The organism is Thermobifida cellulosilytica TB100 (assembly GCF_001517975.1).
GTDB classification, from domain to species: Bacteria; Actinomycetota; Actinomycetes; order Streptosporangiales; family Streptosporangiaceae; genus Thermobifida; species Thermobifida cellulosilytica.
On the sequence record NZ_KQ950181.1, the window covers coordinates 128,052 to 234,890 of the forward strand.

Sequence of the window (106,839 nt, forward strand, 5' to 3'; positions counted from 1 at the left end):
GACGGGCTCGGCCGGACCGCCGAAGGGCACCTCCGGACCGGGCGACGGCGGCTGCCCCCCGCCGGGAGCCCCGTTCCAGGCGGGCGGTTCCCAGTTCTCCGGAGCGGGAGCCGGGGGGTATCCCGGCTCTCCCGGCGGCGCGGGCGGACCGTAGGCCGGGTAGGGCTGTGCTCCGCCGGGGGGAGTGGGCGGGTAGTCGGCTCGGGTGTGGGAGCCGGTGTCGTAGGAGCCGAAGGAGCCCGTGTCGTAGGAGGAGGGGCCGTAGCCGCCGGGGACGGGCTCGGCCGGACCGCCGAAGGGCACCTCCGGACCGGGCGACGGCGGCTGCCCCCCGTCCGGTGCGGGAGCGGACGGCATCGGGGACTGCCGCTGGTGGGACCCCGTGTCCAGGCTCGACCAGATCGGAGACCCGGTGTCGGAGCCCGCCGTGGAGGGAGTGAACGAGGGGTCGGTGAGCGGGTCCACGGGCGCGGGCCGCGGGGACGGCTCCGCCGACGGCAGGCCGTCGTAGGAGCCCCGCTCGTGTGAACCGCTGTCGAAGGGGGACGGCGTGCCGAAACTGCTCCGGCTGTGCGCCCCGGTCGCGTAGGAGGGCGAGGACAGCGGATCGGAGGAGTAGGAGCTGTCGCGGTGGTGCGAACCGGTGTCGGAGGAGTAGCCCGAGGGTGCGGTCAGGTCGTAGGAGGAGCGGTTGTGGGATCCGCTGTCGTAGGACGACGGCCGGGGCGAGGTGAGCGGGTCGTCGTCGGCGCGCGCGGACGACGACCCGGGCCGCGCGGGAGTCTCCGGCTCCTCGACCGGCGCGAGCGCGGCCGGGGTGTGCCCCTGGCCGAGACTGGCCAGGACCGCCAGTGAGTCGTCGCTGCCCGCGGCGGGCAGCGCCACAGTCTCGGCCGAGCCGCGGGAGCGCCGTCCGTGCGCGGGCGGCTGCTCCTCGTCGAGGTCGTCGTCATCGTCGCGGACGGCCTCCATGGCCTCCGTCGACTCGTGGCGGGTGTCGCGGCGCCCCGGGAACGGATCCCGGTCCTCCTCGTCGCGGTCCTCGTACAGGCTGGAGAAGTAGTCCTCGTCCTCCCAGTCGTCGTCACGGCTCTTGCGGGAGCGCGACTTGCGGGGGGAACGCGGTTCGGACGCGTCCCGGGACCGCCTGCGGGAGCGGGGTGCGGGCTCCTCTTCCGCAGGCTCCTCGTCGAAGTCGTCCACGTCGTCGGCACGGCCGCGGGAGGCGCGGCGCGCGGAGCGCCGCGGCCGCTCCTCCTCCGTCTCCTCGACCTCGTAGTCGTCCTCGTAGTCGTCGACCCCGTTGCTCGCACCGAGGGCGCGCAGCCCCAGCACGATGAGGAGGAGGACGATGACGACGATGACGGCGATGAGCGCGATGATCATGGTGAATGCACCACCTTGGGCCCCGTGGCCTGGTAGAGGACAGAGACGGCACCGGCGGTGGTGATGGGAGTGGCCGGTGTCGAACCGCTCCTGCCATGGCGGACTCCGCGCCAGGGGGACGGCAGGCGATACCGGGCGTACGACACCCCGAGTTCGGTGTCCGGACACCACGGCCTCCGGACACGCCAGCGCACCGGTGGACGTGAAAGGGATTCGGTCATCAAGAAATCAGCGGGGTGCACGGCCCCACTTTATGCATAGATGCGCTATCTGTGCAGGGGGCAACCAGCCGCTTCCCCTGAGAACACGAGGAATCACGGCTTCTCGGGTGGGGTATGTCACGGCACACTGGTCAGCCGTCCCCGCGCCAGAGTGTGGGCGGCGATCGCCCCCAGCGCCACGTCCAGGGAGGCGGCCTCCCCCAGCTCCAACTGCTCGGACAGGGCGTAGACGGTGAACCGGAACTCGTGCTCGTCGTCCCCCCGCGGGCACGGCGGTTCGTACACGGCCGAGTCGAAGCTGTTTATCCCCTGCTGGGCGGGCATCGGGACCGTCCCCTCGGGCAGTTCGGGGTCGGCCGGATCGAGTCCGTAGACCACCCAGTGCACGGTGGCGCTGCCCGACTCGTGGACGTCGTCCACCACCAGAGCGAGGGACTCGGTGGCTGCGGGCAGCCCGGACCAGCGCAGCGGCGGAGACATCCCCTCCCCTCTACAGGTGTAGCGGTCCGGGAGTTTCTCGCCTTCGCGCAGCATCGGACTGGTGACGGTGATGTCGTCACTCACTTCGCTGTTGTTGGGGCCGGTCAGCACGCCGCATCCCGTGCTCAGGACGAGCAGCGCGGCTGCGGCGGCGCCGCGGCGGTGTCGGGCGAGGGCGAACATGGAACTCCTGCGAGGAACAGAGACGTACAGGTGCCGCGGAACTGGAAGGAGCGGCGGACGGAATCCGCGCGCGGGGCAGTGGGTCGCGTCAGCGGTTCCACAGGAACCATACTGCCGCAGTGGCCTCTTCGTCCCTCCTGCCGACAATGTGCCAGAAAGATTCCGGATGCGGCCGACAGCGCGGCACGGCACGGGGCCCCGGAGTGTCCTCCTGTCCGGGGCCTCAGCGTAGACTCGGTCAGGTGACGACAGCCCGGCTACGTCCCCCGAACAACCGAGTCTCCCCCCGCGCAGTGTGGCTGTGGACAGTCACCGACGCGATCGGTGCGGTAGTGATCGTCGCGGGACTGGCTCTGGGAGCCTGGGCCGTGGACTCCTTCCGCTGGTCCTGGCTGCCCGGCTGGGCCGTGGACGGGGTCTGGCTGGTGCCCGCGGCGGTCGGCGTCTACAGCCTGGTCGAACTCGTCGTCGCGCCGCGGTGGCGCTACCGGGTGCACCGCTGGGAGGTCACTGGGGACGTCGTCTACACCCGCAAGGGCTGGCTCAGCCGGACCTGGCAACTGGTGCCGGTCACCCGGATCCAGACCGTGGACCACACCCAGGGGTGGCTGGAACGCCTCTTCGGCCTGGCCACCCTGAAGATCCAGACCGCCTCCCACGCGGGCTCCTCCACCATCGAAGGGCTGCCGGAGGAGCAGGCGCGTCGACTCTCCGAGGAACTGGCCGCGCGGGCCGGCGAGCTGCGGGACGACGCCACATGAGCGCCGACCGCGACCCGCTTCCGGGCCAGGGCGGACAGGAGCACCCCGAGCGGCCCGGAGCGGACCCCCGGGACACGGAGCCGGCGGCCGGGGAGCCGGAGGCCGACGTCGAACGGCGTCTCAGCCCGCTCTCCGTGGTCACCACCGCGATCACCTACGCCCGGTCGGCGGTCGTGCCCGTCCTGGTGGCCCTGGTCGCGGGCGACTTCAACCCCTGGGTGCTGGGCGGCACGGTCGCGACCGCCGTCCTGCTCATCGTCTCCGGCCTGGTCCGCTACCTGACCGTGCGCTACCTCGTCACCGAGGAGCGGCTGGAGATCCGCTCGGGACTGGTCTCCCGCTCCCGGCGTGCCGTCCCGCTGGAGCGCATCCGGGGCGTCGACGTCACCTCCACGCTGCTGCACCGCGTCTTCGGCCTGGCCGTGGTCCGCATCGACGCGGCGGGCGGCGGGGCGTTGCAGCAGGAGGAGGCGAAACTCGACGCGGTTACCGCGGCCGAGGCCGAGCGGCTCCGCGCCGAACTGCTGCGCCGCCGCTCCCTGCTGGTGGACCGGGAGGAGGACGCCGGGCCGGAGGACGAGCAGGGCGGGCAGGAGCGCCCCGAAGCCGCAACCGCCGACACCGTCCACTTCCGGATGCCGCCGCGCTGGTACGCCTACGCCGTGCTGAGCCCCGGCTACCTGCTCACCCCGTTCGCGGTGCTGGCGACGCTGTTCGGCTTCCTCAACCAGTTCGTCGACTCCGAGGCCCTCGGCGACTACCTCATCGAGCGGGCCGACACGATCCAGCGGTTCCTCGTCTCCCAGTGGGGCACGCTGGTGGTCGCCGCAGCCGGGGCGGTGGCGCTGCTGCTGGTGGCCATGCCGCTGTTCGCGGTGGCCTCCTACATGATCAACCAGTGGCGCTTCACCCTGCGCCGCTCCGGCGACTCCCTGGTCACCGAACGGGGCCTGTTCACCCGCCACAGCGTCACCCTGGAGTACCGCCGTATCCACGGCCACGAGCTGCGGGACAACCCCGTCCAGCGGCTGGGGTCGCTGGTGCGGCTGTCCGCGGTCGTCACCGGGCTGGGGGAGACCGCCACGCGGGCAGCGCTGCTGCCGCTGGGACCGCGCGCCGAGGTGGAGCGGATCGTGGCGCGGGCGCTGCGTCCCTTCGAGGGGCGCCTGGCCGCGCACCCGGCCGCCGCGCGGTCCCGCAGGCTGTTCCGGGCGGTGGTGCCGCCGCTGGCGGGCGCCGTGCTCGCCGCGGCGCTGGGCTGGTCCTGGGCGGCCGGGGCGCTGCTGCTCCTGGCGCTGCTGGGCGTGCCGCTGGGGCTCGACCGCTACCGGTCCCTGGGACACGGCTACGACGGCCAGCAGGTCAGCGTCCGCTCCGGCTCGCTCAGGCGGACGCAGGCGACCGTGGCGCGGTCGGCCGTCATCGGCTGGCGGTGGCGCCAGACCCTCTTCCAGCGCCGCGCAGGACTGGCCACCCTGAAGGTGACCGTCGGGGCGGGACGAGGCGGCTACGACGCGGTCGACGTCGACTTCGCCGAGTCCGTCGCGTTCGCCGGCGGGGTCACCCCCGAACTGGTCGCCCCCTTCCTGGTCGACGGCCGTGCGGGCCGGTCCGCCGCGGACGGATGAGCCCGAGGACGGCGGCCGCGGACGGCGCCGCCCCGGGCGGCTAGTCGGACTTCTTCGACCCGAACATGATCTCGTCCCAGGACGGCACCGAGGCGCGGCGGGCGCGCCCCTTGCGCCGGGGCTGCTGGGGAGTGCTGGGGGCGGGGGAGGCCGTGGGCAGGGACGGTTCGGGGCGGGCCGGGCGCTGGGGGGCGGCCGTGGACCGCTGCGGGGCCGGGCCGGAGGTCGGGGCGGTGTCGGGGCGGTAGCGGCGTTCGGGCGCGGTGACGTTGAACACGGAGTCCTCGACCGGGTGCGCCCGCTCGGCGGTGATGGGGGTCCGGGAGGCGCGCGGGGGTGCGGTCGGCCGCTCGCTGTTCAGGGGGGCCTCGGGAACGGAGGGGGTGTCCCGCGCGACGGGGCGGCGCGGAGCGAAGGGGGTGACGGTCGCCCCCGGGGAGGCAGCGGGGCGCGGCGCGTCGTAGTCGCCGACCGCGGAGAAGCGCATGGCCTCCTCGTCGTAGGGGGTGACCGAGCGGCGGCGCGGCTCGTAGACCCAGTGGGCGACGTGCTCCTCGCCCATCACCCGGAAGGACAGCTTGACCTGCCAGGTGTTGTCCTCGCGTTTCCAGGAGTCCCAGGACGCCTCTCCCGACTCCAACTGGGCGGTGCCGATCCGCTCGGTGACCAGTTCGCCGAGGGAGGGGCCCGGGGTGGTCTCGCCCGGGCGGCGGACCGGGGCCAGTTGCGCCTGTTGGGCCATGTACTCGCGTTCCTGTAGAACCGGACTCTCAAACCAGCGCACACGTTCGATGGGGATGCCCGCGGCCTGCGCGATGGACTCGGCGGTCTCCCCCGCGCGTATCCGGGCCTGGATCTCCTTGGGGCGCAACGGATTCTCCACTTCGATCTCGTACTGGCCGAGCCGGGAGAACTGCCCGCGCACGGCGGCGCGGAGCCGGTCGTCGACGGGCAGCATGAAACGGGTTCCGCGTCCGGCACTGGCCAGCACCAGGTAGGTTCCGTCCTCACTGACGGCGACCAGGCGAAGCTCCTGCATCGCCCTCCTTACTCGCGTCCCGTCGAGGGGGTGGGAAACCCGGTATCCCCCAGCTCAAGTCTTGTCGGCCCGGGTTCTTCGAGCCAGTACCGCACCCGGCATGTCCCCAGGAGCACGCCCGGTGCGGAGCGCGCTGCACTCCCCTATCGTGCCATCCCGACACGCCGACAGGGGCACGGCAAGGACACGGATTCGAACTTCGCTCCGTTTCCGTGACATCCGGGTGAAGGACGGCCGCACCGGTCGGCCGCCGCGACGGAGGGAGAAGAGGGCGCGGCCGGACCGGCCCCGCCGCGCGGTCACACGCCCAGGACGCGCTCCAGGTAGGCGTTGGTGAAGCGCCGCTGCGGGTCGACGCGTTCGCGTACCTCCAGCGCGTCGTGCAGCCGGGGGTAGACCTTCTCCAGGTAGGACAGGTCGCGGGTGTGCATCTTGCCCCAGTGGGGCCGACCCGCCACGGAGGTGAAGATCGCCTCCATGTCGGCGAAGTACTCCTGGTAGGGGCAGCCCTGGTAGACGTGCACGGCCAGGTAGGCGCTCTCCCGGCCGTAGGCGGTGGACAGCCACACGTCGTCGGCGGGGGCGAAGCGCACCTCCACGGGGAAGCTGATGCGGTGCCGACCGCTCGCGAACACCGCCCGCATCTCGTGCAGCACGTCGGCCAGGTGCTCGACCGGGATCGCGTACTCCATCTCCACGAACCTGACCCGGCGCGGGCTGGCGAAGGTCCGGTAGGAGGCGTCGACGTACTCGCGCGCCGTCAGCGCCCGGGCCGAGACCTGGTTGATCGCGGGGATCAGCCCGGGCAGGCGGCGCGCCGCCCGGTTGACGACCTCGAACACCGAGTTCGACAGGAACTCGTCGTCCAGCCAGGCGCGGAACCGCGGCAGAGGGCGGGCCGGTCCCGGGGAGCGGTTGTTGCGTTTGGTGATGGTGAGCTCGGTGTGCGGGAACCAGAAGAACTCGAAGTGCTCGTTGTCGGTGCGCAGTTCCTCCAGCCGCTCCAGGACCTCTCCCAGCGGCATCGGGACCTCGCGCGCGTGCAGCAGGAACGCGGGCTCGACCGCCATGGTCAGGGCGGTCACCACGCCGAACGCGCCCAGACCCACGCGCGCGGCCTGGAACAGGTCCGGCTCCTCCTCGGCCGAGCAGGTGCACACCGAGCCGTCGGCCAGGACCAGCTCCAGTCCTCTGATCTGCGCGGCCAGGCCCGCCGAGGCGCGCCCGGTCCCGTGGGTGCCGGTCTGGGTGGCGCCCGCCATCGTCTGCACCGCGATGTCGCCCATGTTGGTCAGGGCGGCCCCGTGGCGGGCGAGCGCCTCGTTGAAGTCGCACAACCGCATGCCCGCCTCGACGGTCGCCTGCCGGCCGGCGAGGTCGACCCCGCGCACCGAGGACAGCGCGGTGGGGGCGAGCAGGGTCCCGTCGGTCGTCGCGATGTCGGTGAAGGAGTGCCCGGAGCCCACCATGCGCACCCGGGAGCCGGATGCGGCGGCCTCGCGTACCGCCGCGGCGACCTCGGCCGTGCTGTTGGGGGTGACCACCCGGGCGGGTGTCATGCGGTGGGTGTCGGCCCAGTTGCGCCAGAGCGTGCTCGTCATGGTGGCCTCGGCGGGGGTGAGAGGCCCGGTCGTGCGGGCGTGCGGGACTGTCGTGCGGACGGGCGGGATTGGCAGTCTGCGGGGCGGACGACGGGGTGTCAAGGGGGAGCGGAGCGTGAGGCGGGGGTGGTGCGCGGTCCGCGCGGAGGGCTGGTTTGATGGGGCCATGAGGCCCTACGACGCGTTCCTGCTGCTCTCCTTCGGGGGTCCGGAGAAGAGAGAAGATGTCATCCCGTTCCTGGAGAACGTCACCCGCGGGAGGGGGATCCCGCGCGAGCGGCTGGCCGAGGTCGGGGAGCACTACTACCTCTTCGACGGGGTCAGTCCGATCAACCAGCAGTGCCGGGACCTGATCGCGGCGCTGCGCGAGGACTTCGCCGCCAACGGGGTGGACCTGCCCGTCTACTGGGGCAACCGCAACTGGGACCCCTACCTCGCGGACACGGTGGCGGCCATGGCCCGCGACGGAGTGCGCCGCGCGGTGGCGCTGTCCACCTCCGCCTACAGCAACTACTCCAGCCACCGGCAGTACCTGGAGGACATCGAGCGGGCCCGCGCCGCGGTGCCGGGGGCGCCCGAGATCGACCTGATCCGCCCCTACTACGACCACCCGGGATTCGTCGACGCCTTCGTCGACCACACCCGCCGGGCCCTGGGGCGGCTCCCCGAGGAGCTGCGCGCGGACGCGCGGCTGCTGTACTCGGCGCACTCCATCCCGCTGGCGATGGCGCGCAGGTCCGGCGACCCGCGGCGCGACTACGGTCCGCTGACCGCCTACGAGGCGCAACTGGCCGAGGTGGCCCGGCTGGTCACCGAGCGCCTGGGCGGCGGCCACCGCTACGAGGTCGTCTACCAGAGCCGCAGCGGCCCGCCCACCCAGCCGTGGCTGGAGCCCGACATCAACGACCGCCTGGAGGAGCTGGCTGCCGAGGGCGTGCGGGCGGTCGTGGTGGTCCCGCACGGGTTCGTCTCCGACCACATGGAGGTCAAGTACGACCTGGACGTGGAGGCCCAGGCCACCGCCGAGAAGCTCGGCATCCGCCTGGAGCGGGCGGCCGCCCCGGGCACGCACCCGGCGTTCGTGGCGATGGTCCGCGACCTGGTCTCCGAGCGCGCCGAGGGACGGCCGCCGCGCGGCCTCGGCGCCATCGAACGGTCCTGCCACGACGACCCGGCGGACTGCTGCCAGCTTCGCTGACCACGCGGGGCCGGGACCGTCCCGGCCCCGCGGTCGTGCCCGGTCAGGGCAGCACGCCGGTGCCGGGGCCCAGGAACTCCGCCCAGCCGCCGGGCGGGGCCTGGCCGACGTCCAGGCGGCCGAGCCTCGCCACGACGTCGGGGTCCTGGGCGTCGAGCCAGTCGGCGAACTGGCGGAAGGAGACCATCCGGACGTCGGACTCGCCGCCGATCTCGTCCATGAACTGCTCGACCGCGTCCATGTAGATCCCGCCGTTCCACCGCTGGAAGTGGTTGCCCACGAACAGCGGGGCGCGGTTGCCGTAGTAGGCGCGTTCGAAGCCCTTCAGGTAGGTGTCGCGTGCCTGGACGCGCCACCGGCCGTACTGGCTGCGGTCCCCCCGGGGCGTCTCGGACTGGTTGACCATGATGTTGTAGTCCATCGACAGCACCTCGAAGTCCTGCCCGGCCATGGGCAGCGACTGCAAGGGGAAGTCCCACAGGCCGTGCCTGCGCTGCGGCCAGACCTGCCGCCCTCCCGGGGAGCTCGCGTCGTAGCGCCAGCCGAGCTTGGCGGCGGTGGGCAGAAGCTGGTCCCGGCCCTGTAGGCAGGGAGTGCGCCCGCCGACGAGCTCCTTGCGGTAGTCGAAGGGCAGGGGCGGCAGGTCGGTGAAGCCGGTGTTGGTCTTCCAGGTCGTCACGAACTGCACGGCCTGCCGGATCTCCGACTCCCAGTCGGCCGGGGACCAGGTGGAGACCCCCTTCGGACCGCAGAAGTGCCCGTTGAAGTGGGTGCCGATCTCGTGCCCCTCCCGCCACGCCAGGTCGAGCTGGATGATCGTGCGGTGGATCGACTCCTCGCTGAGGTAGCCGATGTCGGAGGCGCCCACCGGGTGCCCGGGCGGCCGGTAGAGGTGTTTGCGGTGTTCGGGGAGCAGGTAGATGCCGCTGAGGAAGAACGTCATGTGGGCGTTGTTGCGGCGGGCCACCTCCCGGAAGCGGGTGAACAGCCGGTCGCTCAGCTCTCCTGCGCCGTCCCAGGAGATGACGACGAACTGGGGCGGCGCCGTGCTGCGGTCGAGCCGGTCCACCGGCGGCTGGTGCGGCTGCGGTCCGGTGTCGGAGGTGGAGCCGTCTCCGATGACGCGGACGCGCCGCCGCGGCGACGGCTCGGCCAGCGCGGCCCCGTGCCGGTCCGCTGAGCAGCCGGCAGCGCCTAGGGCGGCGGTGATCGCGGTGGCGGACAGGAGTGTGCGGCGCGAAATATCTCTCACTTGATCCTGGTTCCTTCGGCACACGAACGCGGCGGAAATGGTGACCAGGGGAAATTTATCACTTTCGGTAGTTGTGAAGTTACATAAAGTGTCGAGTGTTGTGCGGCGGGTCTCTTTCGAGAACCAGCGCCACAGATAGGCTCGAACACGATCAAGACCGGCAGGCGGCGTCCCACGAGGGCGGGGAGGCACTCGGCCCGTCCGGGCGGCCGACCCCGCGGCGCCGCCCGTCCGGGCCACCCCACACCCCCGTCGTGAGGAGACGACCGTGACCAATCCCGACCCGCGGGAGCTGCTGGACCTCGCGCTCGAGGCGGCTCGCAAGGGAGGTGAGCTGGCCGCGCGCGGGCAGCGGGGCATCTCGGTGCTCGACACCAAGTCCTCGCCCACCGACGTGGTCACCGAGATGGACCGCGCCACCGAGAAGCTGATCCGCGACGTCCTGCTCGGCGCCCGCCCCGACGACGCGATCCTGGGCGAGGAGGGCGGCGCGGCCCGGGGCAGCACCGGGGTGCGCTGGCTGGTCGACCCCATTGACGGCACCGTCAACTACCTGTACGGGCGCGCCGAGTGGGCGGTGAGCGTCGCCGCGGAGGTCGACGGCGAGACCGTGGTCGGGGTCGTGGAGATCCCCGTGCGCGGTCTGACCTACTCCGCGGTACGGGGACAGGGGGCCCGCCGCAACGGCGAGCCGATCTCGGCCGCGGCCCCCGTGGAGCTGGGCATGGCCCTGGTCGCCACCGGATTCGGCTACGAGGCGCGCCGTCGGCGCAAGCAGGCCCAGGTGCTCAGCACGGTCCTGCCGAGAGTCCGCGACATCCGCCGGGTCGGCTCCGCCGCGATCGACCTGTGCGCGGTGGCGGAGGGCAGCGTCAACGCCTACTACGAGCGCGGGGCCTACCCCTGGGACTGGGGGGCGGGGGCGCTGATCGCGACCGAGGCGGGAGCCCGGGTGGGCGGGCTGCGCGGCACCCCGCCCAACCACGACCTGCTCCTGGCCGCGGTGCCGGGCCTGTTCGAGCAGTTGCACGACCTGCTGGAGCCGCTGGGGGCCGACAGCGACGACTGAGGCCGCGGGGCCGAACCGAAAGGCCGGGGCGCCCCAACGGGGCACCCCGGCCTTGCGCAACTGCTCCGTCGTGGGGTCACACGCCGTGCGGGTCGATCCCGTGGCGGGCGGCGATGCGGTGCAAGTCCTCCAGCTCCGACGCGTGCGCGTCGGCAAGGAATTCGTCTCCGGCGGCCTGGGCCGCTTGGAGCGACGTGTAGGTCTCGTTGATCCGAACCCGAATCTCTGCCAGAAACTCGCCCATCATCACACCCCTCTCTCACCACATGGCCGGCGGTTGCCGACCATACCCACGCCCCTCCGAGCGCCAAACCTTCCGGAGAGACGAAAATCGCTGCGGGACCGGGAGTCCTACCCCGGACACGACGCTGTGCTCGGTGAGTGGTCCGCAGGCGGGCAACCACGATAACCCCGGCCCCTGCGGGAGCCGCAGGGGGATCGGGAAAACGTGGTGGAGCAGCCAATACCCCAGGATGGTCACGGAAAGGCCACGCTTATTTTTTTCTTATCCGTGCTGTGTCAAATTTGAGATGTGCGGGGTGAACGTCGCGGTCGGCGGTTGGGGGATGCGCCGACCGCGACTCCGCATTTTCGGGCCGCTGCGTGTGCGGGGCTGTACGCCCCGTGTGCCCGACTGGTCGGTCCTCCAAGTATCATCGAAGGCGTACCGGCCTCCCGTCGGAAGTCGAGCTTCCGGCCGTGCGAGGTGCCCCGACCGGGGAGGATCCCCTGCCGGGGCAGGACAACCAGTGGCGCGGTCGGAGACGAGCGCCGCTGCCGGTGTGTTGGGGGATGCGCCGGCAGCGGCCTTTTGCTGTCTCCACGAAGGAACGAAGGACACAGTGCGCGTACTCGTGGTCGAAGACGAGCAGGTTCTCGCCGACGCGGTCGCGGTGGGACTGCGACGCGAATCGATGGCCGTGGACGTCGCCTACGACGGCGACAGTGCCCTGGAACGCACCAGCGTCAACGACTACGACGTCATCATCCTGGACCGTGACCTGCCCGGGACCCACGGCGACGAGGTGTGCCGGTCGCTGGCCTCCGCCAGCTACCCCGGGCGGATCCTGATGCTCACGGCCGCCGGGGGACTCGACGACAAGGTGTCGGGTCTCACCCTGGGCGCCGACGACTACATGGCCAAGCCCTTCGCGTTCGCCGAACTCGTCGCCCGGGTGCGGGCGCTGGCCCGGCGCGCCACCCCGCCGCTGCCCCCCGTGCTGCGCCGCCAGGGCATCACGCTGGACCCCGCCAACCACACGGTCGAGCGGGACGGGCGGCCCATCTCGCTGACTCCCAAGGAGTTCGCCGTCCTGGAGGTCCTGATGCGAGCCAACGGAACCGTGGTGAGCGCCGAAGGACTGCTGGAGAAGGCATGGGACGAGAACGCGGATCCGTTCACCAACGTGGTACGGGTCACGGTGATGACCCTGCGCAAGAAGCTCGGCGACCCCCCGGTGATCCGCACCGTGCAGGGCGCGGGATACCGGATTTGACCGCCGGGGAACAGGAGGTCGTCACGGCCTCCGCCGGAGAGGTCCCCCCCACTCCGCCGGGGGAGACCGGCACCTGGCGGCGGCTGTCCCGGCCGCTGAACCAGCAGCCCAAGGGCGCGGGGCAGGCCGACAAGAAGGCGGTCGGCGAGAAGGAGCACGGCTTCCGCCTCACCGACAACATCAGCCTGCGGATGCGCCTGACGCTCATCTACGGGATGCTCTTCTTCGCGGCGGGCTCGCTGCTGGTGCTCCTCAACTACGTGATCCTGGTCAGTGTCCTCGACAAGCCCGACTTCACCGTCCAGATCGACGGCTACAACCTGGAGTCGGAGATCGCCGACGAGATCAAGGCGGTCCTCATCGACGGCATCGCCAACCAGGTGACCCGCTACTCGGTGCTGGCGCTGATCGTGGTGGGCGTCCTGGCGGTCGGTCTGGGGTACATGGTGGCCGGCCGGGCGCTGTCCCCCCTGCACAAGATCACCCGCACCGCGCGGCGGCTCTCGGAGCGCTCGCTGCACGAGCGCATCGCGATGGGCGGCCCCGACGACGAGATACGGGAACTCGCCGACACCTTCGACGCGATGCTGGAGCGCCTGGACCGCGCCTTCGACGGGCAGCGCCGCTTCGTCGCCAGCGCCTCCCACGAACTGCGCACCCCCCTGGCCATCAACCGCACCCTGCTGGAGGTGGCGCTCGCCGACCCCGACGCCTCGCCCGACCTCAAGACGATCGGCCGCACCCTGCTGGAGACCAACTCGCGGCACGAGCGCCTCATCGACGGCCTGCTCTTCCTCGCCAAGAGCGACCGCGAGCTCGACGTGCGCACCGTGGTCGACCTCGGCGAGGTCACGGCGACCGTGCTGAGCCAGCTCGACGACGAGATCAAGAAGTCGGGCCTGCGGCTGCGCACCGACCTGCGGGAGGCCCTCGTCACCGGGGACCCCGTGCTGCTGGAGCGGCTGGTCGGCAACCTGGTCGAGAACGCGCTGCGCTACAACGTCGCCGACGGCGAGATCACGGTCCGCTCCGGCATCAACGAGGGCGCCCCGGCCATCCAGGTGGAGAACTCCGGTCCGGTCGTGCCCGCCTACGAGATCGAGGGGCTGTTCGAGCCCTTCCGGCGCGGCTCCGGCGACCGGGTGCGCTCCAAGAAGAGCGCAGGGCTGGGCCTGTCCATCGTGCGCTCGGTGGTGCGCGCCCACCAGGGGACCGTCACCGCCTGGCCCCGGGCCGGGGGCGGCCTCGTGGTGACCGTCCACTTCCCGGTGAGCACCCGCCGCGGCGAGGGCGACTCCGCCTGAACCCTCTGCGCCGTCGGCGTGTCCCGGGCGGTTCCGTTCCGTCCGTACCGCGGCCGTGATATGCATACGTGTCCGACGGAACGAGCACCCTGGTGCGGGAACGGTCCCGGGAATGGGTATGCTCACCCGGGCACCGAAAAGGCGAGAGGCGTCCTGTCCGGGATGTCGGCTTTTCCCTCACGGTCCGGCGCGGGCCCGGAGCCCCGAACCCGCGGCGGCAGGGAAGGCGGCGGGGCGGGGACTGTCCGCTGCCGGGAGAGCACCGGGCAGCAGCTCGTTCGCCCGCCGCGAACACGTTCGGTCACCGGACGCCGCCGTCCGCGGAGACGGGCCGCGCATCGGGGCACGGTCCTTCAGACACCGGAAAAACTTTTCGGCCCAAACGGGCACAAGAGACGTCTCTGAAGCGTTACATTCGCGCGACGAGACAAGAGAGATGGATCGAGGGGGATGGAGTAAGCCATGGCCACCGACTACGACAGCCCACGCAAGACCGACGAGGACCTGGGCGAGGACAGCCTCCAGGAACTGCAGGCGCGCCGGGGCGACAAGGGCACCAGCACCATCGACGTCGACCCCGACGAGGTCGCCGAGGGGCTGGAGCTGCCGGGGGCGGACCTGTCCGGTGAGGAGCTCGCGGTACGGGTCCTGCCGCGTCAGGCAGACGAGTTCACCTGCTCGCGCTGCTTCCTGGTCCACCACCGCAGCCAGCTGGCCGAGGAGCACAACGGGCAGTACGTCTGCAAGGAATGCGCTTCCTGATCCGTGGAGCCCTCCTTGCTCCACCGCCTCTTTCGGTCGAAGAAAACGGACGAGACCCCGGACCCGAACCGGGGTCTCGTCCGTTTCCCGGACTCCGTCCCGGGCTGCCGGGGAACAGGGGGGCGGGTCCCGTTCGTCTACATCAGGGAACACAACCCCGCGCACCGAGGGGATGAGGAGCCGTGAACGAGGGGACCGACGACAGGGACCGCGCCGAGGAGTCCGGGCGGCAGCCGGGGGCCGAACTCGTGCCCGCGGACCGCGCCGAGGTGGGCGAGCTCGTCGCCCGTCTCGCCACGGAGGAGAAGGCCGACGAGGAGAGCCGGTCGCGGCTGCTGGGACGGCTCTCCGCGGCCCTGGTCCGCAGCGCCCGGGCGGCCGGGGCCAAGAGCCTGGCGGGCGGCCGGTGGCTGACCGACCTGTTCACCGAGGAGATCGCTCCGCGCATCCCCATCCGCGACCGTGAGACCCTGATCCGCCACCACCGGGGATTGCAGGGCGAGGACCTCGCCGACGCGCTGGAGCGCGTCGCGGTCAACACCACCACCGCCGTGGGCGCGGCCGGCGGGGCGCTCGCCGCCGTCCAGTTCACCGCGCCCCCGCTGCTGCTCAGCGCCCCCGCGCAGATCGTCGCCGAGACGATCGTCGTCGCGGCCGTCGAGGTCAAGCTGATCGGGGAACTCCACGAGGTCTACGGGGCCCCGGCGCGGGGCGGCCAGTTGCAGCGCACCTCCGGATACCTCGTGTCGTGGGCCAGGCGGCGCGGCATCGACCCCACCCAGAGCGTCGAGTCGCTCACGGCCGCCCTGGGCACAGCCGCCCGGACCGCGCTGCGCAACCGCCTCATGAAGCTGCTCGGCCGCCACCTGACCACCCTGGGCCCCTACCTGACCGGCGCGGTGGCCGGGGCCACGCTGAACCGGGCCGGCACCCGCGCCCTGGCCCGGGCGGTGCGCGAGGACCTGCGCGCTGTGACGGCTCCCGGACAGCCCTCCGCCAAGGTGCTCCCGCTGCGCCGGACCAGGCCGCTGGACCGCGGCAGGGGCTGACCAGCCCCGGGCGGCGCCGCGGCCCCTACAGCGGCAGTTGCTCGATGTCGTGGTGCCGGCGCGGAGCGAGGCGCTTGTGCACGGCGCGTACCGCCAGCACCCGGGTCACCTCCATGCCGACGCCGGTGACCACGGCCCAGCCCAGCGCCTCGGCCAGGCTGATGTCGGGGGAGTCCGGGTCGGCCGGGGGCTCCTTGCCCACGGTCTTGGTCCACACCAGGGTGAGGATCTTGCGGGTCACGTAGGCGGCGGCCACCGCCGCCACCCCTCCGAGGATCCGAGCGGTCAGCTCGCCGTCCTTGTCGGCCATGGGAATCGCGTCACTTCCGTTCCGGTGTCGTTCGGGTCAGGCGCTGCCCGAAATACTGTCATGTCCCCTCCGGCCGTCGCAGGGCGTCACGGCCGGGTGTCGGCTGAGACGAACGGAGCGACCAGGGCCGCGGGACCAATACCATTGGCCCTATGACCAACCGCTCTCGTTCCTTCAACGTGCCTGACAAGCCTTCGCTCGATGGTATCGAGGCGAAATGGGTAGACGTCTGGGACGAGTCCGGCGTCTATCACTTCGACCGCTCCAAGAGCCGCGAAGAGATCTTCTCGATCGACACCCCGCCGCCCACCGTGTCCGGTTCGCTGCACATCGGACACGTCTTCTCCTACACCCACACCGACACCGTCGCCCGGTTCCAGCGGATGAACGGCAAGGCCGTGTTCTACCCGATGGGCTGGGACGACAACGGGCTGCCCACCGAGCGGCGCGTGCAGAACTACTACGGTGTGCGCTGCGACCCGTCGATTCCCTACGACCCGGACTTCACCCCGCCTGCCAAGCCCGACCCCAAGAAGCAGATCCCGATCTCCCGGCAGAACTTCATCGAGCTGTGCGAGCGGCTCACCGTTGAGGACGAGAAGGTCTTCGAGTCCATCTGGCGTCGGCTCGGGCTCAGCGTGGACTGGCGCTACACCTACGCCACCATCGACGACAACTCCCGCGCCACGGCCCAGCGGGCCTTCCTGCGCAACCTGGCGCGGGGCGAGGCGTACATGGCGGAGGCCCCCACGCTGTGGGACGTCACCTTCCGCACCGCGGTGGCCCAGGCCGAACTGGAGGACCGAGAGCGGCCCGGCGCCTACCACACGATCACCTTCCACCGCGACGGTGCGGAGCCGGTGCGCATCGCCACCACCCGCCCCGAACTGCTGCCCGCCTGCGTGGCCCTGGTCGCCCACCCCGACGACGAGCGCTACCAGGCCCTGTTCGGCACCACCGTGCGCACCCCGGTCTTCGGGGTGGAGGTCCCGGTCGTGGCGCACCGCCTGGCCGACCCCGAGAAGGGCACCGGCATCGCCATGATCTGCACCTTCGGTGACGTCACCGACGTCACCTGGTGGCGGGAGCTGCAACTGCCCACCCGGCCGATCATCGGCTGGGACGGCCGGATCGTCGCCGACCCGCCCGAGGGGCTGGACTCCCCGGCCGGGCGCGAAGCGTACGCCAAGCTGGCCGGGGCCACCGTGCACACCGCGCGCGAGCGGGTGGTCGAGATGCTGCGCGCCTCCGGCGACCTGATCGGGGAGCCGCAGCCGATCACCCACCCGGTGAAGTTCTTCGAGAAGGGCGACAAGCCCCTGGAGATCGTCACCACCCGCCAGTGGTACATCCGCAACGGCGGCCGCGACGCCGAGGTGCGCGACGGGCTGCTGGAGCGCGGCCGGGAGCTGATCTGGCACCCCGAGCACATGTGCAGCCGCTTCGAGCACTGGGTCGGCGGCCTCAACGGCGACTGGCTGATCAGCCGCCAGCGGTTCTTCGGCGTGCCGTTCCCCGTCTGGTACCCGCTGGACGACGAGGGCAACCCGATCTACGACGCGCCCATCCTGCCCGACGAGTCGCAGCTTCCGGTCGACCCCAGCTCCGAGGCGCCCAAGGGCTACACCGAGGAGCAGCGCGGCAAGCCCGGAGGCTTCATCGGCGACCCCGACGTCATGGACACCTGGGCCACCTCCTCGCTGACGCCGCAGATCGCCGGCGGCTGGGAGCGCGACCCCGACCTGTTCGAGCGGGTCTTCCCGATGGACCTGCGTCCCCAGGGCCAGGACATCATCCGCACCTGGCTGTTCTCCACCGTGGTCCGCTCGCACTTCGAGCACGGCACGCTGCCCTGGAGCACCGCGGCCATCTCCGGTTGGATCCTCGACCCCGACCGCAAGAAGATGTCCAAGTCCAAGGGCAACGTGGTCACGCCCATCGCCATGCTGGAGAAGTACAGCTCCGACGCGGTCCGCTACTGGGCGGCCAGCGGCCGGCTGGGCACCGACACCGCGCTGGACGAGGGTCAGATGAAGGTCGGCCGCCGCCTGGCCATCAAGATCCTCAACGCCAGCAAGTTCGCGCTGTCGGTGGCCGGGGAGGACACCCCCGTCGACCCGGCGGCCGTCACCGAGCCGCTGGACCGGTCGATGCTGGCGGTCCTGGCCGACGTCGTCGCGGACGCCACCGCGGCCTTCCAGGGCTACGACCACACGCGGGCCCTGGAGCGCACCGAGCGGTTCTTCTGGGACCTGTGCGACGACTACCTGGAGCTGGTCAAGGCCCGCGCCTACGACGCCGACTCCCGCGAGGGCGCCTCGGCCCGCTCCGCGCTGCTCATCGCGCTGTCGGTGCTGCACCGCCTCTTCGCCCCCTTCCTGCCCTTCGTCACCGAGGAGGTCTGGTCGTGGTGGCAGGAGGGCTCGGTGCACGCGGCCTCCTGGCCGTCGGTGGAGGAGTTCCGCAGCGCCGCCGCGGCGGGCGACCCCGCCGTCCTGGCCGCCACGGCCGAGGTGCTGCGCAGCGTCCGCAAGGCCAAGTCCGAGGCGAAGCTGTCCATGCGCGCCGAGGTCGACCGGGTCGTCGTCCGCGGCAAGCAGGCCGAGCAGGCGGGCCTGTGCCGGGACGACCTCGCCGCGGCGGGCCGGGTCGCCGAACTGACCTTCGAGAGCAGCGACGACACCGAACTGCGGGTGGACGTCACGCTGCCCCAGGCCGAGGGGTGACTCCCCGTCACCGGTTCGGGTGCCTCGCGTTACGCGAGGCACCCGCGTCGCAGGGTAGGCTCGGCCGTTGTGAGTGACGTTTCCCCCGCCTCCGGTACGGTGCGGGTCGAGATCCGGCGGCTCGACCCCGACCTTCCACTGCCCCGCTACGCCCATCCGGGCGACGCGGGCGCCGACCTGGTCACCGCCGAAGACGTCGTGCTGGCCCCGGGGGAGCGCGCGACCGTGCGCACCGGGGTGGCCATCGCCCTGCCCGACGGGTACGCGGCGTTCATCCACCCGCGGTCCGGACTGGCCGCGCGTTTCGGGTTGACCGTGGTGAACGCGCCCGGGACGGTGGACGCCGGATACCGGGGCGAGATCATGGTGCCGCTGCTCAACACGGACCCCGTCACGCCGGTGAAGCTGACCCGCGGGGACCGCATCGCCCAGATGGTGGTCCAGCGGGTGGAGCGCGCGCTCTTCGTCGAGGTGGACGAGCTCGGCGACTCGGCGCGGGGCGCCGGCGGGTTCGGTTCCACCGGCGGGCACGCCGCACTGCCGGAGCGGCGTTGACCGCCTCCGGGTGACTTCGGGACTCAAGGAAGAGGTGTTGCGGCGTGTTCGGACGCCGACGCAAGAAGAAGGCCAAGAGCCGCGTTGACGACATCCCCCCTGCCGTCGCGCCCCGGCACGCTCCGGTGACCGAGCCGACCAAGGAGGACGACCGGTACCGCGCCCGGGGACCGTGGGACGTCTCCGAGGAGGTGCCCGAGATGCCACGGGTGGACCTGGGCGCGCTGCGCGTCCCGGTCGGCCCCGGCATCGAGGTGCAGGTCAACGTCGCCAAGCAGCAGAACCAGAACCGGATCATCGGGGTGACGATCATCAACGGCAAGACCGCGATGCAGGTCCAGCCGTTCGCCGCCCCCAAGTCCACCGGGCTGTGGACGGACATCCGCAAGGAGGTCGTCGCCGAGATCGCCAGAACGGGCGGCAAGAGCGAGGAGTTCGACGGGACCTTCGGCCCCGAGGTGCGTGCCATCGTCCCGATGCCCGGCCGGACCAACGAGAAGGGCCAGCAGCTCGCCCAGCCGATGCGGTTCCTCGGCGTGGACGGCCCGCGCTGGTTCCTGCGCGCGGTGATCCGCGGCGAGGGCGCGGTCCGCCCCGAGGCCGCCGCCCGCATCGAGGAGATCTTCGCCGGGATCGTGGTGGTCCGCGGCTACCACCCGATCCCCCCGCGCGACCTGCTGGAGATCACCCTGCCCAAGCAGGGCAAGGCCGCGGTGGCCCAGGCCCTCCAGGCGGCCCAGCAGGCCGCGGCGCAGGCGCGGCCCCAGGCGCCGACCGCGGAGAAGTGATGCCGGGGCGGCGCAGCGCCGCACGGCCGCGGCGCGGATCCGCCGGGACAACGGGCACGTGCTGATCCGACGCGAGAGCCCGGACGACGTCCCCGCGATCCGGGCGGTCACGGCCGCGGCCTTCGCCCGCCCCGGCGAGGGCGAGCCGTTCGAGGTGCGACTGGTCGAGGCGCTGCGGGCGCACGAGAGCTGGCTGCCGCCGCTGTCCAGGGTGGCCGTGGACGACGCCGGCGAGGTCGTCGGGCACGTACTGGCCACCCGGTGCACCGTCGACGGCGCACCCGTGCTGGGCCTGGGACCGTTGAGCGTGCGCCCCGACCGGCAGCGCGCGGGGATCGGGTCGGCGCTGGTGCACTCGCTGCTCGGCGCCGCCGACGCCCTGGACGAACCCCTGGTGGGCCTGCTGGGCGACCCCGCCTACTACCGCCGGTTCGGCTTCGTGCCCGCCGGGCGCCACGGGATCATCCCCCAGGTGCCCGAGTGGGCGCCCTACTTCCAGGTGGTGGCGTTCACCGCGGACCCGCCGCGCGGGACGTTCCGCTACCCCGAGCCGTTCTTCGCCGAGGGGTGAGGCGGCCCGTGTCAGCGTGCCGGACCGGGGTCCTGCGGGTCGGCGACCGAGCCGAGGAACAGGATCGCGCCGCGGCGGCGCACCACGACGCGGAAGGGCCGGTCCACGACGAAGGGGACCGGACGCACCGGGAACACCGCGGCGGCCAGCGCCATGACCGCGGTGGCCGCCGCCCCCTCGGCGCCCCGCTCGTCCACGCGCAGCCTGGCCTGGTGGACGACGGCGTCCACGCGCAGCGGCACGGGAGAGACTCCGGACAGGTCGGCGGCGTCGGTGAACAGGGTGCGCACCCCCGAGGAGGCCAGGACCGGGACGAGCTCCCGGTGGCAGGCCAGGTCGAAGCGGGGCAGCGCCAGCTCCACCCGGACGGGCGAGGCGTCCCGGTACAGCGCGGTGAGCAGGGCCGCGTCCGGTTCCGCCGCGGGGGAGTCCTCGGGGGGAAGCAGCACGTCGACGTCGGTCTCGTCGTGCGCGTGCAGGGTCACCATCCGCCAGCCGTCCGCCCGGGCGTGGGGCATCAGGCCGGTGTGGTGCATCATCGCGGTCTTCTTCGCTCCGCCGGGGGAGTGGAAGGTGCGGTCGAAGGTGCGGGCGGGGTCGAACTCCGTGACCCAGCGGGCCCGCACCCACAGCGCGTTGACCAGGATCGACAGCAGGTCGGGGGTGACGCTTCCCGGAGCAAGCAGGTCGCGGATCATGTTCCGGGTGGTGGCGGCGACGTCGGCGTTGACCGCGGCGCGCACCCCCTCGGGGTCGCCCGCGAAGTCCGCGGCCCGCACGTCGGAGTCGGGGCGGCGGCGCAGGTCCGCCGCGAAGGCGGAACGGACGGGGACGTCCGGGCGCACCCACAGGACGGTGCGGGAGGCCAGGTCGGGGCTGTCGGCCGCGGCCCGGTCCAGGGCGGCGAGCGCGCCGTCCAGGTCGCCTCCCAGCAGCGCGGCGACCTCGGCGCGGGTGGCGCCCCGGGCGCCCGTGGCCAGCAGGCCCAGGGCGCAGGCCACCGAGTAGGGCGACCACACCGTCCCCGGGCCGGCGGCGGGGCCGGACGCGGTCAGTGCGGTGTGCAGGCGCAGCGCGAACGCCACGTGGTCGGAGTTGCGGAGAACTTCGGCCATCGGGCCTCCTCGTCCCGGACGGAGGGGTCTTCGCTGCGAGCCTAGTGCCCGAGGCGGTGTTGCGGCGCGTGACCGGGCGCGTGCGGACCGTGGGGGCACTACTCTTGGGGGAGTGGCCCGCGGGCCGCCGAGCAACGTATCCGCAGCGACAGCGTCCGGGAGTGACATTGACCGACCAGAGCCAGGCCCGGGTCTCCGAACACACCGTCGAGGAGGTCGTGCGCGGCCAGTTGGCCAAGGCCCTGGGCGGCAGACGCGGCATGGTCGAGACGGCGGTGCCCACGGTCGTCTTCACCTGCACCTACCTGCTCTGCACCAACTACGGCTGGCAGGCCGCCGGGCTGGACCCGCTGCGACTGGGACTGGTGCTGGGCGGGGCCGCGGCGGTGGCGCTGGCCGTGGTCCGGCTCGTGCAGCGCTCCTCGGTGCAGTACGTGGTCAACAGCCTGTTCGGGATCGCCATCGCCGCCGTCTTCGCGCTGCGCAGCGGGCAGGCCGAGGACGCCTTCCTGCCCGGCATCATCTACAACAGCGGCTACGCGCTCGTGCTGATCCTGTCGATCCTGGTGCGCTGGCCCGCGATCGGGCTGCTCATCGGCGCGGTCACCGGCGATCCGACCGGCTGGCGCAGGGACCGGGCCGTGGTCCGCCTCAGCTCCAGGCTCACCTGGCTGCTGGTGCTGCCGTGCGTGGTGCGGGTGGCGGTGCAGTACCCGCTGTGGGCGGCGGGCATGGTCGGCTGGCTGGGGGCCGCCAAGATCCTCATGGGCTGGCCGCTCCAGGTCGCCGCGTTCGCCGCCATGGTGTGGCTGCTGGCGGTGGGGCGCACCCCCCTGGAGCAGCCCGTGGCGGACGCCGAGGAGGGCTCCGCGGAGGAGGACGCCGCGGCGGCGCAGGCGCACCCGCGGGGGTGACCCCGCTCCGGGGCGGGCCGCCCGCGGGCGCGGCGGGTCACCGGTCCGGCAGCAGCTCCTCGAAGGGCGTGGGCGCCTCGTAGGGGTCGATCCGGCGCTTCGGGGCGCGGGCGGCGACCAGGGCGGCGAACTCCCCGGCGGCGCGGTCGATCCGCTCAGCGAGCACCCCCTCCCCGTCGTCGCCCCAGTCCTGGGAGGCGGCGTAGACCCCGGTCGGCGCCGCGAGGGCGCGCAGGTGGGCGAAGAGCGGCCGCAGGGCGTGGTCGAGGACCAGGGAGTGGCGCGGCGTGCCTCCGGTCGCTCCGAGCAGCACCGGCGTCCCGGCCAGCGCGTCGGGGTCCAGTACGTCGAAGAACGTCTTGAACAGGCCGCTGTAGGAGGCGGCGAAGACCGGGGTCACCGCGATCAGTCCGTCGCTGTCGGCCACACGCTCCAGCACCTCGTGCAGGCCCCCCGTGGGCACGCCGGTGAGCAGGGCGTTGGTCAGGTGGTGGGCGTGGTCGCGCAGCTCCACCACCAGGGTGTCGGCGGTGGTCCCCCGGGCCTCCAGGGAGCGCCGGGCCGCCTCGGCGAGCCGGTCGGCCAGCAGCCTGGTGGAGGAGGGGCGGCCCAGTCCGGCGGAGACCACGGTCAGCGTCCGTGCGGTCATCGGCCCGCCTCCTCCTGTGCGGCCTTGCGCGCCGCTGCCGCGCGGAGGCTGGCGTGGGTGGGCGCGTCGGGCACGTGGGCGGGCTTGCGCGCGGCGAACTCCTTGCGCAGCACCGGGACGACCTCCTCGCCGAGGATGTCGAGCTGTTCCAGCACGGTCTTGAGCGGCAGGCCCGCGTGGTCCATGAGGAACAGTTGGCGCTGGTAGTCGCCGAAGTACTCGCGGAATTGCAGGGTCCGGTCGATGACCTGCTGGGGGCTGCCCACGGTCAGCGGGGTCTGGGCCATGAACTCCTCCAGGGAGGGGCCGTGGCCGTAGACGGGCGCGTTGTCGAAGTAGGGGCGGAACTCCCGCACCGCGTCCTGGGAGCGGGCGCGCATGAACACCTGTCCGCCCAGGCCGACGATGGCCTGGTCGGCCGAGCCGTGGCCGTAGTGCTCGTAGCGGCGGCGGTACAGGTCGATGAGCCGTTGGAAGTGCTCTTTCGGCCAGAAGATGTTGTTGGCGAAGAAGCCGTCGCCGTAGTAGGCGGCCTGTTCGGCGATCTCCGGGCTGCGGATGGAGCCGTGCCACACGAACGGCGGGATCCCGTCCAGGGGCCGCGGGGTGGAGGTGAAGGACTGCAACGGGGTGCGGAACTTGCCCTGCCAGTCCACCACGTCCTCGCGCCACAGGCGGTACAGCAGGTGGTAGTTCTCGATGGCCAGCGGGATGCCCTGGCGGATGTCCTTGCCGAACCAGGGGTAGACCGGTCCGGTGTTGCCGCGGCCCAGCATCAGGTCGACCCTGCCGTCGGCCAGGTGTTGCAGCATTGCGTAGTCCTCCGCGATCTTCACCGGGTCGTTGGTGGTGATCAGCGTGGTGGCGGTGGACAGGATGAGGCGTTCGGTGCGGGCGGCGATGTAGCCGAGCATGGTGGTGGGGGAGGAGGGCACGAACGGCGGGTTGTGGTGCTCCCCGGTGGCGAAGACGTCGAGGCCGACCTCCTCGGCCTTCAGCGCGATCGTGACCATGGCCTTGATCCGCTCGGCCTCGGTGGGGGTGCGCCCGGTGGTCGGGTCGGTGGTGACGTCCCCGACGCTGAAGATGCCGAACTGCATGGCCGCTCCTCACGATCTTCTTCAGGAAGAAATAGAAATTTCAACTATCATGGCGAACCCCGGCCGTCGGTGAACTATTCCGCCCTCCGGGGAATCGGGCCGCGGCTCAAGCCGCGCCGCTGAGGACGGCGTGCAGGTCGTCGTCGCTGCGGGCGCTGCTGAGCAGGACCAGCACGTCCCCCGCGGTGAGCACGGTGTCCGGCAGCGGGGGGCGCGCCTGGCCCGCCTGCACCACGGCGACCAGCACCACCCCCTCGGGCAGCGCGGCGCTCAGCTCCCCGGCCCTGCGCCCCGCGAACGGCGACCCCTCGGTCAGCACCGACTCCAGCAGGTCGGCTCCGCCCAGCGAGGCTAGCGGCACCGCCTCACCGGAGCGGTCCAGCCCGACCTCCTCGTCGTCGTCCACCAGCGCCGCCAGCAGCCGCGGCGGGGACACCGCCACGTCCACCCCCCAGGCGTCGGTGAACAGCCACTCGTCGCGCGGGTCGTTGACCCGCGCGATCACGCGGCGCACCCCGAACTCCCGCTTGGCCAGCAGCGACACCACCAAGTTGACCTTGTCGTCGGAGGTCGCGGCGATGACCGCGTCGAACTCGTCCAGCCGGGCGTTCTCCAACGAGCTGACCTCGCAGGCGTCGGCCAGCAGCCACTCGGCCTCGGTCAACGCGTGCACGTCGATGGCGCGCGCGTCGCGGTCGATGAGCAGCACCTCGTGCCCGCTGCTCAGCAGCTCGGCCGCGATGGACCGGCCCACCGCACCGGCTCCCGCGATCGCCACCCGCATCACCGCTCACCTCCGTCCGCGCCGATCCGGCCCACCGTCTCCTCGACCGCTCCGGCCGCGGCGACCACGTGCAGCACGTCCCCCGGCCACAGCCGCAGGTCCGAGCGGGCCAGGTGGATCTCCCCGCCCCGGCTCAGGTAGACCACCCGCACCCCCAGCGCGGACTCCACCTGCTCGACGCGCTGCTGCGCCCATGCGGTGCCCACCGCAGCGTCCACCATGACCAGCGACCCGGAGGGGTCCCGCCACAGCGGCCCGGTACCCAGGAACTCGTCCCCGGGGACCAGGTGGCGCAGGATCATGTCGGCGGTCCAGCGCACCGTGGCCACGGTGGGGATGCCCAGCCGCTGGTACACCTCGGCGCGCCGCGGGTCGTAGATGCGCGCCACCACGTTGCGCACCCCGAACGTCTCACGGGCCACCCGAGCCGCGATGATGTTGGAGTTGTCGCCGCTGCTGACCGCGGCGAACGCGCCGGCCCGCTCGATGCCCGCGCGTACCAGCACCTCGCGGTCGTGGCCCAGCCCGGTGACCGCGTGCCGGGCGGTCGCCGAACGCAGCCTGCGAAACGCCTCGGGGGCGCGGTCGATCACCGCGACCGTGTGGCCGGAGTCCTCCAGCGTGTGCGCGAGGGTGGAGCCCACCCGTCCGCAACCCAAGATGACGATGTGCACGTCCTGTCCGTCCCTGGTAAGCCTCGTGGTGGCGGCCCCGCCGGAGCCGACGCGGCCTGGGCTGGGATATACCCAACCACAGTCCCGGCTCCCGCCGCACCGGACCGGCTCTGCGCGGGCGGACCGGGCGCGTCCGCGCCCCGACTAGAGTGGTCGGCAGGAGGCGGCGGTCACGGACCCGCCGCGGTGCCCTACCGCCCCGTCCACCCGAAAGGTCGTGTACTCATGAGTCGGCTCGGAACCCACGTCGAGGTGCGTCTTGACGGGGTGGCGCACGGCGGGTGGTGCGTCGGGCGCCACGAGGGCCAGGTCGTGTTCGTCCGCCACGCGCTGCCCGGAGAGCTGGTGCGCGCCCTGGTCACCGAGGAGACCAAGCGGTTCCTGCGCGCCGACGCCGTGGAGGTGCTCGAGGCCTCGCCCGACCGGGTGGAGCCGCCGTGCCCCTTCGCCGGGCCGGGACGCTGCGGAGGCTGCGACTGGCAGCACGCCTCCCTGGACGCCCAGCGGCGGATCAAGGCGCAGGTGGTCGCCGAGCAGTTGCACCGGATCGCCGGGATCGACCGCGAGGTCGTGGTCGAGGAGCTGCCCGGAACCCCCGACGGGCTGGGGTGGCGCACCCGGGTCCGGTTCGCGGTCGACGCCGACGGGACGCCGGGCCTGCGCAGGCACCGCTCCCACAGCGTCGAGCCGATCGACTCCTGCCCCATCGCCCACCCGGGGGTCAACCGGCTGGAGGTGCCCCGGCGGCGCTGGCCCAGGGTGGCCGAGGTCGAGGCGGTGGCCTCGGCGGGGACCGGAGACGCGGCCCTCGTCGTCACCCCGACCACGGCCAAGCTGCCCGAACTGCCCAGGCCCGCGGCGCCCGCCGCGGTGCTGCGCCGCTTCCGGGGCGGCCGGATCCAGACGGTCCGCGGACGGCGCGGGGTCGTCGAGACCGCCGCCGGACGCCGCTGGCGGGTCAGCGCGGGAGCGTTCTGGCAGGTCCATCCGGCCGCCGCGCAGACCCTCACCGAGGCGGTGCTGCGCGCGCTGGAGCCCAAACCCGGTCAGACCGCCCTGGACCTGTACTGCGGCGTGGGGCTGTTCGCCGGCGCGCTGGGGGTCGCGGTCGGCCCCGAGGGCCGGGTCTTCGGCGTCGAGAGCAGCGCCGAAGCGGTCCGCGACGCCCAGTACAACCTGCGCGACCTGCCGCAGGTCCGGATCGAGCGGGGGGACGCGGCCGCGCACCTGCGCCAGTGGGCGGACCTGCGCGTCGACCTGGCCGTGGCCGACCCGCCGCGCGCGGGCCTGGGCGCCCAGGCGGTGGAGTCCCTGGCCGCGCTGCGTCCGCAGCGGATCGCCTACGTCTCCTGCGACCCCGCCACCCTCGCCCGCGACCTGGCGCTCTTCGCCGAGCGCGGCTACCGGCTGGAGGACCTGCGCGCCTTCGACGCCTTCCCCATGACCCACCACGTGGAGTGCCTGGCCGTGCTGGCCCGCGGCTGAGCCCCGTCCCGCGCCGCGGCGGCCGGATCGCGGCGCGGCGCTGCCGGAAGCGGCCGGAGCCGCAGGGCCCCGGCCGCGAGGCCTTCTTCCGCCCCGAACCACGACCTGGGACCGCGAGCCGCCGGAACCGGGGCGACCCCCTCCGCCGCGCCGGGCCGTGCCTGCCGCAAAACCGGCAAGCCGGGCGGAAGAATGGGGGCATGCGACTGAGGATCTTCACCGAACCCCAGCAGGGCGCCAGTTACGAGACCCTGCTGACAGTGGCCAGAGCCGCCGAGGACCTCGGCTTCGAGGCTTTCTTCCGCTCCGACCACTACCTCAAGATGGGCTCCGTCAGCGGCCTGCCCGGGCCGACCGACGCCTGGGTCACCCTGGCCGGGCTGGCCCGCGAGACCTCCCGTATCCGGTTGGGCACCCTCATGACCGCGGCCACGTTCCGGGCTCCGGGGCCGCTGGCGATCAGCGTCGCCCAGGTGGACCAGATGAGCGGGGGCCGGGTGGAGTTCGGCTTCGGGGCGGGCTGGTTCGAGGCCGAGCACACCGCCTACGGGCTGCCCTTCCCCGTCGACGCCGGGGAGCGCTTCGACCGCTTCGAGGAGCAACTGGCGATCGTCACCGGGCTGTGGCAGACCCCGGTCGGCGAGACCTTCGACTACCAGGGCAAGTACTACCGCCTGACGGACAGCCCGGCGCTGCCCAAGCCCGCGCAGTCGCCGCGGCCCCCGGTCATCGTCGGCGGCACCGGGCGGCGGCGCACGCCCAAGCTGGCCGCGGCCTACGCCGACGAGTACAACGTCCCCTTCACCGTGCTGGAGGGCACCCGGGCGGCCTTCGACCGCGTCCGCGCCGCGGTGGAGGAGGCGGGCCGGGAACGCCCCATGGTCTACTCCGCGGCCCAGGTGGTGTGCGTGGGCCGCGACGAGGCCGAGGTGGCGCGCCGCGCAGCCGCGATCGGCCGGGAGGTGGACGAGCTCAGGGTCAACGGCCTGGCGGGCAGCCCTGACGAGGTCGTCGACAAGATCGGCCGGTTCGCCGAGATCGGCACGGAGCGGATCTACCTGCAAGTACTGGACCTGTCCGACCTGGACCACCTGGAGCTGATCGCGGACCGGGTGGCCGCCCAGTTGGCGTGAGAGCAGCCGGTGGGAGCACTCCGCTCCCCGGGGTGTTCCCACCGGACGGACGGGTAGTGGAGCGGGGAGCAACAGGCATTACTGGCCAGTAGCTTGATGTCGAGATATATGTCCGATACCTTGATGTCGAGATAACAGCGCGAGCGAATCACTGGGCATGTGAGGTTCACCGCCACCGGCGGTCCGCCTGCCGGCGCGGTGCGGCGGGCTCCGCACTCCCAGAGGCGGAACCCGAGCCGTCCGCGCAGGCGGCCCCCGTTGTCCCGCGCAGTACGGGGGAGCCGTCCCGGCTCGGGAGTGATCTTGTAAGGGAAGCCTCAGTGACGCCCCGGCTGTGCCGCTAGGGCAGGATGCTTGGAAAAAGTGGCGAGACCAGGAGGCGAACAACCGTGTCGGCGAACAGCTTCGGCAGCCGTGACACGCTCCGTGTCGGCGATCAGTCCTACGAGATCTTCCGCTTGGACGCCGTCGAAGGCGCCCAGCGGCTTCCCTACAGCCTGAAGGTGCTGCTGGAGAACCTGCTCCGCACCGAGGACGGCGTGAACGTCACCGCCGACCACATCCGCGCGCTGGCCAACTGGGACCCCAAGGCCAAGCCCAGCCAGGAGATCCAGTTCACCCCCGCCCGGGTGATCATGCAGGACTTCACCGGCGTCCCCTGCGTGGTCGACCTGGCCACCATGCGCGAGGCCGTCAGCGACCTGGGCGGCGACCCCGCCAAGATCAACCCGCTGGCCCCCGCGGAGCTGGTCATCGACCACTCGGTGATCGTCGACGTGTTCGGCCGCCCCGACGCCTTCGAGCGCAACGTCGAGATCGAGTACGAGCGCAACCGCGAGCGCTACCAGTTCCTCCGCTGGGGCCAGACCGCCTTCGACGAGTTCAAGGTGGTCCCGCCGGGCACCGGCATCGTGCACCAGGCCAACATCGAGCACCTGGCCCGCGTCACCATGGTCCGCAACGGCCAGGCCTACCCCGACACCTGTGTGGGCACCGACTCCCACACCACCATGCAGAACGGCCTGGGCATCCTGGGCTGGGGCGTCGGCGGCATCGAGGCCGAGGCCGCCATGCTCGGCCAGCCGATCTCCATGCTCATCCCGCGGGTCGTCGGCTTCAAGCTCACCGGTGAGCTGCCCCCCGGCACCACCGCCACCGACCTGGTGCTCACCATCACCGAGATGCTGCGCAAGCACGGCGTCGTCGGCAAGTTCGTCGAGTTCTACGGCGAGGGCGTGGCCTCGGTGCCGCTGGCCAACCGCGCCACCATCGGCAACATGAGCCCCGAGTTCGGCTCCACCGCCGCGATCTTCCCGATCGACGACGAGACCATCCGCTACCTGAAGCTGACCGGCCGCAGCGACGAGCAGACCGCCCTGGTCGAGGCGTACACCAAGGCCCAGGGCCTGTGGCACGACCCGTCGGTGGAGCCCGAGTACTCCGAGTACCTGGAGCTCGACCTCGCCGACGTGGTGCCGTCCATCGCCGGACCCAAGCGCCCGCAGGACCGCATCGCGCTGTCCGACGCCAAGGCGACCTGGCGCAAGAACGTCTACGACTACGTGCACACCGACGGCATCGAGACCAAGGTCGACGAGGCGTCCGCCGAGTCCTTCCCGGCCTCCGACTCCCCGGCGGTCTCCAACGGCGACGGCTCCGCCGGCGGCCACACCACCAGCTCGGTGGGGCGCCGCCCGCACAACCCGGTCAAGGTCACCCTGGCCGACGGCACCGAGACCGAGATCGACCACGGCGCCGTCGTCATCGCGGCCATCACCTCCTGCACCAACACCTCCAACCCCTCGGTCATGCTGGGCGCGGCCCTGCTGGCCAAGAAGGCGGTGGAGAAAGGGCTGTCCCGCAAGCCGTGGGTGAAGACCTCGCTGGCCCCGGGCTCCAAGGTCGTCACCGACTACTACGAGCGCTCCGGCCTCACCCCGTACCTGGACAAGCTCGGCTTCAACCTGGTCGGCTACGGCTGCACCACCTGCATCGGCAACTCCGGCCCGCTGCCCGAGGAGATCTCCAAGGCGATCAACGACAACGACCTGGCGGTCACCGCGGTGCTGTCCGGCAACCGCAACTTCGAGGGCCGGATCAACCCCGACGTCAAGATGAACTACCTGGCCTCGCCGCCCCTGGTGGTGGCCTACGCGCTGGCCGGGACCATGGACATCGACCTGGACAACGAGCCGCTGGGCACCGGCTCGGACGGCCAGCCGGTCTACCTGCGCGACATCTGGCCCTCCCCGGAGGAGATCCAGGAGGTCATCGACTCCGCGATCGCCGCGGAGATGTACGAGCAGGCGTACTCCGACGTGTTCGCCGGGGACGAGCGCTGGCGCTCGCTGCCCACGCCCACCGGCAACACCTTCTCCTGGGACCCCGAGTCCACCTACGTGCGCAAGCCCCCGTACTTCGAGGGCATGGCGCTGGAGCCGGAGCCGGTCAGCGACATCGTCGGCGCCCGGGTCCTGGCCAAGCTGGGCGACTCGGTCACCACCGACCACATCTCGCCCGCCGGCGCCATCAAGCCGGGCACCCCGGCCGCCGAGTACCTCAAGGCGCACGGAGTGGAGCGCAAGGACTTCAACTCCTACGGCTCGCGCCGCGGCAACCACGAGGTGATGATCCGGGGCACCTTCGCCAACATCCGGCTGCGCAACCAGATCGCCCCGGGCACCGAGGGCGGCTACACCCGCGACTTCACCCAGGAGGGCGGTCCGGTCACCTTCATCTACGACGCCGCGCAGAACTACGCCGCCAAGAACATCCCGCTGGTGGTGCTGGGCGGCAAGGAGTACGGCTCCGGCTCCTCGCGCGACTGGGCGGCCAAGGGCACCCGCCTGCTGGGCGTCCGTGCGGTCATCGCTGAGTCCTTCGAGCGCATCCACCGCTCGAACCTGATCGGCATGGGCGTGCTGCCGTTGCAGTTCCCCGAGGGGCAGTCCGCGGACTCCCTGGGCCTGACCGGTGAGGAGACCTACTCCATCACCGGCGTGACCGAGCTGAACGAGGGCCGTATCCCCGCGACCGTCAAGGTCAGCACCGACACCGGGGTCGAGTTCGACGCCGTGGTGCGCATCGACACCCCCGGTGAGGCCGACTACTACCGCAACGGCGGCATCTTGCAGTACGTGCTGCGCCAGTTGATCAGCAAGTAGTAGTCCCACGAACTCCCCGCGGGCCCACCAGGCCCGGGGCGACCCACAGGGGGCCCGTCGCCGTCCAGGAGACGGCGGCGGGCCCTCGGCTCTGCCGGGGAGGGTGTGCGTCCGCCGCGCCCGGCACCGCGGGGAGGAACCAGCCCAACAGCCCCTCGAAGCCGAACAGGGCGAGGAGGAAGCCGAAGGCGTAGCAGACGGCGCCGACCAGGGGCCACGGCCACCCGTGGCGGCCCCGCGGCCAGGACGGGATGAACAGGCCCAGCGCGCCGAAGCTGCCGATCAGCCAGCCGAGCCACGGCAGCGCGAAGCCCAGGCCGGCCCGCAGCGAGCTGACGCAGGCGGGGACGTCGTCCACGACGCCGCTGCAACTGCCGACCAGCATCGTGGTGCCCGCCGTCGCGGGCAGCAGCAGGATCCCGCCGAGAAAGGTGAGGGCGAGAAGCACGATGCCGACGGTGCGGCTGATGAGCCGGGAGGCGGTGGGGGCGGGGCAGCGTGGGGGACGGGTAGGGCATCACGGAAACTCCAACAAATGTGGCAAATGCCCATGAATCATGACAGGTTGCCCCATGTTCGGCGCCGGGAGGCGGGCCGCTCCGCAGCCGGGCCTCGACGGGGTACGACGGCGGACGCCCGGCCGCGGGGCGGTCACCACGGTGCGGTGCCGTCGAGCACCACGTCGGCGTACTCCCAGGGGGTGTGCAGGGCGTAGAAGTCCTCCTCCTGGCGCGCCCAGGCCTCGCGGTGGGGGGTGTAGACGGCGGCGTCGCTCCGGGCGTCCAGCCGCCGGTGGCGCACCTCGGCGGGGGCGTCGATCCACACCAGGGTGGACAGGTAGGGGCGGATCTCGGCCGCACCACAGCCGCACCCCTCCACGATCAGGCCGTCCACGACGGGGGTGGTGCACCACTCGGCGGGGCGGCCGCGCTCCCAGTCGTAGCGCCGCCACCGCGGGTCGGCGCCGTTGAGCAGCGGCATGACCACCCACAGCGCCAGCAGGTCGACCGAGGCGGCCAGGCCGGTCCACCCCGGGTACACGTCGTCCATGTGGAACACCGGCCAGCCGGTCACCGCGGCGAGCGCCTCGGCCAGGGACGTCTTGCCCGCTCCCGAGCGTCCCTCGATCGCCACCACCCGCACGCCCCCGGCCAGCGGGGGCCGGTCGCGGGCCAGCTCCGCCAGGGACGTCACCGCTTCGGAATCCACCTGGTCACCACCGGTCTCTCGTCGGACAGCCGCCGTTCACCACGGAGTGATACCCGATCGGCCGGGGCCGCAGTGCGGCGGCCCGCAGGCGCCGACCGGCGCCCGTTCCGGCGGTGCGCTTTCCCCCGTGCCTTCCGGGACGGTGGGGCCGAATCGGACTTTCTTCTTCAAGCGGGTCGAAACCGTTGCCTTCAAGCCTTGTAAGCTCCTTTGTGACGGCTTTTGCCCCGCCGGAACCAAGGAGCGCCAGTGACGAGGGAGGCCCAGGTCACGCCGGGGTCGCAGGCTGCCCTGCGGCAGGCCAACCGGGAACGGGTGGTCGCCGCACTGCGCAGGGGCGGCACGCTCACCCAGGCCGAGATCGCCCGCGCCACCGGGCTGTCCGCGGCGAGCGTGTCCAACATCGTGCGTGACCTGCGGTCGATGGGCACGGTGTCGGTGCGCGAGACCTCCTCCAACGGGCGTCGCGCGCGGGCGGTCACCCTGCTGCGCCCCCCGGGCGTGCTGGTGGCCGTCGACTTCACGCACTCCCGGGTCACCGTGGCCCTGGGAGACACCCAGGGCCACGTCCTGCAGGAGGAGAGCATCGACTACGACGTGGCCGAGGACCCCGCGCGCGGGATACGGCGCGCGGTCTGGCTGACCGAGACCCTGCTCACCCAGGCCCGGGTGGACCGGTCCATGGTGGCGGGCGCCGCCGCGTCGGTCCCCGGCCCGGTCGACCCGGGCAGCGGCCTCATCGGCGACATCACCTGCATGCCGCACTGGGCGGGCTTCAACCCAGGGGCCGAGCTGCAAGAACGCCTGGGGCTGCCCGTCCAGGTGGACAACGACGCCAACCTGTGCGCCCTCGCCGAGACCGCCGAGGGCGCCGCCCGAGGACTGGAGCACGTCGTCTACGTCAACGTCTCCCAGGGAGTGGGGGCGGGCGTGATCATCGGCGGGCGGCTGTTCCGGGGAGCCAACGGCAACGCTGGGGAGATCGGGCACATCGGGTTGGACGAGCGCGGCCCGGTGTGCCGGTGCGGCAACCGCGGCTGCCTGGAGACCCTGGTCGGCGCGCCCTACCTGCTGGACATGCTGCCGCAGCAGGGCAGGGTCCGGCACGGCGCCGCACTGCTGGACCTGGTCAGAGCGGCCTGCGAGGGGGACCCCGGCTGCCGGCGGATCATCGCCGAGGCGGGCGCTGCGCTGGGCCGGGGGGTGGCCATCGTGGTCAACATGTTCAACCCGCAGATGGTCGTCATCGGGGGCGAGATCGCCGAGGCGGGAGAACTGCTGCTGGACCCCATGCGGCGGGCGATGGAACTGGGGGCGCTGGGCAGCGCGCTCGGCGAGCTGCGCCTCGTGCCCGGTGAGCTGGGACGACGGGCCGCGCTGCGCGGGGCGCTGCGCTCCGCGCTTGCCTCCACGTTCTGAATCGATCTTGAGAGTCCTCCGCGACTTTTCACAGCCCACAACATCTGTTCTCAAGCCCGCCGACCTGCGCTTTCTTTGGGTTCAAAGCGTGAACCCAAGATTCGTAACATTTCAGTTATGCGTTCAAAGCTTGACCACAAGGGTTCCAACCGTTTGACTTCACGCATCGGTCCACCGAGTGACCGGCGACACACAACGGCCGGACCGCAATCCCCCGACAACGGTGGGCCCCGAGGAGGTCACAGCGATGAGCAATCGGAACAGGTTCATCCGCCGCGTCGCGGTGGGAACCGCCGCCCTGGCGATGCTGGCAGCCGCCGGATGCGGCGCCGCAACCACCAGCGGAGGTGGAGGCGAGCAGGCCGCCGCCTCCGTCGAGGAGGGCTTCACCATCGGCCTGCTGCTGCCCGATGCCAAGACCGCCCGCTACGAGAAGTTCGACCGCCCCTACTTCGAGGAGGCGATCGCCGAACTCTGTCCCAAGTGCGAGGTCACCTACCAGAACGCCGACCAGGACGTCTCCAAGCAGCAGTCCCAGGCCGAGGCCATGCTGACCCAGGGGGTCGCCGTGCTGGTCCTGGACGCCGTCGACGCCGAGGCCGCGGGCGGCATCGTCAAGCAGGCCCACGCCCAGGGCGTCCCGGTCATCGCCTACGACCGGCTGGCCCAGGGCGGGGTGGACTACTACGTCTCCTTCGACAACAAGACCGTCGGACGGGTCCAGGCCGAGGCGCTCGTCGAGGGCATGGAGAAGGCCGGAACCGCGGGCAAGGGTGAGGTCGTCATGATCAACGGCTCTCCCACCGACCCCAACGCCGCCAGCTTCAAGGAGGGCGCCCACGAGATCCTCGACGGCCAGGTCGAGATCGGCGCCGAGTACGACACCCCCGACTGGTCGCCCGACAAGGCCCAGCAGCAGATGGAGCAGGCCATCACCGCCGTCGGCGCCGACAACATCAGCGGCGTCTACAGCGCCAACGACGGCCTGGCCTCCGGCATCATCGCGGCCCTCAAGAGCGCGGGCGTGGACGAGCTGCCGCCCATCACCGGCCAGGACGCCGAACTCGCCGCCATCCAGCGGATCCTCTCCGGCGACCAGTACATGACGGTCTACAAGGCCATCCGCCCCGAGGCCGACATCGCGGCCGCCATGGCCGTCGCCGCCGCCACCGGGCAGGAGTACAGCGGCACCGCCGAGTACCCGCTGACCGAGGCCACCGACGGCGAAGGCAACACCGTCCCCGCCGTGCTGCTCACCCCCGTCGCGGTGACCATTGACAACATCGAGGACACGGTCATCTCCGACGGTTTCTACACCATCGAGGAGATCTGCACCGACGAGTACGCCGACACCGACCTGTGCAAGGAAGCCGGGGCCTGACCGGGCCCAGCGGAGCGGGAGCCGCGGCCGGCGCCCCACCCGGCGCGCCGCGGACTGCCGGGGCGGCACTGTCGGCCACGGCCCCGCACCCCGGGGAGCAGGCCGATGCCGCCCCGCTCCGCTCCGCCTTCCCCAGGAGACCTGCCCGGGACCGCGGTCCGCGCTCCCGGGCAGGTCGCCCGACCAGAGGAACCGCGAGGAAACGTCATGACGCAACCGATCCTGGAGCTGTCCGGGATTTCCAAGAGGTTCGGCGCGGTGCAGGCGCTCAGCGACGTCCACTTCCACGTCCACCCGGGCGAGGTCGTGGCGCTGCTGGGTGACAACGGCGCTGGGAAGTCGACTCTCGTCAAGGTCATCGCCGGAGTCAACCCCGCCGACAGCGGAGTGATCCTGTGGGAGGGACGGCCGGTCAAGGTCAACCGCCCCAGCGACGCCCAGCAGCTCGGCATCGCCACCATCTACCAGGACCTCGCGCTCTGCGACAACCTGGACATCGTGGCCAACCTGTTCCTCGGCAGCGAGCGCACCGCCGTCGGGGTACTGGACGAACTGGAGATGGAGCGACGCGCCCAGGAGCTGCTGGACTCGCTCTCCGTGCGCATCCCCAGCCTGCGCGTCCCCGTGGCCTCCCTGTCCGGCGGCCAGCGCCAGATCATCGCGATCGCCCGCTCCCTGCTGGGCGACCCCAAGGTCGTCATGCTGGACGAGCCCACCGCGGCGCTGGGCGTGGCCCAGACCGCCCAGGTCCTCGACCTCATCGAGCGGCTCCGGGACCAGGGGCTCGGGGTCATCCTCATCAGCCACAACATGGCCGACGTACGTGCCGTCGCCGACCGCGCCGTGGTCCTGCGCCTGGGTCGCAACGCCGGCGACTTCCGGATCGAGGACACCAGTTACGAAGAGATCGTGGCGGCCATCACCGGGGCCGCCGACAACCCCGTGTCCCGACGGTCCGGCCGTGCCGCGGTGCCGGGAACGGAGGAAGCGTGATGGCTCAGCAGACCACCGGTACGGCCCAGGGGGCGCAGGTCGCGCGGGACCCCCGGCTCATCGTGGACGACGGCACCCCGCGCGGCCTGCTCAGCGGCGCGCTGCGGCGGCTGCGCAGCGGTGAGCTCGGCTCGGTACCGGTCATCGTCGGGCTCTTCGTCATCGCCCTCGTCTTCTGGACGCTCAACGACAAGTTCCTGTCCCCGCAGAACCTGTCCAACCTGACCGTGCAGATCGTCGCCGTCGGACTGATGTCCTCCGGGGTGATCATGGTCCTGCTGCTCGGCGAGATCGACCTGTCGGTCGGCTCGGTCGCGGGCGTGTGCGGCGTGGTCACCACGGTCCTGGCGGTCCAGTACGACTGGAACGAGGTCGCCGCGATGGCGGCGGCCGTCGTGGTCGCCGCGCTCATCGGCGTCATCCACGGCACGATCTTCGCGAAGGTCGGAGTCCCCGCGTTCGTGGTGACCCTGGCCGGACTCATCGGCTGGCAGGGCGCCCAGCTCTACCTGCTCGGCGCCGACGGCACCATCAACGTGCCCTACGACGGGCCGATCGGCTACCTCACCCAGACCTACTTCGTTCCCGCGATCGGCTGGAGCATCGCGGCCGCGGCGGTCGTCCTGTACGCCGGCTTCACCTTCTACGGCGAGTCCCGCCGCGCCGCCGCCGGGCTGCCCGCCAAGTCCCCCACGGAGATCGTCGCGCGCACCCTGCTGCTGGCGGTCCCGGTGCTCGGCGGGGTGTGGGTGCTCAACTCCTACAAGGGAGTGCCGCTGGCGTTCCTCATCTTCGTCGGGATCGTCGTCGTCTTCGACCTGGTGCTGCGCAAGACCCGCTACGGCCGGATGGTCTTCGCGGTCGGCGGCAACGCCGAGGCGGCCCGCCGCGCCGGCATCAACGTCGACATGGTCCGGATCTCGGTGTTCGCCCTGGCCTCCACCCTGTCCGGGCTCGGCGGCATCATGTTCGTCTCGCGCAGCTTCGCGGTGAACCAGTCCACCGGCGGCGGCGACGCGCTGATGATGGCCATCGCGGCCGCGGTCATCGGCGGCACCAGCCTCTTCGGCGGACGCGGCAGCGCCTACTCGGCCCTGCTGGGCGGCCTGGTGCTGGGGGCGATCTCCTCGGGCCTGTTCCTGTTGCAGATGGACTCCTCGGTGCGGTTCATGATCACCGCGGTCGTCCTGCTCGTCGCGGTCATCCTCGACGCCGTCTCCCGACGCAGCCGAAGAGCGCACGCCCGGGGATAAGTAGGGGGCCGGGCGTGCCGGACCGCGTGCCGCCTCCGCACCCACTCCTCCCGGCGGCATGCGGTACCCCCGGCGGGGCGCCGGAGCCTCCTCCCCTCCGGGGCCCCGCGCCGTCCGCCCGTCCCGATGCCCTCCTGGGACGGGCGGACGGCTAGTCTCGCCTCACGTGACAGAGTCCGATCTGGTGTTTCTGGCCGTGGCCGGGCCTGCCGTGCTGGCGGGAGCCGCGGTGCAGGGCAGCGTGGGCCTGGGCCTGGCACTGGTGGCCGCGCCGGTCGTCGCGATGCTGGACCCCACCCTGATGCCGGGCACGCTGCTGGTGCTCACCGCGGTGCTGCCGCTGCTCACCGTCGGCGCCGAGTGGCGCCACGCCGACCTGCGCGGCGTCTCCTGGGCACTGGCCGGGCGCCTGGTCGGCACGGTGGCCGGGGTGTGGGTGGTGGCGCTGGCCGCGCCCGAGACACTCGGCCTGGCCGTGGGCGTGGCCGTGCTGCTCGCGGTGGCCGCCAGCCTCAGCCCGCTGCGCATCGGCCCGACCCCGGCCGCCCTGGGCGTGGCCGGAGTGGTCTCCGGGGTGATGGGTACGGCCACCTCCATCGGCGGTCCGCCCGTCGCGCTGGTCTACCAGCACGAGAGCGGGCCCCGGGTGCGCGCCACGCTGGGCTGCTACTTCCTGGTCGGTGTGCTGGTCTCGCTGGCCGCGCTGGCCCTGGGCGGCCAACTGCGGCTCCGCGAGGTCGCGGCGGGCTGCGCCCTGCTGCCGTTCATGGTGGCGGGGTTCCTGCTCTCCGGCCCGCTGCGGCGCGTGCTGGGCGGGGCGCGCCTGAGAGCGGCCCTGCTGGCGGTGGTGGCGCTGTCGGGGGCCGCGCTCGTGGTGCGGGCGCTGCTGTGACCGGTCACGGACAGGCGAGGAGGAGGCCGAGGGGCGGAACACGGCGCAGGCGGCCCGACGCCGCCGAGCTGGCCGCGGCACGCGCAAGGACCGTGCCCGACGTGCTCGGCCCCGACCTGGACGTGCTGTTCTGCGGGATCAACCCGGGCCTGTACTCCGCCTGGAGCGGGCACCACTTCGCCCGCCCCGGCAACCGGTTCTGGCCCGCGCTGCACGCCGCCTCCCTCACCCCGCGCCTGCTGGCCCCGCAGGAGCAGCACCTGCTTCCCGGCCTGGGCCTGGGCATCACCAACCTGGTGGACCGGGCCACCGCGAGGGCCGACGAGCTCACCCGAGAGGAACTGCGCGCGGGAGGGCGGGCACTGGCCGCGAAACTGCGGGTCCACCGGCCGCGCGTGCTCGCCGTGCTCGGAGTCACCGCCTACCGGCAGGCGTTCGCGCGCCCGAGGGCCCGGATCGGCCCCCAGCCGCCCGAGGACGCCGTCGCCGAGGTCCCGGTGTGGGTGCTGCCCAACCCCAGCGGCCTCAACGCGCACTGGACCACCCGGGGCATCGCCGCGGAACTGCGCCGCATGTGCGCGGCCCACGGCATCGCCCCCGCCGCCCGCACACGGCAGAGCTTCTCAGAGCAGGGGGCCGCCCCACCCCCGCTCGGCGGCGAATCGGCATAAGCTGTGTGCCTGTGGTGAAGCCGGTTGATCGTGGTTCGTCCGGTTCCCACCACCGAGCCGCCGGAAGCCGGACCCCGTGTCGGCCGTGTCCACTGCCAGACTCGGTCCGTCCCCGCTCCCCACGGGAGGCGCCCGTGGCCCGGCGGCCGACCCGATGTCCTGCATACGAGGGGAATGACGAGAGTGACGCTGCTCGACTCGGTGCACAACCCAGACGACCTGAAGAGACTCCCCGAGGCGCAGCTCCCCCAGCTGGCCGCCGAGATCCGGGAGTTCCTCGTCTCCCAGGTCGCCCGAACCGGTGGTCACCTCGGCCCCAACCTGGGTGTCGTCGAGCTCACCATCGCGCTGCACCGCGTGTTCGACTCCCCGCGCGACCCCATCCTGTTCGACACCGGCCACCAGGCGTACGTGCACAAGATCCTCACCGGGCGGCAGGACTTCTCCGGTCTGCGCCAGGAGGGCGGCCTGTCCGGGTATCCCTCGCGCGCCGAGTCCGAGCACGACTTCATCGAGAACTCGCACGCCTCCACCGCGCTGTCCTACGCCGACGGCCTGGCCCGAGCGCACGAACTGCGCGGAATCACCGACCGCACGGTGGTCGCCCTGGTCGGCGACGGCGCGCTGACCGGCGGCATGGCCTGGGAGGCGCTCAACAACATCGCCGAGGGCAAGAACCGCCGCGTGGTGATCGTCGTCAACGACAACGGACGCTCCTACTCGCCCACCATCGGCGGCCTGGCCGAGCACTTCGCCAATCTGCGCATGACCCGCGGCTACGAGCAGATGCTGGCGACCGCCAAGAACGCGATCAACCGCGCCCCCGTCGTCGGCCCCCCGCTCTACGACGCGCTGCACGCGTTCAAGAAAGGGCTCAAGGACGCCATCCAGCCGCAGATCATGTTCGAGGACCTCGGCCTGAAGTACGTCGGCCCCATCGACGGGCACGACGTCGCCGCCGTGGAGCGGGCGCTGCGCCGCGCCCGCGACTTCGGCGCGCCGGTCATCGTGCACGTGCTCACCCAGAAGGGCAAGGGGTACGCGCCCGCCGAGAACCACGACGAGGACCAGTTCCACGCCCCCGGAGCCTTCGACGTGGCCACCGGACGCCAGCGGTCCAACCCCGGGCTGAAGTGGACCTCGGTCTTCAGCGACGAGATGGTGCGGATCGGCGCCGAACGCGAGGACGTCGTCGCCATCACCGCCGCCATGCTCCACCCCACCGGCCTGGCCGCCTTCGCCGAGGCCTACCCCGACCGGGTCTTCGACGTGGGCATCGCCGAGCAGCACGCCGCCACCTGCGCGGCGGGCCTGGCCATGGGCGGCCTGCACCCGGTCGTGGCGGTCTACGCCACCTTCCTCAACCGCTGCTTCGACCAGGTCCTCATGGACGTGGCGCTGCACCGCCAGCCCGTCACCTTCGCCCTGGACCGGGCGGGGATCACCGGCGACGACGGCGCCAGCCACAACGGCATGTGGGACCTGTCCATCCTGCAGGTCGTGCCCAACCTGGCCATCGCGGTGCCGCGCGACGCGGTGCGGCTGCGCGAGCTGCTGCGCGAGGCCGTCGCCGTGGACGACGGCCCCACCGTGGTGCGCTACCCCAAGGGCGCGGTGCCCCCCGCGATCCCCGCCGTCGGCCGCCTCGGCGGCATGGACGTGCTGCGCCGCCCCGCCACCGACACCCCGGACCTGCTGCTGGTCGCGGTGGGACCCATGGCCCAGACCTGCTGCGAGGCCGCCGACCGGCTGGCCGACCAGGGCATCGGCGTCACCGTCGTGGACCCGCGCTGGGTCAAGCCGCTCGACCCGGCCCTGGTGGCCGAGGCGGCCCGTCACCGCGTGGTCGCCGTGGTCGAGGACAACGGGCGCGTCGGTGCGGTGGGCGACGCCGTGGCGCGGACCCTGCGCGACGCCGACCTGGACCTGCCGGTGCGCACCTTCGGGGTCGAGCAGCGCTTCCTGGAGCACGCCAAGCGCGACCGGATCCTTGCCAAGATGGGCCTGGACGCCCAGGGACTGGCGCGCCAGCTCACCGAGATCGTGGCCAAGCACTCCGAGCTGTCCCTGGAGGACGAACCGGCCTCCTGACGCCGACCGGCGCGCACCACGCGAACCGCCGGGGCGGGCCTGGGACCGCGCCCCGGCGGGTGTCCGGCGCCCGCCGCACCGGACCGCGGGTCCCGGCCTTCTCGGCCTCCTGACCGGAGGCGGCCCCCGGCCGTCCCGCCGTGGTCGGCGCCGGGGCCGCCCCGGCACTGTTCTCCCGGCCGGGACGGCAGGCGATGACCAGCGGGGACTTCTGGGCGAAGCCCCGTGTTCACCGTGCGCTCCGTTGACCGCCCACAGGACACTCCCTGATCTCAGAGGTCGAATGTCGTATGAGTCACAATGAGCGCATGAGCACTCCCGACCCGTTGCGGGTAGCCGTGATCGGCTCCGGCCCCGCAGGAATCTACACAGCCGAGGCACTGACCCGGCAGTCCCGTGAGCCGGTGGCCGTGGACGTACTGGACCGCCTTCCCACCCCCTACGGTCTGGTCCGCTACGGCGTGGCACCCGACCACACCTCCATCAAGCGGGTGGCCCACACCCTGGCCCGCGTCCTCGAACACCCCGACGTCCGCTTCCTGGGCTGCGTGGAGTACGGCACCGACCTCACCCGGGCCGACCTGGCACGCGCCTACCACGCGGTGGTCTACGCGACCGGAGCAAGCATGGACCGCCGCATGGGCGTCCCCGGAGAGGACCTGCCCGGCAGCGTCGCGGCCACCGACTTCGTCAACTGGTACAGCGGCCACCCCGACCTGGAGGTGTCGCGGTTCGTCCTGGACGCCGAGGAGGTCGCCGTCGTCGGCGCGGGCAACGTCGCCCTCGACGTGGCGCGCATCCTCGTGCGGAGCGTCGACGAACTGCGCCGCACCGACATCCCCGAACCCGTCCTCCAGGTGCTGGCGGCCAGCAAGGTGCGCCGGGTGCACGTGGTCGCCCGACGCGGCCCCCTCCAGGCCAAGTTCTCCGCCAACGAACTGCGGGAACTGGGCCAGTTGGACGGCGTGGAGGTGGGGGTGGACCCCGCCGACGTCGCCATCGACCCCAACAGCGAGGCCATGGTGGGCGCGGCCCGGGCCGCCCGCACCAACCTGCGCACCCTCACCGAATGGGCGCAGCGCTCCGGTGGAGGCACGGGCCGCCGGGTCGAGCTGCACTTCTGGCGCAAGCCGACCGCGGTGGTGGGCGCCGAGCACGTCGAGGGCCTGGAGGTGGAGCGCACCGAGCTCGACGACGAGGGGCGCCTGGTGGGCACCGGGCAGCGCGAGACCCTGCCGGTGGGCATGGTGGTGCGTTCGGTGGGCTACGCCAGTACCCCCCTGCCCGACCTGCCCTTCGACGAGTCCACGCGCACCCTGCCGCACGAGGACGGGCGCATCCTCGACGCGGAGGGCAACCCGCTGCCCGGCGAGTACGTGGCGGGCTGGCTCAAGCGGGGCGCCACCGGCGTGATCGGCACCAACAAGTCCGACGCCGCGGCCACCGTCCGCTCGCTGCTGGACGACGCCCCCGCGCTGCGCTCCTCCCGGGCCCCGCAGGTCGGCGTCGAGGAGCTGCTGAAGGAGAAGGGCGTGGTGGTCAGCGACTACGCCGACTGGCTGGCCATCGACGCCGCGGAGGCCGCGCTGGGCGCGGAGCTGTCCCGCGGGGAGCGGGTCAAGCTCAGCGGCTGGTCCGAGCTGCGCCGCGTCCTGGCCGAGCGGAACTGACCCCGTCCCACCGGCCCCGGCGGTGCGCCGCGCACCGCCGGGGCTACCGGGCCGCCCGCCGCTTCGTGGAGCGCTTCGGGATCCACCGCCCGTCCAGGTAGTGCGGCGGCACACCGGCCACCAGCCACACCCCGTTGCCGCTGATCCGGAACTCGTGGCCGTCGGCGTGCATGCGCGCGGAGTCCACGGTCAGCACGACGGGCCTGCCGTGGCGCGCGCCTACCCGCCGAGCCGTCTCCTCGTCCGGGGACAGGTGCACGTAGTGCCGCCCCATGGGACGCAGGCCCTCGTTGAGGATGGCGGGCAGGGAGTGCTTCGCGGTGCCGTGGTAGAGCACCTCCGGGGGCGTGCGCACGGGCAGGTTCAGGTCCACCTCGACGGTGTGCCCCTGCTGGGCGCGGATGCGTCGGCCGTCCTCGCTGAACGCGTAGCGCCGCTTGTCGTTGCGGGCGACGATCTCCTCCAGCTCGGCCCGGGTGAGGGGGCGTCCCGCGGCCCGGCAGCCTTTGAGCAGCGCGTCCACCTCCACCCAGCCCTCGGCGTCCAACGTCACGTTGGCCTCCTCCGGCCGGTGCCGCAGCACCCGGGAGAGGAACTTCGAGGCACGTACCAGTTCTTCAGGGTTCATTCGGCAAGTATGGCCCGGGCCTGCATTCCCGGGCCAGTGGTTTTCCGGCCGCAGGGGCACGGCCGGCCCGGGGCGGCGGGTCAGCGGACCTGTTCGGCCTCCGCGGCGAAGGTGTTGCACGCCTCCATGGTCTCCGCGGTCGCGCCGGCCTCGAACCAGTACACGCGGTTGGCGGCGCTGCCGTGCGTGTCGCTGTCGCCGGTGTCCTCGTTGAAGTGGCGGTTGACGAAGGCCACGTCCTCGGCGTCGTGCCCGGAGAGCACGGCCACGCCGGTGCCCGCCAGGCATTCGGCCTGCAGTTCGATCTGCCGCCCCACCTTGAGCTCCTCGGCCTCGGAGCCGGCCTTGCGCTCCAGGGTGCCCGCCGCGTCCAGCAGGCCGGTCTCCCCCTGGACGTGGTGCCCGTACTCGTGGGCGACCAGCGCGTACCAGATCCGCTCGTCCTCCATGTTCGGGTAGCTCAGCAGCTTCCGCACGTTGGGCACCACGATGGTGATGCTCAGCTCGTGCTCCAGGTAGTAGGCGAGGGTGACCCCCTCCTCCTCGGACTCGCCGCGCAGGTCCGCGGGGATCTCGTCCAGGACCACGTAGTGCGGCTCCTCCGGACGCAGCCCCATCTCCTCCAGCGGGGTCAGCCACATCTCGTTGAGGCACGGGCCGATCGTGTCGGTGAAGGTCTCCCACTCCGCGGCCGAGGACGGGTCGAAGTCGGGGATCTCGCAGTCGACGGTCTCGGGGAAGGGCAGGTCGTAGAAGGGGTGCGAGGCCACGTCGACCGGGATGCTCTTGGCGGTGTGGAACCAACTGTCCTCGTAGAGGACGTCCCGGTGCGGTTTGCCGGACGCCTGGGCCGTGTCGCCGGTCAGGGTGGAGACCGTCAGCGCCACGCACAGCACCAGGGACACCGCCGCGACGAGCGCCGCTCCGCCCGCGGTCAGCCACAGCCGGGCACCGCCCTGCCGCGGCGCGGGGGGAGGCGGGACGGGCACCGGCGGGACGGGCACCGGAGGTGCGGGCCACGCCCCGGTCGCGGTGGGGGAGGGCGCGACGGCCTGGAACTGGGCGGTGAGGTGCGCGGCGGGCAGGGATCCGGTGGGCGCCTGTAGGTGCTGCGGCGCGGGGGAGGGGACCGGGGCCTGCGGCGGGCGGAGGGAGGGCTGCGCGCCGGAGACGGGGCCGGGGGCCGGGGGCTGGAAGGGGGGCAGCGGCCCGTGCAGGGTCGGCGGGCCGAATGAGGGCTGCGCGCCGGGCACGGGGCCGGGGCGCGCGGCGGCCTGGGGAGCGGTCGGCCGGGGTGGGGCGGGCGCCTCCGGTGCGGTCTCGGGCACGGGCGTCTCCTGCGCGGAGGGCAGGGGGCCGCTGCTCTCGGGAGGCGGGTCGGAGGGCCGAGAGGTCGGAGCCGGGACGGCTTCACCACCGCGAGGCGTGTCCAAGACAGGGTCCTTCGTGTTCGGGGGGTACTGGGGAGGAGTCAACACTATTGGGGCATCCCGCGGGGCGCGGGACGGATCAGGTGGACAACCCGGTGAGACGCCTGCCGGGCGCCCCCGGTTCCGCTCACCCCTCCGGTGGCCGGTACCGGACACCCACCGACGCCAGCAGGTCGGCCAGTTCGGCCTCGAACAGCGGCTCCATGTCGTCGGGTCCGAACACCATGTTGTGGAAGACCTCCATGCACACCAGGCCGTACAGCCGCACCCAGCAGGCGGTGAGCACGCGCAGCTCCCCCTCGGAGTGCCGGCCTGCGATGCCGGCGCTCCGGGCGAACTGCTCGAGCTGGCGGCACAGCTCGGGCGTGAAGGAGCCGGAGTCGGGGAGCGGGATCCGGTCCTCCTCCAGCAGTCGGTTGAACAGGGTGAGGAAGGTGGAGGCGAAGCGCTGCCCCTCGCGCAGGGCGGCCTCCTCGTGGGGTCCGGAGGGCTGGTGGGGCGGGCGGGGGCCGAACAGCAGGGCGAACTCGGCCCGGTTGGCCAGCGCCCAGGAGCGGAAGGCGCGCAGGGACGCCAGGAGGCGGCCGTCGACGTCCTCCTCGGGCACCCCCGTGTTGGCGTCGGTGATCCAGGCGCTCAGCTCGGCGAAGAAGTCCGCCTGCAAGGACAGCAGCAGGTCGTTGAGGCTGGCGAAGTAGCGGTAGAGGGCGGGCGCGGTCATCCCCATCTCGCGGGCGATGGCGCGCAGTGAGACGCCTTCGGCCCCCTGTTCGACGAGGCGGCGCCGGGCGATCGCCTTGATCTCGGTGAACGCGGCCTCGCGCAGCCGCGCCCGACGCGGTTGCGGGGAGGCGGCGGGCGGGGCGTTGCCGGTGGGCAGGTCGGTGGTGTCCTTGTGCATGGCCTTCCTTGAGCACAGTTTATGCGGCTGGCGGTGGCTGTTTCGGTGGAGTTAGCGCCGTATGCCGGAGTTAACGGTGTTTGCTAACATTATCGCCGTTTGCTGAAATCCAATGCCCTAGGGAGACGCGTCCATGTTCTCTGCGCTCGGCCGGTTCACCTATCGGGGGCGAGTCTGGGTGCTCCTGGCCACGGTGGTGTTCGTCGTCTTCGCCGCGCTGTGGGGCACCGGGCTGTTCGGCTCGGTCAGCGACGGGGGGTTCGAGGACCCCGACGCGGAGTCCACCAGGGCGGCCGAGGTGATCGAGGAGGAGCTGGGCCACGACGCGGTGGACGTCGTGGCCGTGTACCGCAGCGACGAGCTGCGGGTGGACAACCCCACCTTCGCCAAGGCGGTGCAGCGGGTCCTCGACGACCTGCCCGACGAGTACGTCAAGTCGGCCACCAGCTACCTGGACGAGGACCTCAGCGACATCGAACGCGGCATCCTCGTCTCCGAGGACCGGCACGCGGTGTACGTGCCCATCACCCTCGTGGGCGAGGACCAGGTCGAGCGGATGGAGTCCTTCGAGGCGATCGCCGCCGACCTCGACGCCGGTCCGCTCGACACCTACCTGGGCGGCTCCGTCGCGATCCAGAGCGAACTGTCCGAGCAGGCCGAGACCGACGTGGTGAGCGCCGAGATGATCTCCCTGCCGGTGCTGCTGGTCCTGCTCGTCGTCATCTTCGGCGGAGTGGTCGCCGCCCTGATGCCGCTGGCCGTCGGCGGTCTGGCGGTCCTCGGCGCGATGGTCCTGCTGCGCGCCCTCACCTACCTCACCGAGGTGTCGGTGTTCGCCGTCAACGTGGCCAGCATCCTCGGCCTGGGCCTGGCCATCGACTACGGCCTGTTCCTGGTCAGCCGGTTCCGCGAGGAGATGCGCCGCAGCGGCGACGTCGCCTCGGCCGTCCCCGTCACCCTGGCCACGGCCGGGCGGACCGTCGCCTTCTCCGGCGTCACCGTGCTCATCGCCTTCGCCGGGCTGCTGTTCTTCCCGCAGCCCATCCTGCGCTCCATCGGCCTGGGCGGCATCGCCGTCGTCCTGTTCGACCTGGTCGCCGCGCTCGTCGTGCTCCCCGCCCTGCTGGGGGTCATCGGCCGCCGCATCGACGCGCTGCGGCTGCCCCTGCCCCGGCGGCGCTCCGGCGCCCGCGCCGACGACCGCGTGGGGGGCTGGTCGCGGCTGGCGCACAGCGTCATGCGGCGCCCGGTGCTCTACCTGCTCACCGTCACCGCCGTGCTGGTCGCGTTCGCCTCGGCGCTCTTCTCCCTCGACGTCGGCTCCACCGACCAGCGCTACCTGCCCGACGAGGCCGGCAGCCGCCAGGCCACCGAGATGCTGCGGGAGGACTTCCCGGCTGGCGGCGTCAGCCAGATCGACGTGGTGGTCACCGGGGACGTCGCAGAGGACGACCTGGCGGACTTCGCCGCGGAGCTGGCCGACCTGGACGGGGCGGAGGGCGCCGGGGTCGGCCGGGTCGGGGACGGCGTCGCGCACCTGACCGTCGCCTACGAGGGCGAGATCGACGACGACTCCACCGCGGACCTGGTGGCGGCGGTGCGCGGTGCCGACGCCCCCGCGGGCGCCGACGAGGTGCTGGTCGGCGGCCCGGCCGCGCAGCAGCTCGACAACATCGACGCCATCGTCGAGACCGTGCCCGCGACCCTGCTGTTCGTCACGCTGACCACCCTGGTCCTGCTGTTCCTGGCGTTCGGCTCGATCGTGCTGCCGGTCAAGGCGGTGGTCATGGGCCTGCTGTCCCTGGGCGCCTCCCTGGGCGTGGTCATCTGGGGCTTCCAGGAGGGGCACCTGGCCGACCTGCTCGGCTTCACCGCGGTCGGCACCATCGACCCGACCTTCCTGGTCCTCATCATCATCGTCGCCTTCGGCCTGGCCATGGACTACGAGCTGTTCCTGCTCAGCCGGGTCCGCGAGGAGTACCTGGCCACCGGCGACAACACCCACTCGGTGGCGGTGGGCCTGCAGCGCACCGGACGCATTATCACCAGCGCCGCGCTGCTGCTCATCGTGGTGCTGGCCGCGATGGGCGTGTCCGACCTGCTGTTCCTCAAGATCATCGGCATCGGTCTGGCGGTGGCGGTGGTCGTGGACGCCACCCTGGTGCGCGCCCTGCTGGTGCCCGCCACGATGCGCCTGCTCGGCGCCGCCAACTGGTGGCTGCCCGGCCCGCTGCGCCGGCTGCACGACCGCATCGGCATCACCGAGGGCGAGGAGGCCGTGCAGCCCCGCCGCGAGGAGAAGGCGGAGGCGGGCGTCGGCTCCTGACCCCGCGCCGAGCCCGGATTGCCGACGGTCCCGCCCCCGGAGCCGCTCACACCGCCGAATGCGGCTCCGGGGGCGGAGCCGTGCGAGAAATCCGGAGAAACCTCTCCCTTTCCTCCGGGGGTCTGGTGTTAATTTCACTTCGGGACGCAGCAGATGGGATTCTCGCTGATCCGTCCCGATCTGGTCCGCTCCAGGAGAGGAAAGGAGATTTCCGTGAACGGCGACGGCAGCAACTAGCAGCGGAAACGAAGAACATGAGGGTTGGAGGACCAGGTCTTCCAACCCTCATGGAAATCTGTGTGAATGTGTTTTCACGACGTGTCTTCGCGGGCTGTCGCCCAGAGAAGAAAAGTTTTTCTTATCGCTTCGAGTTCCTGATGCGTTCGGCCAGCACGGCCAGTTCCGCATCGTCAGCGCGGGTGTGGTCGTGGGAGGACAGGTAGCCCCGGTACCGGTCGAAGTAGACGTCCACCGAGGAGCGCACCGCCCGCCAGGCCGCGCCCTCGTTGCCCGCGGTGCCGTGCATGGGGAACAGTTTCGCGTGGGCGTGGTCCACGCCGTATCCCTCGTACATGATCCCGGTGCGTGCCACGTCCGCGAACGCGGCGTCCAGGCACCGGGCCGCCTCGCGGGCGGCCAGGTGCAGGGCGAGGTAGGCGTCGGTGTCCATCCGGACCACGTAGCTGGGCCGGTGGGCCTTGGGGATCACCACCGAGAACCCCTCGGTGTTGGGGAAGATCGACAGGAATGCCAGGTGGTCCTCGTCCTCCCAGAACGGGTGGCAGGGCTCCTCCCCGGCGGCGATCGCGCAGAAGACGCAGGAAGCAGCGGAAGGCAAAGAAACCTCCTTCGAGGTTGGTTGTGGTCGTGTAGTCAGGGCTGGAGCGGACCACAGGTTGGGCAGTCGGGATCGGGGATGCTTGGCTGCTCGTCCAGGCGCAGTTCGTGGGTCCACACGCCCACTCTCCGGCCCAGTGACTGCACAAATCCGAAATCGCCCAGGTATTTCAGAGCGTCAAGACTGGCCAACGCGGAGGAGAGCATGTTGGTCGGACCGTGCGAGGGAGCCTGGTACCGGCGGTTGATGCGGGATATCAAGGCGTCGAGTTCCGCGTTTCCTGAAGGGGCCTGGGCAGTCAGTGGACGACAGGACCAGCATCCCGTCTTCCCGGGGACGATCAGTGGTCCCCATACCGCGATGTCGTTGACGTAGCACACGTTGAGCCAGGCTGTTTCGGTCGTGACGCAGTGGGCGTTGACGAGTTCGGTGATGCCCGTGGAATCGGCGGACAGCACGAGCAGGTCGGCTTCGGGAAGGGCAGCGAGATCGGAGAGGTCGGTCATCCGTCGTCTGATCGTGCACACCTCGACGTCAGGGTTGCGGGAGCGTAGCTCCCGTGCCAGGACCTCGCATTTGGCTGCACCGACGTCGGACTCGGTGAACAGGTACTGCCGGGTCAGATTGCTCTTCTCGATGTGGTCGGCGTCGACGAGGGTCACCTGGCCCACTCCGGCGGTGGCCAGGGTGACCGACATCAGATTGCCGATACCGCCGCAGCCCAAGAAGACGATGTGGCTGTCCGCCAGTCGCTTCTGGACCTCCTGCGAATCGGCACCCGAGAGCCTATAGAACAGGGAGGGGCGGCTGTAGCGGTCCTCCGGTCGGTAGGAGCCTGCCGGGATGAGGTAGTGGCCGCTACGAAAGATCTCCACGATTTCCTCAGCACGCCCAGGTGAGAGCCCGCATTCGCGCTCCAGGAAAGCAGCGGCCTCACCGTGAGTGCGGGGAGCCGAGTAGTGGTCGGCGAGACGGATCAAGGGATCCCAGAGGGACGAGTCGTCAAAGACCCGTTGAATGGAACCGAAACCGAGGAAGAGTTGACCGTCCTGAATACCGATTCGGACGTAGGGAGCGAGTGTGTGTGGTTCCTGAAGGACCTCGGCCGTGCTCTGACCCACAACTGACGCCTTTCACGGAAGTGGTCGATGACTGATGAGTTCCTGGTCCTGGACGGTAGAAGCAGCCGTTGGGTCAAGGAGCAAGGTTGCTTGAGATTGCTGACGTAGTGGTGGGAAATTTTTGAAGACTCCGCAGAGAGGCGGACAAACTGGGAGTACCTACCGAGGAGGAGAGGTATGAAGCTGCGCAAGCTTGGAACGACGTCAGTTGGCGGGAAGTGCCCTACTCTGTACGAAACGGACAGCGGGGACATCGTCGTGCAGGGCTACCGACTCACCGACGCCGAGGCGCTGGCTCAGTTGGAGGATGTGCTTCCCAACGAGACGTTCGTCATCGTTCCTCGAGAACTGATGGTTCGTTTCGCGCCCAAGGAGTAGCGGTATGCGCGAATACCTGAACGATGACGACTTCACTGCTTTGTTCCGGTCTTATCGGTACACTGCGTGGCGTCTGGAGACTCGGCGCTACTACGGCAACGTTGGTGAGGACAAGCAGTTCCAGGAGTGGTTGGCGGGGAAGGACCCCGGAGTCGAGTGGCTCAGACCGTGGCTGGGCATGGTGCGGGAGGAACTCGCCAAGGGGAAGCGGATGGAACGGGTGCGAATCGTCGATAACCCGCCCTCGGATTACCTGCGCTGGGAACTGTGGGCCACTCCCTACAACCTCGCGGTGGGTGAGGACATCCGCTACCTGTCCCGGGACCACCCTATCGTCGCGGAACTTCCCGACGAGGATTTCTGGATCTTCGACAGCCGCACCTTGGCGCGGTTCGAGTTCGATGGCGATGATGTCGCCGGCATCTGGCTTGACGACACTCCTGAAGCTGTTGTGACTGCTCTTGCCGCCCGGGACGCGGCGTGGCACCATGCGCTCACCTACACCGACTACCTGGCGGCAAGGGTGGGATGACCGACTACCAGACGGCCCGGACCTCCTTGGGGGCGCGGTTACGTGAGATCCGGATGGAGGCCGGGCTGTCAGGGCGGGCGTTGGCCCAAGCCCTGGGGTGGCATCCGTCAAAAGTGTCCAAGCTGGAGTTGGGCAGGCAGACCGCTTCTGTGGCGGACCTGAAAGCATGGGCGGCGGCCTGTGACGTGCCGGAGACCGCCGCCGAACTGCTTGCGATGCGCAGGACGCTGGAAACCCACTATGCGAGCTGGCGCCGACAGCTTGCTGGAGGCACCAGGGCCAGACAGGCGACCTTCGTCGACGTGGAGAGTCGGATGCGTCGACTCCGGGCTTTTGAGACAGCAGTGGTTCCAGGACTGATGCAAACCCCTGACTACGCCCGATACGTCCTGCGTAACGTGGTGGCCCTACACGGCGCACCGGACGATGTCGAAGCTGGTGTCCGTACCCGGATGGAACGCGCCCGCGTCCTCGAAGATCCGGGAAAGACGTTCGACATCGTCCTGTGGGAGCCGGTTCTGTATGCGCGGGTTTGCCCGGGGGAGGTCATGGTTGGCCAGTTGGACCGTATTGCGGAGCTGATCATCCGCAAGGGTTCGATGATCGGGATTGTTCCGCTGCACATCCGGCTTCCCGCGATCCCCGAACACGGCTTCTGGATCTTCGACGACGACCGTGTGAATGTGGAGACGGTCGGCGCAGAGCTCTCCCTCACCGACAACGACGCGATCGAGCCCTACCGCCGGGTCTTTGCGAGGCTCTCCCAGGCAGCATTGCGTGGCCAGGCCGCACTGCGCCTTGTGGCACGGGCACGGCATCAGCTCGTACCTGTCTGATGACCGGGGCCGCCGCTGACTCCCCGGGCCGCGGACGGGGAACGGCCCCGCCCCCGGAGGAGAGTCGGGGGAGCGGGGCCGCGTCCGCGGGGGCGCTGCTACGGGGTCACAGCGCCTTCAGGCCGTCGGGGTGGAAGCGGGACCCGTTGACCTTCTCGGAGATGCCGGTGCGGTCCAGGTACGGGGTGATGCCGCCCAGGTGGAACGGCCAGCCCGCGCCGGTGATCATGCACAGGTCGATGTCGGCGGGCTCGGCCACCACGCCCTCGTCCAGCATGATCCTGATCTCCCGGGCCAGCGCCTCCAGGGCGCGGTTGAGGATCTCCTCCTCGCTGGACGGGGAGCCGCCGCCGGTGAAGAACGCCCGCACCTCGGGGTCGATGGTGAAGTCGGGGCCGTAGATCGTGGTCCTGCCCGCCTCCACCAGCGCCTTGAGCTGCTGGGACACCCGGAAGCGGTCGGGGAACGCGGCGTGCAGGGTCTCGGCCACGTGCAGCGCCACGGCCGGGCCGACCAGTTGCAGGAGCAGCAGCGGCGACATGGGCAGGCCCAGCGGCGCCACCGCGCGGTCGGCGACCTCCGGCTCGGTGCCCTCCTCGACCGAGGACAGCACCTCGCCCATGAACAGGGTGAGCAGCCGGTTGACCACGAACGCGGGCGCGTCCTTGACCAGCACCGCGGTCTTCTTCAGCTTCTTGGCGGCGGCGAACGCGGTCGCCAGCGCGGCGTCGTCGGTCCGCTCGCCGCGGATGATCTCCAGCAGCGGCAGCACCGCCACCGGGTTGAAGAAGTGGAAGCCGACCACGCGCTCGGGGTGCTTCAGGTCCGCGGCCATCTCGGTGACCGACAGCGACGAGGTGTTGGTGGCCAGCACCGCCTCGGCCGAGACGTACTCCTCGACCTTGGCGAATACCGACTTCTTGACCGACATCTCCTCGAAGACGGCCTCGATGACGAAGTCGGCGTCGGCGAACGCCTCGTACGACAGCGACCCGGTGACCAGGGCTTTGAGCCGGTTGGCCGTGTCGGCGTTGACGCGGCCCTTGGCGAGCAGCTTGTCGACCTCGCCGTGCACGTAGCCCACGCCGCGGTCCAGCCGCTCCTGGTCCAGGTCGGTCATGACCACCGGGACGCCCAGGCGGCGGGCGAACAGCAGCGCGAGCTGCCCGGCCATCAGGCCCGCGCCCACCACGCCGACCTTGGTGACCGGGCGGGCCAGCGACTTGTCGGGCGCGCCCTTGGGACGGCGGGCGCGCTTCTGCACCAGGTTGAACGAGTACAGTCCGGCGCGCAGCTCGTCGCTGAGGATCAGGTCGGCCAGCGCCTCGTCCTCGGCGGCGAAGCCCTCGTCGCGGCTGCGGTTCTTGGCCTCGGCGACCAGGTCGATCGCGCGCAGCGCGGCGGGGGCGGCGCCGTGCAGCTTGCCCTCCACGGTCCAGCGCGCGGTGGCGACGGCCTGGTCCCACGCCTCGCCCCGGTCGACCTCGGGACGCTCGACGGTGATGTCGCCCCGGACGACCTTGGCCGCCCAGCGCAGCGACTCCTCCAGGAAGTCGGCGGGCTCGAACAGCGCATCGGCGATGCCCATCTCGAACACCTGCGGACCCTTGATGGTCTTATTCTGGGCCAGCGGGTTGTCGATGATCAGCTTCAGCGCCTTCTCCGCGCCGACGAGGTTGGGCAGCAGGTAGGTGCCGCCCCAGCCGGGCACCAGGCCGAGGAACACCTCGGGCAGCGCGAACGCGGGGACGCCGGAGGAGACGGTGCGGTAGGTGCAGTGCAGCGCCACCTCCACCCCGCCGCCCATGGCCGCCCCGTTGACGAACGCGAAGGTCGGCACGTTCAGTTCGCCGAGCTTGCGGAACACGTCGTGGCCGAGCTTGCCGATGGCGCGCGCCTGCTCCCGGTCGGTGATCTTCGGTACGCCGTTGAGGTCGGCGCCCACGGCGAAGATGAACGGCTTGCCGGTGATCGCCACGGCGACGATGTCGGTGCGCGCGGCGGCGGCGTCGATCGCCTCGCCCAGGCTCAGCAGCCCGGCGGGGCCGAAGGTGTTGGGCTTGGTGTGGTCGTGGCCGTTGTCCAGGGTGATCAGGACGGCCTTGCCCGCGCCGTAGGGCAGTTCCACGTCGCGGGAGAGCGCCCGGGTGACGACCTCGTCGGCGAACTGCTCCCGCGCGGCCTCGATCGCGCTGCTCACTTGGCGTTCCCTTCCCAGTTGGTGTTCTCCCACAGGACCGTTCCGCCCATGCCCATGCCCACGCACATGGTGGTCAGGCCGTAGCGGACGTCGGTGCGTTCGGCGAAGAGGCGCGACAGCTGCATCATCAGGCGCACGCCGGAGGAGGCCAGCGGGTGGCCCAGCGCGATCGCGCCGCCCCACGGGTTGACCCGCGGGTCGTCGTCGGGGATGCCGAAGTGCTCCAGGAAGGCCAGCACCTGCACGGCGAACGCCTCGTTGATCTCGATGAGGCCGATGTCGTCCATGGTCAGGCCGTTGCGGCGCAGCAGCTTCTCGGTGGCCGGGACCGGGCCGATGCCCATGACCTCGGGATCCACACCGGCGAAGGAGAAGTCCACCAGGCGCATCTTGGCGGTCAGGCCGAGTTCGGAGGCGACCTCCTCGGCGGCGATGATCGCGCCGGTCGCGCCGTCGTTGAGCCCCGCGGAGTTGCCCGCGGTCACGTTGCCGTGGGGGCGGAACGGGGTCTTCAGGCCGGCCAGCGCCTCCAGGGTGGTGCTGGGGCGCGGCGGCTCGTCGGCGGTGGCCAGGCCGTAGCCCTGCTCGGCGCTGCGGACGGCCACCTCCACCAGGTCGGGCTGGATCTTGCCCTCGGCGTAGGCCTTGGCGACCTTCTCCTGGCTGCGCACCGCGTAGGCGTCGGCGCGCTCCTTGGTGATGGTCGGGTAGCGGTCGTGCAGGTTCTCGGCGGTGTTGCCCATGACCAGGGCGGAGGGGTCCACCAGCTTCTCGGAGAGGAAACGCGGGTTGGGGTCCACGCCCTCGCCCATGGGGTGGCGGCCCATGTGCTCGACACCGCCGGCGATGGCCACGTCGTAGGCGCCGAAGGAGATGCCGGCCGCGGTGGTGGTCACCGCGGTCATCGCGCCCGCGCACATGCGGTCGATGGCGTAGCCGGGGACGCTGCGGGGCAGTCCGGCGAGAATGGCGGCGCTGCGGCCGATGGTCAGGCCCTGGTCGCCGATCTGGGTGGTGGCGGCGATGGCGACCTCGTCGATGCGCTCAGGGGGCAGCGCGGGGTTGCGGCGCAGCAGTTCGCGGATGACCCGGACCACCAGGTCATCTGCGCGGGTCTCGGCGTAGAGGCCCTTCCCGGCCTTGCCGAACGGAGTGCGCACCCCGTCGACGAAAACGACGTCGCGGGCAGTTCGCGGCACGATTGCCCCTCCTTGTTCCAGGCGGATGGCGGAGTTGTCACCACCCATGCTACTCGTCAGTAACTAATGGTGCGAGTACGGGAGCGCGCCTTCTTCGGGGTGTTGCGCGGCGGAGGACCGCGGGAGGGGAGCCGCGCGGTCAGTACAGGGCGGCGGCGTCGCCGGGCCGCCCCGCCGCGCGGTAGGCGGCGGCCAGGTCGCGGCGGACGCGCAGCGAGAGCAGCCGGACCTCGGGATCCCCGGCCGCGGCCAGACAGTTGCGGTAGGTCTCCCGCAGCACGCCGACCGCCTCGTCGGGCCGGTCGGAGTGCACGTAGGACAGCCCCAGCCGGTGGTGGACGGCCAGGGTGCGGGGGTGGCGCGCGCCGAGCCTGCGGCGGCGCTGGGCCAGCACCGCCCGCAACTGCTCGCGGGACTCGTCCTCGCGGCCCGTCCGGCACAGCGCCAGCGCCAGGCCCAGCCGCCAGGTCTCCGCCTCCTCGACGGAGAAGGCCGCGTCCCGTTCCAGGGCGCAGCGGTAGTGCGCGACGGCCTCGGCGAACCGGTCGGCGCGTCGGCAGGCCGACGCGAGGCGGGCGCGGGTGAGCACCGTGTCGGGGTCGTCCTCGCCCAGCCGGGCCGAGCGCTGGTCGAGCAGCCGCCGCCAGTGCTGTGCGGCGTCGGCGAAGCGGGCGGCGTCCTCGTGGCACAAGGCGAGGTTCTCCCGGACCACCTCGGTCAGCGGGTGCTGTTCGCCCAGCGTCCGCACCGCGTCGTCCAGGGCCCGCGTGAACTGGGCGGCGGCCTCGTCGCTCCGTCCGGACGCGGCGTACCCGCCCGCCAGGTTGTTGCGTGCGGCGATGGCCTCCGGGTGCTCCTCCCCGTCCCGCGCGACACACTCGGCGAGAGCCCGTTCCAGGACCGCGGTCCGCGCCTGTGCGGGCGCACCGCCCGCCGGAGCGGGGACGTCGGCCGCCGACCCGGGAGGGAGCAGTCGCCGCAGCGCCCGCCGGGCTGCGGACAGCACGGAGGAGAACCAGGGGAGCAGCGCGCCGGAGCCCGCACCGGTGCCGTCGCGCAGCAGAACAGTCACGGTTCAATAACATCACGGGTGGTGCGGTGCAAGGACGGGAGCGACGGACCCCGGCGTATGGGATTCGCCACTTCCGCTCGCCCGGCCGCCCTCACCGCGCCGCCGACCGCAGCGCCTCGGCCAGCGCCGCCGCGGTCAGCTCGGTCTGCCAGTTGCGGGCCTGGTGCTCGCGCAGGTGGCGGGCCACCGAGTCCGCGTCGACCGTCCGGGGCGGCGACCACGCCAGGCGGCGTACCGCGTCCGGCGGCAGCAGGTTCTCCGTCGGCATCACCACCCGCTCCGCGATCTCGGCCACCACGGCGCGCACCGCGTCGAGCCGACGCGCCGCGGCCGGGTCGCGGTCGGCCCACCGGTTGGTCGGCGGCGGCCCGTCCCCCGGCGGGCTGGGCTGGGGGAGTTCCGCCGGTCCCATGTCGCGCACCCGGTTGACCGCCTTGATCCACGCCGGGACGTAGCGGCGGGCCAGCCGGACGGTGAACGCCTTGATCTCGGTCAGCTCCTGGGAGGTACGGGGCATCGCCAAGGCCGCCTCCACGATCGCCGAGTCCTGCAACACCCGCCCCGGGGACAGGTCGCGCTCCCGGGCGATCCGGTCGCGCTCCAGCCACAGCTCCCGGACCACGCCCAGTCCGCGCTGGCTGCGGACCCGGTGGATGCCGGAGGTGCGCCGCCACGGGTCGGGGCGCGGCTCCTTGGGGGGAGCGGCCAGCACCGCCGCGAACTCCTCGCGCGCCCACTCCAGCTTGCCCGCCTGGTCCAGCTCGGCCTCCAGCGCGTCGCGCAGCTCGACGAGGACCTCCACGTCCAGCGCGGCGTAGCGCAGCCAGTCCTCGGGCAGCGGCCGGGTCGACCAGTCCACCGCGGCGTGCTCCTTGGCCAGCCGGACGCCCAGCACCCGCTCCACCATCGTGCCCAGGCCCACCCGCTGGTAGCCCAGCAGCCGACCGGCCAGCTCGGTGTCGAACAGGCGCTGGGGCCGCAGGTTCACCTCGGTCAGGCAGGGAAGGTCCTGGTGGGCCGCGTGCAGCACCATCTCGGCGTCGGCGATCGCCTCCCGCAGCACCGTCAGGTCGGGGCAGGCGACCGGGTCGACCAGCGCCGAGCCCGCCCCCTCGCGGCGTAGCTGGACCAGGTAGGCGCGCTGCCCGTAGCGGTATCCCGAGGCGCGCTCGGCGTCCACCGCGACCGGTCCGCTGCCCGCCGCGAACGCGGCGGCCACGCGCGCCAGCTCCTCCTCGTCGGCGACGACCGGCGGAAGTCCGCCACGGGGCTCGGTCAGCAGGGGGGCCGCGCTCGTCTGCGCCGAGGTGGTGTCGGGTTCGGGGCCTTCTTCGGTCTTGGAGTTCAGCACGTTCGCCACACCCCTACGGTATGTGGTTGGCGCCGCCTTCCGGTTGCCGACCTCTCAGGCCGGACGTCACAGCCGCGGTCTGCGGGAGATGTCGGCCACGTCCACCGGCGGCAGCCCCGCGGCGGTGGAGAGCAGGTCCAGCCAGGCCGCCGTGTGCGCGGACAGGTCCCCGTCCTCGGTCGGAGTCCAGGAGGCGCGCAGCTCCACCTCGGTCGTCGTGGGCTCACCCGCCTTGAGGCCGAACCCCTCGGTGGTGGCGCGGGTGACCGTCCCGCTCAGCGCGCGGTGCCCGACGGCCCGGGTCGCCAGAGCCTCGGTCAGCCAGCTCCAGGCCACCTGTCCGAGCAGCGGGTCGCCGGCCATGTCGGGCTCCAGCTCGGCACTGACATAGGCGACCACCCGGAAGGAGCCCGGCCAGTCCCGGGTGCCCTCGGGGTCGTACAGGACGATCAGCCGCCCGAAGGCCGCGTCCTCCTCACCGGCGCGCACCGTCGCCGACATCGCCGCCGCGTACGGGGCGAGCCGCCGCGGCGCGGGGATGTCCTCCAACACGATCTCAGGCCGCACCGTTCGGGCGCGCAGGCTCGCGACCGCCCGCGCGAACACGGGAGGGGCCTCGTCGGCCCTGCTGTGAGGGGGCATGGTGGAAGCTCAGCCTTAATCTTTCGGGTCACCGGAAGGGCACGGCACGACGGTGGCACGAGACCCGTTGCGGTTCGCAGACTTTTGTCGGCGTGTCGGAGTTTCGTGATGATCTTGGGACATGCCGTACGGTCACCTGGGGAGCATGGCACGATCGGAAGCGTGACGCTACAAGACTCTGCTTTCCTCCGGGCCTGTCGGTGCCAGCCGGTCCCGCACACCCCGGTGTGGTTCATGCGCCAGGCGGGGCGCTCCCTGCCCGAGTACCGCAAGCTCCGCGAGGGCGTGGCGATGCTGGACGCCTGCGCTCGGCCGGACATGATCGTCGAGATCACCTTGCAGCCGGTGCGCCGCTACGGCGTGGACGCCGCGATCTTCTTCAGCGACATCATGGTCCCGCTCAAGGCCGTCGGGGTGGACCTGGACATCAAACCCGGCGTCGGCCCGGTCGTGGCCGCACCGGTCCGCGGTCCGGACGACGTGCGGCGCCTGCGCGACCTGGAGCCCGACGACGTGCCGTACGTGACCGAGGCGGTCGGGGAGCTGGTCGGCGAGCTCGGTGACCGGCCGCTCATCGGCTTCGCCGGGGGGCCGTTCACGCTCGCCTCCTACCTGATCGAGGGCGGTCCGTCCCGGCACCACGAGCACACCAAGGCCCTGATGTACGGCGAACCCGCGCTGTGGGCGGAACTGATGCGGCGGCTGTCGGCCATCACCCTGGAGTTCCTGCGCGTGCAGATCGCCGCGGGCGCCAGCGCGGTGCAGCTGTTCGACTCCTGGGTCGGCGCACTCAGCCCCGAGGACTACCGGACCAGCGTGCTGCCGTACACGCAGCAGATCTTCGCCCGGCTCGCCGAGTACGACGTGCCCCGCATCCACTTCGGCGTGGGCACCGGGGAGCTGCTCGGGCTGCTCAGCCAGGCCGGGGCCGACGTGGTCGGCGTGGACTGGCGGGTGCCCCTGGACCGGGCGGTGCAGCGGGTGCAGCCCGACACCGCCCTGCAGGGCAACCTCGACCCGGCGGTGCTGTTCGCCTCCTGGCGGGTGGTCGCCGAGCGCACCGACGACGTGCTGGCCCGGGCCGAGGCCGCCGACGGGCACGTGTTCAACCTCGGCCACGGGGTGCTGCCCACCACCGACCCGGCCGTGCTGGAACGGCTCGTGGAGTACGTGCACACGCGCACCGCGGGCTGAGGCCGCGGTGCGCCCCGGCGCGCACGGACCGGGTCGGCGGGGCCGGGATCAGTCCCGCTCCGGCCCGTCCGCGCCCTCGTCGGCGGAGGGGGCCGGAGCGTCGGCGAGGGCGTCCGCACCGGCCTCGGGGGAGGCGTCCGCGGCCGCCTCGGGAGCGGGCGCGGCCTCCGTCGGCTGCGCGGCCCCGGCTCTGCGGGCGCGCCTGCGGCGGCGCAGCCACACCAGCGGCGCGGCCACCACCGCGGCCAGGGCGGCGAACGGCAGCAGCCAGCCGACGGCCACGACCACCACGTCCAGCAGGGTCAGCAGGGCACGCCAGCCCGCGGCCAGGCCGCCCAGGAAGCCGGGGGAGTCCTCGTCGTCCGGGGGCACCTGGGAGGAGGGCAGGGTCAGCTCCAGGTCCACCGTGGCGTAGGAGGTCGTCTCGGCCAGGGCGCGCTGCCGCGCCTGTAGGGCCTCCAGGTCGGCCTGGCGGGCGCTGATCTGCTCCTCGATCTCCAGGATCTCGCTGACCTTGTCGGCCTCCTCCAGCAGGTCGCGCAGCCGATCCAGGGACGCCTCCGCCGAGGCCACGCGGCTGTCGACGTCGGCGACCTCCTCGGTGACGTCGTGGGTGTACTGCTCCAGGTACTGCCGCTTGCCCAGCGCGGCGAACTCCTCCAGTGCCTCGTCGTAGGAGTCGGTCGGCACCCGCAGGGTCAGGCGCACCACCGGGTTCTGCCCGGCCGTCGAGTCGATGAACTCGGCGGCGACGTAGCCGCCCTTCCCGCGCACCCACTCCTTGGCCTCCGCCGCGGCGGGGTCGAGCTCCTCGACGACGACGCTCATGGAGGCGGTGCGCACGACCTCCCGTTCGGCCGCCTCCCCCAGCGGGGCGGAGGCTTCCGACGCCCCGTCCGACGTGGTTGTGACGAACTCCTCAGAGACTGCGTCGGGGGCGGCGGGGGCCGCGTCCGACGCGCCCGGCCCGTCGGAGGAGGAGCCGCATCCCGCCAGCAGGAGAACGGCCAGAAGCGCGCTGATCGGTGCCGCACCCCGGCGGAGCGGCCGGGGGCGTCGGGACACTGGGGTCTTCATGGCCGGTGCGACGCCCCCGCGAATCCGGAGGTTCCCGGCAAGCGGTAACACAACGGTCACGGTTTCCGGTCGCGGAAACGGGGGGTGCTGCGCGGAGGCCCGAGGTGTCTGGAAAGCTGGCGGCATGGACACCACACCACACACCGTGGTGGTCGGTGGCGGCGTGTCCGGACTGGCCGCCGCGCACCGGCTCGCTCGCAGCGGGCACCGCGTCACCGTGCTGGAAGCCGCCCCGCGGCCCGGCGGCAAACTCGCGGTGGAGAAGATCGCGGGAGTCCCCGCCGATGTCGGCGCCGAGGCGGTCCTGGCCCGCCGCCCGGAGGCGCTCGCCCTCATCGACGAGCTCGGCCTCGGCGAACGGGTCACCCACCCCGGTACCGTGACCTCGCAACTGTACAGCCGCGGCAGGATGCGGGACTTCCCCGAGGGCCACGTCATGGGAGTCCCCGGCGACCTGCGGTCACTGGCCCGCAGCGGCGTCCTCACCCCGGCCGGGGTGCTGCGCGCCGCCCGCGACCTGGTGTGGCCGGCCACACCGGTCCGCGCGGACGTCCCGGTCGCCACCTACGTCGGGATCCGGATGGGCCGGGAGGTCGTGGACCGCCTCGTGGAGCCGCTGCTGGGCGGCGTGTACGCGGGCCGGGCCGACCAGCTCTCCCTGGACGCCACCCTGCCGCAACTGGCCCCGGCCGCGCGCACCGAGCGCTCCCTGGCGGCGGCGGCGCGCGCCGTGCGCGCCCGCTCCGCCGCCCCCGCCGCGGGGCCGCCGTCCCCCCTGTTCGCCACCCTGCGCGGCGGACTGGCCACCCTGGTCGACGCCCTGGCCGCGCAGCCGGAGGTGACCGTCCACACCGCCACGCCGGTGCGGGAGCTGCGCCGTACCGACCGGGGCTGGCGCCTGGTCGCGGGCGACGGCGAGCGCGCCCGGGCGATCGAGGCCGACGCCGTCGTCGTGGCCTGCCCCGCACCCGAGGCGGCCCGGCTGCTGCGTCCCGTCGCGCCGCGCGCCGCGGTGGAGCTGGGGGGCATCGCCTACGCGAGCATGGCCGTGGTCACCCTGGCCTACCCGGTCGCCGCGTTCCCCTCCCCGCCCGCCGCCAGCGGCTTCCTGGTGCCCGCGGTGGAGGGACGCGCCGTCAAGGCCGTGACCTTCAGCAGCGTGAAGTGGCCGTGGCTGGCCGAGGAACTGCGCGCCGCCCACCCGCAGACCGAGACGGTGCTGCTGCGCTGTTCCCTCGGCCGTTTCGGCGACGCCGGGGTGCTGGACCGCGACGACGACGCGCTGGTCGAGCTGGCGACCTCCGACCTCGCCGACCTGTGCGGGGTGTCGGGGCCGCCCGTGGACAGCCACGTCACCCGCTGGGACGCCGGGCTGCCCCAGTACACGGTGGGTCACCGCGACCGGGTGGCCCGGATCCGCTCGGCCCTGGAGGGCCTGGACGGCATCGCGGTCTGCGGTGCCGCCTACGACGGCGTGGGCATCCCCGCCTGCCTCGGAGGGGCGGAGGAGGCCACACGCCGGATCATCCGAACGACCGGACGACAAAGGAGTCACACGTGAGCACGGAACACACCACTCCTGATCCCGAGGAGCTCAACAAGCTGATCCGCTACACCATGTGGTCGGTGTTCCGGTTCGGGGACGTCGCGGCGCTGGACCGCGCCGCCGCGGGCGACGAGCTGGCGGGACTGCTGGCGGCGGCCGAGGAGAAGGGCACGGTCACCCGGGGCGTCTACGACGTGCAGGGCTTCCGTGCCGACGCCGACGCCATGTTCTGGTGGATCGCCGACACCCCCGAGCAGCTCCAGGCGGTCTACACCGACTTCCGCCGCACCGCGCTGGGCCGGACCGCCACCCCGGTGTGGTCGGCGGTCGGCCTGCACCGTCCGGCGGAGTTCAACCGGGGCCACGTCCCGGCGTTCCTGGCGGGCGAGAAGCCGCGCGACTACCTGTGCGTCTACCCCTTCGTGCGGTCCTACGAGTGGTACCTGCTGCCCGAGGAGGAGCGCCGCCAGATGCTCGCCGAGCACGGCCGCATGGCCGCTCCCTTCCCGGACGTGCGCGCCAACACGGTGTCCACGTTCGCGTTGAGCGACTACGAGTGGCTGCTCGGCTTCGAGGCCGACGAACTGCACCGCATCGTCGACCTGATGCGCGCCCTGCGTGCCGCGGCGGCCCGCCGCCACACCCGGCTGGAGGTCCCCTTCTACACCGGTCGGCGCAGGAGCGTCGCCGAACTGGTCGAGTCGCTGCCCTAGCCTTCGGGCCGTCAACGACGGGGCCACGGCGGCCCGGGAGCGTCTGCTCCGGCCGCCGCGGCCCCGGACGCCGGTTCAGGAGCGCCTGCGCAGCGAGACCGGTGCCAGCACCAGCACCACCAGCATCAGCAGCGCGCCGAGGGAGAGCAGCAGCTTCCCGCCGGGCGCGTGCATCGCCCATGCGGTCAGGCAGCCCGCGCCGCCGGCGAGGCAGGCGAGGACGGCGTAGGCGGAGCGGCCCCGCGGCTTGGGGTAGCGGATGTGGCTCACCATCAGCCAGGCCACCGTCAGGATCGCGATGCTGCCCAGGTAGACCGGCGGGTGCAGCAGCACGATGACGACGACCGCCATCGCGCCGAAGGGGCTGGGCAGTCCGGTGAAGTGGCGCTCCCCGGCTCCCTGGAAGGAGAAGCGCGCCAGGCGCACCACGACCGCCAGCAGCACCGCCGCCGCGACCACGAGCGAGAGCAGTGACCCGGCGGAGTGGGAGAACGACCCCCACAGGACCACGAAGAACGCCGGGGCGACCCCGAAGCTGATCACGTCGGCCAGGTTGTCCAGCTCGGCGCCCATGACGCTGCCGCCGAACCTGCGGGCCACCCGTCCGTCGAACAGGTCGAAGGCCGCCGCACCCAGCAGCAGGACGATCGACGTCGCCACCGCCTCGCGCGGCAGCGGGCCGGGCAGCCCCGCCGAGCTGTGCGCCAGTTGCGCGGCGACGAGCTGGCAGACCGCCATGAAGCCGCACAGGGCGTTGCCCAGGGTGAAGTAGTCGGCCACGGACAGCCGGGGGTTCGCGGCGATCGGGTCCGACGGTGCGGTCGTCGGGTCAGTCGCGGTCGAGACGGGTTTCGCCGGCGCGGACCTTCTGGCCAACCTCCACGGCAGGCGCGACACCCGGGGGGAGATAGACGTCGACCCGAGAACCGAACCGGATGAGACCGATCCTCTCGCCCTGCTCGACCTCCGTACCGACCTGGTGATACGGGACGATGCGGCGGACCATCGCCCCGGCGATCTGGATGACCGTGACTTCGCCCATTTCGGTGTCGAAGGTCCAGATGACGCGTTCATTACGTTCGCTGTCCTTGTCGAAGGCCGGGAGGAAGCCACCGGGACGGTGCTCGATCCCGGTCACCACGCCGGCGATAGGGGCCCGGTTCACGTGGACGTTCAGGGGGTTCATGAAGACCGCGATCCGGGTTCTGCCGTCGGGCAGCGGATCGACGCTCTGGACGACACCGTCGGCGGCGGAGAGGAACCGCCCGCTCGCGGGGCCGCGGTCGGGGTCGCGGAAGAACCACGCCATCCCCGCAGCGAGGCCCACCACGGGGACCGCGAGCGCCTTGCGCGCCCGTGATCCCCGGCTGGCGAGCACGGCGATACCCGCGGCGGTCAGTGCGGGGACCAGCCAGGGGGCAGAGCCGCGGGCCATTCGCGGGACCAGCCGCCGGGGGACGGCCGGATGTCGGTCGGGGGTCATAGGGGGAAACCTTCGTCGCAGAAGTGCCACATCAGAAAGGGGACGGATGACATGAAGAAGGATGCTATTCCACTGTGTCCTCCGCTTCCAACGTCAAAGCCACAGAATTGATGCAGTAGCGGTCGTCGGTGGGGGTGGGGTAGCCCTCCCCGTGGAACACGTGGCCCAGGTGGGAGTCGCACCGGGCGCAGCGGACCTCGGTGCGCACCATGCCCAGGGAGTGGTCCTCGTGGAGGGTCACCGCGGAGCTGTCCGCGGGGTCGTAGAAGCTCGGCCAGCCGCAGTGGGAGTCGAACTTGTGCTCGGAGCGGAACAGTACCGCACCGCACGCGCGGCAGCGGTAGACGCCGCGCGTGGTCGTCGACACGTACTCGCCGCTCCACGGGCGCTCGGTGGCGCCCTGGCGCAGGACCGCGAACGCCTCGGGGTCGAGGATCGCCCGCCACTCCTCCTCGGACCGGTTGACCGGTGGGTTCTTTTCGCTCATGGAACGACGCTACCCGGTTCTGCATGGTAGGGGCTGCACCGGAATGCAAAGCCGCTCCTGACGCTTTCTGTCCTTTTTATTCACCGATGGGCAGTTCTCCGTTGCCGGCGATCGGGTAGCGGGCCGCCGAGCGAGAGCACGGAGGTGGACATGTCCGTCGCACACCGGCAGTCGATCGGCCACCGCCGCCCGACCGCGGTGCGGCCCCGCGGACGGCAGCGGCTGAGGCACGTCAAGCACGCGCTCGGCCGCGGCGCCGCCGAGCGGTCGCGGACCCCGCTGGCCTGGCTGGAAGGGCTCGCCGCCCAGGACTGGTCGCGCCGCCGCCCGCTGTCCGACCGCGACCTGCTGCGCGTGCTGGTGCTGGTGGGAGTGGCCGCCCTCGCCGCCGGGCTGCTGGCTGCCGACGCCCTCGCCGGCTGGGCCAAGACCTCGGGGGACCTGCCCTCCGCCCTGCTGTGCACCGTCCTGGTCGCCGGGCTGCTGGCCGCGGCGGCGGTCCCGGTACGGGGGGAGCTGCGCAGGAGGCGGGCAAGGGTGCGCGACGGCGTCGGCTGAGCTCGGCGGGGCGGGCCGGAGCCGTCCTCTCCGGCCCGCCCCGCCTGCGGTCCGCCCCGCACCGTGTCGGATGCACCGGCCGCGCAGGAGGATCCCGGAGCCTGCGCCCGCGGTCCGGCAACAGCGGGACCCCTCAGTCCCCCGAAGCCTCCCCCACCCTTCTGAGCACGAGAAACGCCCGGTCGACCACGGTCACGCCGCCGCCCGCGAGCAGGAGGGGACGACCGGTCACGCCGGGTTCGGCCGTGTCCACAACCGTCTCCCAGGCCGAGCCGTAACTGCGGTCCGGCAGGGTGAAGCGCACGCTGCCGACCTCCGCGTTCAACAGCAGCAGGAACGAGTCGTCGCGCACCCGGCGGCCCAGCCGGTCGGGCTCGGTGATGGCGTCGCCGTTGAGGAACACCCCCAGCGCCCGCCCGCCCCGACCCCAGTCGGAGTCGGCCATGAGCCCCCCGTCGGGGCGCAGCCAGGCGATGTCGCGCTGCCGGCCCTGACCGGACAGGTCGCCCTGGAAGAACCGGCGGCGGCGGAACACCGGGTGCCCGCGGCGCAGTCGGGACAGCCTCCGCACGAACTCCAGCAGCTCCTCCTGCTCCTCGCCCAGCTCCCAGTCCATCCAGGCGATCTCGTTGTCCTGGCAGTAGGCGTTGTTGTTGCCGTGCTGGGTGCGGCCGATCTCGTCGCCGTGCGAGAGCATCGGCACGCCCTGGCTGAGCATGAGCGTGGCGAGCATGTTGCGCACCTGGCGGCGGCGCAGCGCGGTGACCTCCGGGTCGTCGGTGGGCCCCTCCACGCCGTGGTTCCAGGAGCGGTTGTCGTCGGTGCCGTCCCGGTTGTCCTCCCCGTTGGCCTCGTTGTGCTTGCGGTCGTAGGAGACCAGGTCGGCCAGGGTGAAGCCGTCGTGGCAGGTGACGAAGTTGACGGAGGCCACCGGGCGGCGCCCGTCGGCCTGGTACAGGTCGGAGGAGCCCGACAGTCGCGACGCCAGTTCCGGCAGGACCGGGTAGCCGCGCCAGAAGTCGCGGACGGTGTCGCGGTACTTGCCGTTCCACTCGCTCCACAGCGGCGGGAAGTTGCCCACCTGGTAGCCGCCGGGACCCACGTCCCACGGCTCGGCGATCAGCTTGACCTGGGAGATCACCGGGTCCTGCTGCACGATGTCGAAGAACGTGCTGAGCCGGTCCACGTCGTGGAACTCCCGGGCCAGCGCCGAGGCCAGGTCGAACCGGAACCCGTCGACGTGCATCTCCAGCACCCAGTACCGCAGCGAGTCCATGATCAACTGCAACGAGTGCGGGTGCCGCATGTTGAGGCTGTTGCCGCAGCCGGTGTAGTCGAGGTAGTAGCGCCGGTCGTCCTCGCGCACCCGGTAGTAGGCCAGGTTGTCGATGCCGCGCAGCGACAGCGTCGGCCCCATGTGGTCGCCCTCGGCGGTGTGGTTGTAGACCACGTCGAGGATGACCTCGATGCCCGCCTCGTGCAGGGCCTTGACCATCGCCTTGAACTCCTGGACCTGCTCGCCGCGGGTGCCGGTCGCCGCGTACCCGCTGTCGGGCGCCAGGAACGCCAGCGTGTTGTAGCCCCAGTAGTTGGTCAGGCCCCGCGCGACCAGGGCGTGCTCGGGCAGGAAGTGGTGGACCGGCATCAGCTCCACCGCGGTGACGCCGAGCGCGCGCAGGTGGTCGACGACGGCGGGATGGGCCATGCCGGCGTAGGTGCCGCGCAGGCGCTCGGGCACCTCGGGGTGGCGCACGGTCATCCCGCGCACGTGGGTCTCGTAGATCACCGTCTCGTGGTAGGGGACGGCGGGCCGCTTCTCGTTGCCCCAGTCGAAGAACGGGCTGACCACCACGCACTTGGGCAGGTAGGGGGCGCTGTCGTGGTTGTTGACCCGCGACGGGTCGTCGAAGTGGTAGTCGAACAGCGACTCGTGCCACTCGATCCGCCCGTCGATGGCCTTGGCGTAGGGGTCGACCAGCAGCTTGTTCGGGTTGCAGCGCAGGCCGCGCGCCGGGTCGTGGGGGCCGTGCACCCGGTAGCCGTAGCGCTGCCCCGGCCCCACCCCCGGCAGGTAGCCGTGCCAGACGTGGCCGTCCCGCTCGGTCAGCTCGATCCGGGTCTCCGCGCCGTCGTCGTCGAACAGGCACAGCTCCACCCCGGTGGCGACCTCGGAGAAGAGCGAGAAGTTCGTCCCGGAGCCGTCGTAGGTCGCTCCGAGCGGGTAGGGGGTGCCGGGCCAGACTTCCACCATGGGCGTCGCTGTCCTTCTGCACTGCGGGGTCGCGGACGGAGAAGTTGTTCCGCCATCGCGCACGGTCTATGCCTGCGCGCGGCCATCGACACCCGATTGTGCCGCCCGCCTGCGCCGTCAGCGGCGCGGCCGGGCGCGCTCCAGGATCGCCGCGGTGTCGGCGGACGCCGGCAGCATGCCCGGGACACGGCCCCACCCGCCGTCCAGCCGCGAGGCCACGAAGGCGTCGGCCACGGCCGCCGGTGCGTGCCGCACCAGCAGGGAGGCCTGGAGGCACAGCGCCATCGCCGCCACCACCGACCGGGCCCGGTACTCGGCGGACTCCGGGGCGGCCAGGTCGGCCAGCAGCCGCTGCACGGCCGCGTCCAGCCGCGGATCGGCGCCCTCGGCCAGGGCGAGTTCGGCGCGGAACGCCTCGACGCTGTCCGGCTCGCGGCGCATGGCCCGCAGCGCGTCCAGGGCGGTGACGTTGCCGGACCCCTCCCACAGCGAGTTGAGCGGCGACTCGCGGAACAGCCGGGGCATGCCGGACTCCTCGACGTAGCCGTTGCCGCCCAGGCACTCCAGGGCCTCGGCCACGTGCACCACCTGGCGCTTGGTCACCCAGAACTTGCCCACGGGCACCGCCAGGCGGCGGAACGCGGCCTCGCGCGCGTCGCCGCGCACGGCGCGGTCGGTTGCACCGGCCAGGCGTAGCATGAGCGCGGTGGCGGCCTCCGACTCCAGGGCCAGGTCGGCCAGCACGTTGCGCATCAGTGGCTGCTCGACGAGCCGCTTTCCGAAGGCGCGGCGCTCGGCGGCGTGGTGGAGCGCCTCCGACAGTGCCGCGCGCATACCGGCGGCCGAGCCGATCACGCAGTCCAGCCGGGTGGCGTTGACCATCTCGATGATGGTGCGCACCCCCCGCCCCGGCTCCCCGACCAGCCAGGCGTGCGCGCCGTCGTACTCCAGCTCCGCCGAGGCGTTGGACCGGTTGCCGAGCTTGTCCTTGAGCCGCTGGATGCTCAGCGCGTTGCGGGAGCCGTCCTCCAGCACCCGCGGCACCAGGAAGCAGGTCAGCCCCTCGGCGGTCTGGGCCAGGGTGAGGAACAGGTCGCCCATGGGCGCGGAGGTGAACCACTTGTGCCCGCGCAGCCGGTAGGTGCCGTCGGGGGCGGCCACCGCGCGGGTGGTGTTGGCGCGCACGTCGGAGCCGCCCTGCTTCTCCGTCATGGACATGCCCGCCAGCAGGCCCCGCTTGGTGTGCGGGGGCCGCAGCCCGAAGTCGTAGACGCGCGCGGTCAGCAGCGGCTCGAACCGCGCGGCGAGGTCGGGGGCGTGGCGCAGGGCGGGCACGGCGGCGTAGGTCATGGAGATCGGACAGCCGTGCCCGGCCTCGGCCTGGCTCCACACGAAGAACTTGGCGGCCCGCGCCACGTGCGCCCCGGCCCGGTCCTCGGCCCACGGCGCGGCGTGCAGCCCGTGGGTGACGGCGGTGTCCACGAGCACGTGCCAGGCGGGGTGGAAGTCGACCTCGTCGATGCGGTGGCCGTAGCGGTCGTGGGTGCGCAGCACCGGGGTGCAGGTGTTGGCCTGCTCGGCCCAGGAGCGGGCGCTGGCGCTGCCCGCCAGCCGGCCCAGCTCGCGCACCTGCTCGACCGCCCAGCCGCCGCCCTCGCGCTCCAGGCCCTCCAACAGGGCGGGGTCGGCGGAGACGTCGTAGTCGGCCAGCGGACTGGGCTGGTTGAACACCTCGTGCGTGGGTGCCATGACCGACGCAGACCCCCTTTCCCGGTCGGGTACGCCGGACACCCAGGCTAGCCGGACGGGGCGCGCCGCGCCGCTGCCGCCCGTGCGGTCGGCCTCCCGGAGCCGGCGGAGCGCCCGACGCGGCCCCGCCCCGGAAGAGGGGCACACCAGCGCGGGGCGCCCCGGTCCGCTTCCGGACCGGGGCGCCCCGCGCGACCGGATCGGGCTCAGCGCACGGCGGAACCCGAGACGTACTCCGCGCGCAGCGCCGCGTCGTAGCGGTGCAGCACCACCTCGGCCAGCTCCGGGCAGTCGCCCAGCGCGGCGGAGACCACGTGCGCCCCCGCCTCCAGGGACCGGGTGCGCACCCGGTCGGCGAAGAAGCCCGCCGCCAGCAGGTAACTGGCCACCGCGACCCGCTCCGCCCCCGCCGCGAGCGCCGCACGCACCGCCTCGTCGGGGGAGGGGGAGGACGCCGACGCGAACGCGGCGCGCACCTCGCGCCACGGCCCGCGTGCGGCCAGCTCCCGCGCCGCCGCCTCGACCACCGCGTTGGCCTGGGCGTCGCTGGACCCCGCCGAGGCCAGGACCAGCGCCGTGCCGGGGCCGGGCGCGGCTCCGGCCTCGGCGAGGCGCCGCTCCACCGCGTCCAGCAGCAGCGGATGCGGGCCGAGCGTGTCGGCGTAGCGGACGCGCAGCCACGGGTAGTCGCGGCGCACCCGCTCCAGCTCCCGGGGCAGGTCGACCTTGCTGTGGTAGGCGGCCGTCAGCAGCGTCGGCAGCACCACGACCTCGCCCGCGCCCTCCGCGGCGAGCTCGGCCACGGCCGAGTGCGGGTCGGGCGCGACGTGGTCGAGGTAGCTCACCCGCACGTCCAGCCCCGGACGCAGCCGCCGCACCCGGGCGAACAGCGCCTCGACGGTGGCCGCCGACCGGGGGTCGGCGCTGCCGTGCGCCACGGCGACCAGGGGGATCCCGCTGGGGGAGGGCGTCCGGCGGCCGCTCACACGTGGAGACCGCATTCGACCTTCCCCGTCCCCGCCCAGCGTCCGCTGCGCGGATCGGCCCCCTCGGCGACGCGCTGGGTGCACGGCGCGCAGCCGATGGAGGGGTAGCCGTCGTACTGCAACGGGTTGACCAGCACCCCGTGCTCGGCGATGTAGGCGTCCACGTCGTCCTGGGTCCACCGGGCGATCGGGTTGACCTTGATCTTCCGCTTGCGGGCGTCCCACTGCACCACGCCCACGTTGCGGCGGGTCACCGCCTCGTCGCGGCGCAGCCCGGTCAGCCACGCGTCGTACGGCTCCAGCGCCCGCTGCAACGGCTCCACCTTGCGCAGGTGGCAGCAGAGGTTGGGGTCGCGGCCGTACAGCCGGGGACCCAGGTCCCGGTCCTGCTCGGCCACCGTGCGCGTCGGCTCCACGGTGATCAGGTTGACCGGGTAGGTCTGCGCGACGGCGTCGCGGGTGCCCAGCGTCTCGGGGAAGTGGTATCCGGTGTCCAGGAAGATCACGTCGATCCCCGGCACCACCCTGGACACCAGGTCCACCATGAGGGCGTCGGCCATCGACGAGGTCACGCACAGCCGGTCGCCGAAGGTGTCGGCGGCCCACCGGATGATCTCGGTGGCGCTGGCCTCCTCCAGTTCCGCGGCTGCCTCGGCGGCGAACGCCGCACCGTCGACCGTGACGTTCAACGGTTCTCCTCCCCGCTCGGCGTGGTGTGTCGGGTGTCGGTGAAGGCGGAGGCGCGCAGGCCCACGAACTTGACGCGGAACACCCGGGCGCACGAGCCGCACTCCCAGGCGTAGCCCTCGCCCCTGGTCCCGTCGCCCTCGTGCGGCTGCAAGTCCTCGTCCCCGCAGTAGGGGCAGTAGTAGGGGGCGGCCCGCTCACTCACGGCCCAGGCCCCCTTCCGCGCTCCCGGTCCGGCGGCTCACTTGAGGTCCGCCTCGTCGGCGCGCGCCACCCACTCCGCGAAGGTCTCGCCGTCCTGCCGCTGCTCGGTGAAGCGCCGCAGCACCCGCTCGACGTAGTCGGGCAGGGCCTCGGCGGTGGTCTTGAGACCGCGGATCTTGCGGCCGAACCCGGACTGCAAGCCGAGGCCGCCGCCCAGGTGCACCTGGAAGCCCTCCACCTGGTTGCCGTCGGCGTCGACGACCAACTGGCCCTTCAGGCCGATGTCGGCGATCTGGGTGCGGGCGCAGGCGTTGGGGCAGCCGTTGACGTTGATGGTCAGCGGCTCGGTGAAGTCGGGCAGGCGCCGCTCCAGCTCGTCGATCAGGTGCATGGCGCGCTGCTTGGTCTCGACGATGGCGAGCTTGCAGTACTCGATGCCGGTGCAGGCCATCGTCTGGCGGCGGAAGACGCTCGGGCTGACCTGCAAGTCCTCGGCCTCCAGCGCGGCCACGACCGAGTCCAGCCGGTCCTCGGTGATGTCCAGCATCACCAGCTTCTGGTCGGCGGTGGTGCGGACGCGGTCGGAGCCGTGCGCCTCGGCGATGTCGGCGATGCGGCCCAGCAGGGTGCCGCTGACCCGGCCCACGCGCGGGGCGAAGCCCACGTAGAAGCGGCCGTCCTTCTGGCGGTGCACGCCCACGTGGTCGCGCCGGGTGCCCGGGTCGAGCTCCGGAGCGGGGCCGTCGGGCAGCGAGTAGCCCAGGTACTCCTTCTCCAGCACCTCGCGGAACTTCGCCACACCCCAGTCCTTGAGCAGGAACTTGATGCGGGCGCGGTGCCGCAGGCGGCGGTAGCCGTAGTCGCGGAAGACCGAGCAGACCCCCGCCCACACCTCGCTGACCTGGTCGGGGCGGACGAACGCGCCGAGCCGCTGGGCGAACATCGGGTTGGTGGACAGGCCGCCGCCGACGAACAGGTCGTAGCCGGGCTTGCCGTCGGGGCCGATGACGCCGACGAAGGCCACGTCGTTGATCTCGTGGTTGGTGCAGTGCACCGAGCAGCCGTCGACCGCGGTCTTGAACTTGCGCGGCAGGTTGGAGAAGAGCGGGCTGCCGATGTGGTCGGCGACGATCTGGCGGATGTGCGGGGTGGAGTCGATGATCTCGTCCGCGGCGATCCCGGCCAGCGGACAGCCCAGCATGCCGCGGGGGGTGTCACCGCACGCCTCCGTGGTGGTCAGCCCCACGCTCTCCAGCCGCTCCCACATGGTGGGAACGTCCTCGATCTGCACCCAGTGCATCTGGATGTTCTGCCGGTCGGTGATGTCGGCGGTGTCGCGCGCGTAGGCGGTGGACAGCTCCGACAGGACCCGCAACTGGGCGACGTTGAGCTGCCCGCCGTCGGTGCGCACCCGCATCATGAAGTAGCGGTCGTCGAGCTCCTCCGGCTCCAGCACCGCGGTCTTGCCGCCATCGATGCCTGGGGCGCGCTGCGTGTAGATCCCGTACCAGCGGAAGCGTCCGCGCAGGTCGGCCGGGTCGATGGAGTCGAAGCCCCGCTTGGAGTAGATGTCGATGATGCGCTGGCGGACGTTGAGCCCGTCGTCGTTCTTCTTCGTCTCCTCGTTCTTGTTGAGCGGCTCGCGGTAGCCGAGAGCCCACTGCCCCTCGCCTCGGCGCGGGCGCGTCGTCTTCCTGACGGGGCGGCCGGTCGGTGTTGATGCGGACGGCATCGCTGGTCCTCCGAGTCTGTGACGTCCACCGGGGGCGCGGACCGTGACTCTGCGAGTCCGGTCGAACGCGGTCGGGTTGCGGTCGGGGGCGCGCCTCGGACCGAGGCCCGTCCGGCCGGACTCCCCACGCGGCGGGCGGAGCGGAGGAAGGAGGGGCAACGTCGGCGCCGAGCGCGCCCGAAGGCGGAACTGCTACAAGGCGGCTGAGAGATCAGGCGACGTTGCGACAGATGGCGCTGCGGACCCGAAGGTAATCCACGTGGCGTCGCACGCAGAGCATGGGGTCGATGGCAGCAGTCATGACAACGACAATGTCATGACCCTGAAACATTTGTCTACCCGGCAGGGGGGAAAAAGAGGTCGTGAGGCGTGTCACAAGAGGCCGGGGCGGCGGTCCCGGTCACGGACCGCCAACGGAACGGCGTGGAAACGACGACGGTCCTCCCCACTCCTGGGGGTGTACCGGCAGCTCGGCTATGTTCGGAAGAGTGCTGCCGAAATGGGTGAACCCGGAATGGGTCCGCGAGACGGTCGAGACCTGGCCCGACCGCCACCCCCGCTCCGGGACCGCCGCCACGCTGGTCGTGCGTACCGTGCGCTCCGCGATGCGGGTCCGCGTCCTGGGCCTGGCCGCCGAGTCCGCCTTCTTCTCCCTGCTGTCCCTGCCCGCCCTGCTGCTCGGCCTGGTCGGCGCGCTGGGCCGCCTCAGCTCGGTGCTCGGCCGCGAGACGGTCCTGGAGATCCGCGCCTGGATGCTGGACCTGGCTGCCACCGTGCTGACCGCCGAGACGGTGGACACCGCGGTCACCCCCCTGGTGGACGACTTCCTGGACGGCGCCGGCAGCGGGGTGCTCTCGCTGAGCTTCCTGGTGTCGCTGTGGTCCGGCTCGCGCGCGATGAGCGTGTTCATCGAGGCCATCACCATCGCCTACGGACTGGACGGGGTCCGCGGCTACCTGCGCCGCCGCCTGCTCGCCTTCGTCGCCTACCTGGGGGCGCTGTTGTTCGCGCTGGTCGTGCTGCCGGTCATCGTGGCCGGCCCGGACGTGGTCCGCGCGCTGCTGCCCGCCGCGTCCGGCTATCTGCACCTGTCCTACTGGCCGCTGGTGGGCCTGCTCTGCCTGGTCTGCATCGTCGCCCTCTACACGCTGAGCGTGCCCGTGCGGACCCCGCCGGTGCGGCAGTTGCCCGGCGCGGCCGCGGCGGTGCTGATCCTGCTGCTCGGCGCGGTGGGACTGCGGTTCTACCTCAACGCCTCATTCGGACAGGCCGATCTCTACGGGTCGCTCACCGCGCCCATCGTCATCCTGATCTGGCTGTACCTCATGGCCGTGGCGGTGCTCGCCGGATCCTCCCTCAACGCCGAGATCGACGCCCTGTGGCCGACCCCCGAGACCGCCCAGGCCAGGGCCGCGCTCGCCGCACGCCGCCAGGCCAGGGCCAAGCGCCTGGCGGAACGCCACGAGGAGGCCCTGCAACGCCTGGCGCGCGACTCCGAACCGGAGCGCAGGGTTTCCGAGCCGGAGACGGGGAAAGAACCTGATCGTCGGACTCTCCCCAGCTCAGAGCCGGTCCGCACGCAGGAGCCCGCCCCCCGTACCCCGGTCGGTTCCACCGCCGTGACGGAGCAGGCCACGACCCCCCGACCACAGACAGGAGACTGAGACCCGCATGCCCCCCGCATCGCACAACAGAAGAACGCGCCTCCGCCTCGCGGCTGCCGCAGCCGCGGCCGTCCTCGCCCTGACCGGCTGCCAGGCCCTCGACGACCTGCTGGCCGAACTGGAGGAGATCGAGGCGGACGTGCCCGCCACGGCCGAGTCGCAGGCGCCCGAAGGCGACGCGGACGCGGTCGAGGCCCGGCAGCGGCTGGGGGAGATCCCGATCGCCGAACCCGCCCCGCGCGGCGACTACGACCGCGACGAGTTCGGCAGCGGATGGATCGACACCGACGGCAACGGCTGCTCCACCCGCAACGACATCCTCGCCCGTGACCTGGAGAACGTGCAGCTCGCCTCCGACGGCTGCAAGGTCCTCTCCGGCACGCTGCACGACCCCTACACCGGTGCGACCATCGAGTTCACCTCCGAGAAGCCGCAGGCGGTGCAGATCGACCACGTGGTGCCGCTCTCCCTGGCCTGGCGCATGGGCGCCAGCCGGTGGGACCGCGACACCCGCGTGGAGTTCGCCAACGACCCCGGCAACCTGCTGGCCTCCGACGGCCCGGCCAACCGGGAGAAGAGCGACTCCGGTCCCGGCGAGTGGCAGCCCTACGAGGGCTTCCAGTGCACCTACGCCGTCCTCTACATCGACGTGCTGTACCGCTACGACCTGCCGGTGTCCGAGCAGGACTACGAGGGCCTGTCCGCCATGCTCGACACCTGCGCCTGACCGGGCCGGGGCGCGGGGCCGGGCGCCCCGCCCCGCCGCCGCGTCAGCCGCCTCCCGCGGGCTGCTGCGGGCGCAGGCTCCACGCCAGGCAGGCCGCCACCAGCGCGGCGGCCGGGACGAGGACCAGGCCGGCCCGCAGCGAGACCGCGTCGGCGACCAGGCCCACCACCGGCGGGAAGGCCAGGAAGCCCAGCCGCGCCAGCCAGGACACCGCGGCCACCCCGTCACCGCTGCGCACCCCCGGGACCTCCCCGGCCGCGGCCAGGGTCAGCGGGAACAGGGTGGCCACGCCCAGCCCGCACAGGGCGAAGCCCACCACGGCCGTCGCCACTCCCGGCAGCAGCAGCGCACCGCCCAGGCCCGCCGCCGACAGCAGCAGCCCCGTACGGGCCACCGCCACCGCTCCGAAGGCGTCGGTGAGCCGGTCGCCCACCAGCCGCCCCAGCGTCATCATCGCCTGGCAGGCCATGAACGGCAGTCCGGCGAGGAAGGACGCCGCGCCGATCTCGTCGAGCAGGTAGACCCCGCCCCACGAGGCCGCCGCGTCCTCGACCGCGCCCGCCAGCATCAGCAGCGCGCCCAGTGCCGCCACCAGCCCCAGCGCCCTGGCGGTCGGCCGGAGCCGGGAGCCGTCCAAGGTGTGACCGTCGGCGCGCTCGGCGTGCTCGGGGCCGCTCAGCAGCATCCGGGAGGAGGCCAGCGACACCGCGGTGAGTGCCACCGCCGTTCCCACCAGGTGGAGCAGCAGGGGAACGCCCAGCCCGATCGCGGCCGACCCCAGCAGGCCGCCCGTGACCGCCGCGATGCTCCACACCGCGTGGAAGGTGTTGATGATGCTGCGGCCGTAGCGGCGCTGCACCCGCAGCCCGTGGGCGTTCATCGCCGAGTCGGCCCAGGTGTCCGCGGAGCCGATGACGAACAGCGCCGCCGCCAGCACCCACCAGTTGGGCGCCAGCGCGACCACCGGCAGCATCCACGCCGACAGCAGGCCGCAGACCACCGCGGTGCGTCCGCTGCCGAACCGGGCGATGAGCGGCCCGGCGAGCATCCCGGTCAGCAGCGCCCCCAGCGGCATGGTGGCGATGGCGGTGCCCAGGGCGGCGTTGGACAGCTCCAGGTTGTCCTTGATCGCGGGCAGCCACGGCACCACGGAGGGGTAGCCGAGCCCGTTGACCGTGAACAGCCCGGCGACGCCGAGCCGCGCGCGCCGTGCCTCGGCGTCGGGCGCGGACGCAATCGGCGGATGATCGGACAAGAGGGCCTCCAGCGCAGGGTTGGAACGGAGCGACCCGCACCGCCGGGGCCAGCGCAGATCACTCCGGGTGATCCTAGGCCCCTCCACGGAGGTTGCGTAATCCCCCGAACGCCACTAGATAGGAGGTCTGCGTACCTCCGGCACGGGTGAGGGGGCCTTCCTCGGTGATCGACGTGAGCGTGCTGCGACGCAAGCCGGTGCTCGTGGGGGAGCGGGTCAGGCTGGTCCCCCTCGCACCCGAGCACGCCGACGCGCTGTACGCCGCGATGCTCGACCCGGAGATCCGGCGCCTCACCGGCACGCACCGCCTCCCCGACCGGCGGGAGGTCGAGGAGTGGTGCCGCACCCGCGCCGACGACCACGAACGGCTCGACCTGGCCATCCTCGGCAACCCCGACGACCGGTTCTACGGCCGACTGTCCCTGACCGACATCGACGTCCACAACGAGAGCGCCGCCTACCGCATCGCGCTGTCGTCCATCGAGTTCACCGGGCGCGGCCTGGGACAGGAGGCCACCCGGCTGCTGCTGCGCTACGCCTTCGAGGAGGTGGGGCTGCACCGGGTCTGGCTGCGCGTCTACGCGTTCAACATGCGCGCCATCGCCGCCTACCGCGCCTGCGGCTTCACCGTCGAGGGCCGACTGCGCGACGCCCTGCTGTGGGAGGGGCGCCGCCACGACGCTCTGGTGATGTCGGTGCTGGCGGACGGGGCGTCCGCGGCGGAGGGGACCAAGGGGCCGATCACCACTTCTTTACCCGTTGACAGGGGAAAACAACCGACTCCGAGGGGTTGACGGGCACCGCGGAGCGGGTAGGGCAGTAACGCTCTGCTTGCCCGAACGAGTCTGCGGTGGTCGCTGTGAGTCCACTACCCGTATCGCTGCCCTTCCCCGACCGGACTGCGGCCGGGCACCGGCTCGCCGAACGCGTGCGCTCGGTCGCCGGAGCCGCTCCCGTCGTCGTCGCGCTGCCCGGCAACGGGGTGCGGGTCGGTGCGGAACTGGCCCGGCTGCTGGACGCCCCGCTGGACGTGGCGGTGGTGGAGCGGGTCGTCCTGCCCGACCACCCCGGGGTGGAGCTGGGCGCGGTCACCGAGGACGGGCACGTCTGCTACGACGACGCCGCACTGGCCCGGCTGCGGATCCCGCGCAGGCGGCTCTCCGGCGCGGTCGCGGACGCGCGCGTCCGGGTCGCGCACCTGCGCGAGGCCTACCGGGGGGCGCGGGCCATGCCGCAGTTGACCGACCGCGACGTGGTCGTGGTGGACGACGGCGCGGCCACCGCCGGCACCGCCCGCGCGGCGCTGCGGATGGTGCGCCGCCACCGACCGGCGCGGCTGGTGCTGGCCCTCCCCGTGGCCTCGGCCGAGGCGGTGGAGGACCTGCGCGCCGAGGCCGACCGCATCGTGACGCTCGCCGTGCCCGACCACTTCCGCTCCCTGGACCACTGGTACCGGGACTCCGGCGGGCTGGACGAGGGACAGGCGGCCGCACTGCTGGCCGAGCACCGGGACCTGGGGGAGAGCGGGGACTCCCGGCAGCGGGCGCGCATCGAGGCGGACGGCACCGAGCTCGTCGGGGAGCTCGTCGTGCCCTCGGTGGTGCGCGGCACGGTCGTCCTGGCCTCGGGGCACGGCCGCCTCACCCCCCACAACCAGGCCATCGGGACGGTGCTGCGCGCCGCGGGGTACGCGACCCTGCTGCTCGACCTGCTCACCCCGGAGGAGACCGGTACCGAGACCGAGGAGGTGGACCCCGGCCTCCTGGGGGAGCGGATGGCGGCCGGGGTGGACTGGGTGCGCCGCACGCCCGCGGTGGCCGACGCGCCCGTCGCGCTGCTGGGCACGGGACGGGCCGCCCCGGGAGCCCTGGAGGCCGCCGCGCTGCGGCCGGAGGAGGTGGCGGCGGTGGTCACGCACGGGGGCCGCGTCGACCTGGCGGACGAGGCGCTGGCCAGGGTGCGCGCCCCCACCCTGGTCCTGGTGCAGGGGAGCGACTCCTTCGTGCGCGAGCTCGCCGAGTGGACTCTCGCGCAGGTGAGCGCGCCCACCGCGCTGGAGGCGGTGGCGGGCGCCGAGCAGTTGCTGCACCGTCCCGAGGAGTGGCGCCGCGTCGGCGTGCAGGCGGCCGAGTGGTTCGACCGTCACCTGTGACCGGATCCGGCCAAGTGCCGGAAACAACACCGTGGCGCCCTTGACGCGAAGCGTCAGGGCGCCACGGTGAACGACCGTCGGGGTCGGGCGATATCGCCGGTGTGGGAGGGAACGGTGAAGAGTACTCCCAGCCGGGGCGGCAGAATCAGGCTGCGTTGGCGCGGCGCATGCGACGCCGGCGCTCGGACGCGCGCTCGTCCTCGTTGAGTCCACCCCAGGTGCCGTACTTCTCGGGACGCGAGATCGCGTAGTCGAGACACTCGGTGCGGACAGGGCAGTGAGCGCAGATCTCCTTGGCCTTGCGCTCGCGGATCTCCCGTTCCGGCTGGCGTTCGCCGTCGGGGCCGAAGAAGAGCACAAGGTCCTCGCCCCGGCACGCGGCGGCATCCTGCCACCCCCAGCTCGGGCGGGGGCGCAGCGTGGCCTGCCGGCGTACCTGAGACATGGTTGAACCACCTCTACATGAAATCGCTGTAAGCTGTGTGCAAGCTTGATGAACAAACCGGGTAAAGCCGCGTGAGACACCCAGCACAGCAGTAACGCTGTGCTCCGCTCAGGTGTTCCCGTGAGGTTGAGAGCACTTGGCACAGATTCGCCGGAACCGGCGAGTGCTCACGCTGAAGGCTGCGGAGGCGATGGAAACGCTCTCCCTGCGAGCCGGTACGTAATCATGCCATCCCCGGTCCCGATTTCGCACGGGGGTGGGGAAATTACTCGCCCAACCGTTATCGAAATCGGATCTTCGGCCCGGAAGCCCCGGAGCGAGTCCGGGACCCGGTTGAAGATGTGCATGACCCGGGCCACGGACCCGAGTACCGTCCATCGTATGCGGGCGCCCGGTCCCCGGCCAGGGTGCGGGTCTGATAACCGGATCACAGTCCGGCGGTCCGTGCCGCGGACGGCGGGCGCGGCTCTCCGGGCCGGGAACGGGCGGTCCGGGGGATCCGGAACTCCGGTCGGCGCCCCGCCGTCATACCCGTGGAAGCCCGGCCGCGCGCGATTGCGGCCGGAGAGCGCAGAACCGGACAGAAAAAGGTGTGCCTCGTGGCCCTGCTGCGTTTCGTTCTCAACGTCATCTGGCTGTTCGTCGCGGGATTCTGGCTGGCGGTCGGCTACGCTCTCGCTGGACTGATCTGCTGCGTCCTGGTGGTGACGATTCCCTTCGGCGTGGCTTCCTTCCGCATGGCCGGCTACGCGCTGTGGCCGTTCGGGCGGGAGCTGGTGCGCAAGCCCGGAGCGGGCACCGGCAGCACCGTCGCCAACATCATCTGGATCATCGTGGCCGGATGGTGGCTGGCCCTGGAGCACGTCGCCACCGCGTTCGCGCTGGCGGTCACGGTCATCGGCATCCCCATGGCCTGGGCCTCCCTCAAGCTCATCCCGGTCGCCCTGGCGCCGTTCGGCAACGAGGTGGTGCCCGTCGGATCGCAGCGCAGCACCTGGGGTATCTGACTCTCCGGGCGAACCGCGGACGCCGCAGCCCGAGAGGTGCCACCATTGACGGGGCACGCGGGGCCCAGACACGACAATCGGGAAGAGGGGATCGGAGTGCGCTGGAAATGGCCGAGCGGATGGCCGCTCGGGAGGAGCGTCGGACGCATACGGCTGCCCGAGCGGGAGGTCCGCGTGGTGGTGGAGGAGGCCCCGCCCGTCCCCGACGTGGAGGACGACCTGCTGCGCAAGGTCAGCGACGCCGCCTGGCGGCTGCTCGTCATCGGCGTGGTGGTCGCGCTGATCCTGTGGGGCGCCATCTACATCCGGGTGGTGGTCATCCCCGTCATCCTCGCGGTGTTCGTCACCGCGCTGCTCATGCCGCCCACCGAGTGGCTGCGCAGACGCGGGCTCGGACGGGGGCTGTCCACGACCGTCAGCGTGCTGGGCGCGGTCGTCGTCTTCGGCGGGGTCGTCACCCTCATCGTGCTGCCCGCGGTCTCCGGCTTCGACGCCATCGTCGCCAGCATCAACGAGTCGATCACCACCCTGCAACAGCTCGCCTCCTCCTTCGGGATGGACGACCGGCTGATCAACGACTGGGTCGCCAGGGCCCAGGAGTGGATCCAGCGCAACAGCAGCCAGTTGATCAGCGGCGCCTGGGCCGGTGCGGTCGCGGTCGGCGAGGTGCTGGTCGGACTCATCCTGGTCATCGTGCTGACCGTGTACTTCGTGCACTCCGGCGACGAGCTGATGCGGTGGGTGCGCTCGCTGTTCCCGCTGCCCACCCGCCAGGCGCTGCGGGTCGCCGGGGACGTCACCTACGACGTCATGGGCCGCTACGTGCGCGGTGTGGCGCTCGTCGGCCTCATCGACGCGATCGGCATCGGCGCGGTCCTGCTCTTCGTGTTCTGGGACGACCTCTCCCTGGTGATGCCGCTGGTCATCCTCACCTTCATCGGCGCGTTCCTGCCGATCATCGGGGCGTTCCTGGCCGGACTCGTCTCGGTGCTGGTGGCGCTGGTGGTCGAGGGGCTGTGGATGGCGCTGGTCGTGCTGGCCGGGACGCTGGCCGTGCAGCAGTTGGAGAGCCACATCATCGCCCCCCGCGTCTACGGGCGCTCCCTCGAACTGCCCTCGGCCGTGGTCCTGCTCTCCATCTCCGTGGGGTCCATCATCGGCGGCATCACCGGGGCGTTCCTGGCCACGCCGATCGCCGCGGTGCTGGCCGCGCTGCTGCGCAACCGGCCGTTCGCCACGGCCGAGGCGCACACCCAGGAAGTGCAGAAGGCGGAGGGGACAGGCCCGGACCGCCCCGCCGTCCCGCCCCCGGTCACGGCACGGCCGACCGGACGCCCCGAGGGCGGGGAGACGGCGGAGGAGCGCCGCACCGGCGGCGCCGGGGAATAATCGGTGTGCGCGAGCCGTCGAAGCGAGAGGACCGGCGGTTCCCGCGCACCGCAGCGACTAGGGTTGTCGGGTGCGACCTCCCCGGACCGAGGCCCCTCCCCTCCGCCGCCGACCGCGGCGCCCGGGTGCCCGGCCCACTCCGCAGCCGTAGCGAGAAAGCCCTCGAAGACTCATGCTCATCGCCTCTGACCTCGAACTCCGTGTGGGTGCACGCCTGCTGCTGGAGCCCACCTCCTTCCAGGTGGGACCCGGAGACCGGATCGGCCTGGTCGGCCGCAACGGCGCGGGCAAGACCACGCTGACCAAGGTGCTGGCCGGGGAGGGGATTCCGGCCTCGGGGAAGGTCACCACGTCGGGCACGATCGGCTACCTGCCGCAGGACCCGCGCACCGGCGACCTGGACGTGCTGGCCCGGGACCGCATCCTGTCGGCGCGCGGCATCGACGAGGTGCTGCGCAAGCTGCGCGAGGCCGAGCAGAAGATGGCCAGCGACGTGCCGAAGATCCGCGACCAGGGGGTGCGCGCCTACGCGCGGCTGGAGGAGCGGCTGCACGTCCTCGGCGGCTACGCGGCCGAGGCCGAGGCCGCCTCCATCGCCTCCAGCCTGGGCCTGGACCAGCGCATCCTCACCCAGCCGCTGCGCACCCTCTCCGGCGGGCAGCGGCGGCGCGTGGAACTGGCCCGCATCCTGTTCAGCGGAGCCGACACGCTGCTGCTGGACGAGCCCACCAACCACCTCGACGGCGACTCCATCGTCTGGCTGCGCGACTTCCTCAAGGCGCACCAGGGCGGGCTCATCGTCATCAGCCACGACGTGGACCTGGTCGAGCACGTCGTCAACAAGGTGTTCTACCTGGACGCCACCCGCAGCGTCATCGACGTCTACAACATGGGCTGGAAGGCGTACCTGAAGCAGCGCGAGGCCGACGAGCGGCGGCGCAGGCGGGAGCGGGCCAACGCCGAGAAGCAGGCGTCGGCGCTGCAGAAGCAGGCCGAGCGGTTCCGCTCCAAGGCGACCAAGGCGCGCGCGGCCCAGCAGATGCTCCAGCGGGCCGAGCGGCTGCTGGAGTCGGTGGAGGAGCGGACCGTCGAACGGGTCGCCAAGCTGCGCTTCCCCGACCCCGCGCCCAGCGGGCGCACCCCGCTGGCGGCCGAGGGGCTGAGCAAGTCCTACGGGTCGCTGGAGGTCTTCTCCGGGGTGGACCTGGCCGTCGACCGGGGCAGCCGGGTGGTCGTCCTCGGGCTGAACGGTGCGGGCAAGACCACGCTGCTGCGCCTGCTGGCCGGACTGGAGGAACCCGACACCGGCCGCGTGATCCGGGGGCACGGGCTGCGGCTGGGCTACTACGCCCAGGAGCACGAGACCCTGGACACCGACCGCACGGTGCTGGAGAACATGATGAGCGCCGCGCCGGACCTGCCCGAGGTGGAGGCCCGCAGGGTGCTGGGGTCCTTCCTGTTCAGCGGCGACGACGTGGACAAGCCCGCCGGGGTGCTCTCGGGCGGGGAGAAGACCCGGCTGGCGCTGGCCGCGCTGGTCGTCTCCAGCGCCAACGTGCTGCTGCTGGACGAGCCCACCAACAACCTGGACCCGGCCAGCCGGGAGGAGATCCTCAGTGCGCTGCGCAACTACCGGGGGGCGATCGTCCTGGTGACCCACGACGAGGGCGCGGTGGAGGCGTTGCAGCCGGAGCGGGTCATCCTCCTCCCCGACGGCGTGGAGGACCTGTGGGACGCGGAGTTCACCGACCTCATCGCGCTGGCCTGAGCTGTTTCGGACCTGGTTTCGCGAGGACCGAAACACGGTCCGGCGGCGATGCACGTGGTTTTCCGGTCTCAATGGGTAGCCCACTGGAGCCGCCATGTCTGATCATGGCAGGAGCGACTTCGTTGCCGTGCCGAGAGATCGGGAGGTACTCGTGGCCGAGACGTTGAGAAAGGGCACCCGGGTGACCGGAGACGAGCGGTCGGATCTGGCCTCTGACCTGAAGCGGCGCTACGACAACGGTGAGAGCATCCGCTCCCTGGCCGCGGCCACCGGCCGGTCCTACGGCTTCGTGCACCGGCTGCTGACCGAGGCCGGTGCGACCCTGCGCGGCAGAGGAGGGGCCACCCGGCGCAGCCGGAGGTGACTCCGCGGCACGCCGCCCCGCGGACTGCTATGTTACTGATCGGTAGGAAGCGGGTGGGCTCGCAGCCCCACGGGTGAAAGGCGTGCGATGGCGCAGATGACGGCACCCACGGCGGAGGAACTGGCCGCGGCCGGCCTGGAGCTGGCGGTCGACGGAGAAGTCGCACGGATCACGCTGTCGCGACCCCACCGGCGCAACGCCATGACCGGCCGGATGTGGACCGAGCTGGCCCGAATCGGCCACACCCTTCCCCAGGGTGTCCGAATCGTCGTCGTCACCGGGAAAGGTCCGGCCTTCTCCTCCGGGATCGACCTGGACATGTTCCGCCCCGGCGACGTCGACGGCGTGCCGACACCGCTCACCCTGCTGTCCCGCGGCCCCGAGGGGGCCGCCGCCCTGGAGCAGACCATCGCCTCCTACCAGGAGGGCTTCCTGTGGCTGCGGCGCGCCGACCTCGTCTCCGTCGCCGCGGTGCGCGGACACGCCATCGGTGCGGGATTCCAGCTCGCGCTCTCCTGCGACATCCGCATCCTGTCCGACACCGCGCAGCTCTGCATGAAGGAGCCGGCGCTGGGCCTGGTTCCCGACCTCACCGGAACCAAGCCCCTGGTGGAGCTGGTGGGCGTCAACCGCGCCGTCGAGCTGTGCCTGACCGCCCGTACGATCGACGCCGCCGAGGCCGACCGGCTGCGGCTGGCCGAACGGGTCGTCCCCGACGCCGAACTGGAGACCGCCGTCGACGACCTGGTGGCGCAACTGCTGGCGGTGCCCGCAGACGCGGCGCGGGCCACCAAGGAACTGCTGCTCCAGGCCGGACGCAACGACCTGGAGACGCAGGCCGCGGCCGAGCGCACCGCGCAGCTCGCCAGGCTCGCCGCGCTGGCCGCGCACTCCCGATGACCGGGACCGGCCGCCGGGAACCGGCCCGCCCGAACCGGACTGGTATGTTGGGCGCAACGGCCGAGTTCTGCTGCGCGCATCCGGCGCGCCGGGCCGTTGCGAGCGCCGGGGACCGAACCCCCGTGGCGCGTCTCCACCCGACGCGTCTGTGCGACCGTCGCGGCCCTTCCTGACCCGGCCCGAGCCTTCCTCGCAACGCGGCCGACCCATGAGGAAGGTTGACGTCACTTGACGGACACTGCCGCACGCCCCTCCTTCGGTGGACTCGGACTGCCCGGGGCGGTCGTCGCGAAGCTCACCGAGAACGGCCTGACCACCCCGTTCCCGATCCAGTCCGCCGCCATCCCCGACGCGCTCGCGGGCCGCGACGTGCTCGGCTGCGGGCGCACCGGGTCGGGCAAGACCCTGGCCTTCGGCCTGCCCGTGCTGCTGCGGGCCGCCCGGGCCCGCTCCGCGCCCCGACGGCCCCGCTGCCTGGTCCTGGTGCCCACCCGCGAACTCGCCCACCAGGTGCGCGACGCCCTGCGGCCCTACGCCCGGGTGCTGGGCGTGCGCGTGGGCGACGTGGTCGGCGGCAGCCCCTACGGCAGGCAGATCAGCGAACTGCGCCGCGGCGTCGACCTGCTGGTCGCCACCCCCGGCCGCCTGACCGACCTGGTCGAGCAGGGCGCCTGCTCCCTCGGCGCGGTCGAGGCGACCGTGCTCGACGAAGCCGACCAGATGTGCGACATGGGCTTCCTGCCGCAGGTCAGCCGCCTGCTCGACCAGGTCCGCCCCGGCGGTCAGGTCCTGCTGTTCTCCGCCACCCTGGACGGCGACGTCGACACGCTGGTCCGCCGCTACACCGCCGACCCGCGCGTCCACTCCGTCGACCCGCCGGTCTCCCAGGTCGCCACCATGGAACACCACCTGCTGCGGGTGCTGCCCCGCGACCGGGACCGGATCGTCACCGAGATCGCCGCCCGAGAGGGCGGCACCATCCTCTTCGTCCGCAGCAAGCACCGCGCCGACCTCCTCAGCCGGAAGCTGGCCGACGCCGGGGTGCCCGCCGCCGCACTGCACGGCGGCAAGAGCCAGAGCGTGCGCACCCGCACCCTCGCCGGCTTCCGCGAGGGGCGCGTGCGGGCCCTGGTGGCCACCGACGTCGCCGCGCGCGGCATCCACGTCGACGGCGTCGACCTGGTGCTCAACGTGGACCTGCCCGCGGGCCACAAGGACTACCTGCACCGGGGCGGGCGCACCGCCCGCGCCGGGAAGTCCGGCCGGGTGGTCTCCATCGTCGCGCCCGACCAGCGCCGCCGGGCCCGCCGCCTGCTGGAGGAGGCGGGAGTGCGGGCCGCCCAGCACCTGGTCGCCCCCGGGGACGCACTGCTGTGCGAGCTCACCGGGGCCCAGCAGCCTCCGGGACTGCCGTGGACGGAGCCGGTCGAGCCGCCGCAGCGGCGCGGCCACCCCCGCAGGCACCGCGCGGAGGGCACGCGGGGCGGCCGCGGCCGCCGCTTCGCGGGAGAAGCCGAGGAGCGGCCCCGCCGCGGCGGCGACCGGGGCGGCCCCGCGCACCGGCGCGGCGGACGGCCCGCCGCGCCGCGGCAGAACGGGGAGCATTTCCGCGGGCGCGGCTGAGCCCGTCGGCGGCCGGGGCCTCAGCGGCCCCGGCCGTCCTGCGCCTCCCGCTCCGAGCCGAGGGAGTGGTCCCCGTGCTCGAAGCTGTCGTCCTGGTACTCCTCCGGCTCCTCGGACACCCCGGTGTCCTTGAAGATGTCGACGAAGTAGGCGACGGCCATGCCGATGAGGAAGAGCACCGCACCGGCGACCACGACGGCCCACACGGGCGGTCCCAGGGTCAGGCCGACCCCGCCCACCAGGAAGCCGACGATCATCAGGGCCACGGCGATCCACGAGCTGGGCCGCCCCCAGTGCGAGTACCGCTTCTCCGAAGCACCGATGTCGGCGGTGTCGCCGACGTGGCGCTGGCGGTCCATGGGGCTCATCATGTGGGCACCTCCCGGCCTGCCCGCTTCCCGGCGGACCGGCTCCCAAACGCTGTTCGGCCGCTGCCGGGAACACCCGCCGCCGTCCCGCTCCTCCGGGTGCAGCGGGGCCGTCCGGGCCACGGCAGCGGAGGCGGCCCGACCCGCCGGGAGCGAGCAGGGGACGGACCGGTTCCGGGCGGCCCCGCTCAGGCGCGGGCGTCGTACTTCTCGCGGTGGGCCAGCACGTCGTCCATGTGGGACTGGGCCCACTCCCGAAGCCGGCGGACCACACCGAGGAGGGAGAGGCCGAGGTCGGTCAGCTCGTAGGTGACGGTCACGGGCACCGTGGGGACCACCGTTCGGGTGAGCAGGCCGTCGCGCTCCAGCGAGCGCAGGGTCTGCGTCAGCATCTTCTGGCTCACCCCCGACAGCAGCCGGGCCAGTTCCGAGTACCGCAGCGCCGTGGGGGCGGCCGGCACGTCCGGAGCCTTCTCCGCGTCGCCGCCGAGAGCACACAGCACCAGCACGACCCACTTGTTCGCGAGCCGGTCCAGGAGCATGCGGCTCGGGCACACGGCCAGGAACGCGTTGTAGGCCGCACCGCTCGGCCCCGTCTCCTCGGTCCGCGTCGTCATCACGCACTCACCTCACACGATCTTCTGGGTGGGTTACGCACTTTAAAGTGCCTACTTCCCAAAGGGAAGTATCGCGCGCAGAATCGGGAAACGCCAGTCGGCACCAACCCGAGCAGAAGCGAGAGGAACACCATGAGCACGACCAGCACCCGGCTTCCCGGCGGCACCTGGACGCTGGGGGACTCGACGGTCACCCGGTTCGGCTACGGCGCCATGCAGCTCGCGGGACCGGGGGTCATGGGGCCGCCCGCCGACCGCGAGGGCGCCCTGGCCGTCCTGCGCGAGGCGGTGGACCTGGGGATCACCCACATCGACACCAGCGACGCCTACGGCCCGCACGTCACCAACGAGCTGATCCGCGAGGCGCTGCACCCCTACCCGGAGTCGCTGCTCATCGCCACCAAGGTGGGCGCGGTCCGGGACAAGAACGGCGGGTGGCCCCCGGCCCGGCGCCCCGAGGACCTGCGAAAGCAGGTGCAGGAGAACCTCGACTCCCTCGGCGTGGACACGCTCGACCTGGTCAACCTGCGGCTGGGCGACGCGACCGGCACGGTCCCCGAGCCCGTCGGCGAGGCGTTCCAGACCCTGGCCGAGCTCCAGAAGGAGGGGCTGATCCGCCACCTCGGCGTCAGCAACGCCACCGCCGAGCAGATCGCGGAGGCCCGCTCCGTCGCCCCGATCGTGTGCGTGCAGAACATGTACAACCTGGCCTACCGCGAGGACGACGCCCTGGTGGACGAGCTGGCCGCCGACGGCATCGCCTACGTGCCGTTCTTCCCGCTGGGCGGCTTCTCCCCGCTCCAGTCCGAGACGCTGTCGAAGGTGGCGCGCAGGGTCGGGGCGTCCCCCCCGGTCGGTGGCACTGGCCTGGCTGCTGCGCCGGTCGCCGAACATCCTCCTCATCCCCGGCACCTCGTCGGTCGCCCAACCTGCGCGAGAACGCCGCGGGAGCCGGGGTCGCCCTGTCCGACGAGGACATGGCCGAACTGGACACCATCGGCCGCTGAGGCGGGACCCGGACACGGGGCGCCGGCGGGGCAACCGCACGGCGTCGGCCGCGCCCCGTGCGCCGGGGAACCCGAGCGCGGGCTGCGCAGGACGTGGCCGCCGCGGGGACGGCGGGACCGCGGGGAACCGCGTGCCGCGCTCCCCGGGCAAGGCGGCGGTCCGCTGCGCGCCGGCCCCCGCCCGGCGGACGCGGGCCGACCCGGTTCCCCCGGGTCGGCCCGCGACGCGGCACCCGGCACCTCCGCCGGGTGCCGCACCCCGCCTCCGCACCCCTACTGCCGGGTATGGCAGGGTCGTCTCCGGGAACGTGGGAGGGACACCGCACGGCACCGGAGTACGCAGAGGAGAACCATGCCGACCACAGCACGGGAGTTCCACCTGGTCGCCCGGCCCCAGGGCGAGCCCGTCGAGACGGACTTCGCCCTGGTCGAACGCACCCTGCCCGACCCGGGACCGGGTGAGGTGCTGATCCGCAACCTGGTGCTCTCCGTCGACCCCTACATGCGCGGGAAGATGGCCGGAGTGCGCACCTACACCGACCCCTACGAGCTGAACGCCCCCATGGAGGGAGGCGCCGTCGGGGTCGTCGAGGCCAGCGGGGACCCCGACCTGCCCGTGGGGACGACCGTGCTGCACTCCGCGGGATGGCGGTCGCACGCCCTGCTGCCCGCCGCGCGCACCCGGCCGGTCGACACCAGCGGCCCCCTGGGGCCCAGCGTCTACCTGGGCGCGCTCGGCATGCCCGGCCTGACCGCCTACGTGGGGCTGCTGCACAAGGCCGGGCTGCGCGAGGGCGACACCGTGTTCGTCTCCGGCGCGGCCGGAGCCGTCGGCGGCATGGTCGGCCAGCTCGCCCGCCTGTACGGGGCCGGACGGGTCGTCGGCAGCGCCGGATCCCCGGAGAAGGTCGCCTACCTCGTCGACGAACTGGGCTTCGACGCGGCCTTCGACTACCGGTCCGGACCGGTGCGTCGGCAGTTGGCCGAGGCCGCGCCCGACGGGATCGACGTCTACTTCGACAACGTCGGCGGCGAGCACCTCGAAGCGGCCATCTGGTGCGCCAACGACTTCGCCCGCTTCGCGCTGTGCGGTTCGATCTCCGGCTACAACGCGACCAGCGCGCCGCCCGCGCCGCGCAACCTGTTCCAGATCGTCACCAAGCGGCTCACCCTGCGCGGGTTCATCGTCAGCGACGACCCCCACCTGGCCCGGGACTTCCACCGCGACGTCGCCCCGGCGGTGGCCGACGGGAGGATCAAGGTCCGCGAGACGGTCGTGGACGGCCTGGAGAACACCCCCGAGGCGTTCATCTCGATGCTGCGCGGTGGCAACACCGGCAAGATGGTGGTCCGCGTCTCGGACTGACCGAGAGCCGGGCCGCCCGTTTCCGGGCGGCCCGGCCGCCCCGTGCCACGGGCGGGACCGAGCGGAGGAAGGAAACCCCGACCGGCCGTCGACGCCCGGCCTGCCCCGGCAGCGGCCCTCGGCGTGGGCCTGTACCCACCGGGCACGCCACGGCGGCCTCCGGCCCGGTAGTCCCGCGCATGCGCACCTCACGGCACGGGCGGCGGGTGTGTTCTGAAGACATGGCCGCCCGCCGCAAGACCGGCCTCGACGGGGGAGACCGGCCCGTTCGACGACGTCCGCTCGGACGTCTGCCCCAGGGAGCGGACCGGCCTCCCGGGCCCAGCGCCTCTCCCCAGCGCTTCGCCGTCGGGGTGCCTGTCGCCCGACAGTCCCTCCCACCCCCGAGGAGCGGTCAGGACTGCCGGGCCTCCCGGCCGAAGCAGACCGGCAGTGAACCGCCCCCACCAGCCCCGGCCGGGCCGCCGACCTCCGGTACCGCTTCACCGCCATGGCTCCAGGGACAGAGCAGGCATCTGTTCTGTCCCTGGAGCCATGATCGCCAAGGCCGTGTCGCTGGTCGGTCCTGGAGTTCGGCACGAAGAAGGCTTCCGGCCGGTTCCGCGGCCAGCGGGCACCGTGGTCAGCGAGCAGGACACGAGGGCCCAGGACGAGGCTGTGGGGTGTTCTCCGGGGGCTGGGGTACTTCCACAGGTTTTTCGGGAGTGAAGGAGAACCGCCCGGAGCGTTTCTGAAATCCCGGGTCGTCAAGAGTGCTCTCGCGCCTGTGGGTGGTTCCGTGTTGCGTAACGGTTGCTGGCTGCTTCGGCCGGGAGGCCCGGCAGCCCTGACCGCTCCTCGGGGGTGGGAGGGACTGTCGGCTTTCCGTAGCGCTTCACCCCGGGAACCCGTCCCGGTGCCCTCTTCCAGAGGTGAGGCTTTCGAGAATTCTGCGGGAGAGGAGAAGGAGAAGCGGTCTGGAAGCGGGACGGCACCGTTCACCGCGATGCCGCTTCCGCTGTCTACCGCGGTGGCCATGCGGGCCAACAGGGAGGCAGGCGGTCAAGGCGGAGGTGCTCGGAGTGTCCGGGCAGGGAGTCGGATACCGGCGGGACTTCGGCTACTCCGGCGGTGTTTCGGTGGAGACGAATATTTCGGGTGGCCCCGGGGCAGGCGGGGAAGGAACGGCCGTGCGCGGGACCATGGCGGTTGGCCGTGTGCGGTTTTCGGCCCGCCGTGGCGAAGAAAGCGTTCCCGGGTTCCTGCCGGGGCCGGGAGCTCCGGTCGCACCGGCGGCTTCGTCGTCCCGGAGCGCGGGAAGACGAGTGGCGCGCCCGCCTGCCGCCGGGGCGGTCGGGGACGGCGCCCCGGCGGTGCCGCTGCTCTTGGGCTTCGGTGTCCACCCCCGTTCACCTGCGGATTTGCCGACACCCGGCGGGACGGCGCAGCCCGGCTTCCCGGCTCTCGGAGGCGGCCGGAAGCGGGGGAGTGCCCCCGCTTCCGGCCGCCTGGCCGACAGACGGAGGAAGGCGTTCCGGCTCTTCCCCGAGCAGGCGGTGACCGGGTTTTCCGTAGACCGGCCGGCGGGATCCGAGCGGATCTCCGCGGAAAACCCGCGCGGGGCCGGTGGGGCGCGTCCTGCCGGAGAATTCGGATATTCCGTGCGGGAGAGCGGACGGTGGCCCCGGCAGGGCCGGGAGGCGAGAAGGCCGCCCGCCCGGGGTTCCGTGCGGTGTTTTCCACAGGGGGCGAGAAAGGCGGCGGGAAGCGGCACGGGTTTTGGCTAGCATGCTCCGCGATGGTGACCTGTCGACCTCCTGTGAGGACTCCCGCGTGTCGGAACGACCCTCTCGTGCCCTGGCGTCCGCTCCCTCTCTCGGGGACTCCCTGGCCCGCGGCTGGGACGAGCCCGACGACGGCCACGAGCTCCCGCCGCCGGAGTGGGGGCGGCCCGCGCGGTCGGGCAGGACGGCCACGGTCTGGCTGTTCGCGCTGATCGTCCTGGCGCTGACGGCGGGCCAGGCGCTGCTGGCCGGGCGCTTCACCCACGAGGCGTTCCTGGCGTGGGCGACCGTCTTCACCGCCATCAGCCTCCAGGCGCTGCCGTTCCTGGTGTTCGGGGTGGCGCTGTCGGCGGCGATCACCGCGTTCGTGCCCGCCCGGTTCTGGCAGCGGGTCGTGCCGCGCCGCGCGGCCCTGGCCGTTCCGGTCGCCGGGCTGTCGGGCGCGGTGCTGCCGGGGTGCGAGTGCGCCTCAGTGCCGGTGGCCGGGGGGCTGATGCGCCGCGGGGTCGCTCCCGCGGCGGCGCTCACCTTCCTGCTTGCCGCGCCCGCGATCAACCCGGTCGTGGTGGTGGCCACGGTGGTGGCCTTCCCCGGTCAGCCGGAGATGGCGCTGGCGCGTTTCCTCGCTTCGCTGGCGGCCGCGGTCGGGGTGGGCTGGCTGTGGGCCGCCTTCGGCCGGACCGACTGGCTGCGCCCGCCGCGCGCCGGGCACGGCGCGGACGCGACCGGGTGGCGGGCGTTCGTCGACGCCATGCGGCACGACCTGATGCACGCCGGAGGGTTCCTGGTGGTGGGCGGGCTGGTCGCGGCCGGGGTGAACGTGCTGGTGCCCCGGGACTGGCTGGCCGCGGTCGCCGACACCCCGGTGCTGTCGGTGCTGGCGATGGCGCTGCTGGCGGTGGTGCTGTCGATCTGCTCGGAGGCCGACGCGTTCATCGTGGTGAGCTTCACCGAGTTCTCCGCCACCGCCAAACTCGCCTTCCTGGTGGTCGGGCCGATGATCGACCTGAAGTTGATCGCCCTGCAGGCGGGTTCCTTCGGCTGGGCGTTCGTGCGCCGCTTCGTGCCCCTCACCCTGGCGCTGACCCTGTTGTTCACGTTCCTGATCGGGGGGTGGCTGCTGTGACCCGCCTCGCCCAGGGCATGGTCATGGTCCTGCTGGGGGCGGCCGCGCTGAGCGTGACCGTGACCTCCCAGACCTACCTGAACTACGTGCGCGAGGAGTTCCGGCCGTTCCTGGTCGCGGCCGGGGTGGTGCTGGTGCTGCTCGGCGCGGTGACGGTGGTCCTGGACCTGCGCTCCGCCCACGGGGACGACACGGACACGCACGGCCACTCCCACGGCCACGACCACGCCCGGGCTCCCGCGGTGGCGTGGCTGCTGCTGCTCCCGGTGGCGGTGATCTTCGTGGTGGCGCCCCCGGCGCTGGGCGCCTACACCGCCGCGACGGCCGATCAGGCGGCGGTGGTCGAGAGCGCAGCGGCCGACGAGTTCGACGCGGAGTTTCCCGACGACGGGCCGGTCGAGATGAAGCTGCGGGAGTTCGTGGTGCGGGCCTGGACCGACGAGGAGCGCACCATGGCCGGGCGCGACATCCGGCTCGCCGGGTTCGCGATGCCCAACCCGGAGGGGGAGGGCTGGTACCTGGCCCGGTTGCAGATCGCCTGCTGCGCCGCCGACGCCATCGTCAACCGGGTGCTGATCGAGAACCAGCCGGAGCCGCCCGAGGACTCCTGGTGGACGGTCACCGGACGGTGGGTCGAGCCCGAGGGCAGCCTCCAGGAGGTCCGCGACCACCGGTTCGAGGTCACGGAGATGACCGCTGTGGACAATCCTCCCGACCCCTACGAGTAGCCGGGCGGGGTCGGCGCGTCCGGCACGGAACACGGGCGCCGGACAGGCGCGGTGGGCGGCCGGTCAGGCACCGGCGCACTGCTGGGAGCGCGCCGCCTCCCGGTCCGGTCGGCCTCCTGCGGCGGTGGCGGCCGTGGGAAGGAGAGGGAGGATACCGGGGCGCGCACCCGCCGGCCCGACACGGTGAGGTTGCCGGACGGGGCGACGCGTGCCTGCCGGACACGAGGGCGGCGGCCCGCGGCCCCGGGCGCAGAGAGCATGACGCTGCGTTCGCCGCCTGCGGGGAGGGAGGGCGGGCGCAAGACGGGCGCGGCCGGGGTGTCGGCGTCCGCGGCGAGGACCGGGACGGCTGCCCCCGCGGGAGCGGCCGGGGGTGCGGGGCCCCTGCGGTCGAGAGTCGCGGCCCACCGGTGCCCCCGGGCCGCTCAAGGGTGTCACGTGAGCGGCGACCCGGGGTCTCGTGTGCGCTGCGGGCAGCGGGCCGGCGGGGTCGATGTGGGGGACGTAGCGTATTTCTCCCTCTGCTGCGGGAGGGACGAAGGTTTTCTTCTGAGTTGCAAGGGTTTTTCAGTGTGATTACTCAAACACTTCTCCTTGCCTATTTTGTCCCGAATATGCCTTGGTATCCCGTTTCTTCGGGTTGACTCTGGGTGGTCGGTGCATTGAGACTGTCGGCGGTAGTTAGGCAAGGTTTGCCTTAGTTTTCGGCCCTGGTTGGCGCTAGGGGGATACGTGTCCCACATCGGGATCGCAGGATCGGTCGCCGTGGTCACCGGCGCGGGCAGCGGTATCGGACATGCCGTCGCCACGGCCCTGGCCAGGCGCGGAGCCGTGGTCGCCGCGGTCGACATCGACCCCGACAGAGCCGCTCGAACAGCCGCTGACCTGGAACGGTCCGGGCAGCACGGCCGCGGCTACACCCGCGACGTCACCGACTCCTCCGGCGTCGACCGCCTCGTCGCCGAAGTGGAACACGACCTCGGCCCGGTGGACGTGGTGGTCAACGCCGCCGGGGTGCTGCGCACCGGGCCCGCCGTCGACTGCACCGACGAGGACTGGCAGGCCCTGTTCGCGGTCAACGCCACCGGGGTCTTCGCCGTCTCCCGCGCCGCCGCGCGGCGGATGGTGCCGCGCCGCCGCGGCTGCATCGTCACCGTGGCCTCCAACGCGGCGGGAGTGCCCCGCGTCGACATGGCCGCCTACGCCGCCTCCAAGGCCGCCGCGGTCGCCTTCACCAAGTCGCTGGGCCTGGAACTGGCACCGCACGGGATCCGCTGCAACGTGGTCTCCCCTGGCTCCACCGACACCCCCATGCTGCGCGGCATGAACCCGGACGGCTACGACGAAGCCGCCGTCATCGCCGGGGACCCGGCCCGCTATCGGGTCGGCATCCCCCTGGGCCGGGTCGCCCGGCCCGAGGACGTCGCCGAAGCCGTGTGCTTCCTCGTCTCACCCGCGGCCAGACACATCACCATGCACGACCTCTACGTCGACGGCGGCGCCACCCTGCGCTGACCGACCTCCTCTCCCGCTCTCCCAACCACACAGCGAACCGACGGGCCCGCCCGGCCCGCACCCCGGCGTGCCCGACCCAGAAAGGCCAACGATGCCCCGACAGCGCGTCGCCGCCCCGGCCCCCACCGTGACCGAACTGGTGGCCGCCTACCAGCCCCGCGACTTCCTGCTCACCTCCGCCTCCGGCACGCTGCTCGGCAGCGGCGCCCTGGCCACCGTGACCGGGATCGACGAGCTGGCCGACGTCCTGAGCCGGGTCGGCACCGACACCGGGCAGGCGGCCGTGGCGGTCGGCGCGCTCCCCTTCGACCGCGACGCCCCGGCCCACCTGGTCGTGCCCGAGACCGTGCGACGCGGCCCCGCCCCCGAGCCCGCCGCCGCCCCGGCCCCCCGGCGCAGCCCGCTCCCCGGCGCCTGGAAGGCCGTCCCGGTCCCCGACCCCGCCGACCACGCCACCGCGGTGAAGCGCGCCATCACCCTCATGACCGACCCCGTCGCCCCGGAGCTGCGCAAGGTCGTGCTGGCCCGCTGCCTGAAACTGACCGGGACCTGCGCGGCCGACGTCGCGGCCGTGGTGGCCAACCTCGTCCGGGCCGACCCCGTCGGCTTCACCTTCGCCGCCGACCTGCCCTCCCGCGACGCCGCCCCGCGCACCCTCGTCGGCGCCAGCCCCGAACTGCTCGTCGCCAAGCACGGCCGCTCGGTGGTGTCCCACCCCCTGGCCGGGTCCGCGCCCCGCCACCCCGACCCGGTGCAGGACCGCGAGCAGGCCGCCGCCCTGCTCTCCTCCGCCAAGGAACGCGCCGAACACGCCGTGGTCGTGGAGGCCGTCGCCGAGGCGCTGCGCCCCTACTGCCGCCGCCTCGACGTGCCCGAAGAGCCCTGGACGGTCACCACCGCCACCATGTGGCACCTGGCCACCCGCATCACCGGCGAACTGCGCGACCCGCACACCCCCTCCTCCCTGCTGGCCCGGGCCCTGCACCCCACCCCCGCGGTCTGCGGCAGCCCCACCGACCGCGCCTATGCGGCCATCGCCGAGATCGAGCCGTTCGACCGCGGCTTCTACACCGGGGCCGTCGGCTACACCGACACCGCCGGAGACGGCGAGTGGGTGGTGACCATCCGCTGCGCCGACATCCACGGCAGCACCGTCGACCTGTTCGCGGGCGGCGGCATCATGCCCGACTCCGATCCCGAGGCCGAACTCGCCGAGACCACCGCCAAGTTCCGCACCCTGCTGCGCGCCCTGGGCGTCGACCAGACCCGCTGACCCCACGGAAAGGACACCGATGCTCGACGGCTGCACCCCCTGGCCCGAGGAGTTCGCCGCCCGCTACCGCGCGGCGGGCTACTGGACCGGGGAGACCTTCAGTGACTTCCTGGCCGACCGCTCCCGCCGCTTCGCCGACCGCGTCGCCGTGGTCGGCGCGGGACAGCGCTGGACGTATGCGGAACTGGACGCGCGCGCCGCCGCCACGGCCACCGGACTGGCCCGCCTGGGCGTGGCCGCAGGAGACCGCGTGGTCGTGCAACTCCCCAACGTCCCCGAACTGCTGGAAGTGGTCTTCGCACTGTTCAAGCTGGGAGCACTGCCGGTGTACGCGCTGCCCGCGCACCGCGCCGGGGAGGTCTCCCACCTGTGCACCACCACCCGGGCCAGGGCCCTGGTCGTCGCCGACCGGCACGGCGGCTTCGACTACCGGACCATGGTCGAGCAGATGCGCGCCCAGGGCAGCGCCCCCGACCTGGTCCTGGTGGCGGGCGAGGCGGGCGGCTTTACCCCGCTGGCCGAGGCCCGCACCGCCCAGGCCGACCCGTCCGTGTTCGCCCGCCCCGACCCCGCCGACGTGGCCTTCTTCCAACTGTCCGGCGGCACCACCGGGCTGCCCAAACTCATCCCGCGCACCCACGACGACTACCTGTACTCGGTGCGCGCCAGCGCCGAGGTCTGCGCACTGGGCACCGACACCGTCTACCTGGCCGCGCTGCCCGCCGTGCACAACTTCCCGATGAGCTCGCCCGGCTTCCTCGGCGTGCTGCACGCGGGAGGCACCGTGGTGCTGGCCCCCGACCCCTCCCCGCAGACCGCGTTCACCCTGATCGAGACCGAACGGGTCACCATCACCGCGGTCGTCCCGCCGATCGCGCTGCTGTGGCTGGACGCGGTCGAACACGGCACGCAGCGCGACCGCGACCTGTCGTCGCTGCGCGTCCTGCAGGTCGGCGGCGCCAAGTTCGCCCCCGAGGCGGCCCGCCGGGTCCGCCCCGTCCTGGGGTGCACGCTGCAACAGGTGTTCGGCATGGCCGAGGGCCTGGTCAACTACACCCGCCTGGACGACCCCGAGGAGATCGTCACCACCACCCAGGGCCGCCCGCTCAGCCCCGCCGACGAGATCCGCATCGTCGACGACGCCGACCGTCCCGTCCCCGACGGCGAGGTCGGCCACCTGCTCACCCGCGGCCCCTACACCATCCGCGGCTACTACCAGGCCGACGCCCACAACGCCACGGCGTTCACCGAGGACGGCTTCTACCGCACCGGCGACCTGGTCCGCCTGACCCCCACCGGACACCTCGTCGTCGAAGGGCGCGCCAAGGACCAGATCAACCGGGGAGGAGAGAAGGTCTCCGCCGAGGAGGTGGAGAACCACATCCTGGCCCACCCCGCGGTGCACGACGCGGCCGTCGTCGGCATGAGCGACCCCTACCTGGGAGAACGGGTCTGCGCCTACGTCATCCCGCGCGCCGAGCCGCCCAGCCGTGGCGAACTGCTGCGCTTCCTGCGCGAACGGGGCCTGGCCGTCTACAAGATCCCCGACCGGATCGAGTTCGTCGAACGCTTCCCCGCCACCGGCGTCGGCAAGGTCTCCCGGCGCGAACTCCGCCGGGAGCTCGCACGCAGATTGGACGCGACCCGATGACACTGCCAGCGATCAGCCCCTACCCGCTGCCGCGCGCCGACCGGCTGCCCGCCAACCGGGCGGCCTGGCGCCTGGACCCCGACCGCGCCGTGCTGCTCGTGCACGACATGCAGCGCTACTTCCTACGCCCCTACCAGGAGGGCGCCGACCCGCTGCGCGGCGCCCTCACCCACATCGCCGCGCTGGTCGACGCGTGCCGCTGCGCGCGCGTCCCGGTCGTCTACACGGCCAAACGCGGGGGCATGTCCCCCGAGCAGCGCGGCCTGGAACTCCACTTCTGGGGCAGCGGCATGCGCGCCGCCGCCGAGCACACCGCGATCGACGCGCGCATCGCCCCCGAAGCGGACGACACCGTGGTGACCAAGGCGCGCTACAGCGCCTTCGTCGGCACCGACCTGGCTGCCCGCCTGGCCGAGTGGGGCCGCGACCAGCTCGTCGTCACCGGCGTCTACGCGCACATCGGCTGCCTGCTCACCGCGGCCGACGCGTTCATGCGCGACATCCAGCCGTTCCTCGTCGCCGACGCCACCGCCGACTTCACCGCAGAAAAACACCACCTCGCCCTGGAGTACGCGGCCACCCGCTGCGCGGTGGTGACCACCACGGACCAAGTGCTCGCCGCCGTGGGCACCGCACGCGTCGACGTCGAAACCGGAGGCTGACCAAGTGACCACGACCCCCACCGCCGACACGTCCGAACACCGCGTCCACGACCTGGTCGGAGTCGGCTTCGGCCCGTCCAACCTCAGCCTGGCGATCGCCCTGGCAGAGCGCCGCACCGCCGCAGGAGACGCCCCCGACGTCCTGTTCCTGGAGCGCCAGGAGAGCTTCGGCTGGCACCCGGGGATGCTGCTCGCCGACGCCACCATGCAGATCTCCTTCCTCAAGGACCTGGTCACGCCCCGCAACCCGGCCAGCGACTTCAGCTTCCTCTCCTTCCTGCACCGCCAGGGGCGGCTGCACGACTTCATCAACCACAAGACGCTGTTCCCGCTGCGCGCCGAGTTCCACGACTACCTCGTCTGGTGCGCCGAGCGGGTCGGCGAGCAGGTGCGCTACGGACAGCAGGTGGTGGAGCTGCGGCCGGTCCGCGACGGCGGGCGGATCACCAGCGTGGACGTGGTGGCCCGCGACACCGCGGGCCGCCAGACCGTGGAACGCGCCCGCAACGTGGTGCTGGCCCCCGGGCTGCGGCCCCGACTCCCCGAGGGGGTGCACGAGTCGGCGCGGGTCTGGCACAGCGAGCACCTGCTGCACCGCCTGGCCGACCTGCCCGAGGAGCCGGTCCGCGGCTTCGCCGTGGTGGGCGCCGGGCAGAGCGCCGCCGAGGCGGTCGACCACCTGCACCGCACCTTCCCCCGCCTGCCGGTGCACGCGGTGTTCTCCCGCTACGGCTACAGCCCTTCCGACGACACCCCGTTCGCCAACCGCATCTTCGACCCCGAAGCGGTCGACGCCTACTACGACTCCCCCCAGGAGTTCAAGGACGAACTCATGGGCTACCACCGCAACACCAACTACTCCGTGGTCGACCCCGACCTCATCGCCGAGCTGTACCGGCGCGTCTACGCCGAACGGGTGCGCGGCGAGACGCGGCTGCGGATCCACAACATGACCCGGGTCGTCGCGCTCGACGAGACCGACGGAGGAGTCGACCTCACCGTCGAGGACCGCTCCACCGGCAAGCAGACGGTGCTCGCCGTCGACCACGTCGTCTACGCCACCGGCTACCAGCCGGTCGACGTGCGGACCCTGCTCGGCGGACTCGCCGACCACTGCGTCTTCGACGGCCTCGGACGCCCCGCCCTGCACCGCGACTACCGGCTCGTCACCGACGACACCGTCGACTGCGGCCTGTACCTACAGGGCTGCACCGAACACACGCACGGCATCTCCTCGGTGCTGCTGTCCAACGTGGCCACCCGGGCCGCGGAGATCCTCGACTCCATCGAGGCCCGCACCGGCCTCACCGCGGCGGCCTCCTGACCCCCTCCACCCCACCCTTCCTCCGACTGGAGCAACCATGACCAGTGCCGACACTCCACGTAGCAGCGTCCTCACCGAACAGCGGGTGCGCGACGACGTCGCCCGCCTCCTCGGGGAGCCCGCCGACACCATCGACGCCGACGAGAACCTGCTGGACCGGGGGCTGGACTCCGTCCGGCTGATGAGCCTGGTCGAGAGCTGGCGCCGCGACGGGATCAACGCCGACTTCGCCGACCTGGCCGAGGAGCCGACCATCACGGCGTGGCTGGCGCGCCTGTCCGACCAGCCCTGACCCCACCTCTCTTCTCTCGCGCAAGGAGCGGTATCCGATGCCGGACACCCCCACCGCCCGGCTGCCCCTCACCGGGGCACAGGCCGGGGTCTGGTACGCCCAGCAGATCACCCCGGACAGCCCGGTCTTCAACGTCGGCCAGTACACCGACATCCCCACCGCCGTCGACACCGACCGGTTCGCCCGGGCCGTGGCCTCCGTGGTCCGCGACAGCGACACGCTGCGGGCCCGGCCGGTGCACGGCGACGGCGGCGTCGTCCAGGAGATCGCCGCCGACGGCACCGTCCCGGTCGAGGTGCACGACCTCACCGGCGCATCCGACCCCGAGTACGCCGCCGAGTGGATGCGCCGCGACATGGCCCGACCGGTCCCCCTGGACGGCGGCGACCCGCTGGTCCGCTACGCCCTGCTGCGCGTGGGGGAGCGCCGCTGGTTCTGGTACCAGCGCTACCACCACATCCTCGTCGACGCCTACGCGGTCACCCTGATCGCGCGCCGGGTCGCCGAGGTCTACACCGCGCTGGGCCGGGGCCAGCAGCCGCCGCCGTCCCGCTTCGGCACCCTCGCCGACGTCGTCGCCGACGAGACCGCCTACGCCTCCTCGCCGCGCCGCGAGGCCGACCGCGCCCACTGGACCGAGCTGCTGGGCGACGGCTACGAGGCGGCGCTGCTGTCGTCGCAGCCGCCGGCCCCCCACGCGGGGGCGCTGCGCGACCGTGCAGCCCTCGACGCCGACACCTTCGCCGGGCTGGCGGCGCTGGGCGAACGCACCGGCGCCACCTGGGCGGAGGCGGTGATCGCGGCCTACGCCGCCTACGTGCACCGGATGACCGGCTCCGACGACGTGGTGCTGGGCTCGCCCGTGATGGGACGGCTGGGCACCGCGGCGCTGCGCACCCCGGCGATGGTGGTCAACGTGCTGCCGCTGCGGCTGCGCGTCCGCCCCGGCGACACCGTCGAACAGGTCGTCGCCGCCACCGCCGCCGCCCTGCGCGACCTGCGCGCCCACCAGCGCTACCGCGCCGAGTGGCTCCGCCGCGACCTGGCCGCGGTGGGCACGGACCGGATGCTGTTCGGCCCGGAGATCAACGTCAAGGTGTTCGACTACGCCCTCTCCTTCGACGGGGCGGCCGCGACCACGGTCACCCTCTCGGAGGGCCCCGTCGACGACCTGGCGCTGTCGGTCTACCGCGACCCCGACGGCGGGCTGCTGCTGGAGGCCAACGCCAACGAGCACCGCTACGACGCCGCCGCCGTGCGCGCCCGCCTGACCGAGATCGCCCGCCTGCTGCACAGCGCGGCCGCGGCCCCGCCGCACACCCCCGTGGCCGCCCTCGACCTCGCCGAGACGGACGCGGGAGTCGTCGGCACACCCCCCGTCGAGCAGCACCCCCCGCTCGTGCCGGAACTGCTGGCCCGCCTGGCCGACGACGAGCCCGACGCCACCGCCGTCGTCGCCGACGGCCGCCGCGTCAGCCGCGCCGAACTCCTCGACCGCGTCGACCGGCTGGCCCGCCTGCTGCGCGACCTGGGCGTCGGCCCCGAACGGACGGTGGCGCTCGCCCTGCCGCGCTCCCTCGACCTGCTCGTGGCGCTGTTCGCGGTGCTGCGCGCGGGCGGGGCCTACGTCCACCTGGACGCCGCCCACCCCGCCGAACGGCTCGCGCACGTCGTCGCCGACACCCGGCCCACCGCCGTGCTCACCCGAGCCGACTTCGGCGCGCCACTGCCCGACCTGGGCGGCGCCCGCGTCGTCGACCTCGCCGACGCCGCCGTGCGCGCCCGCCTGGACGCCGCGCTCGGCGCCGACACCGCACCGCTGCCCGCACCCCGGCCCGACAGCGCCGCCTACGTCATCCACACCTCCGGCACCACCGGACGCCCCAAGGGAGTGGTCGTCGAGCACCGTGCGCTGGCCAACCTCGCCGCCGCACAGCGCCGCCTCCTGTTCGGCGGCGCTGTGCGGCGGCTGCGCCTGGCCCACACCGGGTCCTTCGGCTTCGACGCGTCCTGGGAGCCGCTGCTGGGCCTGCTGTACGGCCACGAACTGCACCTGCTGGACGAGGAGCACGTCTACGACCAGGCCCGCCTCGGCGCCTACGTCGCCGAGCACGGCATCGACCACCTCGACTTCACCCCCACCTACCTGCGCGGCCTGCTGGACTCCGGGCACCTGCGGCACGTGCCGCGACTGCTCAGCTTCGGCGGCGAGGCATGCCCCGACGAACTGTGGCGCACCCTGCGGTCCCTGCCCGCGACCCGCGCGCTCAACTACTACGGCCCCACCGAGAACACCGTCGACGCGCTGGTCGCCGACGTCGCCGACAGCGACACGCCCACCGTGGGCCGCCCCCTGCCCGGGGTGGCGATCCGCGTCCTGGACGGTGCGCTGCGCCCGGTGCCCGCGGGCGTGCCCGGCGAGCTGTACCTGGCCGGGGCGCAGCTGGCGCGCGGCTACGCCGACCGTCCCGACCTGACCGCGCAGCGGTTCGTCGCCGACCCCTACGGGCCGCCCGGCAGCCGCATGTACCGCACCGGCGACCGGGTGCGGCTGCGCCCCGACGGCCAGGTCGACTACCTCGGCCGCACCGACACCCAGGTGCAGGTGCGCGGCTACCGCGTGGAGGTGGAGGAGATCGAGGCCGTCGCCGAGACCCACCCCGCCGTGGCCCGCTGCGCGGTCGCGGCGCACACCGCGGCCTCGGGCTCGGTGCGGCTCGCCGCCTACGTCGTGCCGAGCGACGCGGGCGCGCCCGCCCCCGAGGCGGTCCGCGCCCACCTCGCCGAGCGCCTGCCCGACTACATGGTGCCCGCCACCGTCGTCTGCGTCGACGAGCTGCCCGTCACCACCAGCGGCAAGCTCGACCGCAGGGCGCTGCCCGACCCCGGCCCCGAGGCCGCCGACGGCGGCGACGAGCCCGCCACCCCCGAACAGCAGACCCTGCGGGAGGTGTTCGCGCAGGTCCTCGGCGTGGCACAGGTCGGCGTCCACGACGACTTCTTCCGGCTCGGCGGAGACAGCATCACCGCCATCCAACTGGTCAACCGGGCCCGGTCGGCCGGACTGGCACTGCGGGTCCGCGACGTGTTCGAGCGGCCCACCGTCGCCCGCCTGGCCGCGGCCGCCGCCCGGCCCGCCGCACCCGCCGCCGCACCCGCCGACGAACCGGTCGGCGCACTGTCGCCCACCCCCCTCATGGCCGACCTGCTCGACCAGGGCGCCCCCTCGCCGCGCTTCACCCAGACGCAGGTGCTGTGCACCCCGCCCGGACTCGACGCGGACGTGCTCGCCGCCGCACTGGCCGACCTGGTCCGCCACCACGACGCGCTGCGCATGCGCGCCACGGGGACCGGCCTGGAGATCCTCGACGCCCACGCCGTGCCCGACGACCTGCTGCACCGCGTCGACGCGGCCGGCCTGGACGGCGCCGACCTCGCCGCGGCACTCGCCGAGCAGGCCGAACACGCCGCCGCACGCGTCGACCCGGCCCGCGGGCGCCCTCTGGCCGCCGTCTGGCTCGACCGCGGCGCCCACCGCAGCGGCCGCCTGCTGCTGCGCGTCCACCACCTCGCCGTGGACGGCGTCTCCTGGCGCATCCTCGGCCCCGACCTGCGCGCCGCCGTCGAGGCCCGCGCCCGGGGCCGGACGCCCGAGCTGGAACCGGTCGGCACCTCGCTGCGCCGCTGGACCCGGCTGCTGGCCGCCGAGGCGCGCCGCCCCGAACGCGTCGCCGAACTCGACCACTGGCGGCGTACCGTCGACCCGGCCGCCCACCGGCCGCTGGGAGACCGGCCCCTCGGCGGGGGCGACACCGTCGCCGTCCGCCGCAGCATCGAGCAGACCCTGGACCCCGCACTGTCGGCGGCCCTGCTCACCGAGATCGGTCCCGCCCTGGGTGCCGGAGTGGAAGAGGTGCTGCTGACCGCGCTGGCCGTGGCCGCCGCACGGCTGCGGGCCCGCCGCGGCGAACCGGACGGCGGCGTACTCGTCGAGGTCGAGGGGCACGGCCGCCGCGAACTGGCCGAACCCGCCGACACCTCGCGCACCGTCGGCTGGTTCACCAGCGCCCACCCCGTCCGCCTCGCCCCGGACCGGACCGCCGACGCCGGACAGGCGCTCGCGGCCGTCAAGGAGACCCTGCGGGCCGTGCCCGGCGACGGGATCGGCTACGGCCTGCTGCGCCGACTCAACCCCGACACCGCACCCGCCCTCGCCGACGCGGCCCGCCCCGACGTCCTCTTCAACTACCTGGGCCGCTTCGGACCCTCCGCCGACGCCCCCTGGCAGGTCGCCCCGGAGACCGCGAACGTGCTGCTCGACGAGGACCCCGAGCAGCCCCTCGCCTGCGGCCTGGAGGTCGGCGTCGCCGTCCGCGACACCGCCGACGGCCCCGAGACGACGGTCACCTGGCGGTGGGCGCCCGGCGTGCACGACGCCGAACAGGTCGCGTTCCTCGTCGAGGAGTTCACCGCCGCGCTGCGCGGCCTCGCCGAGTGCGCCGCCCGGCCCGGGGTGTGCGCGCTCACCCCCTCCGACGTGCCGCTGGTCGACGTCGACCAGGCCCGCATCGACCGGGTGGCGCGCGCCTGGGCCGACCGTGCCGACGTGGCCGACCCGCGGATCGTCGACCTGTGGCCGCCCACCCCGCTGCAGGCCGGACTGGTCTTCCACAGCCTCTACGGCGACGGCCGCGACGCCTACACCACCCAGTCGTGCACCGAGGTCGCCGGGCCGCTGGACGCGGACCGGCTGCGCGCGGCCGCCGCGGAACTGCTGCGCAGCCACCCCTCGCTGCGCGTCGGCTTCTGGAGCGACGACGGCGCGGACCCGGTGCAGTTCGTGCCCGCCGAGGTGGCGCTGCGCTGGCGCACCGTCGACCTGACCGGACACGACCCCGCCGACCAGGAGGCCCGCTGCGCCGAGGAACGCGCCGCGGAACGGGCGGAGCGCTTCGACCTCGCCCACCCGCCGCTGGTCCGGTTCGCGCTGCTGCGCCTGGCCCCCGACCGTCACCGGCTGGTCGTCACCGACCACCACACGCTGCTGGACGGCTGGTCCACCCCGCTGTTCCTGCGGGAGCTGTTCACCCGCTACGCCACCCCCGGTACGCCCGGACCCGCCGCGACCTTCCGCGACCACCTGGCGTGGCTGGCCGCCCAGGACGCCGACGCCGCCGACCGCGCCTGGCGGGACGAGCTCGCCGACCTGCCCGGACCCGTCCTGCTGGCCCCCGACGCCGACACGCACGGCGGAGACGGAACCCAGCGGGAGCTGCACGCCGAACTGGACGAGGCGGACAGCGCCCGGCTGACCCGCACCGCGCGGTCGCTCGGCGTGACCGTCAACACCGTCGTGCAGGCGGCGTGGGGACTGCTGCTGGCCGGACTCACCGGAACCGACGACGTCGTGTTCGGCGCGACCGTCTCCGGCCGCCCCGCCGACCTCGACGGCGTGGAGGACATCCTCGGCCTGTTCATCAACACCGTCGCGGTGCGCGTGCGCGCCCACCCCGCCCGCACGGTCGCCGACCTCCTCGTCGACCTGCAACGCCGCCAGGCCGCGCTCGCCGAGCACCACCACGTCGGCCTGACCCGGCTGCAGGAGATCGCCGGCGCCGCTCCGCTGTTCGACACGCTGCTGGTGTTCGAGAACTTCCCCCACCGCGACGCCCTGGCCGCCGAGGACTACGCGGGCGTGCGGCTGCGCGACGTCCAGGTCGAGGACGCCACCCACTACCCGGTCTCCGTCAACGTGTTCCCCGGCGAGCGGCTGGGCCTGCGGCTGTGCCACCGGCCCGACGCGGTCTCCCCCGACCGGGCCGCCGAACTGCTGGCACGCTTCCGTGAGGTCCTGGTCCGCATCAGTGCTGATCCGTGGCGGCGGGTCGGTGCGGTGGAGGTGGTGACGGGGGCGGAGCGCCGTCGTGTGGTGGAGGAGTGGAACGCCACGGGGCGGCCGGTCACGGCTGTGGAGCCCGCGGTCGCGGTCGCGGGGTGGGCGCGTCGCAGGCCGCGGGCGGTGGCGGTGCGCTGCGGTGGTGTGGAGTGGTCGTATGCCCGTCTGGAGGCGGAGACCGACCGGTTGGCGCGGCTGCTGGTGGGGCGCGGGGTGCGTCCGGGGCGGGTGGTGGCGGTGGCGTTGCCGCGGTCGCCGGAGCTGGTGGCGGTGCTGCTGGCGGTGCAGCGGGCGGGCGGGGTGTACCTGCCGCTGGACCCGGAGTTCCCCGCCGAACGCATCGCCGCCATGCTCACCGACTCCGCGGCCGTGCTCCTCGTGGCCACCGCCGAGACCGCGGCGCGCCACGGCGGGAACGTGCCCGTGCTGCTGGTGGAGGAGGCCGCCGAGGCCCCCGACACGGCACTGCCGGAGCACCTTCCCGCGGAGCGGGCGGCCTACCTCCTCTACACCTCCGGGTCGACGGGGCGGCCCAAGGGCGTGGTGGTGTCCCACCGCAACCTGGCCAACTTCCTCACCGACATGGCCGAACGGGTCCCGCTGCACCCGCACGACCGGTGGCTGGCGGTGACCACGGTCAGCTTCGACATCTCCGCCCTGGAGCTGTACCTGCCGCTGCTGGCGGGCGCGGCCGTGGTGCTCGCCGACGCCGACACCGTCCGCGACCCCAGGAACCTCGCCGCACTGGTCCGCTCCAGCGCAGCCACCGTCGTCCAGGCCACGCCCACGCTGTGGCAGATGCTCGCCGAGCACGACCCCGACGCGGTCGACGGCCTGCGCGTCCTCGTCGGCGGCGAGGC

The 106,839-nt window shown here is 72.6% G+C and carries 90 protein-coding genes and 1 pseudogene; 53 read left to right on the forward strand and 38 right to left on the reverse strand.

What is annotated here, in order from left to right:
• Window positions 1–1,386, reverse strand: a 1,386-nt coding sequence (locus AC529_RS06900; protein ID WP_068754812.1) for a hypothetical protein, incomplete at its 3' end; no start/stop codon positions are given.
• A gap of 338 nt (window positions 1,387–1,724) precedes the next feature.
• Window positions 1,725–2,270, reverse strand: coding sequence for a YbhB/YbcL family Raf kinase inhibitor-like protein (locus tag AC529_RS06905; protein ID WP_068754814.1), 546 nt, complete (start codon window positions 2,268–2,270; stop codon window positions 1,725–1,727).
• Window positions 2,271–2,512: 242 nt separating this feature from the next.
• Between AC529_RS06905 and AC529_RS06910 the strand changes: the two genes are divergently transcribed.
• Entirely contained in the window at window positions 2,513–3,031 is a 519-nt protein-coding gene (locus tag AC529_RS06910; RefSeq protein WP_068754816.1) for a PH domain-containing protein, read from the forward strand.
• On the forward strand, window positions 3,028–4,659 hold the full coding sequence (locus AC529_RS06915; RefSeq protein ID WP_068754818.1) for a PH domain-containing protein: 1,632 nt from the start codon (window positions 3,028–3,030) through the stop codon (window positions 4,657–4,659). Before AC529_RS06910 ends, AC529_RS06915 begins: the two co-directional genes overlap by 4 nt.
• 40 nt (window positions 4,660–4,699) lie before the next feature.
• On the opposite strand, the gene sepH is transcribed toward AC529_RS06915, so the two are convergent.
• Together sepH and AC529_RS06925 are read right to left on the reverse strand one after the other, a co-directional pair.
• Window positions 4,700–5,698, reverse strand: a complete 999-nt coding sequence (gene sepH / locus AC529_RS06920; RefSeq protein ID WP_068754820.1) for a septation protein SepH — start codon at window positions 5,696–5,698, stop codon at window positions 4,700–4,702.
• Window positions 5,699–5,997: 299 nt separating this feature from the next.
• A complete protein-coding gene (locus tag AC529_RS06925; protein WP_068754822.1) occupies window positions 5,998–7,299 on the reverse strand; it encodes a D-arabinono-1,4-lactone oxidase in 1,302 nt (433 codons plus the stop codon).
• 166 nt (window positions 7,300–7,465) lie between these two features.
• Between AC529_RS06925 and AC529_RS06930 the strand changes: the two genes are divergently transcribed.
• A complete protein-coding gene (locus AC529_RS06930; RefSeq protein WP_068754824.1) occupies window positions 7,466–8,497 on the forward strand; it encodes a ferrochelatase in 1,032 nt (343 codons plus the stop codon).
• Window positions 8,498–8,540: 43 nt separating this feature from the next.
• On the opposite strand, the gene AC529_RS06935 is transcribed toward AC529_RS06930, so the two are convergent.
• Entirely contained in the window at window positions 8,541–9,749 is a 1,209-nt protein-coding gene (locus AC529_RS06935; protein ID WP_068754826.1) for a polysaccharide deacetylase family protein, read from the reverse strand.
• Between the two features lie 268 nt (window positions 9,750–10,017).
• Between AC529_RS06935 and AC529_RS06940 the strand changes: the two genes are divergently transcribed.
• The gene (locus AC529_RS06940; protein ID WP_068754828.1) at window positions 10,018–10,818 is read left to right on the forward strand and encodes an inositol monophosphatase family protein; all 801 of its coding nucleotides are present in this window, start codon (window positions 10,018–10,020) and stop codon (window positions 10,816–10,818) included.
• Between the two features lie 76 nt (window positions 10,819–10,894).
• Here AC529_RS06940 and AC529_RS20380 read toward each other — a convergent pair whose 3' ends face one another.
• On the reverse strand, window positions 10,895–11,062 hold the full coding sequence (locus AC529_RS20380; RefSeq protein WP_198156332.1) for a hypothetical protein: 168 nt from the start codon (window positions 11,060–11,062) through the stop codon (window positions 10,895–10,897).
• Window positions 11,063–11,660: 598 nt separating this feature from the next.
• On the opposite strand from AC529_RS20380, the gene AC529_RS06945 reads away from it, so the two are divergent.
• The 4 genes from AC529_RS06945 (at window position 11,661) to AC529_RS06960 (ending at window position 15,429) form a co-directional block, all read left to right on the forward strand.
• Window positions 11,661–12,314: a response regulator transcription factor gene (locus AC529_RS06945; RefSeq protein WP_068754830.1), complete on the forward strand. Its 654-nt coding sequence runs from the start codon at window positions 11,661–11,663 to the stop codon at window positions 12,312–12,314.
• Window positions 12,311–13,618: a sensor histidine kinase gene (locus AC529_RS06950; protein WP_068754832.1), complete on the forward strand. Its 1,308-nt coding sequence runs from the start codon at window positions 12,311–12,313 to the stop codon at window positions 13,616–13,618. The genes AC529_RS06945 and AC529_RS06950 overlap by 4 nt, the downstream gene beginning before the upstream one ends.
• A 462-nt stretch (window positions 13,619–14,080) precedes the next feature.
• Window positions 14,081–14,380: a DUF4193 domain-containing protein gene (locus AC529_RS06955; RefSeq protein WP_068754834.1), complete on the forward strand. Its 300-nt coding sequence runs from the start codon at window positions 14,081–14,083 to the stop codon at window positions 14,378–14,380.
• A gap of 182 nt (window positions 14,381–14,562) precedes the next feature.
• The gene (locus AC529_RS06960; RefSeq protein ID WP_068754836.1) at window positions 14,563–15,429 is read left to right on the forward strand and encodes a hypothetical protein; all 867 of its coding nucleotides are present in this window, start codon (window positions 14,563–14,565) and stop codon (window positions 15,427–15,429) included.
• A 25-nt stretch (window positions 15,430–15,454) separates the two neighbouring features.
• Here the strand turns inward: AC529_RS06960 and AC529_RS06965 are convergent, their stop codons facing one another.
• Window positions 15,455–15,739 carry a DUF4235 domain-containing protein gene (locus AC529_RS06965; RefSeq protein WP_068754838.1) on the reverse strand — a complete coding sequence of 95 codons (285 nt, stop codon included), beginning with the start codon at window positions 15,737–15,739 and terminating at the stop codon, window positions 15,455–15,457.
• 152 nt (window positions 15,740–15,891) lie between these two features.
• On the opposite strand from AC529_RS06965, the gene valS reads away from it, so the two are divergent.
• The 4 genes from valS (at window position 15,892) to AC529_RS06985 (ending at window position 20,379) form a co-directional block, all read left to right on the forward strand.
• Window positions 15,892–18,465: a valine--tRNA ligase gene (gene valS / locus AC529_RS06970; RefSeq protein ID WP_068754840.1), complete on the forward strand. Its 2,574-nt coding sequence runs from the start codon at window positions 15,892–15,894 to the stop codon at window positions 18,463–18,465.
• Window positions 18,466–18,534: 69 nt separating this feature from the next.
• Window positions 18,535–19,020, forward strand: a complete 486-nt coding sequence (dut, locus tag AC529_RS06975; RefSeq protein ID WP_394326435.1) for a dUTP diphosphatase — start codon at window positions 18,535–18,537, stop codon at window positions 19,018–19,020.
• 44 nt (window positions 19,021–19,064) lie between these two features.
• Window positions 19,065–19,808: a DUF3710 domain-containing protein gene (locus tag AC529_RS06980; RefSeq protein ID WP_068754844.1), complete on the forward strand. Its 744-nt coding sequence runs from the start codon at window positions 19,065–19,067 to the stop codon at window positions 19,806–19,808.
• 58 nt (window positions 19,809–19,866) lie between these two features.
• Window positions 19,867–20,379, forward strand: a complete 513-nt coding sequence (locus tag AC529_RS06985; protein ID WP_068754847.1) for a GNAT family N-acetyltransferase — start codon at window positions 19,867–19,869, stop codon at window positions 20,377–20,379.
• 11 nt (window positions 20,380–20,390) lie between these two features.
• On the opposite strand, the gene AC529_RS06990 is transcribed toward AC529_RS06985, so the two are convergent.
• Entirely contained in the window at window positions 20,391–21,494 is a 1,104-nt protein-coding gene (locus AC529_RS06990; RefSeq protein WP_068754849.1) for a serpin family protein, read from the reverse strand.
• Between the two features lie 161 nt (window positions 21,495–21,655).
• On the opposite strand from AC529_RS06990, the gene AC529_RS06995 reads away from it, so the two are divergent.
• Window positions 21,656–22,408, forward strand: coding sequence for a DUF3159 domain-containing protein (locus tag AC529_RS06995; protein WP_394326436.1), 753 nt, complete (start codon window positions 21,656–21,658; stop codon window positions 22,406–22,408).
• 37 nt (window positions 22,409–22,445) lie between these two features.
• Here AC529_RS06995 and AC529_RS07000 read toward each other — a convergent pair whose 3' ends face one another.
• The 4 genes from AC529_RS07000 to AC529_RS07015 form a co-directional block, all read right to left on the reverse strand.
• Window positions 22,446–23,057 (reverse strand): FMN reductase, encoded by a 612-nt coding sequence (locus AC529_RS07000; RefSeq protein ID WP_068754854.1) that lies wholly within the window; start codon window positions 23,055–23,057, stop codon window positions 22,446–22,448.
• Window positions 23,054–24,157 (reverse strand): LLM class flavin-dependent oxidoreductase, encoded by a 1,104-nt coding sequence (locus AC529_RS07005; RefSeq protein ID WP_068754856.1) that lies wholly within the window; start codon window positions 24,155–24,157, stop codon window positions 23,054–23,056. The genes AC529_RS07000 and AC529_RS07005 overlap by 4 nt, the downstream gene beginning before the upstream one ends.
• A 106-nt stretch (window positions 24,158–24,263) precedes the next feature.
• A complete protein-coding gene (locus AC529_RS07010) occupies window positions 24,264–24,941 on the reverse strand; it encodes a potassium channel family protein (RefSeq protein ID WP_068754858.1) in 678 nt (225 codons plus the stop codon).
• On the reverse strand, window positions 24,941–25,615 hold the full coding sequence (locus AC529_RS07015) for a potassium channel family protein (protein WP_068754860.1): 675 nt from the start codon (window positions 25,613–25,615) through the stop codon (window positions 24,941–24,943). Before AC529_RS07015 ends, AC529_RS07010 begins: the two co-directional genes overlap by 1 nt.
• 225 nt (window positions 25,616–25,840) lie before the next feature.
• Between AC529_RS07015 and AC529_RS07020 the strand changes: the two genes are divergently transcribed.
• From AC529_RS07020 to acnA, 3 genes are all read left to right on the forward strand, one after another.
• Window positions 25,841–27,100, forward strand: coding sequence for a class I SAM-dependent RNA methyltransferase (locus AC529_RS07020; protein ID WP_068754862.1), 1,260 nt, complete (start codon window positions 25,841–25,843; stop codon window positions 27,098–27,100).
• A gap of 200 nt (window positions 27,101–27,300) precedes the next feature.
• Entirely contained in the window at window positions 27,301–28,233 is a 933-nt protein-coding gene (locus tag AC529_RS07025; protein ID WP_068754864.1) for an LLM class F420-dependent oxidoreductase, read from the forward strand.
• 350 nt (window positions 28,234–28,583) lie between these two features.
• Window positions 28,584–31,397, forward strand: a complete 2,814-nt coding sequence (gene acnA, locus AC529_RS07030; RefSeq protein WP_198156333.1) for an aconitate hydratase AcnA — start codon at window positions 28,584–28,586, stop codon at window positions 31,395–31,397.
• Here the strand turns inward: acnA and AC529_RS07035 are convergent.
• Both AC529_RS07035 and AC529_RS07040 read right to left on the reverse strand, forming a co-directional pair.
• A complete protein-coding gene (locus AC529_RS07035; RefSeq protein ID WP_068754868.1) occupies window positions 31,387–31,845 on the reverse strand; it encodes a hypothetical protein in 459 nt (152 codons plus the stop codon). The two genes, acnA and AC529_RS07035, sit on opposite strands and share 11 nt — an antisense overlap.
• A gap of 203 nt (window positions 31,846–32,048) precedes the next feature.
• Window positions 32,049–32,606, reverse strand: coding sequence for a nucleoside/nucleotide kinase family protein (locus AC529_RS07040; RefSeq protein WP_068754870.1), 558 nt, complete (start codon window positions 32,604–32,606; stop codon window positions 32,049–32,051).
• Window positions 32,607–32,855: 249 nt separating this feature from the next.
• On the opposite strand from AC529_RS07040, the gene AC529_RS07045 reads away from it, so the two are divergent.
• The 8 genes from AC529_RS07045 to AC529_RS07080 all read left to right on the forward strand — a co-directional run bounded on the left by AC529_RS07045 (window position 32,856) and on the right by AC529_RS07080 (window position 42,976).
• Complete coding sequence (locus tag AC529_RS07045; protein ID WP_068754872.1) at window positions 32,856–34,025, forward strand: ROK family transcriptional regulator; 1,170 nt, start codon at window positions 32,856–32,858, stop codon at window positions 34,023–34,025.
• Window positions 34,026–34,272: 247 nt separating this feature from the next.
• Window positions 34,273–35,406, forward strand: coding sequence for an ABC transporter substrate-binding protein (locus AC529_RS07050; protein WP_068754874.1), 1,134 nt, complete (start codon window positions 34,273–34,275; stop codon window positions 35,404–35,406).
• Window positions 35,407–35,613: 207 nt separating this feature from the next.
• A complete protein-coding gene (locus AC529_RS07055; protein ID WP_068754876.1) occupies window positions 35,614–36,399 on the forward strand; it encodes an ATP-binding cassette domain-containing protein in 786 nt (261 codons plus the stop codon).
• Window positions 36,399–37,652, forward strand: coding sequence for a sugar ABC transporter permease (locus AC529_RS07060; protein ID WP_068754878.1), 1,254 nt, complete (start codon window positions 36,399–36,401; stop codon window positions 37,650–37,652). The genes AC529_RS07055 and AC529_RS07060 overlap by 1 nt, the downstream gene beginning before the upstream one ends.
• A 166-nt stretch (window positions 37,653–37,818) precedes the next feature.
• Window positions 37,819–38,544, forward strand: coding sequence for a sulfite exporter TauE/SafE family protein (locus AC529_RS07065; RefSeq protein ID WP_068754880.1), 726 nt, complete (start codon window positions 37,819–37,821; stop codon window positions 38,542–38,544).
• A 92-nt stretch (window positions 38,545–38,636) separates the two neighbouring features.
• A complete protein-coding gene (gene mug / locus AC529_RS07070; RefSeq protein ID WP_232306622.1) occupies window positions 38,637–39,215 on the forward strand; it encodes a G/U mismatch-specific DNA glycosylase in 579 nt (192 codons plus the stop codon).
• Between the two features lie 183 nt (window positions 39,216–39,398).
• A complete protein-coding gene (gene dxs / locus AC529_RS07075; RefSeq protein WP_068754885.1) occupies window positions 39,399–41,306 on the forward strand; it encodes a 1-deoxy-D-xylulose-5-phosphate synthase in 1,908 nt (635 codons plus the stop codon).
• A 308-nt stretch (window positions 41,307–41,614) separates the two neighbouring features.
• Window positions 41,615–42,976, forward strand: a complete 1,362-nt coding sequence (locus AC529_RS07080) for an FAD-dependent oxidoreductase (RefSeq protein WP_157080099.1) — start codon at window positions 41,615–41,617, stop codon at window positions 42,974–42,976.
• A gap of 43 nt (window positions 42,977–43,019) precedes the next feature.
• Here AC529_RS07080 and AC529_RS07085 read toward each other — a convergent pair whose 3' ends face one another.
• The 3 genes from AC529_RS07085 to AC529_RS07095 all read right to left on the reverse strand — a co-directional run bounded on the left by AC529_RS07085 (window position 43,020) and on the right by AC529_RS07095 (window position 45,935).
• A complete protein-coding gene (locus AC529_RS07085) occupies window positions 43,020–43,604 on the reverse strand; it encodes an RNA 2'-phosphotransferase (RefSeq protein ID WP_068754888.1) in 585 nt (194 codons plus the stop codon).
• Between the two features lie 80 nt (window positions 43,605–43,684).
• On the reverse strand, window positions 43,685–44,932 hold the full coding sequence (locus tag AC529_RS07090) for a neutral zinc metallopeptidase (protein ID WP_068754890.1): 1,248 nt from the start codon (window positions 44,930–44,932) through the stop codon (window positions 43,685–43,687).
• A gap of 229 nt (window positions 44,933–45,161) precedes the next feature.
• Window positions 45,162–45,935 (reverse strand): TetR/AcrR family transcriptional regulator, encoded by a 774-nt coding sequence (locus AC529_RS07095; RefSeq protein WP_083948015.1) that lies wholly within the window; start codon window positions 45,933–45,935, stop codon window positions 45,162–45,164.
• Window positions 45,936–46,068: 133 nt separating this feature from the next.
• Here AC529_RS07095 and AC529_RS07100 point away from each other — a divergent pair, with 133 nt between their 5' ends.
• Complete coding sequence (locus tag AC529_RS07100; RefSeq protein ID WP_068754892.1) at window positions 46,069–48,261, forward strand: MMPL family transporter; 2,193 nt, start codon at window positions 46,069–46,071, stop codon at window positions 48,259–48,261.
• Window positions 48,262–48,619: 358 nt separating this feature from the next.
• Here the strand turns inward: AC529_RS07100 and AC529_RS07105 are convergent, their stop codons facing one another.
• Together AC529_RS07105 and AC529_RS19535 are read right to left on the reverse strand one after the other, a co-directional pair.
• Window positions 48,620–49,099, reverse strand: coding sequence for an HIT family protein (locus tag AC529_RS07105; RefSeq protein ID WP_157080100.1), 480 nt, complete (start codon window positions 49,097–49,099; stop codon window positions 48,620–48,622).
• Between the two features lie 35 nt (window positions 49,100–49,134).
• Window positions 49,135–50,220 (reverse strand): TOMM precursor leader peptide-binding protein, encoded by a 1,086-nt coding sequence (locus AC529_RS19535; protein WP_157080101.1) that lies wholly within the window; start codon window positions 50,218–50,220, stop codon window positions 49,135–49,137.
• Window positions 50,221–50,397: 177 nt separating this feature from the next.
• On the opposite strand from AC529_RS19535, the gene AC529_RS07115 reads away from it, so the two are divergent.
• From AC529_RS07115 to AC529_RS07125, 3 genes are read left to right on the forward strand one after another with little or no spacing between them, the layout of a single operon-like run.
• Window positions 50,398–50,598 (forward strand): hypothetical protein, encoded by a 201-nt coding sequence (locus AC529_RS07115; RefSeq protein WP_068754895.1) that lies wholly within the window; start codon window positions 50,398–50,400, stop codon window positions 50,596–50,598.
• A gap of 4 nt (window positions 50,599–50,602) precedes the next feature.
• Complete coding sequence (locus AC529_RS07120; protein ID WP_068754897.1) at window positions 50,603–51,130, forward strand: DUF6879 family protein; 528 nt, start codon at window positions 50,603–50,605, stop codon at window positions 51,128–51,130.
• Window positions 51,127–51,966 (forward strand): helix-turn-helix domain-containing protein, encoded by an 840-nt coding sequence (locus tag AC529_RS07125; protein ID WP_068754899.1) that lies wholly within the window; start codon window positions 51,127–51,129, stop codon window positions 51,964–51,966. Before AC529_RS07120 ends, AC529_RS07125 begins: the two co-directional genes overlap by 4 nt.
• A gap of 106 nt (window positions 51,967–52,072) precedes the next feature.
• On the opposite strand, the gene AC529_RS07130 is transcribed toward AC529_RS07125, so the two are convergent.
• The 5 genes from AC529_RS07130 to AC529_RS07150 form a co-directional block, all read right to left on the reverse strand.
• Window positions 52,073–54,166: a 3-hydroxyacyl-CoA dehydrogenase NAD-binding domain-containing protein gene (locus AC529_RS07130; protein ID WP_068754901.1), complete on the reverse strand. Its 2,094-nt coding sequence runs from the start codon at window positions 54,164–54,166 to the stop codon at window positions 52,073–52,075.
• A complete protein-coding gene (locus AC529_RS07135; RefSeq protein ID WP_068754903.1) occupies window positions 54,163–55,365 on the reverse strand; it encodes a thiolase family protein in 1,203 nt (400 codons plus the stop codon). Before AC529_RS07135 ends, AC529_RS07130 begins: the two co-directional genes overlap by 4 nt.
• Window positions 55,366–55,504: 139 nt before the next feature.
• Window positions 55,505–56,437 (reverse strand): tetratricopeptide repeat protein, encoded by a 933-nt coding sequence (locus AC529_RS07140; protein ID WP_232306623.1) that lies wholly within the window; start codon window positions 56,435–56,437, stop codon window positions 55,505–55,507.
• Between the two features lie 91 nt (window positions 56,438–56,528).
• Window positions 56,529–57,797, reverse strand: coding sequence for an HRDC domain-containing protein (locus tag AC529_RS07145; RefSeq protein WP_068754905.1), 1,269 nt, complete (start codon window positions 57,795–57,797; stop codon window positions 56,529–56,531).
• A gap of 57 nt (window positions 57,798–57,854) precedes the next feature.
• Entirely contained in the window at window positions 57,855–58,430 is a 576-nt protein-coding gene (locus AC529_RS07150; protein WP_068754907.1) for a DUF3000 domain-containing protein, read from the reverse strand.
• A 225-nt stretch (window positions 58,431–58,655) separates the two neighbouring features.
• Here AC529_RS07150 and hemE point away from each other — a divergent pair, with 225 nt between their 5' ends.
• Window positions 58,656–59,624, forward strand: coding sequence for a uroporphyrinogen decarboxylase (gene hemE, locus AC529_RS07155; RefSeq protein ID WP_232306669.1), 969 nt, complete (start codon window positions 58,656–58,658; stop codon window positions 59,622–59,624).
• Between the two features lie 48 nt (window positions 59,625–59,672).
• Here the strand turns inward: hemE and AC529_RS07160 are convergent, their stop codons facing one another.
• On the reverse strand, window positions 59,673–60,689 hold the full coding sequence (locus tag AC529_RS07160; RefSeq protein ID WP_068754909.1) for a DUF4349 domain-containing protein: 1,017 nt from the start codon (window positions 60,687–60,689) through the stop codon (window positions 59,673–59,675).
• A gap of 136 nt (window positions 60,690–60,825) precedes the next feature.
• Here AC529_RS07160 and hemG point away from each other — a divergent pair, with 136 nt between their 5' ends.
• Together hemG and hemQ are read left to right on the forward strand one after the other, a co-directional pair.
• Window positions 60,826–62,262, forward strand: a complete 1,437-nt coding sequence (hemG, locus tag AC529_RS07165; RefSeq protein ID WP_068754911.1) for a protoporphyrinogen oxidase — start codon at window positions 60,826–60,828, stop codon at window positions 62,260–62,262.
• 56 nt (window positions 62,263–62,318) lie between these two features.
• A complete protein-coding gene (hemQ, locus tag AC529_RS07170) occupies window positions 62,319–62,960 on the forward strand; it encodes a hydrogen peroxide-dependent heme synthase (protein ID WP_083948079.1) in 642 nt (213 codons plus the stop codon).
• 75 nt (window positions 62,961–63,035) lie between these two features.
• Here the strand turns inward: hemQ and pssA are convergent, their stop codons facing one another.
• The 3 genes from pssA to msrB all read right to left on the reverse strand — a co-directional run bounded on the left by pssA (window position 63,036) and on the right by msrB (window position 64,930).
• Window positions 63,036–63,698 (reverse strand): CDP-diacylglycerol--serine O-phosphatidyltransferase, encoded by a 663-nt coding sequence (gene pssA / locus AC529_RS07175; protein WP_068755895.1) that lies wholly within the window; start codon window positions 63,696–63,698, stop codon window positions 63,036–63,038.
• Between the two features lie 91 nt (window positions 63,699–63,789).
• The gene (locus tag AC529_RS07180; RefSeq protein WP_068754914.1) at window positions 63,790–64,443 is read right to left on the reverse strand and encodes a phosphatidylserine decarboxylase; all 654 of its coding nucleotides are present in this window, start codon (window positions 64,441–64,443) and stop codon (window positions 63,790–63,792) included.
• 64 nt (window positions 64,444–64,507) lie between these two features.
• Window positions 64,508–64,930 carry a peptide-methionine (R)-S-oxide reductase MsrB gene (gene msrB / locus AC529_RS07185; protein ID WP_068754916.1) on the reverse strand — a complete coding sequence of 141 codons (423 nt, stop codon included), beginning with the start codon at window positions 64,928–64,930 and terminating at the stop codon, window positions 64,508–64,510.
• 150 nt (window positions 64,931–65,080) lie between these two features.
• Between msrB and AC529_RS07190 the strand changes: the two genes are divergently transcribed.
• Window positions 65,081–65,488, forward strand: a complete 408-nt coding sequence (locus AC529_RS07190; RefSeq protein WP_068754918.1) for a hypothetical protein — start codon at window positions 65,081–65,083, stop codon at window positions 65,486–65,488.
• 133 nt (window positions 65,489–65,621) lie between these two features.
• Here the strand turns inward: AC529_RS07190 and glgX are convergent, their stop codons facing one another.
• The 6 genes from glgX to AC529_RS07220 all read right to left on the reverse strand — a co-directional run bounded on the left by glgX (window position 65,622) and on the right by AC529_RS07220 (window position 73,097).
• The gene (glgX, locus tag AC529_RS07195; RefSeq protein WP_068754920.1) at window positions 65,622–67,739 is read right to left on the reverse strand and encodes a glycogen debranching protein GlgX; all 2,118 of its coding nucleotides are present in this window, start codon (window positions 67,737–67,739) and stop codon (window positions 65,622–65,624) included.
• A 117-nt stretch (window positions 67,740–67,856) separates the two neighbouring features.
• Window positions 67,857–69,488, reverse strand: coding sequence for an acyl-CoA dehydrogenase family protein (locus AC529_RS07200; protein WP_068754923.1), 1,632 nt, complete (start codon window positions 69,486–69,488; stop codon window positions 67,857–67,859).
• A 206-nt stretch (window positions 69,489–69,694) separates the two neighbouring features.
• Window positions 69,695–70,489 (reverse strand): sirohydrochlorin chelatase, encoded by a 795-nt coding sequence (locus AC529_RS07205; protein WP_068754925.1) that lies wholly within the window; start codon window positions 70,487–70,489, stop codon window positions 69,695–69,697.
• Window positions 70,471–71,163 carry a phosphoadenylyl-sulfate reductase gene (locus AC529_RS07210; RefSeq protein ID WP_068754927.1) on the reverse strand — a complete coding sequence of 231 codons (693 nt, stop codon included), beginning with the start codon at window positions 71,161–71,163 and terminating at the stop codon, window positions 70,471–70,473. The genes AC529_RS07205 and AC529_RS07210 overlap by 19 nt, the downstream gene beginning before the upstream one ends.
• A complete protein-coding gene (locus AC529_RS07215; protein ID WP_068754929.1) occupies window positions 71,160–71,366 on the reverse strand; it encodes a hypothetical protein in 207 nt (68 codons plus the stop codon). Before AC529_RS07215 ends, AC529_RS07210 begins: the two co-directional genes overlap by 4 nt.
• 36 nt (window positions 71,367–71,402) lie before the next feature.
• On the reverse strand, window positions 71,403–73,097 hold the full coding sequence (locus tag AC529_RS07220; protein ID WP_068754931.1) for a nitrite/sulfite reductase: 1,695 nt from the start codon (window positions 73,095–73,097) through the stop codon (window positions 71,403–71,405).
• Between the two features lie 488 nt (window positions 73,098–73,585).
• On the opposite strand from AC529_RS07220, the gene AC529_RS07225 reads away from it, so the two are divergent.
• Complete coding sequence (locus tag AC529_RS07225; RefSeq protein ID WP_332307044.1) at window positions 73,586–74,761, forward strand: YihY/virulence factor BrkB family protein; 1,176 nt, start codon at window positions 73,586–73,588, stop codon at window positions 74,759–74,761.
• A gap of 7 nt (window positions 74,762–74,768) precedes the next feature.
• Window positions 74,769–75,488, forward strand: a complete 720-nt coding sequence (locus tag AC529_RS07230; RefSeq protein ID WP_068754933.1) for an HNH endonuclease family protein — start codon at window positions 74,769–74,771, stop codon at window positions 75,486–75,488.
• Window positions 75,489–75,531: 43 nt separating this feature from the next.
• On the opposite strand, the gene AC529_RS07235 is transcribed toward AC529_RS07230, so the two are convergent.
• Window positions 75,532–76,743, reverse strand: coding sequence for an MFS transporter (locus tag AC529_RS07235; RefSeq protein WP_068754935.1), 1,212 nt, complete (start codon window positions 76,741–76,743; stop codon window positions 75,532–75,534).
• Between the two features lie 164 nt (window positions 76,744–76,907).
• Between AC529_RS07235 and AC529_RS07240 the strand changes: the two genes are divergently transcribed.
• A complete protein-coding gene (locus tag AC529_RS07240; RefSeq protein ID WP_068754937.1) occupies window positions 76,908–77,537 on the forward strand; it encodes a GNAT family N-acetyltransferase in 630 nt (209 codons plus the stop codon).
• Window positions 77,538–77,602: 65 nt separating this feature from the next.
• Entirely contained in the window at window positions 77,603–78,895 is a 1,293-nt protein-coding gene (locus tag AC529_RS07245; RefSeq protein ID WP_068755897.1) for a phosphoribosyltransferase family protein, read from the forward strand.
• A 145-nt stretch (window positions 78,896–79,040) separates the two neighbouring features.
• On the opposite strand, the gene AC529_RS07250 is transcribed toward AC529_RS07245, so the two are convergent.
• Window positions 79,041–79,340 carry a WhiB family transcriptional regulator gene (locus tag AC529_RS07250; protein WP_011292307.1) on the reverse strand — a complete coding sequence of 100 codons (300 nt, stop codon included), beginning with the start codon at window positions 79,338–79,340 and terminating at the stop codon, window positions 79,041–79,043.
• A gap of 599 nt (window positions 79,341–79,939) precedes the next feature.
• Here AC529_RS07250 and AC529_RS07255 point away from each other — a divergent pair.
• The 6 genes from AC529_RS07255 (at window position 79,940) to AC529_RS07280 (ending at window position 86,391) form a co-directional block, all read left to right on the forward strand.
• A complete protein-coding gene (locus AC529_RS07255) occupies window positions 79,940–80,347 on the forward strand; it encodes a YccF domain-containing protein (RefSeq protein ID WP_068754939.1) in 408 nt (135 codons plus the stop codon).
• Window positions 80,348–80,521: 174 nt separating this feature from the next.
• Complete coding sequence (locus AC529_RS07260; RefSeq protein WP_068754942.1) at window positions 80,522–81,736, forward strand: AI-2E family transporter; 1,215 nt, start codon at window positions 80,522–80,524, stop codon at window positions 81,734–81,736.
• 172 nt (window positions 81,737–81,908) lie between these two features.
• Window positions 81,909–83,504, forward strand: coding sequence for an ABC-F family ATP-binding cassette domain-containing protein (locus AC529_RS07265; RefSeq protein ID WP_068754944.1), 1,596 nt, complete (start codon window positions 81,909–81,911; stop codon window positions 83,502–83,504).
• Between the two features lie 151 nt (window positions 83,505–83,655).
• A complete protein-coding gene (locus tag AC529_RS07270) occupies window positions 83,656–83,868 on the forward strand; it encodes a helix-turn-helix domain-containing protein (RefSeq protein ID WP_068754946.1) in 213 nt (70 codons plus the stop codon).
• Between the two features lie 87 nt (window positions 83,869–83,955).
• Window positions 83,956–84,768, forward strand: coding sequence for an enoyl-CoA hydratase/isomerase family protein (locus tag AC529_RS07275; RefSeq protein ID WP_068754948.1), 813 nt, complete (start codon window positions 83,956–83,958; stop codon window positions 84,766–84,768).
• A 228-nt stretch (window positions 84,769–84,996) separates the two neighbouring features.
• Window positions 84,997–86,391 carry a DEAD/DEAH box helicase gene (locus AC529_RS07280; RefSeq protein WP_083948020.1) on the forward strand — a complete coding sequence of 465 codons (1,395 nt, stop codon included), beginning with the start codon at window positions 84,997–84,999 and terminating at the stop codon, window positions 86,389–86,391.
• Between the two features lie 20 nt (window positions 86,392–86,411).
• Here AC529_RS07280 and AC529_RS07285 read toward each other — a convergent pair whose 3' ends face one another.
• A complete protein-coding gene (locus AC529_RS07285) occupies window positions 86,412–86,762 on the reverse strand; it encodes a hypothetical protein (RefSeq protein ID WP_068754950.1) in 351 nt (116 codons plus the stop codon).
• Between the two features lie 185 nt (window positions 86,763–86,947).
• A complete protein-coding gene (locus AC529_RS07290; RefSeq protein WP_068754952.1) occupies window positions 86,948–87,376 on the reverse strand; it encodes a winged helix-turn-helix transcriptional regulator in 429 nt (142 codons plus the stop codon).
• Window positions 87,377–87,508: 132 nt separating this feature from the next.
• On the opposite strand from AC529_RS07290, the pseudogene AC529_RS19540 reads away from it, so the two are divergent.
• The 11 genes and pseudogenes from AC529_RS19540 to AC529_RS07340 all read left to right on the forward strand — a co-directional run.
• Window positions 87,509–88,165: pseudogene (locus tag AC529_RS19540) on the forward strand (oxidoreductase); the annotation flags it as partial.
• A 570-nt stretch (window positions 88,166–88,735) separates the two neighbouring features.
• Entirely contained in the window at window positions 88,736–89,749 is a 1,014-nt protein-coding gene (locus AC529_RS07295) for an NADP-dependent oxidoreductase (RefSeq protein WP_068755898.1), read from the forward strand.
• A gap of 1,812 nt (window positions 89,750–91,561) precedes the next feature.
• Window positions 91,562–92,638 (forward strand): permease, encoded by a 1,077-nt coding sequence (locus AC529_RS07300; protein ID WP_068754954.1) that lies wholly within the window; start codon window positions 91,562–91,564, stop codon window positions 92,636–92,638.
• Window positions 92,635–93,366 (forward strand): TIGR03943 family putative permease subunit, encoded by a 732-nt coding sequence (locus AC529_RS07305; protein ID WP_068754956.1) that lies wholly within the window; start codon window positions 92,635–92,637, stop codon window positions 93,364–93,366. The genes AC529_RS07300 and AC529_RS07305 overlap by 4 nt, the downstream gene beginning before the upstream one ends.
• Before the next feature lie 732 nt (window positions 93,367–94,098).
• Window positions 94,099–94,881 (forward strand): 2,3-dihydro-2,3-dihydroxybenzoate dehydrogenase, encoded by a 783-nt coding sequence (locus AC529_RS07310; protein ID WP_068754958.1) that lies wholly within the window; start codon window positions 94,099–94,101, stop codon window positions 94,879–94,881.
• Window positions 94,882–94,972: 91 nt separating this feature from the next.
• Window positions 94,973–96,154 (forward strand): isochorismate synthase, encoded by a 1,182-nt coding sequence (locus AC529_RS07315; RefSeq protein ID WP_068754959.1) that lies wholly within the window; start codon window positions 94,973–94,975, stop codon window positions 96,152–96,154.
• 19 nt (window positions 96,155–96,173) lie between these two features.
• Complete coding sequence (locus AC529_RS07320) at window positions 96,174–97,805, forward strand: (2,3-dihydroxybenzoyl)adenylate synthase (RefSeq protein ID WP_068754962.1); 1,632 nt, start codon at window positions 96,174–96,176, stop codon at window positions 97,803–97,805.
• Window positions 97,802–98,467, forward strand: a complete 666-nt coding sequence (locus tag AC529_RS07325) for an isochorismatase family protein (RefSeq protein ID WP_068754964.1) — start codon at window positions 97,802–97,804, stop codon at window positions 98,465–98,467. The genes AC529_RS07320 and AC529_RS07325 overlap by 4 nt, the downstream gene beginning before the upstream one ends.
• A gap of 4 nt (window positions 98,468–98,471) precedes the next feature.
• Window positions 98,472–99,791, forward strand: a complete 1,320-nt coding sequence (locus AC529_RS07330; protein ID WP_068754966.1) for a lysine N(6)-hydroxylase/L-ornithine N(5)-oxygenase family protein — start codon at window positions 98,472–98,474, stop codon at window positions 99,789–99,791.
• A 37-nt stretch (window positions 99,792–99,828) separates the two neighbouring features.
• Complete coding sequence (locus AC529_RS07335) at window positions 99,829–100,083, forward strand: phosphopantetheine-binding protein (protein ID WP_068754968.1); 255 nt, start codon at window positions 99,829–99,831, stop codon at window positions 100,081–100,083.
• Between the two features lie 37 nt (window positions 100,084–100,120).
• Window positions 100,121–106,839, forward strand: a 6,719-nt coding sequence (locus AC529_RS07340; RefSeq protein WP_157080158.1) for a non-ribosomal peptide synthetase, incomplete at its 3' end; no start/stop codon positions are given.

Bases quoted from the DNA above. Each gene is read 5' to 3' on its own strand.
- AC529_RS06905 (WP_068754814.1), bottom strand. From the start codon at position 2,270: ATGTTCGCCCTCGCCCGACACCGCCGCGGCGCCGCCGCAGCCGCGCTG.
- AC529_RS06915 (WP_068754818.1), top strand. From the start codon at position 3,028: ATGAGCGCCGACCGCGACCCGCTTCCGGGCCAGGGCGGACAGGAGCAC.
- sepH (WP_068754820.1), bottom strand. From the start codon at position 5,698: ATGCAGGAGCTTCGCCTGGTCGCCGTCAGTGAGGACGGAACCTACCTG.
- AC529_RS06925 (WP_068754822.1), bottom strand. From the start codon at position 7,299: ATGACGAGCACGCTCTGGCGCAACTGGGCCGACACCCACCGCATGACA.
- AC529_RS06930 (WP_068754824.1), top strand. From the start codon at position 7,466: ATGAGGCCCTACGACGCGTTCCTGCTGCTCTCCTTCGGGGGTCCGGAG.
- AC529_RS20380 (WP_198156332.1), bottom strand. From the start codon at position 11,062: ATGGGCGAGTTTCTGGCAGAGATTCGGGTTCGGATCAACGAGACCTAC.
- AC529_RS06955 (WP_068754834.1), top strand. From the start codon at position 14,081: ATGGCCACCGACTACGACAGCCCACGCAAGACCGACGAGGACCTGGGC.
- AC529_RS06965 (WP_068754838.1), bottom strand. From the start codon at position 15,739: ATGGCCGACAAGGACGGCGAGCTGACCGCTCGGATCCTCGGAGGGGTG.
- valS (WP_068754840.1), top strand. From the start codon at position 15,892: ATGACCAACCGCTCTCGTTCCTTCAACGTGCCTGACAAGCCTTCGCTC.
- AC529_RS06990 (WP_068754849.1), bottom strand. From the start codon at position 21,494: ATGGCCGAAGTTCTCCGCAACTCCGACCACGTGGCGTTCGCGCTGCGC.
- AC529_RS07000 (WP_068754854.1), bottom strand. From the start codon at position 23,057: ATGACCGCACGGACGCTGACCGTGGTCTCCGCCGGACTGGGCCGCCCC.
- AC529_RS07005 (WP_068754856.1), bottom strand. From the start codon at position 24,157: ATGCAGTTCGGCATCTTCAGCGTCGGGGACGTCACCACCGACCCGACC.
- AC529_RS07010 (WP_068754858.1), bottom strand. From the start codon at position 24,941: ATGCGGGTGGCGATCGCGGGAGCCGGTGCGGTGGGCCGGTCCATCGCG.
- AC529_RS07020 (WP_068754862.1), top strand. From the start codon at position 25,841: ATGAGTCGGCTCGGAACCCACGTCGAGGTGCGTCTTGACGGGGTGGCG.
- AC529_RS07025 (WP_068754864.1), top strand. From the start codon at position 27,301: ATGCGACTGAGGATCTTCACCGAACCCCAGCAGGGCGCCAGTTACGAG.
- acnA (WP_198156333.1), top strand. From the start codon at position 28,584: ATGCTTGGAAAAAGTGGCGAGACCAGGAGGCGAACAACCGTGTCGGCG.
- AC529_RS07050 (WP_068754874.1), top strand. From the start codon at position 34,273: ATGAGCAATCGGAACAGGTTCATCCGCCGCGTCGCGGTGGGAACCGCC.
- AC529_RS07055 (WP_068754876.1), top strand. From the start codon at position 35,614: ATGACGCAACCGATCCTGGAGCTGTCCGGGATTTCCAAGAGGTTCGGC.
- AC529_RS07060 (WP_068754878.1), top strand. From the start codon at position 36,399: ATGGCTCAGCAGACCACCGGTACGGCCCAGGGGGCGCAGGTCGCGCGG.
- AC529_RS07080 (WP_157080099.1), top strand. From the start codon at position 41,615: ATGAGCACTCCCGACCCGTTGCGGGTAGCCGTGATCGGCTCCGGCCCC.
- AC529_RS07085 (WP_068754888.1), bottom strand. From the start codon at position 43,604: ATGAACCCTGAAGAACTGGTACGTGCCTCGAAGTTCCTCTCCCGGGTG.
- AC529_RS07095 (WP_083948015.1), bottom strand. From the start codon at position 45,935: ATGCACAAGGACACCACCGACCTGCCCACCGGCAACGCCCCGCCCGCC.
- AC529_RS07100 (WP_068754892.1), top strand. From the start codon at position 46,069: ATGTTCTCTGCGCTCGGCCGGTTCACCTATCGGGGGCGAGTCTGGGTG.
- AC529_RS07115 (WP_068754895.1), top strand. From the start codon at position 50,398: ATGAAGCTGCGCAAGCTTGGAACGACGTCAGTTGGCGGGAAGTGCCCT.
- AC529_RS07120 (WP_068754897.1), top strand. From the start codon at position 50,603: ATGCGCGAATACCTGAACGATGACGACTTCACTGCTTTGTTCCGGTCT.
- AC529_RS07125 (WP_068754899.1), top strand. From the start codon at position 51,127: ATGACCGACTACCAGACGGCCCGGACCTCCTTGGGGGCGCGGTTACGT.
- AC529_RS07150 (WP_068754907.1), bottom strand. From the start codon at position 58,430: ATGCCCCCTCACAGCAGGGCCGACGAGGCCCCTCCCGTGTTCGCGCGG.
- hemG (WP_068754911.1), top strand. From the start codon at position 60,826: ATGGACACCACACCACACACCGTGGTGGTCGGTGGCGGCGTGTCCGGA.
- hemQ (WP_083948079.1), top strand. From the start codon at position 62,319: ATGTGGTCGGTGTTCCGGTTCGGGGACGTCGCGGCGCTGGACCGCGCC.
- pssA (WP_068755895.1), bottom strand. From the start codon at position 63,698: ATGGCGGTCTGCCAGCTCGTCGCCGCGCAACTGGCGCACAGCTCGGCG.
- AC529_RS07180 (WP_068754914.1), bottom strand. From the start codon at position 64,443: ATGACCCCCGACCGACATCCGGCCGTCCCCCGGCGGCTGGTCCCGCGA.
- msrB (WP_068754916.1), bottom strand. From the start codon at position 64,930: ATGAGCGAAAAGAACCCACCGGTCAACCGGTCCGAGGAGGAGTGGCGG.
- AC529_RS07190 (WP_068754918.1), top strand. From the start codon at position 65,081: ATGTCCGTCGCACACCGGCAGTCGATCGGCCACCGCCGCCCGACCGCG.
- glgX (WP_068754920.1), bottom strand. From the start codon at position 67,739: ATGGTGGAAGTCTGGCCCGGCACCCCCTACCCGCTCGGAGCGACCTAC.
- AC529_RS07200 (WP_068754923.1), bottom strand. From the start codon at position 69,488: ATGGCACCCACGCACGAGGTGTTCAACCAGCCCAGTCCGCTGGCCGAC.
- AC529_RS07205 (WP_068754925.1), bottom strand. From the start codon at position 70,489: ATGCGGTCTCCACGTGTGAGCGGCCGCCGGACGCCCTCCCCCAGCGGG.
- AC529_RS07220 (WP_068754931.1), bottom strand. From the start codon at position 73,097: ATGCCGTCCGCATCAACACCGACCGGCCGCCCCGTCAGGAAGACGACG.
- AC529_RS07230 (WP_068754933.1), top strand. From the start codon at position 74,769: ATGCCCCCCGCATCGCACAACAGAAGAACGCGCCTCCGCCTCGCGGCT.
- AC529_RS07250 (WP_011292307.1), bottom strand. From the start codon at position 79,340: ATGTCTCAGGTACGCCGGCAGGCCACGCTGCGCCCCCGCCCGAGCTGG.
- AC529_RS07265 (WP_068754944.1), top strand. From the start codon at position 81,909: ATGCTCATCGCCTCTGACCTCGAACTCCGTGTGGGTGCACGCCTGCTG.
- AC529_RS07275 (WP_068754948.1), top strand. From the start codon at position 83,956: ATGGCGCAGATGACGGCACCCACGGCGGAGGAACTGGCCGCGGCCGGC.
- AC529_RS07285 (WP_068754950.1), bottom strand. From the start codon at position 86,762: ATGATGAGCCCCATGGACCGCCAGCGCCACGTCGGCGACACCGCCGAC.
- AC529_RS07290 (WP_068754952.1), bottom strand. From the start codon at position 87,376: ATGACGACGCGGACCGAGGAGACGGGGCCGAGCGGTGCGGCCTACAAC.
- AC529_RS07295 (WP_068755898.1), top strand. From the start codon at position 88,736: ATGCCGACCACAGCACGGGAGTTCCACCTGGTCGCCCGGCCCCAGGGC.
- AC529_RS07315 (WP_068754959.1), top strand. From the start codon at position 94,973: ATGCCCCGACAGCGCGTCGCCGCCCCGGCCCCCACCGTGACCGAACTG.
- AC529_RS07320 (WP_068754962.1), top strand. From the start codon at position 96,174: ATGCTCGACGGCTGCACCCCCTGGCCCGAGGAGTTCGCCGCCCGCTAC.
- AC529_RS07325 (WP_068754964.1), top strand. From the start codon at position 97,802: ATGACACTGCCAGCGATCAGCCCCTACCCGCTGCCGCGCGCCGACCGG.
- AC529_RS07335 (WP_068754968.1), top strand. From the start codon at position 99,829: ATGACCAGTGCCGACACTCCACGTAGCAGCGTCCTCACCGAACAGCGG.